Source organism: Bradyrhizobium sp. Kon56 (genome assembly GCF_055807635.1).
Map to the genome: position 1 here is coordinate 448,129 of NZ_JBVVOU010000002.1, position 82,438 is coordinate 530,566.

The 82,438-nt window shown below is 64.5% G+C and carries 66 protein-coding genes, 1 tRNA gene and 5 pseudogenes (1 of these 72 cut by a window edge); 28 read left to right on the top strand and 44 right to left on the bottom strand.

Annotated elements, in window-relative coordinates; genetic code table 11:
• Window positions 1–982: the 5' portion of a tryptophan--tRNA ligase gene (trpS, locus tag AC0L3B_RS05250; RefSeq protein WP_018455815.1), read on the bottom strand. 71 nt of this gene lie to the left of the window's left edge; the window shows 982 of its 1,053 coding nt (coding positions 1–982); its start codon is at window positions 980–982; the stop codon falls past the left edge of the window.
• 73 nt (window positions 983–1,055) lie between these two features.
• Window positions 1,056–2,606 carry a murein biosynthesis integral membrane protein MurJ gene (gene murJ, locus AC0L3B_RS05255; RefSeq protein WP_473380107.1) on the bottom strand — a complete coding sequence of 517 codons (1,551 nt, stop codon included), beginning with the start codon at window positions 2,604–2,606 and terminating at the stop codon, window positions 1,056–1,058.
• 125 nt (window positions 2,607–2,731) lie between these two features.
• On the opposite strand from murJ, the gene AC0L3B_RS05260 reads away from it, so the two are divergent.
• Complete coding sequence (locus AC0L3B_RS05260) at window positions 2,732–3,733, top strand: adenosine kinase (RefSeq protein ID WP_368508935.1); 1,002 nt, start codon at window positions 2,732–2,734, stop codon at window positions 3,731–3,733.
• Between the two features lie 133 nt (window positions 3,734–3,866).
• Here the strand turns inward: AC0L3B_RS05260 and AC0L3B_RS05265 are convergent.
• Both AC0L3B_RS05265 and AC0L3B_RS05270 read right to left on the bottom strand, forming a co-directional pair.
• Window positions 3,867–5,559, bottom strand: a pseudogene (locus AC0L3B_RS05265) (AMP-binding protein).
• Between the two features lie 79 nt (window positions 5,560–5,638).
• Window positions 5,639–6,832: a serine hydrolase domain-containing protein gene (locus AC0L3B_RS05270; protein WP_473380108.1), complete on the bottom strand. Its 1,194-nt coding sequence runs from the start codon at window positions 6,830–6,832 to the stop codon at window positions 5,639–5,641.
• A 347-nt stretch (window positions 6,833–7,179) separates the two neighbouring features.
• Between AC0L3B_RS05270 and AC0L3B_RS05275 the strand changes: the two genes are divergently transcribed.
• The 3 genes from AC0L3B_RS05275 to AC0L3B_RS05285 all read left to right on the top strand — a co-directional run bounded on the left by AC0L3B_RS05275 (window position 7,180) and on the right by AC0L3B_RS05285 (window position 9,951).
• Complete coding sequence (locus tag AC0L3B_RS05275; RefSeq protein WP_007603877.1) at window positions 7,180–7,500, top strand: hypothetical protein; 321 nt, start codon at window positions 7,180–7,182, stop codon at window positions 7,498–7,500.
• Between the two features lie 122 nt (window positions 7,501–7,622).
• A complete protein-coding gene (locus AC0L3B_RS05280) occupies window positions 7,623–9,116 on the top strand; it encodes an NAD-dependent succinate-semialdehyde dehydrogenase (protein WP_473380109.1) in 1,494 nt (497 codons plus the stop codon).
• Between the two features lie 115 nt (window positions 9,117–9,231).
• Window positions 9,232–9,951 carry a hypothetical protein gene (locus tag AC0L3B_RS05285; protein ID WP_473380110.1) on the top strand — a complete coding sequence of 240 codons (720 nt, stop codon included), beginning with the start codon at window positions 9,232–9,234 and terminating at the stop codon, window positions 9,949–9,951.
• A gap of 11 nt (window positions 9,952–9,962) precedes the next feature.
• Here the strand turns inward: AC0L3B_RS05285 and AC0L3B_RS05290 are convergent, their stop codons facing one another.
• Window positions 9,963–10,904 (bottom strand): GlxA family transcriptional regulator, encoded by a 942-nt coding sequence (locus tag AC0L3B_RS05290; RefSeq protein ID WP_473380111.1) that lies wholly within the window; start codon window positions 10,902–10,904, stop codon window positions 9,963–9,965.
• A gap of 221 nt (window positions 10,905–11,125) precedes the next feature.
• Here AC0L3B_RS05290 and AC0L3B_RS05295 point away from each other — a divergent pair, with 221 nt between their 5' ends.
• On the top strand, window positions 11,126–11,959 hold the full coding sequence (locus tag AC0L3B_RS05295; protein WP_473297140.1) for an alpha/beta fold hydrolase: 834 nt from the start codon (window positions 11,126–11,128) through the stop codon (window positions 11,957–11,959).
• On the opposite strand, the gene AC0L3B_RS05300 is transcribed toward AC0L3B_RS05295, so the two are convergent.
• The 3 genes from AC0L3B_RS05300 to AC0L3B_RS05310 all read right to left on the bottom strand — a co-directional run bounded on the left by AC0L3B_RS05300 (window position 11,949) and on the right by AC0L3B_RS05310 (window position 16,336).
• Window positions 11,949–14,165 (bottom strand): SLC26A/SulP transporter family protein, encoded by a 2,217-nt coding sequence (locus AC0L3B_RS05300; RefSeq protein ID WP_247295891.1) that lies wholly within the window; start codon window positions 14,163–14,165, stop codon window positions 11,949–11,951. The two genes, AC0L3B_RS05295 and AC0L3B_RS05300, sit on opposite strands and share 11 nt — an antisense overlap.
• Before the next feature lie 261 nt (window positions 14,166–14,426).
• Entirely contained in the window at window positions 14,427–15,341 is a 915-nt protein-coding gene (locus AC0L3B_RS05305) for a phosphoribosylaminoimidazolesuccinocarboxamide synthase (protein ID WP_018455824.1), read from the bottom strand.
• Window positions 15,342–15,418: 77 nt separating this feature from the next.
• The gene (locus AC0L3B_RS05310) at window positions 15,419–16,336 is read right to left on the bottom strand and encodes a pirin family protein (protein WP_085349718.1); all 918 of its coding nucleotides are present in this window, start codon (window positions 16,334–16,336) and stop codon (window positions 15,419–15,421) included.
• A 270-nt stretch (window positions 16,337–16,606) separates the two neighbouring features.
• Here AC0L3B_RS05310 and AC0L3B_RS05315 point away from each other — a divergent pair, with 270 nt between their 5' ends.
• The gene (locus AC0L3B_RS05315) at window positions 16,607–17,680 is read left to right on the top strand and encodes a helix-turn-helix domain-containing protein (RefSeq protein ID WP_473380112.1); all 1,074 of its coding nucleotides are present in this window, start codon (window positions 16,607–16,609) and stop codon (window positions 17,678–17,680) included.
• A 231-nt stretch (window positions 17,681–17,911) separates the two neighbouring features.
• A pseudogene (locus AC0L3B_RS05320) lies at window positions 17,912–18,544 on the top strand (serine hydrolase domain-containing protein); the annotation flags it as partial.
• A gap of 6 nt (window positions 18,545–18,550) precedes the next feature.
• Here the strand turns inward: AC0L3B_RS05320 and AC0L3B_RS05325 are convergent.
• Entirely contained in the window at window positions 18,551–19,918 is a 1,368-nt protein-coding gene (locus AC0L3B_RS05325; RefSeq protein ID WP_018455828.1) for an MmgE/PrpD family protein, read from the bottom strand.
• Between the two features lie 118 nt (window positions 19,919–20,036).
• On the opposite strand from AC0L3B_RS05325, the gene AC0L3B_RS05330 reads away from it, so the two are divergent.
• Window positions 20,037–21,152 (top strand): FUSC family protein, encoded by a 1,116-nt coding sequence (locus AC0L3B_RS05330; RefSeq protein WP_473380113.1) that lies wholly within the window; start codon window positions 20,037–20,039, stop codon window positions 21,150–21,152.
• 1 nt (window position 21,153) lies between these two features.
• On the opposite strand, the pseudogene AC0L3B_RS05335 reads toward AC0L3B_RS05330, so the two are convergent.
• From AC0L3B_RS05335 to rpsT, 12 genes and pseudogenes are all read right to left on the bottom strand, one after another.
• Window positions 21,154–21,805, bottom strand: a pseudogene (locus AC0L3B_RS05335) (2-hydroxychromene-2-carboxylate isomerase).
• Complete coding sequence (locus AC0L3B_RS05340) at window positions 21,802–22,290, bottom strand: DUF2867 domain-containing protein (protein ID WP_085361996.1); 489 nt, start codon at window positions 22,288–22,290, stop codon at window positions 21,802–21,804. The pseudogene AC0L3B_RS05335 and the gene AC0L3B_RS05340 overlap by 4 nt, the downstream one beginning before the upstream one ends.
• Window positions 22,287–23,681, bottom strand: a complete 1,395-nt coding sequence (locus AC0L3B_RS05345; RefSeq protein WP_085349723.1) for an MATE family efflux transporter — start codon at window positions 23,679–23,681, stop codon at window positions 22,287–22,289. The genes AC0L3B_RS05340 and AC0L3B_RS05345 overlap by 4 nt, the downstream gene beginning before the upstream one ends.
• Before the next feature lie 261 nt (window positions 23,682–23,942).
• Entirely contained in the window at window positions 23,943–25,238 is a 1,296-nt protein-coding gene (gene murA / locus AC0L3B_RS05350; RefSeq protein WP_018455833.1) for a UDP-N-acetylglucosamine 1-carboxyvinyltransferase, read from the bottom strand.
• A gap of 195 nt (window positions 25,239–25,433) precedes the next feature.
• The gene (gyrB, locus tag AC0L3B_RS05355) at window positions 25,434–27,869 is read right to left on the bottom strand and encodes a DNA topoisomerase (ATP-hydrolyzing) subunit B (protein WP_018455834.1); all 2,436 of its coding nucleotides are present in this window, start codon (window positions 27,867–27,869) and stop codon (window positions 25,434–25,436) included.
• A gap of 279 nt (window positions 27,870–28,148) precedes the next feature.
• Entirely contained in the window at window positions 28,149–30,317 is a 2,169-nt protein-coding gene (locus AC0L3B_RS05360; RefSeq protein WP_473380114.1) for a hypothetical protein, read from the bottom strand.
• A gap of 124 nt (window positions 30,318–30,441) precedes the next feature.
• Window positions 30,442–31,185, bottom strand: coding sequence for a hypothetical protein (locus AC0L3B_RS05365; protein ID WP_473380115.1), 744 nt, complete (start codon window positions 31,183–31,185; stop codon window positions 30,442–30,444).
• A 120-nt stretch (window positions 31,186–31,305) separates the two neighbouring features.
• Window positions 31,306–32,442 carry a DNA replication/repair protein RecF gene (gene recF / locus AC0L3B_RS05370; RefSeq protein WP_085361994.1) on the bottom strand — a complete coding sequence of 379 codons (1,137 nt, stop codon included), beginning with the start codon at window positions 32,440–32,442 and terminating at the stop codon, window positions 31,306–31,308.
• 89 nt (window positions 32,443–32,531) lie between these two features.
• Window positions 32,532–32,896: pseudogene (locus AC0L3B_RS05375) on the bottom strand (endonuclease domain-containing protein).
• A 210-nt stretch (window positions 32,897–33,106) separates the two neighbouring features.
• Entirely contained in the window at window positions 33,107–34,225 is a 1,119-nt protein-coding gene (gene dnaN / locus AC0L3B_RS05380; protein ID WP_007598262.1) for a DNA polymerase III subunit beta, read from the bottom strand.
• A gap of 380 nt (window positions 34,226–34,605) precedes the next feature.
• Window positions 34,606–36,018 (bottom strand): chromosomal replication initiator protein DnaA, encoded by a 1,413-nt coding sequence (dnaA, locus tag AC0L3B_RS05385; protein ID WP_026233035.1) that lies wholly within the window; start codon window positions 36,016–36,018, stop codon window positions 34,606–34,608.
• Between the two features lie 1,279 nt (window positions 36,019–37,297).
• The gene (rpsT, locus tag AC0L3B_RS05390) at window positions 37,298–37,564 is read right to left on the bottom strand and encodes a 30S ribosomal protein S20 (RefSeq protein WP_007598259.1); all 267 of its coding nucleotides are present in this window, start codon (window positions 37,562–37,564) and stop codon (window positions 37,298–37,300) included.
• A 404-nt stretch (window positions 37,565–37,968) separates the two neighbouring features.
• On the opposite strand from rpsT, the gene AC0L3B_RS05395 reads away from it, so the two are divergent.
• The 3 genes from AC0L3B_RS05395 to AC0L3B_RS05405 all read left to right on the top strand — a co-directional run bounded on the left by AC0L3B_RS05395 (window position 37,969) and on the right by AC0L3B_RS05405 (window position 40,013).
• Window positions 37,969–38,286, top strand: coding sequence for a hypothetical protein (locus AC0L3B_RS05395; protein WP_007616084.1), 318 nt, complete (start codon window positions 37,969–37,971; stop codon window positions 38,284–38,286).
• 129 nt (window positions 38,287–38,415) lie between these two features.
• Entirely contained in the window at window positions 38,416–39,072 is a 657-nt protein-coding gene (gene msrA / locus AC0L3B_RS05400) for a peptide-methionine (S)-S-oxide reductase MsrA (RefSeq protein ID WP_085349729.1), read from the top strand.
• A 197-nt stretch (window positions 39,073–39,269) separates the two neighbouring features.
• A complete protein-coding gene (locus tag AC0L3B_RS05405; protein ID WP_473380116.1) occupies window positions 39,270–40,013 on the top strand; it encodes a polysaccharide biosynthesis/export family protein in 744 nt (247 codons plus the stop codon).
• Window positions 40,014–40,113: 100 nt separating this feature from the next.
• On the opposite strand, the gene AC0L3B_RS05410 is transcribed toward AC0L3B_RS05405, so the two are convergent.
• The 5 genes from AC0L3B_RS05410 to AC0L3B_RS05430 all read right to left on the bottom strand — a co-directional run bounded on the left by AC0L3B_RS05410 (window position 40,114) and on the right by AC0L3B_RS05430 (window position 42,768).
• A complete protein-coding gene (locus tag AC0L3B_RS05410) occupies window positions 40,114–40,596 on the bottom strand; it encodes a hypothetical protein (protein ID WP_085349792.1) in 483 nt (160 codons plus the stop codon).
• Between the two features lie 136 nt (window positions 40,597–40,732).
• The gene (locus tag AC0L3B_RS05415) at window positions 40,733–41,407 is read right to left on the bottom strand and encodes a dienelactone hydrolase family protein (protein ID WP_085349730.1); all 675 of its coding nucleotides are present in this window, start codon (window positions 41,405–41,407) and stop codon (window positions 40,733–40,735) included.
• Between the two features lie 57 nt (window positions 41,408–41,464).
• Window positions 41,465–41,635, bottom strand: a complete 171-nt coding sequence (locus AC0L3B_RS05420; protein WP_158091539.1) for a hypothetical protein — start codon at window positions 41,633–41,635, stop codon at window positions 41,465–41,467.
• Between the two features lie 12 nt (window positions 41,636–41,647).
• Complete coding sequence (locus tag AC0L3B_RS05425; RefSeq protein WP_085349731.1) at window positions 41,648–41,983, bottom strand: hypothetical protein; 336 nt, start codon at window positions 41,981–41,983, stop codon at window positions 41,648–41,650.
• Between the two features lie 20 nt (window positions 41,984–42,003).
• A complete protein-coding gene (locus tag AC0L3B_RS05430; protein ID WP_473380117.1) occupies window positions 42,004–42,768 on the bottom strand; it encodes an alpha/beta fold hydrolase in 765 nt (254 codons plus the stop codon).
• Window positions 42,769–43,072: 304 nt separating this feature from the next.
• Between AC0L3B_RS05430 and AC0L3B_RS05435 the strand changes: the two genes are divergently transcribed.
• The 3 genes from AC0L3B_RS05435 (at window position 43,073) to AC0L3B_RS05445 (ending at window position 47,203) form a co-directional block, all read left to right on the top strand.
• Window positions 43,073–43,564, top strand: a complete 492-nt coding sequence (locus tag AC0L3B_RS05435; RefSeq protein ID WP_007616069.1) for a (2Fe-2S)-binding protein — start codon at window positions 43,073–43,075, stop codon at window positions 43,562–43,564.
• Window positions 43,561–45,843 carry a xanthine dehydrogenase family protein molybdopterin-binding subunit gene (locus AC0L3B_RS05440; RefSeq protein WP_473380118.1) on the top strand — a complete coding sequence of 761 codons (2,283 nt, stop codon included), beginning with the start codon at window positions 43,561–43,563 and terminating at the stop codon, window positions 45,841–45,843. The genes AC0L3B_RS05435 and AC0L3B_RS05440 overlap by 4 nt, the downstream gene beginning before the upstream one ends.
• Before the next feature lie 265 nt (window positions 45,844–46,108).
• Window positions 46,109–47,203: an HD-GYP domain-containing protein gene (locus AC0L3B_RS05445; protein ID WP_085349734.1), complete on the top strand. Its 1,095-nt coding sequence runs from the start codon at window positions 46,109–46,111 to the stop codon at window positions 47,201–47,203.
• A 53-nt stretch (window positions 47,204–47,256) separates the two neighbouring features.
• Here the strand turns inward: AC0L3B_RS05445 and AC0L3B_RS05450 are convergent, their stop codons facing one another.
• The gene (locus tag AC0L3B_RS05450) at window positions 47,257–48,837 is read right to left on the bottom strand and encodes an AMP-binding protein (RefSeq protein WP_473380119.1); all 1,581 of its coding nucleotides are present in this window, start codon (window positions 48,835–48,837) and stop codon (window positions 47,257–47,259) included.
• A 107-nt stretch (window positions 48,838–48,944) separates the two neighbouring features.
• Complete coding sequence (locus tag AC0L3B_RS05455) at window positions 48,945–49,364, bottom strand: VOC family protein (RefSeq protein ID WP_085349736.1); 420 nt, start codon at window positions 49,362–49,364, stop codon at window positions 48,945–48,947.
• Window positions 49,365–49,489: 125 nt separating this feature from the next.
• On the opposite strand from AC0L3B_RS05455, the gene AC0L3B_RS05460 reads away from it, so the two are divergent.
• Window positions 49,490–50,464, top strand: a complete 975-nt coding sequence (locus AC0L3B_RS05460; RefSeq protein WP_018455852.1) for a Bug family tripartite tricarboxylate transporter substrate binding protein — start codon at window positions 49,490–49,492, stop codon at window positions 50,462–50,464.
• 146 nt (window positions 50,465–50,610) lie between these two features.
• Window positions 50,611–50,889, top strand: a complete 279-nt coding sequence (locus AC0L3B_RS05465) for a DUF3551 domain-containing protein (RefSeq protein ID WP_083926408.1) — start codon at window positions 50,611–50,613, stop codon at window positions 50,887–50,889.
• Window positions 50,890–50,961: 72 nt separating this feature from the next.
• Here AC0L3B_RS05465 and AC0L3B_RS05470 read toward each other — a convergent pair.
• Window positions 50,962–52,207, bottom strand: a pseudogene (locus AC0L3B_RS05470) (S1C family serine protease).
• Between the two features lie 199 nt (window positions 52,208–52,406).
• Here AC0L3B_RS05470 and AC0L3B_RS05475 point away from each other — a divergent pair.
• The 6 genes from AC0L3B_RS05475 (at window position 52,407) to AC0L3B_RS05500 (ending at window position 56,138) form a co-directional block, all read left to right on the top strand.
• The gene (locus AC0L3B_RS05475) at window positions 52,407–53,024 is read left to right on the top strand and encodes a hypothetical protein (protein WP_473380120.1); all 618 of its coding nucleotides are present in this window, start codon (window positions 52,407–52,409) and stop codon (window positions 53,022–53,024) included.
• A complete protein-coding gene (locus AC0L3B_RS05480; protein WP_007616058.1) occupies window positions 53,011–53,385 on the top strand; it encodes a winged helix-turn-helix domain-containing protein in 375 nt (124 codons plus the stop codon). The genes AC0L3B_RS05475 and AC0L3B_RS05480 overlap by 14 nt, the downstream gene beginning before the upstream one ends.
• A 31-nt stretch (window positions 53,386–53,416) precedes the next feature.
• Complete coding sequence (locus tag AC0L3B_RS05485) at window positions 53,417–54,157, top strand: di-trans,poly-cis-decaprenylcistransferase (RefSeq protein ID WP_085361990.1); 741 nt, start codon at window positions 53,417–53,419, stop codon at window positions 54,155–54,157.
• 121 nt (window positions 54,158–54,278) lie between these two features.
• Entirely contained in the window at window positions 54,279–54,806 is a 528-nt protein-coding gene (locus tag AC0L3B_RS05490; protein ID WP_085385541.1) for a GNAT family N-acetyltransferase, read from the top strand.
• Between the two features lie 111 nt (window positions 54,807–54,917).
• Window positions 54,918–55,604: a DNA-3-methyladenine glycosylase I gene (locus AC0L3B_RS05495; protein ID WP_446480425.1), complete on the top strand. Its 687-nt coding sequence runs from the start codon at window positions 54,918–54,920 to the stop codon at window positions 55,602–55,604.
• Between the two features lie 240 nt (window positions 55,605–55,844).
• Window positions 55,845–56,138 (top strand): hypothetical protein, encoded by a 294-nt coding sequence (locus AC0L3B_RS05500; protein ID WP_007598221.1) that lies wholly within the window; start codon window positions 55,845–55,847, stop codon window positions 56,136–56,138.
• Between the two features lie 115 nt (window positions 56,139–56,253).
• Here the strand turns inward: AC0L3B_RS05500 and dinB are convergent, their stop codons facing one another.
• Window positions 56,254–57,357: a DNA polymerase IV gene (gene dinB / locus AC0L3B_RS05505; RefSeq protein ID WP_018455858.1), complete on the bottom strand. Its 1,104-nt coding sequence runs from the start codon at window positions 57,355–57,357 to the stop codon at window positions 56,254–56,256.
• A 167-nt stretch (window positions 57,358–57,524) separates the two neighbouring features.
• Between dinB and AC0L3B_RS05510 the strand changes: the two genes are divergently transcribed.
• Complete coding sequence (locus AC0L3B_RS05510) at window positions 57,525–57,734, top strand: hypothetical protein (protein ID WP_007598219.1); 210 nt, start codon at window positions 57,525–57,527, stop codon at window positions 57,732–57,734.
• A 91-nt stretch (window positions 57,735–57,825) separates the two neighbouring features.
• On the opposite strand, the gene AC0L3B_RS05515 is transcribed toward AC0L3B_RS05510, so the two are convergent.
• From AC0L3B_RS05515 to AC0L3B_RS05560, 10 genes are all read right to left on the bottom strand, one after another.
• Window positions 57,826–57,902 (bottom strand) — tRNA-Arg (locus AC0L3B_RS05515).
• A 74-nt stretch (window positions 57,903–57,976) separates the two neighbouring features.
• Complete coding sequence (locus AC0L3B_RS05520) at window positions 57,977–59,032, bottom strand: sensor domain-containing diguanylate cyclase (RefSeq protein WP_473380121.1); 1,056 nt, start codon at window positions 59,030–59,032, stop codon at window positions 57,977–57,979.
• Window position 59,033: 1 nt separating this feature from the next.
• Window positions 59,034–62,144: a bifunctional diguanylate cyclase/phosphodiesterase gene (locus AC0L3B_RS05525; RefSeq protein WP_473380122.1), complete on the bottom strand. Its 3,111-nt coding sequence runs from the start codon at window positions 62,142–62,144 to the stop codon at window positions 59,034–59,036.
• A 135-nt stretch (window positions 62,145–62,279) separates the two neighbouring features.
• Window positions 62,280–63,365 (bottom strand): branched-chain amino acid ABC transporter permease, encoded by a 1,086-nt coding sequence (locus AC0L3B_RS05530; protein ID WP_198959237.1) that lies wholly within the window; start codon window positions 63,363–63,365, stop codon window positions 62,280–62,282.
• On the bottom strand, window positions 63,362–64,372 hold the full coding sequence (locus tag AC0L3B_RS05535; RefSeq protein WP_473380123.1) for a branched-chain amino acid ABC transporter permease: 1,011 nt from the start codon (window positions 64,370–64,372) through the stop codon (window positions 63,362–63,364). The genes AC0L3B_RS05530 and AC0L3B_RS05535 overlap by 4 nt, the downstream gene beginning before the upstream one ends.
• The gene (locus AC0L3B_RS05540) at window positions 64,369–65,091 is read right to left on the bottom strand and encodes an ABC transporter ATP-binding protein (RefSeq protein WP_368508920.1); all 723 of its coding nucleotides are present in this window, start codon (window positions 65,089–65,091) and stop codon (window positions 64,369–64,371) included. Before AC0L3B_RS05540 ends, AC0L3B_RS05535 begins: the two co-directional genes overlap by 4 nt.
• A complete protein-coding gene (locus AC0L3B_RS05545; RefSeq protein WP_456652919.1) occupies window positions 65,088–65,879 on the bottom strand; it encodes an ABC transporter ATP-binding protein in 792 nt (263 codons plus the stop codon). Before AC0L3B_RS05545 ends, AC0L3B_RS05540 begins: the two co-directional genes overlap by 4 nt.
• 221 nt (window positions 65,880–66,100) lie before the next feature.
• Window positions 66,101–67,285, bottom strand: a complete 1,185-nt coding sequence (locus AC0L3B_RS05550) for a substrate-binding domain-containing protein (RefSeq protein WP_166517560.1) — start codon at window positions 67,283–67,285, stop codon at window positions 66,101–66,103.
• Between the two features lie 218 nt (window positions 67,286–67,503).
• A complete protein-coding gene (locus tag AC0L3B_RS05555) occupies window positions 67,504–69,240 on the bottom strand; it encodes a putative bifunctional diguanylate cyclase/phosphodiesterase (RefSeq protein ID WP_473380124.1) in 1,737 nt (578 codons plus the stop codon).
• A 208-nt stretch (window positions 69,241–69,448) separates the two neighbouring features.
• A complete protein-coding gene (locus tag AC0L3B_RS05560) occupies window positions 69,449–70,414 on the bottom strand; it encodes a sensor histidine kinase (protein ID WP_085349750.1) in 966 nt (321 codons plus the stop codon).
• 195 nt (window positions 70,415–70,609) lie between these two features.
• Between AC0L3B_RS05560 and AC0L3B_RS05565 the strand changes: the two genes are divergently transcribed.
• Entirely contained in the window at window positions 70,610–71,452 is an 843-nt protein-coding gene (locus tag AC0L3B_RS05565) for an SDR family NAD(P)-dependent oxidoreductase (protein WP_473380125.1), read from the top strand.
• Between the two features lie 89 nt (window positions 71,453–71,541).
• Here the strand turns inward: AC0L3B_RS05565 and AC0L3B_RS05570 are convergent, their stop codons facing one another.
• Both AC0L3B_RS05570 and AC0L3B_RS05575 read right to left on the bottom strand, forming a co-directional pair.
• Entirely contained in the window at window positions 71,542–72,918 is a 1,377-nt protein-coding gene (locus AC0L3B_RS05570) for a cytochrome P450 (protein WP_473380126.1), read from the bottom strand.
• Between the two features lie 64 nt (window positions 72,919–72,982).
• Window positions 72,983–74,218, bottom strand: coding sequence for an LLM class flavin-dependent oxidoreductase (locus tag AC0L3B_RS05575; RefSeq protein ID WP_473380127.1), 1,236 nt, complete (start codon window positions 74,216–74,218; stop codon window positions 72,983–72,985).
• Between the two features lie 230 nt (window positions 74,219–74,448).
• Here AC0L3B_RS05575 and AC0L3B_RS05580 point away from each other — a divergent pair, with 230 nt between their 5' ends.
• Together AC0L3B_RS05580 and AC0L3B_RS05585 are read left to right on the top strand one after the other, a co-directional pair.
• The gene (locus AC0L3B_RS05580) at window positions 74,449–75,861 is read left to right on the top strand and encodes an MFS transporter (protein WP_473380128.1); all 1,413 of its coding nucleotides are present in this window, start codon (window positions 74,449–74,451) and stop codon (window positions 75,859–75,861) included.
• Between the two features lie 141 nt (window positions 75,862–76,002).
• Window positions 76,003–77,169: an extracellular catalytic domain type 1 short-chain-length polyhydroxyalkanoate depolymerase gene (locus AC0L3B_RS05585; RefSeq protein ID WP_085385574.1), complete on the top strand. Its 1,167-nt coding sequence runs from the start codon at window positions 76,003–76,005 to the stop codon at window positions 77,167–77,169.
• 118 nt (window positions 77,170–77,287) lie between these two features.
• Here the strand turns inward: AC0L3B_RS05585 and AC0L3B_RS05590 are convergent, their stop codons facing one another.
• On the bottom strand, window positions 77,288–77,968 hold the full coding sequence (locus tag AC0L3B_RS05590; protein WP_085361953.1) for an MBL fold metallo-hydrolase: 681 nt from the start codon (window positions 77,966–77,968) through the stop codon (window positions 77,288–77,290).
• A 171-nt stretch (window positions 77,969–78,139) separates the two neighbouring features.
• Between AC0L3B_RS05590 and AC0L3B_RS05595 the strand changes: the two genes are divergently transcribed.
• Window positions 78,140–79,738: an alpha-amylase family glycosyl hydrolase gene (locus AC0L3B_RS05595; protein WP_473380129.1), complete on the top strand. Its 1,599-nt coding sequence runs from the start codon at window positions 78,140–78,142 to the stop codon at window positions 79,736–79,738.
• A 157-nt stretch (window positions 79,739–79,895) separates the two neighbouring features.
• On the opposite strand, the gene AC0L3B_RS05600 is transcribed toward AC0L3B_RS05595, so the two are convergent.
• Complete coding sequence (locus tag AC0L3B_RS05600; RefSeq protein WP_204513088.1) at window positions 79,896–81,593, bottom strand: alpha-amylase family protein; 1,698 nt, start codon at window positions 81,591–81,593, stop codon at window positions 79,896–79,898.
• Between the two features lie 258 nt (window positions 81,594–81,851).
• Here AC0L3B_RS05600 and AC0L3B_RS05605 point away from each other — a divergent pair, with 258 nt between their 5' ends.
• The gene (locus tag AC0L3B_RS05605; RefSeq protein ID WP_085361950.1) at window positions 81,852–82,340 is read left to right on the top strand and encodes an MmcB family DNA repair protein; all 489 of its coding nucleotides are present in this window, start codon (window positions 81,852–81,854) and stop codon (window positions 82,338–82,340) included.
• Window positions 82,341–82,438 lie beyond the last annotated feature (98 nt).

An 82,438-nucleotide genomic window follows, 5' to 3' on the forward strand; every position in this document is an offset into this window, starting at 1 on the left:
GGTCGGCGCCATCGTTCAGGATCGCATCGATATGGCCGGGGTCGGCGACGAGGCGCTTCATCTCGCCGGCAATCGGCGCGAGCTTCGTGACGCACAAATCCACCAGCGCGTTCTTGAAGCTGGAGAACTGGCCGCCGCCGAAATCCCTGAGCACGTCGGCCTTGGAGCGGCCGGAGAGCGCGGCGAAGATACCGACGAGATTGTCGGCCTCGGGACGCGCTTCCAGACCCTTCTCCTCGGTCGGCAGCGGCTCCGGGTCGGTCTTGGCCTTGCGGACCTTCTGCGCGATGGTGTCGGCGTCGTCGGTCAGATTGATGCGCGAATTATCCGACGCATCCGACTTCGACATCTTCTTGGTGCCGTCGCGCAAGCTCATCACGCGCGTCGCCGGGCCCGTGATCAAGGGTTCCGGCAGCGGGAAGAACAGGCCGTCATTGGCGCCGAGGTTGCGGATCGACTCAGCGAAGTCGTTGTTGAACTTCTGCGCGATGTCGCGCGACAGCTCGAGATGCTGCTTCTGGTCCTCGCCGACCGGCACGTGGGTGGCGCGGTAGAGCAGAATGTCAGCCGCCATCAGCACGGGATAGTCGAACAGACCGACGGAGGCGTTCTCGCGGTCCTTGCCGGCCTTCTCCTTGAACTGGGTCATACGGCCGAGCCAGCCCATGCGCGCGACGCAGTTGAAGATCCAGGCGAGCTCGGCGTGGCCCGAGACCTGGCTCTGGTTGAACACGATGTGCTTGCTCGGATCGATGCCGCTGGCGATGAACGCCGCGGTCACCTCGCGGGTGTTGCGCGCGAGCTCGACTGGTCCGCCCCAGACGTCCACGCCCTGCGTGATCGCGTGCATGTCGACGACGCAATAGATGCAGTTGTGGGTTTCCTGCATCTTCACGAAGTTGACGATTGCGCCGAGATAATTGCCGAGGTGCAGATTGCCCGTCGGCTGGACGCCCGAAAAAACCCGTTCAACGAATGGCATGGCAGCTTCCCTGCAAGATACGGGGCGTCGTTTCCAACAGCGGCGCTGCCCCGTCAAGGGAATTTCGCTGACTTCAGGCGCCGGGATCGGGCTGGGCGGGGCGCTTCAAGGCACCGGCCGCCTCGCGCCAGGACGCGACGCGGAGGATTTGCAGGAGCAAGCCATAGACGACGATTCCGGCGGCGATCTGTGATCCCAGCGCAATGAAGCGGATGAGCCCATGGGCCTGTGAAGGCAAGAGGCCCGCGGTCAGCCACAGCAGGCCGCCCATGGCGAGCGCGGCGAGCACGATTCGCGGCAGCCGCTTGCGGGCGGCGGCGTCGACCGAGAAGCCGAATTCACGCGTGCCTTTCCGGAGCAGCGAGATCGCACTGCTCCAGGCGCCGGCGGCAATGCTGGCGGCGATCCCGCTCGCGCCGAAGAAGTGACCGAGCAGGATCGCGAGCGCGACCGCGACCACGAACCCTTTCGCGGTCACCAGCAGCGGCGTCATCGTGTCGCTGCGGGCAAAATAGGCCGGGGACAGCGCTTTGATCAGCACATGCGCCGGCAGTCCCAGCGCCAGCCACATCAGGGCATGCGCCGTGGACGCGCTGTCCTCCGCGCCAAAGGCGCCGTGTTCGAACAGCAGCCGCACGGTCGGCTCGGCCAGCACGATCAGGCCGAGCGTCGCCGGCAATGCCAGCCCGGTCGCGAGTTCCAGCGCGCGCGATTCCACATGCGCAACCGCGTCACGGTCACCGCTCCTCGCCGCGCGCGTCAGCTCCGGCACCAGCACCGTACCCATGGCGACGCCGACAATACCGAGCGGCAGCTCGATCAAGCGGTTGGCGAAATAGAGCCAGGAGACCGCGGCCGGCGTGGCGGAGGCGATGATCGCGCCGGCAACCATCAGCCATTGCGGGCCGGAGCTCGCGATCATGCCCGGGATCGCCTTGGCGAAGAAGCCGCGCATGTCCTTGTCGAAGCTCACGCGCAACGGTGTCGCCAGACGCGCACTTCGCTGCGACAGCAGCATCAGGAGCTGCAACAGGCCGGCGATGCCGACGGAGGCCGCCAATATCCACGCGGCGACGGTCGCGTCGACGTGCCACAGCAGGAGTGTTGTGATCGCAGCGATCAGGGCGATGTTGAACAGCAGCGGCGAGAAGGCGGTGAGTGCAAAGCGCCCCTGCGCGTTGAGCAGGCCCATCAGCACCGTGACGGGTCCCGCGAAGGCGAGATAAGGCAGCATCAGCCTCGCATTCTGGACGGCGAGATCGAGCGATGCGCTGCCGACGAAGCCCGGCGCGATGATCATGATGATCAGCGGCATCAGCAGTGCAATCACGATTGAGATTGCGATCAGGCCCGCGCTCGCGGTGCCGAGCACGCGTCCCGCGAACGCCGCGGCAGCCGCCTCGCCGTCGCGGTCACGAACGCGCAGCCAGGCCGGGATCAGCGCCGCATTCAGGGCCCCCTCGCTGAGCAGGCGCCGCACCACATTGACGAGCTGAAATGCCGCCAGAAACGCGTCCGCCACGGCGCCGGTGCCGAGCAGCGCCGCGATCAGGGAATCGCGTGCAAAGCCCAGCAGCCGTGAAGCCAGTGTCCCCGTCGAGACGGTCAGGAAGGAGCGGATCATCGGAACTGCATAATACCGTTGCTTGCCCGCGAAGGGCCGGCCGTGATAGGCCGCGAGCCAGATTTCAGACCGACAGGAAGCGGATTTCCGCGGGTATCGCAATCCGCCAAACAGGATCAAGGTGAATGGCTGACGTGAAATATGACGTTCTCGGCATCGGCAACGCGCTGTTCGACGTGCTGGTCAAGACCGACGAAGCCTTTCTGGGCAAGCACGGCATGACCAAGGGCAGCATGTCCCTGATCGACGAGGCGCGGGCCGCCGCCATCTACAAGGACATGGGCCCGGCGACGGAAGTTTCCGGCGGTTCGGCCGCCAACACCATCGTCGGCATCGGCAGCCTCGGGGCGCGCGCCGCCTATGTCGGCAAGGTCAAGGACGACCAGATCGGGAAGCTCTACGTCCACGACATCCGCGCGGCCGGCGTCGCCTTCAACACGCCCGCGGCGAAGGACGGTCCTGCGACCGGCTGCTCCTACATCCTGGTGACTGACGACGGCGAGCGCACCATGAACACCTATCTCGGCGCCGCGCAGGACCTGTCGCCCGCCGACATCGACCCGGCCGAGATCGCCGCGGCCGGCATCGTCTACCTCGAGGGCTATCTCTGGGACCCCAAGAACGCCAAGGACGCCTTCGTCAAGGCGGCCAAGATCGCTCATGATGCCAAGCGCAAGGTGGCGCTGACGTTGTCGGATTCCTTCTGCGTCGATCGTTATCGCGACGAGTTCCTGGGGCTGATGCGCAACGGCACCGTCGATATCGTGTTCGCGAACGAGTCCGAGCTGCATTCGCTCTACCAGACCTCGGACTTCGACACCGCGCTCAAGCAGCTGCGCAACGACGTCAATCTCGGCGTGGTCACCCGCAGCGAGAAAGGCTGCGTGGTGGTGACGCCAACTGACGCAGTCGCAGCCCCGGCGTCTCCGATCGCGAAACTCGTGGACACCACCGGGGCCGGCGATCTCTTCGCCGCCGGCTTCCTGTTCGGTCTGGCGCGCAACCTGCCCCACAAGCAGTGCGGCGAACTCGGCGCGCTCGCGGCCGCCGAAGTGATCCAGCACATCGGCGCGCGTCCACAGGTGTCGCTGAAGGAGCTCGCCGGGCAGCGCGGGCTGACGGCTTAAGGTGGAATAGCCTCATCCTCGCTGTCATCGCCCGGCTTGGCCGGGCGATCCAGTACTCCGAGACGGTCGTGGTTCTATCGAGAGGCTCCGGCGTATTGGATTCCCCGCCTTCGCGGGGAATGACAGCTGCGGCTCACGCCGTCTTCGCGGCTTTCAGTCCAAGCCGTTGCTCCACGTCGTCGCGCATCAGGAATTTCTGGACCTTTCCGGTCACGGTCATCGGAAACTCGTCGACGAATTCCACGTACCGCGGAATCTTGTTGTGGGCGATCTGGCCGTCGCAGAAGGTGCGCACCTCTTCCTTCGTCAGCGTCTCGCCGGGCCTGACGCGGATCCAGGCGCAGAGCTCCTCGCCGTAGCGGGTATCCGCAACGCCAAAGATCTGCACGTCCTGAATCTTGGGATGGCGGTAGAGAAATTCCTCGATCTCGCGGGGATAGAGGTTCTCGCCGCCGCGGATCACCATGTCCTTGATGCGGCCGACGATGTTGCAATGCCTGGTCGTCGATGATGGCGATGTCGCCGGTATGCATCCAGCCTTTGGCGTCGAGCACATCCGCGGTCTTCTCCGGCTCCTCCCAGTAGCCCAGCATCACGCTGTAGCCGCGGGTGCAGAGCTCGCCCCGTTCGCCGCGCTTGACGATCTTGCCCTCGAGATCGACGACCTTGACCTCGACATGCGGATGGATTCGCCCGACCGTCGAGACGCGGCGATCGAGCGGGTCGTCGACGGCGCTTTGGAAGCTGACCGGGCTTGTCTCGGTCATGCCATAGGCGATCGTGACCTCGCCCATGTTCATCTCGCTGTTGACGCGCTTCATCACCTCGATCGGGCAGGGTGCACCGGCCATGATGCCGGTGCGCAGCGATGTCAGATCGAAGTTTGAGAATTCGCCGTGGTCGAGTTCGGCGATGAACATGGTCGGCACACCGTACAGCGCGGTGCATTTTTCCTGCTCGATCGTCCGCAGCGTTGCCAGCGGATCAAACCCCTCGCCGGGATAGACCATCGTTGCGCCGAGCGTGACGGAGGCGAGGTTGCCCATCACCATGCCGAAGCAATGATAGAGCGGCACCGGAATGCAGATGCGGTCCTGTTCGGTCAGGCGCATGGCGCGGCCGACGAAATAGCCGTTGTTGAGAATGTTGTGATGGGTCAGCGTCACGCCCTTGGGCGATCCCGTCGTTCCGCTGGTGAACTGGATGTTGACGGCGTCGTCGAATTGCAGCGAGGCACTGAGCGCGGCGAGCTGTTCGCGATGCAGGGTACCGCCCATGCCGGCGACCTCGTCGAACGGGATCGTGCCCGGGCAGGCGGGGCCGCCGATCTGGATCACGATGCGCAAGGCCGGCAGCCGCGCCGCGCGCAATTGCCCGGGCTTGGCGCTCGCGAGCTCCGGCAACAGCGTGTTGAGCATGTCCATGTAGTTGCTGGTCTTGAATGCCGTCGCGGTGACGATGGCGCTGCATCCGACCTTGTGAAGCGCGAATTCCAGCTCGCTCAGCCGGTAGGCCGGATTGATCGTCACCAGGATGAGGCCGGCCTTGGCGGCGGCAAACTGGGTCAGTGTCCATTCCGGCCGGTTCAGCGACCAGATGCCGATCCGCCCGCCGCGTTCGAGGCCGAGCGCGACAAAGCCGGCGGCGAGCGCGTCGACCCGCGCGGCAAACTCTCCCCATGTCCATCTCACGCCGTGGCCGGGCGAGACCAGCGCCTCACGATCGCTCCAGCGCCGCGCGGCCTGATCGAGGCTGCGCCCGATGGTGTCGCCGAGCAGCGGCGTGTCGGAGGTGCCGCAAACGTAACTGTCGGCTTTGTCTGCCAAGATCGTGTCCTCCAGTCGGCTGCGTGCACGGCCGGGACAACAAGCCCGGCCGTGACGCGTCGTGAGAGTCAGGCGCGCCTCACGCCGCCTTCTGCCCGCTTCCCGCATCGAGCCCGGCATAGACGCCGCGCTCGAAGCCGGCAAAAGCCTCCAGACACTTTGCGTCGGCGAATGGCAGCAGCTGCATCAGGATCACGCCGGTGACGTCGCGCGCCGGGTCGATCCAGTAATAGGTGTTGGCGAGGCCCGCCCAGGCGAGGCTGCCCGCGCTGCGGCCCTCGGCGGTCTTGGCGGTGTTGATCATGAAGCTGAGGCCCCACTTCTTCACCTGCTCCGGATAGAGATCGACGTCATTGGTGTACATCGGCGCCGCCGTGGTCATCTTGCCCATGGCGAGGTCGCCGATGTGGTTCTGCCCCATCGTCGCGATGGTCTCGGCCTTCAGCACCTGATTGCCGTTGCCGCGGCCCTTGTTCAGGATCATCTGGGTAAACTTGATGTAGTCGGCCGCGGTCGAATAAAGGCCGCCGCCGCCCATGTGGAATTCCGGCTCCTGCTCGAGCTCGAACGGGATCGCGGCGAGCTGGCCATCCTCGCCGCGCGCATGCATGCCGACCAGACGCTTGCGCATGTCGTCGGTGATCTTGAAAGCGGTATCGCTCATGCCGAGCGGTGCGAACAGATTGTCGCGCAGATAGGCATCGAGGCGCTTGCCGCTGACGGCTTCCACCGCCTTGCCGACGAAATCGATATTGGTGCCGTATTCCCAGCGCGTGCCGGGGTCGGTCATAACCGGCGTCTTCAACGCCGCGTTCTGGCAGGTGGTGATGGCGGGGATGCGGGATTTCTCGAGATGGATCGCGAGATCGCCGTTCCACATGTTGTAGGCAAAGCCGGCGGTGTGGGTCATGAGCTGGCGCAGCGTGATCGGCCCCTTGGCCGGCCGCAGCTTGGCTTCGCCCTTGGCATCGAAACCTTCGAGCACCTGCGGCTTGGCGAGATCGGGCAACACCTCGCCGATCGGCGCATCCAGCGACAGCTTGCCTTGCTCGACGAGCTGCATCGCGCCCGCTGATGTCACCGCCTTCGTCATCGATGCGATCCAGAACACGCTGTCGGCGGTCATCGCATCCGGCTTGGACAGGTCGCGTTTGCCGAACGCGCCCTGATACAGCACCTCGGTACCGCTGGCGGCGATGGCGACGACGCCGGGAATCTCCCTGGCCTCGCTCTTCTGGCGCAGAATCTGGTCGATCTCAGCTTTGCCTTGCATCCGCGTTTCCTCCGGTTTGATTATTGTTGGAAGCGATCGATTGTCCTCCCGCGTGCGCCGCGCGGCAAGCACATCCGCGTACCTGCCGCGGTCGCGATGTCGTGACTTGACGGTCGGCTCCCCTCGCACGACGACAAGGCGGCTGACCTGCAACACTCCGTCACAATCTGTGGTGGATGGCCGCAACCAGCCGTGACCGTGGATGGGTGCTGGCGAGATGTTTCGACTGTTTGAAGCACTTGAAACATTTTGTGAGCTGCGGCGTTCAGCTCTCGGCCGATCGACGGTCGACGTTAAGACTTGATGCAAATTGGCGGCCGCCCACCGGCCGCGAGGGGGGACCTCAGATGATTTCGACCTGGAGCGAATGGAAGCGCTATCCCCGTCCCGGACGGGGCGAGAATCTCGAAGCGCCGATCGCGCCCGGCATCTACGAGGTCCGCATCGCCGGCACCGGCGCACTTTATTCCTTCGGCGCTGTCGACAATCTGGCACAGGCGCTGGCGCTGCTGCCGGTCGGTTCAAAGTCCTGGTTCGGCCGCCGCAACGCGTCCGACGTTCCTGATCTCGAATACCGGACCTGCGCAACCTCCTCGAAGGCCGACGCCAAGGCCGCCGCCGAGCGCATGATCGGGCGGCGCGAGACCTATCTGAGCGGCGCGGCGTAACTCCGCCGCTCCGAGCCTGGCTCCCAGCAGATGTGCGTTGCGGGACGGTGCATTGCGCGCCGCGTCTCCCTATATTCCGGCCGAACCGGAACAGCCCGCAAAAGCCCCGCAGGAGCAACGCCATGACCCCGACCGCCGCCGCACGTGCCCAGCACGCCACGTCCAATCTGCGCGACCGGTTGAAGGACCCGTCGCTGCTGAAGGAGGCCTGTTACATCGACGGCACCTGGGTCGGCTCGCCGGTCTTCGCCGTCAACAATCCCGCAACCGGCATCGAGCTTGCAAAGGTTCCGCAGCTTTCGGCCGATGACGCCACCAGGGCGGTCGAGGCCGCCGAGCGCGCGTTCCCGGGCTGGGCCAAGCACACCGCCAAGCAGCGCTCCAATATTTTGCGCAAATGGTTCGAGCTGATCATCGCCAATCGCGAGGACCTCGCGCTGATCCTCACCTCCGAGCAGGGCAAGCCGCTCGCCGAAGCGCTCGGCGAGGTCGACATCGGCGGCGCCTATGTCGAATTTTTCGCCGAGGAGGCCCGCCGCGTCTATGGCGAGACGATTCCGACGCAGCGGCCGGATGCGCGCTTGCTCGCGATCAAGCAGCCGATCGGCGTCTGCGGCGCGATCACGCCGTGGAATTTCCCGAACTCGATGATCACACGAAAGGTTTCGCCGGCGCTTGCGGCCGGGTGCACCGTGGTGCTGAAGCCCGCCAATGAAACGCCGCTGTCGGCGCTGGCGCTTGCCGCGCTCGCGGAGAGAGCCGGCGTGCCCAAGGGTGTGTTCAACATCGTCACGGGCGATGCAGCGCCGATCGGCAAGGTGTTGTGCGAGCATCCGGCCGTGCGTTTCGTCGGCTTCACCGGCTCGACCGCGGTCGGCAAGATTCTCTACCGGCAGGCCTCCGTCGGCGTGAAGCGGCTCGGCCTCGAGCTCGGCGGCAACGCGCCGTTCGTGGTGTTCGACGACGCCGACATCGATGCGGCGGTCGACGGCGCGATCGTCTCGAAATACCGCAACATGGGCCAGACCTGCGTCTGCGCCAACCGCATCTACGCCCAGGACAAGATCTACGACGAGTTCGTGCAGAAGCTGTCGAAGAAAGTCGCGGCGATGAAGATCGGTGACGGTACCGAGAACGGCGTCACGCAGGGCCCACTGATCAATTTGAAAGCGGTCGACAAGGTCGAGCGCCATATCGCGGAGGCCGTCAAGCGCGGCGCCAGGATCGTCACCGGCGGCAAGCGCAGCGAGCTCGGGCGTTCGTTCTTCGAGCCGACGGTGCTTGCCGACGTCGAGCCGGACTCGCTGGTGGCGCAGGAGGAAACCTTCGGCCCGCTCGCACCGGTGATCCGCTTCAAGGACGAGGCCGACGTCATCGCGATGTGCAACGCCTCGCCGTTCGGGCTCGCCTCCTACTTCTACTCCCGCGATCTCGGCCGCGTCTGGCGTGTCGCCGAGGCGCTGGAATCCGGCATGGTCGGCGTCAACACCGGCCTGATCACCACCGAAGTGGCGCCCTTCGGCGGCGTCAAGGAAAGCGGCCTCGGCCGCGAAGGCTCGCATCACGGCATGGAAGAATATGTCGAGATCAAATATGTGATGATGGCGGGGGTTTAGCTGCTGGTCGCCGTGGCCTGAAACGCGGCATCTACGGCGTTCGCCGTCCTCCCGTGAGGGCCTAACGTTCTCTGCAGCAGGGCTCAATGCAACGGCCCCTACGCAGGAGAACGTGATGACCAAACTAAGTGAGCTGGCGATCGAAGCCCATGGTGGGCTTCAGCGCTGGAACCAGTTCGAGCAGGTCGCGGCCGACCTTCAGCAGGGGGGCGTGTTGTGGTCCTTGAAAGGGCAGCCTGAGACGCTTCAGCAGACCACCGTGACGGTTGGTCTGCGCCAGGAATGGGCGTCCCACTCGCCCTTCGGCGCCGAGCGCCGCCGTTCGCGGTTCGAGCCGGGGCGGGTCGCCCTCGAAGCGGCCGACGGCACGGTGCTCGACGAGCTTCGTGACCCGCGCAGCAGCTTTGCAGGTCATACTCTGCAAACGCCGTGGACCGATCTCCAGCTCGCCTATTTCGCCGGCTGCGCCATGTGGACTTACCTCAACACCCCGTTCGTGCTCGCCTGGCCGGGAGTCGAGGCAGAAGAGCTGGAGCCGGTGCGTACGAATGACGGGCTGTGGCGCCGTCTTGCGGTCCGTTTTCCAAATGGCATCGCAACGCACAGCGCGGTGCAGACGCTCTATTTCGATGCGGACGGACTCTTGAAGCGGCACGATTACGACGTGGAGATCGCCGGCAATACGCCCGGCGCGCATCTGATCGATGGCTATGTCGAGGTCTCGGGCATCCGGTTTCCGACCAAGCGTCGCATTTATGCACGGCAACCCGACGGCAGCTTCAGCACCGAGCCGCTGGTCGTCTCGATCGATCTGTCCAATATCCGGCTGAGCTGATTTGAGGCACGTCAGAGCATGGCGAGTGGCCCAGCCTCCTTGCGGAAGGTCCGCGGCGCCTCGCCATGCACGCGGACAAAAGCCTGTCGCATGCGCTCACGGGTCGCAAAGCCGGTCTCGCGCGCCACGACCTCGATCGGCAAACGAGTCTGCTCCAGCATCAGCTTCGCGGATTCGAGGCGCAAGGCTTCGACGGCCTTGGCCGGCGTCGTGCCGGTCGCCGAGCGGAAGAGTCGCGTGAATTGCCGCGGGCTGAGACAGGCGGCGCGGGCCAAATCCTCGATCGTGAGGCTCTCGCGCAGGTTTTGCCGGGCGTAGTTCAGGGCCTTCTGGATCCTGTCTTCGCTCGTTCCCACCTCCAGCAAAACCGAATGCTGCGATTGTCCGCCGGGGCGGCTGTGGTACATGACCATGCCTTTGGCCACGGAGCGAGCCCTCTCGGCACCGAGATCTCGTTCGATCATGCCGACGACCATGTCGGTGCCGGCGCTCATGCCGGCAGACGTCCAGATCTGGCCGTCGGCAATGAAGATCTTGTCGGCGTCCACATTGCAACCCGGGAATCTGGCCTGCATCTCCTGTGCGTAGCGCCAATGCGTGGTCGCTCGCCGCCCGTTCAACAGCCCGGCGTCACCGAGCACGAACGAGCCGAGACAGATCGACGAAACCCGCCGCGCATTCCGGGCCGCTGCGCGAAGCAGCCAGACGAGGCCGGGTGATGAGGTTGGAATGTCGAGGCCCGCCGCGACGATGAGGGTGTCGAAAGCGGCCTGATCGAAAGGCTCCGTCATGACTTGCATCCCAGCAGACGAGGTGACCAGCCCGCCGTCTTCCGAGAACGCACGAACATCGTAGATTTTTTCTCCAGCCTGCTTGTTCGCCACGTCGAAAGCGGCGACGGCGCCGAAACAGACGGCCTGGAAGCTCGGAGACAGAACCAAGCCGATTCTCATGATGACTCCTGGATGCGACGGACCACCTGTTTGTGCGCCTGCTCCCCTCGCCAATTGGATGGCCGAAATGATGGCATCTACGTCCTGTCGATGCCGTAAGCCGGCTGATACGTCTCCACCCTCGAGCGCGGGAAGACGACATACATATGGCGAGCGTCATATATGGAGTGCTCGCCGTCGTGCCAGCAGCCATCCGTGCACTTCAAGAAAAAGGAAAAGGCATGTCCCTTGAAACGGCGCGAACGGAATTCATCGAGGCCGGCGGTATGCGCTTTGCCTTCAGGCGCCTCGACCCGGCAAAGGGTATGCCACTGGTCCTGCTTCAGCATTTCACAGGCAACATGGATTCCTGGGATCCGGCCGTGGTGAACCGGCTCGCGGAAACCAGGCCGGTCATCGTTTTTAACAATGCGGGCGTCGGCACGAGCTCCGGCGCGACGCCGGACAACGTCGAGCGGATGGCGGCGGATGCCGAAACTTTCATCAGGGCGCTCGATCTCGGTGAGGTCGATCTTCTCGGCTTCTCGCTCGGTGGCATGATCGCTCAGGTGCTCGCTGCCCGGGGGACGGGGCTCGTCCGCAAGATGATCGTGGCGGGAGCGGCGCCGCGCGGCGGCGAGGAGCATCTGATGGCCGTCGTCAACGACGCCTTTGCCCGTGGGGCTGCCGATGTCAGGCTGCCGCTGTTCTTTACGCCCTCCGAGGCCAGCCAGCGCGCCGGTAGGGGCTTTATCGCGCGAGCGACTGCGCGCGCACAGGACCGGGATCCCGAAAGCGGAGACAGTGTGAGCGAACCTCAGGCGAAGGCGATCATCACCTGGTGTGCCCGCAAGGACGAGGCGTCCATCCTCCGCGCAATCGCGCAGCCCACCTTGATTGTTCACGGCAGCGACGATTCAATGTTCCCGAGCATCAACGCCTACAACATGTTCAAGGCGATGAGTGATGCGCAGCTCATCCTGTATCCCGACTCCGGACACGGCGCACCTTTCCAATACCCGGATTTGTTCGTAGCACATTGCAGAACGTTTCTGGACGCGAGGGCTACCGCCTGAGCACCGCGATCGTGCGGTTCGCAAAGGTCAGCCGCTCCGCCATGACCGACACGAAATAGGTCAGCAGCTTGTGGCTGAGCGCTGGATCCTCGGTCTTGATGGCGTCGAACTGGTGCGTATTCAGCACGTAGAGCACGCTGTCGACCTCGGCCTGGATGGTCGCGCTGCGCGGTGTCTGTGACACCAGCCCCATCTCGCCGATCGTGGTGTAACGGCCGAGGCTGCGCACGCGTGTGGTGCGGTCGTGATCGGCCGGGATCATGATGCCGACGCGGCCGTCGAGGATGAAATGCATGGAATCGGCGGGGGCGCCGGCCTGCACGATGACCTCGCCGGCTTCGACCTCGATGCGCTGGCAGCGGCGGATCAGCTCGTCGGCGCCGTCTTCGCTGCCGAGCATTCGCGTGAACCAGTCACGCAGGCTGGCTTCTTCCTGCGCCAGCTCCTGATGCTGCGAGATGAGCTCGTTCTCGCACCATTCCAGCGCGCGATCGAGCTCGGGGATGATGGTGACGCCCTCGCCGACGAAGTCGCTGGAGCGCAGCACCTTCTCGGCCGCAGCCGACAGATGCACCAGGATCAGCTCGACTCCGAGATCGCCGGCGCTGCGCTTGATCTGGGCGAAACTATAGGCAGCCGATGAATCCACGCCGGTGACGAGCTTGAAGTCAAACAGCAGATAGCGGCACTCGGGGCGTTCCTGCAGCAGCTGCTTGACGTGCTGGTAGAGCCGGTTGGCGGAGCCGAAGAAGAGATAGCTCTGGAGATTGAGGCCCTGGATCTTGCCCCCGTGGGCAAGCAGCACGTCCTGGTCGTCGCGCGAGCGGTCGAGCGAGGAGCGGTACTCCGAGCCGTCGAAACTGTATTTGATCGACTCGACCCGCGCGGCGCTGAACGCAAACGTCGCGCAGCCGATGATGACGCCGATCAGGATGCCCGGAACGAAACCCCAGGCCACGATGATCGCGATGATGGCGATCAGCGAGAGATATTCGAGCTTCGACAGCCGCTTGCGCGACTCGATGATCCATTTGTGCAACTGGTCGGCGCCGAGATAGAGCAACAGCCCGCCGAGCACGCATTTGGGGATGAAGCCGAGCAGCTCGGGTGCGACGGCAAGCACCAGCAGCGACAGCGCTGCGGCGGTGAGGCCGGACAGTCGCCCGCGGCCGCCGCTGCTGAAATTGAGCATCGAGCGGCTGGTCGAGCTGCAACCGGGGTAGCCGCCCAGCATGCCGGTCAGGATGTTGGCGGCGCCGGTGACGTTCAGCTCACACTCCAGATTGGCTTCGCGATGCGTGGCCACCTCGATGCCGGTGGTGTTGAACAGCGTGCTGGAGGCCGTGACGAAGATGACGGCGACGACATTGCCAAGCAGGTCCGGTATGGCAAACCAGGGATAGCGGGCGAGATCGTCGGTATGCCAGGGCAGCATGAAGACCGCTTGCGGCGGTGGCTGAAAGGTCCAGCCCAATGTGCGCGCCTCATCGAAGGAAACGCCGGTGATCCAGAACGCCAGATGCGCGGTGAGCACGCCGCCGACCAGGATGATCGGCAGTCCGAACGGGCTGCGCGAGCGGTGCCAGGTGAGATACAGCACCAGCGCCATCGCGCAGGCGGCACCGAGCTCCAGCAGGATGGTGCGGTCGGCGAAGTGCGACAGCGTCGTGAACTGCAGCGGATGGTCGGTGATCACCCGGACCGCACCCATGACGATGAGAAGTCCGGTGGCGCCGAGGAAGCCGCCGACCACCGGATAAGGCACGTAACGGATGGCGCGGCCAAGCCGCGTCAGGCCCAGTCCACACAGCACCAATCCTGTCAGCATCGTCGACAGGCCGAGCGTGATCAGGATCGGGGACAGCAACGGCGTCGACAGGTTCGCCGTCTCGATGCGTTCGACCACCGAGGCCGCCAGGATACCCGTCACCGCGGCGGTCGAGCTGTCGGGGGCTGCAATCGCGAAGGGCAGCGAGCTGCCGAGCCCGACGACGGCCGCAAGCACCGCGGAGCTGACGAAAGTTGCCGTGATGCCGTAGGACAGATAGGGCGACAACGGCCCCGCGAAGATCAGCAGCGCGTAGGACAGTCCGAACGTGACGGTCAGGACGCTGGCGGCGCTCCCGCCCAATATATCGTTCAGCGCGCGCTTGAGGGCCGGATTGAGCCCGGTCGACGGAGTGAAGCCAATCGCTGGATCTGTCACGCCGTGCCACTCGCTGAGTATTCCCCTCCGAGAGGTAGACGACTGGAGACTTAGCGCAACAAGATTCTTGCAAGCCGGATGGAAGAAACCGAAGCGCCCGCCATTCGGTGTCGTCCTGGCGAAAGCCAGGACCCATTATCCCAGGGAGGAGTCGTGCCGCGAGGTGACGGCCACAGTCTTCGCCAAACCGCGCCCGGTGGTAATGGGTCCTGGATCGGCGCTCACTTCGTTCGCTGGTCCAGGACGACGCTAAGGCCTGCACTAGATCTTGAGTTCGCTTCCCGTCACGCGGCGATATGCTTCCAGATACCGCTTGCTGGTCGCGTCCACCACGCTTGCGGGCAAAGGCGGCGGCGGGGCGTCGCCGTTCCAGCGGCCGGCGCGGCGCTCGACATCGAGATAGTCGCGCAAGGGCTGCTTGTCGAAGCTCGCCTGCGGTTGGCCGGGTTTGTAGGCATCGACGGCCCAGAAGCGCGAACTATCCGGCGTCATGACTTCGTCGATCAGGATGATGCGGCCGTCCTTGTCGCGGCCGAATTCGAACTTGGTGTCGGCGATGATAATGCCCTGTTCGCGGGCGAGCTCCTCGCCGAGCGTGTAGATCGCGCGCGTCATGCTCTCGAGCGTGTAGGCCGTCTCGTCGCCGACAACCTCGCGCATTTTTGCGATGGTAATGTTCTCGTCATGGCCGGTCTCGGCCTTCGTCGCCGGGCTGAAGATCGAGGGCTCCAGCTTCTCGCTCTCGACCAGGCCCGCCTTCAGCTTCTCGCCGGCCAGAGTGCCGCTTGCTGCATATTCCTTCCAGGCCGAGCCCGACAGATAACCGCGGATCACGCATTCGATCGGAAACACCGTGGTCCGGCGGCACAGCATGGCGCGGCCGAGAATCTCGGCGCGATGCGGCTTCAAGGCCGGAACGGCGGCGATGATCTCGTCGGTGTCGGCGCTGATCATGTGATGCGGCACCACGCCTTCGAGCTCGTTGAACCAGAAGGCGCTGATTTGCGTCAGTACCGCGCCCTTCATCGGGATGGTCTCGCCCATCACGACATCGAAGGCGCTGATGCGGTCCGTGGTGACGAGCAGCAGGCGGTCGTCGTCGACGGCGTAGATATCGCGCACCTTGCCGCGCCCGATCTTGGGCAGGGGCAGGTCGCTGGAGAGCATGGTGGTCATCGGCAGAACTTTCGGGGCAAGGTCTTGCGACGGGACATCCGGCCGCGCCTGATCGCGCGACCGGAAGCCGGATTAGCCTATTCCGGCAGCGGAATGAACTCATGTTCCTGCGGAACTGCGGCGAAGCGGCCGGTTTTCCAGTCCCGCTTGGCCTGCTCGATCCGCTCCTTGCTGGAGGAGACGAAATTCCACCAGATGTGGCGCGGGCCCTCCAGGGCGTCGCCGCCCAGAAACATCATCCGCGTGGCTTTGAGCGCCTTCACCGTGATGCGGTCGCCCGGGCGGAAGATTAGCAGTCGCGGCCCTTCGTAGCGCTCGTTCGCGATCTCGACCTCGCCGTCGACCACGTAGATGGCGCGCTCCTCATGATCAGGGTCGAGCGGCACGACCGCGCCCGCGGCCGCCGTGACCTCGGTATAGAACCAGGGCGACACCATCGAAACAGGCGAGGTGACGCCGAAGGCCGAGCCCGCGATCACCTTCGCGGTGAAGTCGCGCTCGGTGACCATCGGCAGGTCAGCCGCGCCGTAGTGCTGGAATGACGGGGCGATCTCTTCCGATCCGGCCGGCAGCGCGATCCAGCTTTGCAGGCCCAGCATTTTCTGCCCCGAGGCGCGTTGTACATCCGGCGTGCGCTCGGAATGCGCGATGCCGCGGCCGGCCGTCATCAAATTCATCGCGCCAGGCTGGATCTCCTGGATGTTGCCCTCGCTGTCACGATGCATGATCGCGCCGTCGAACAGATAGGTGACCGTGGCAAGCCCGATATGCGGATGCGGCCGCACGTCCATGCCCTTGCCGGAGACGAACTGCACCGGCCCGAAATGGTCGAAGAAGATGAAGGGTCCGACCATCTGTCGCTTGCCGTGCGGTAACGCGCGCCGCACCGCGAAGCCGTCGCCGAGGTCGCGCGTGCGCGGCACGATGACGAGGTCGAGCGCATCGCAGGACATGGGATCACCGAGCACGGGATCGTTCGAGGGTTGCCAGCTCATGGCGGACTCCTTTTGGCTTTTTCGAGTTAAATCGTAGCAGGATTTCGCGTCGCCGTCGCGGCTAAGCCCGGACCCCATACTCGGCCGTCATCGCCCGCGAAAGCGGGCGATCCAGTACGCCGCGGCCTATCGGTTCGATTACAACCTTCTCGGAATACTGGGGTCAAGCCGGGCGATGACAGAGTGCGCGCGGCGAGCGATGGTGCTTGAAAAAACAGGCGCTACGAAGGATGTTCGGCCGATGTCAACCGCGACCCATCGCAGCACCCGATGACCCCAGCCGCAGCCGAGCTCGCCTTTCGCGCCGCCGCCGTGGCGCTGCTGCTGGTGCTGGCAGCGTCATTGCTCTCGGATTTCCCCAATGTGCTGGCGGCCCGGCTCGGCGCGGTCTTTGCGCTCGGCTCGGCCGCGCATGCGGCGAGCTATTCCGTCGGAATATCGTCGCTGGTCCCGGCATGGCATGCGCCGCTGATCGCGGTGTCGACCGGCAATATCGTGGTGTTCTGGCTGTTCACGCGGGCGCTGTTCGACGACGAGTTTCGCCTGCGCCGGTGGCACGGATTGACCTGGGGGCTGGTGACAGCCTTCAGCTTCGTCAGCTGTCTCTGGATCGCACCGAGCGGACATCTCCGGTTCTCGGTCACCGCGGTGAACCTGATCGTGCTCGGCTTCATTGCGCTCGCGATCATGCAGACGATCGGCTCATGGTCGGCCGATCTGGTCGAGCGCCGCCGCCGCGTCCGTGTCTTCATTGTCTGTGCTACCGCGCTCTATGGCGGATTGAACGCGCTGCTCCAGATCCTCGCCGGCAGCGACGTCGGCGACGTCGCCAATACCGTCAATACCGGCGTGCTTGCCAGCATCGTCGCGGCCATCGCCTATGCGATGATGCGCGTCGATGGCGCCGACCTGTTTCCAGCTGCTGCGGAGGCTGCGCCCGCGATCGCGGCGAGCCAGCCTGTCGGCGAGGATGCCGCCGACCAAAAGCTCATCGACGCCCTGATGCGGCTAATGGCGGACGAGCGGATCTATCGGCAGGAGAACATCAGCATCGGCGTGCTGGCGGGCCGGCTGAAAATTCCCGAATACCGGCTGCGCCGGCTGATCAACCAGGGGCTCGGCTACCGCAATTTCAATGTGTTCCTGAACAGCCACCGGATCGAGGAGGCCAAGGCCGCGCTGGCCGATCCCGCCCAGGCCGAGGTCCCGGTCATCACCATCGCGATGGACTCCGGCTTCCAGTCGCTCGGTCCCTTCAACCGCGCCTTCAAGGCCGTGACCGGCGTGACGCCGACGGAATATCGTCGGCTCAAGATGAATGCTATTCAATCTATAGCGCACTGAAATATCTAGCTTATTTTAGAATCGGCGAGCGTCTCGCTGCTTTCGGCTCTGCCGTTTTCCAAATCCGGCGAGCGGGCATCGCGTGAATGCCGCTTCGTCTCCGGCACGCGCCTCAAGCCGGAGCAAGCCCGTGACCCGCCGCCGCAAGATCGTCCTTCTCATCACCACCGTCGCCTTTGCCGGCCTCGCGCTCGGCGCGGTTCGCGCCCATGACCTGCCCAAGGTCGCCAATTCGTGGAGGCCGACATGGCCGCCTATGCAGCGAGCATGCCGCTTGCGACCGCGCCGGGCACCGTGTGGAATTATCACGATGGCAACACCATCATGCTCGCGCATCTGATCCGCAATGCCGCCGGCGGCAATCCCGAAGGAGCGCTTGCCTTCGCGCGCCGCGAATTGTTCGCGCCGCTTGGCATGCGACACGTCACGCTCCAGCTCGACGGCGCCGGCACGATCGAGGGGTCGAGCGAGATGCTCGCATCCGCGCGCGACTGGGCACGCTTCGGCCAACTCTATCTCAACGATGGCGTCGCCGGCGGCCGACGCATCCTGCCCGAGGGCTGGGTGAATTACTCGGCGTCGGCGACGCCCAATGCCTGGGTCGGTATCGGCGCCGGATTCTGGACCAACCAGGGCGACAGCTTTGGCGCGACCTTTCGCGTCGATCACGGCTGGCCGCGCGATGCCTTCTTCGCCAAGGGCACGATCGGGCAGTATACAATCGTGATTCCGTCGGAACGACTCGTGATCGTGCGGCTCGGCCGTTCGCCGAACTCACCGCCGGAAGCGGACGGTGTGTTTGATCTGGTGCGGGATGTGATTGCGGCAACGCGCGCTAAAGGGAAGGTGGCGGGGATGGATTGAGGTGCTTTACCTTCCCAGCTCCGTCGCCTTTGCCACGCGATCGAACCGCTCCAGCGTCATGATCGCGTCTGCGAATTTCTCCGCGCGCGCATTCAGCACCGGGCGTGCCAGCGTCAAGAATTTTTGCTGCATCGCCTGTGCATCCGGGAACGAGGTCGGCTCCCCCGAGGGATCGGCGTAGAGCCGCTCATGCACGCCGTCGTCCGTCGTGATACTCACGCGCGCGCCAAAGGGGTGGGTGCGGCCGATTTCGAGGCGATCGTCCTGCACTACGTCGAACTTGTCGGCGAGTGCGTCGATGGCGGCGTCGCCAAGACGATTGTAGTCGTCCCAGCCAAATGAGCCCTGGTCGAGCGCGAGCGCGCCGGTGAAGAACATCGAGAACTGGCCGCCGACGATCGAGGTCGGGTGGCGCTTGGTCGCGGCGTCGCCGGTGAGCGTGATGCCGTTGCGATGCAGGCCGATTTCGACCCGCTTGACCTGATCGGGCGTCAGATTGTGCTCGCGCCGCATTGCGATCAGCGCGTCGATCGCGGCGTGGGTATAGCGGCAGCTCGGATACGGTTTGACGCCGATCTTCATGGTCTCGTAGGTCTTGCCGAGCTCGGCGACCGCCTTGTCGGGATGCGCATCGTCGGTGTAGCCGGCGAGCAGGCCATGTTTGCCCTCCACGGATTCCGTCGCCCCGACGAAGTCGTTGCGCGCCAGCGTCGCGGCGATCACGCCATTCATCGCGGCGGCTCCGACCTGGTAGCGCTTGTTCCAGGCGCCATTGACCAGGAATTGCAGCGAGCCCGCGGCCTGGCTGCCGGCGACGCCGAAGGCGGCGATGAGCTGTTGCTCGGACAGGCCGAACAGTTTTCCGGCGGCCGCTGCTGCGCCATAGGTGCCAGCGGTGGCGGTCGGATGGAAGCCGCGCGCATAATGCGAGGTCGGGTCGAGCGCGTTGCCGAGCCGGCAGCAGACCTCATAGCCCGCAACGATCGCGGTCAGCACGTCGCGGCCCGACGCGCCGACCATCTCGCCGATGGCGAAGGCGGCCGGAACGACCGGCGCGCTCGGGTGCAGCGAGGAGTCCGCATGGGTGTCGTCGAAGTCGAGGGAATGGCCGAGCGCGCCGTTGAGCAGCGCCGCGACCGCCGGCGTCCAGGTCTTGCTGTCGCCGAACACGGTGGATTCGCCCCTGGTGTCGAGCGCGAGCGCCTCCAGCATCTTCAGGATCGAGGGGGTCGATTCCGCTTCGCTGCGGGCGCGGATGGCGCTGCCGAGGAAGTCCAGCGTCAGCACCTTTGCGCGATCCAGCACTTCCGCCGGAATATCCCCGTATTTCAGATTGAAGACATAGGCAGCGAGCGTTGCGGTTTCGTGGGCCATCGTGTTTCCTCGTTTTGGCGCGCAAGTTAGGCGGGCTGATTTGGCCTTTCAAGCGGCCATGGGCTGCGGGCATCAGCTATGCTTTTGGCAGGCTCCAAGAGGATCGGGATATTCCACGATGGGACTTCCAAAAGATGTGTTCGACCGGGTCTGGGCGCGGCGAACGCAACTGGGCCTGGCGATCCGGGTCACGGTCGCGGCCACCGCGGCCTACGCGATCGCCACCGCGCTGCATCTGCTGCTGCCGCTCTGGGCGGTGCTGACCTCGCTGATCGTGACCCAGTTGAGCGTCGGGCGCTCGCTGAAGGCGACGCGCGATTACGTGCTCGGCACCATCGGCGGCGCCATCTATGGGGGCGCCATCGCGATCCTGATCCCTTATTCGACCGAGGCCGGCCTGTTGGGCCTGCTGGTGCTGGCGGTCGCGCCACTCGCCTTCGTCGCCGCGATCAACCCGAGCCTCAATGCAGCGACGGTCACCGCCATCATCGTGCTGCTGGTTCCGACGATGCATCATTCCGATCCCATGACATCGGCAATCGATCGGGTCAGCGAGGTCGGGGTCGGCGCAATCACGGGATTGCTGGTCTCGTTCCTGGTGCTGCCCTCGCGCGCGGTGCGCCAGATCCGCGCCAGCGCGGCAAGGCTGCTCGAGCTGATCGCGGACGCCTTCACCGAGCTGCTCGCGGGTCTCACGCGCGGCCGCGACAACGATGCGCTGCACCGGATCCAGGACGGCATCGGCACCGCGATGGTGGGCATGAATGCGATCGGTGCCGAAGCCGAGCGCGAGCGGGCCGCGCGCCTGTCAAGCGGGCCCGACACCGGTCCCTTGCTGCGAACGATCCTACGGCTGCGCCACGACGTCGTGATGATCGGCCGCTCGACCGTGGTGCCGTTGCCGGCCGAGGTGCAGCTGCGGCTCGCCGCGCCGCTGGCGGAGGTCAGTGCGGCGATCGTGCGCTTTCTGCGCTCGGCGGCCGAAGCGTTGCGGGCTGGTGCCGGCGCGCCGCCGATTCATCCCGTGCACGTCGCGCTCCAGCATTACGCCGAGGCGGTTGCCGCCGTTCGCCAGGACGGCCTGATCCGCGGCCAGCCGAGCGACACCGCCGAGCGCTTCTTCGCGATCGGCTTCTCGCTGGAGCAGATGCACCAGAATCTCTGCGATCTCGATCGCGTCGTCGGCGAGTGGTCGGAAGCCTCGTCGGACAAGTCAGCGCGCTTGGCCGAGTGAGCTAGCGCCGCATCAGGCCCTTGCCTTGCATGCGCCAGACCAGCAAATCGATGCGGTCCTGGCCGAAGAACGGCTCGTTGTCGAACACGAAGGTCGGCACGCCCCAATGGCCGGAGGCGGCGTGGTCCTTCTCGTTCTCCGTGATCACCTGCTCGTAGCGATCAGGGTCCGCGGTGATTGCGGCATCCATCGCGGCGAGATCGAAGCCGGCCTTTTCGGCGCCGCGCCAGAGATGATCGCCTTCGTTCCAGCCCGACACCGAGCCGTCCCACAGCACGCGGGCGATTGCATCGGTGAATGCGAGCGAGCGTCCCTCGAGGCTGCGCCATGGCACCAAGCCGGGTCAGGCGGTGGATGTAGGGCTGCTCGGCCGCGACGTCGAACGTCACCTTGTCCTGCACGATCGGATCGGGCCTGGGAAAGCGGAACGGAATGCCTTCGTGCTGCGCCACGCGCGTGCTGTCGAGCACCACATAGCGAATGAAGTTCGGGCTGGCCTTCTTGAAAAACCCGGGCACACGGACTGCGAGCGGATAGACCGGCCGCAAATTCACCGCCAGATCGTAGGTTTCGACGAGCTTGAGCGTTTTTGGCAGCGCCAGATAGCTGAACGGGCTGCGAAAGGAGTAGTAGAGGTCGACGGAGAGCGTCATCGGGCCGGCTCCGCGAGCCGCCCCATCATGCTGCGGGCGACGAGCTTGTGGAAGGGCGTGATGAACGCGAGATAGGCGCGGCCCAGCCGATTGTTGGTCCGCACCAGCGTGGTCAGGGTGACGTGGCGCAGCACCGCTTCGCCGGCGACATCGACCACGATGCGGAAGTCGAGATGATAATCATTGAAGCCGGCGACCAGCTGCTCCGGCGTTTCGCTCAGCACCGGAAACAAGCCGATCAGGCCGCCCGGCGCTGGTGCGCCTTCACCCGATGTCTTCAATCCAAAGGGCCTCACGAGGATGTTGCGCAGGCGTGTCAGTGCACCGATCCAGCGCGGTCCGTGCAACACCATCCTGGTGCAGGCCTCGCGGGCATTCACCGGTGCTGTGCCGATCTCCACGCGAAAGGCGTCGATGAATTGCGCACCGGCCAGCAGCGTGCCGGCGTCGACATCGGGGATGACTTCGCGGACGGTCCCGTTCATCCCGCCAGTTTGCGCGTCAGCATCCGGAAGCGCAAGATCAGAAGTCCGGCATAGACGAACGATCCGATCGACAGTCCGATCCAGACACCGACCGCGCCGAAATCAGCGTGAAAAGCGAGCAACCAGGCGATGGGAAAGCCCACGCACCAGTAGCCGATCGCGGCGAATACCAACGTCATTCTGGTGTCATTGATGCCGCGCAGTGCGCCGCCCATGATGGTCTGGATGGCATCGGCGATGAAGAAGGTCGCGCCGACCAGCAGCAGCGTTGCAGTCAGCTCGACGGTCGCCATGCTCGCCTCGCCGCTGCCGAAGAACAGCCGTCCGAGCTCATAGCGGCCGAGAATGATTGCGACGGTGAGGGCCGAGACGAACGCGATCCCGATCACGGCTGCCACGAGACCTGCGCGCCTCACCGCAGCCGGGTCGCCCCGGCCGAAGGCGTGGCCGACCCGCACCGTGGCTGCCATGCCGATGCCGAGCGGGACCATGAACAGCACGGCGGTGACCTGGAGCGCGATCTGATGCGCCGCGAGCGCCGTGGTCGAGATCAACCCCATCAGCAGCGCCGCCGAAGAGAACAGGCCATATTCCAGCAGCAGCGAGAACGAGATCGGGGCGCCGATCGCGATGAGCTTGTGCATCAGGGGCCAGTCGATCCGCCAGAGATGGGCAAGCGGACGATATTCCGCGAACGGCTTGCGCAGCCCCGCAATGGCGAGCGTGGCGACGAACGTGCCGAGATTGACGATGGTGGTCGCAAGCCCTGCGCCGAACAGACCGAGCTCCGGCAGGCCGAACAGGCCGTGGATCAGGGCGTAGACCAGCGCGGCATTGACGGGGATCGCCGCGAGCGTGATCCATAGCGGGGCCTGCGGCCGGTTCACCGCGCTCATCATGCTGCGCAGCGCGATGAAGCCGAGTGCCGGCGCGATGCCCCAGGCCAGCCCATTCAGATAGCGCTGGGCGAGCGCGGCCGAGTGCGGCGCCTGACCGAGTGCGACCAGGATGTGCTCGCCATAGAGCGGGGAGGCCATCATCGGCAGCGAGATCAGCAAGGCGACCCACAAGCCGACGCGCAGAGAGCGGCGGATGCGCCTGACATCGCCGGCGCCGAAGGCTTGCGCGACCAGCGGCGACACCGCCGCCATCAATCCGAGCCCGAAGGTGAAGCTGACGAAATAGACCGTGTGCGCCAGCGCTGCTGCTGCGACCGCGCTCTCGCCGAGCCGCCCGATCAGCGCGAGATCGGTCGTGATCATCGCGATCTGCCCGAGCTGCGTCAGCATCATCGGCACGGCCAGCCGCAGCGTCGCGACGAATTCGTCGGCGAGAGGATTTGGCGGCACGCCGGCTTGCGGCTGCGAACGAGGCTGGACGGTGTCGAGCATGGCCGGGTCAATAGCACAGCCGGGCGACGAAAACATGGCTTGGTCTTCTCCCTCTCCCCTTGCGGGAGAGGGTGGCTCGCCGCAGCAGCGGCGAGACGGGTGAGGGGGATCTCTCCGCGTACGGCCCTCAAGCAGCAGGACTCGCTGAAGCAACCCCTCATCCGGCGCTATAGCCGATGCGAAGCTTCGGCGTTCTCAAAAACGGCGGCCAAAGGCCGCCTACGCCACCTTCTCCCACAAGGGGAGAAGGGAAGAAGCGCCTCAGCCCTTCCGTTCAGGCACGCGCCTGATCTTCGCGCCGAGCGCGTTGAGGCGCTCGTCGATGCGCTCGTAGCCGCGCTCGATCTGGTCGGCGTTGTTGATCGTGGAGGTGCCCTCGGCGCAGACGGCCGCGAGCAGCATGGCCATGCCGGCGCGAATGTCGGGCGAGATCATCGATGCACCGCGCAGGCGGCTGGGGCCGGCGATGATGGCGCGATGGGGGTCACAGAGCACGATACGCGCGCCCATCGCGATCAGCTTGTCGACGAAGAACATCCGCGATTCGAACATCTTCTCAAACATCAGGATCACGCCCTCGCATTGCGTGGCGGTGACGATCGCGATCGACATCAGATCGGCCGGGAAGGCCGGCCAGGGCTGGTCTTCCAGCTTCGGCACGTGGCCGCCAAAATCGTCCTGGATCTTCAGCGTCTGGTTTGATGGCACGATGAGATCGTCGCCCTCGATGCGGCAGACGATGCCGAGCCGTTCGAATCCCATGCGGATCGAGCGCAGATGCTCGACGCCCGCGCGCACGATGCGAAGCGGCGACCGCGTCACGGCCGCGAGTCCGATCAGCGAGCCGACCTCGATATGGTCGGGCTGGATCCGGTAGGTCGCGCCGCCCAGCGTCGCCGGACCGTGCACGATCATGGTGTTGGTGCCGATGCCCTCGATCCCTGCGCCGAGCGCGACCAGGAAGTTGGCGAGGTCCTGCACATGCGGCTCGGACGCGGCGTTGCGCAAATACGTGGTGCCTTGGGCGGCGACGGCTGCGACCAGCGCGTTCTCGGTCGCGGTCACGCTGGGCTCGTCCAGGAACACGTCGGCGCCGGTCAGTTTCGAAGCGCGGAATTCGAGCCGGTCGGTCGCGGTGACCTTGGCTCCCAACTGCTCGAGTGCGAGCACATGCGTGTCGAGCCTTCGGCGGCCGATGACGTCGCCGCCGGGCGGCGGTAGCATCACTTCGCCGCAGCGGGCGAGCAGGGGGCCGGCGAGCAGGATGGAGGCGCGGATGCGCACGCACAGATCAGGATCGAGATCGGCGGCGCGGATGCTCTTGGCGTGAATATGAAGCGTGTTGCGGGCGGTCCATTCCGCCGCCGCGCCGACCGAGCGGATCAGCTCGACCAGCGTCTCGGTGTCGCGGATCCGCGGCACGTTTTCCAAGGTCACCGGATGCTCGGTGAGCAGGGCTGCCGCGATGATCGGCAGGGCCGCATTCTTGTTGCCGGACGGCTCGATCGAGCCCGAGAGCCGGTGACCGCCCTCGACAATGTACTGGATGGGCGCCACGGGGTCTCTCGCTGTCGTGTTGGGTGGGGCGGGTTTTCGAGGCGGAAACTACCGAGAATTGAGCGCGGGAGCAATTCTGCACTTGTCGCGAGGGCGGGGGAGGTTCAGCCGAGGTGTCTCTACGTCATGGCCGGGCTTGTCCCGGCCATCCACGCCTTTGCCAGATGCACGGAGAACCTAGCAAAGCCAACGGCCTCAGATATCGATCGTCGCGCTCAGCGAATGTTCCTGGATGAAGTCGCGGCGCGGCTCGACCACGTCGCCCATCAGCTTGGTGAAGATGTCGTCGGCCTCGTCGACCTCCTTGACCTTCACCTGGAGCAGTGATCGCGCATTGACGTCCAGCGTGGTCTGCCAGAGCTGCTCCGGATTCATCTCGCCCAGCCCTTTGTAGCGCTGCAGCGAGACGCCCTTGCGGCCGGCGTCGGTGACGGCTTCGAACAGATCGACCGGGCCGTAGACCATGTGCTCGGTGTCCTTGCGCCGCAGCTTGCCGGGGCGGGCGTAAACGTCCTGAAGCTTGACCGTGTACTCGTCGAGCTTGCGGGCTTCGACCGAGCCCAGGAACGCGTCATCGATGAGGGCGACGTCCTTGACGCCGCGCACAGTGCGCTCGAACTGGAAACCATGGCCTTCGACGTATTGACCGATCCAGCCGCGCTCGACCTCGTCGGCGAGCGTGTCGAGGCGGGCGGCGATGTATTGCGCGGCCGCGGCGGCTTTCTCCGGATCGCCGTAGATCGCCTTGTTGAGCACGCCGGTGATGGCGGCCTGCTCGATCACCTTGCGATTGTAGCGGGTGTGCAGGCTGCGCAGGACGCCGCGGACGGCGCGGGCGTCATCGACCAGCGAGCGCAGGTCGCGGCCGGTGCGATCGCCGCCGGTGCCGGGAATATAGACGCAATCGTCCAGCCCGGTATCGATCAAATAATCTTCCAGCGCCCGCTCGTCCTTCAGATATTGCTCGGACTTGCCACGGTTGACCTTATAGAGCGGCGGCTGGGCGATATAGAGATAGCCGCCGTCGATGATCTCGCGCATCTGCCGGTAGAAGAAAGTGAGCAGCAGCGTGCGGATGTGGGCGCCGTCGACGTCGGCGTCCGTCATCACGATGATCTTGTGATAGCGCAGCTTCTCGATCGAGAATTCGTCGCTGATGCCGGTGCCGAGCGCGGTGATCAGCGTGCCGATCTGCTCGCTGTGCAGCATCTTGTCGGGACGCACGCGTTCGACATTGAGGATCTTGCCGCGCAGCGGCAGTACAGCCTGGAATTCGCGGTTGCGGCCCTGCTTGGCGCTGCCGCCTGCCGAGTCACCCTCGACGATGAAGAGCTCGGATTTCGCCGGGTCCTTCTCCTGACAGTCGGCGAGCTTGCCGGGCAGCGAAGAGACCGAGAGCGGGCTCTTGCGCGTCAGCTCGCGCGCCTTTCGCGCGGCTTCGCGGGCAGCCGCCGCCTGGATCACCTTGCCGACGATCATCTTGGCTTCGGAGGGATGCTCCTCGAACCAGGCCTGCAGCGCCTCGTTGAGCACGTTCTCGACCACGGGGCGCACTTCCGAGGACACCAGCTTGTCCTTGGTCTGCGACGAGAATTTGGGGTCCGGCACCTTCACCGACAGCACCGCAGTGAGGCCTTCGCGGCAGTCGTCGCCGGTGAGCGCGATCTTTTCCTTTTTCGCGTTGGCCTCGGCATAGCCGTTGACCTGGCGCGTCAGCGCGCCGCGGAAGCCGGCGAGATGGGTACCGCCGTCGCGCTGCGGGATGTTGTTGGTGAAGCACAGCACGTTCTCGTGGTAGCTGTCGTTCCACCACAACGCGGCCTCGACACCGATGCCGTTGGATTCCGCGCGCACCATGATCGGCGCCGGCACGATCGCCTTCTTGTTGCGGTCGAGATATTTGACGAATTCCTCGACGCCGCCGGAATAGTGCATCTCCTCGCGCTTCTCGACGGCGTGACGCATGTCGGAGAGGGCGATGTTGACGCCGGAATTGAGGAAGGCGAGCTCGCGCAGCCGGTGCTCCAGCGTGGCGAAATCATACTCGATGTTCTTGAAGGTTTCCGTCGAAGCCTGGAACGTCACCTCAGTGCCGCGCCTGCCAGGCGCGTCGCCGACCACCTTGAGCGGCGCGACCGCATCGCCATGGGCGAATTCGATGTAGTGTTCCTTGTTGTCGCGCCAGATGCGCAAGCCGAGCTTGCTCGACAGCGCGTTGACGACGGAGACGCCGACGCCGTGCAGACCGCCGGACACCTTGTAGGAATTCTGGTCGAACTTACCGCCGGCATGGAGCTGGGTCATGATGACCTCGGCTGCCGAGATGCCTTCGCCCTTGTGGATGTCGACGGGAATGCCGCGGCCGTCGTCGCGCACGGTGACGGAATTGTCGGCGTTGAGGATCACGTCCACGCGCGTGGCGTGGCCCGCGAGCGCCTCGTCGATCGCGTTATCCACGACCTCGTACACCATGTGATGCAGGCCCGAGCCGTCATCGGTGTCGCCGATATACATGCCGGGACGCTTGCGGACGGCGTCGAGACCCTTGAGCACGCGGATCGATTCCGCCCCGTAATCGCTCGGATTTGAGGGTTCGTTTTCGGCAGGCGTCTGCCGAGCAGGTTCTGTCATGAGAGGCCTTCGAGATGTCGCCCGAATCAGCGGCGCAAAAGGCGCTGATATGCGGGCTATTTGTGCCACGAAAGACGGATTGCGCCTAGCGCAAAGTATCCCCCGGCAAGTCTTTGATTAAATAGAATTTTTTGGCCGATTTTCAAGGCCTTCGAAGCCCGATTCGGCGGCTTGGAAAAAGCGCGATTCGGGAAGCCGTTTCGGGCCGTGGAAGGCGTGGATTTTGCGGGGACGAGGGCGTTCCGAGGCGCCTGGAACGCCCCGGAACGGCCTTGCAGCTCAATACATCTGAAGCGGCAGCACATCTCCGTTTGGCCCCACCAGGAGGCCCCAGGCATCGCCGGCGGCCACTGTGAGAATCTCGGTGCGAGTGGGGCGTCCCGGCAGACGCAGCGCGTACTGGTACTTGCCTGGCGGCAGATCGAGCATCGGGCCTTTCGGCGATTGCGGACCGCCGGCGCCGGCCGCGATCTTTACGGTCTGATTGTTGATCGTCAGCGATGCTTCTTTCGGCCCCATATTGCCGAGCATCAGCCTGGCCTGTCCGGCCTTCGGCATGATGTCGGCCTTGGCCGCGGCCTGCGGATTTCGCTGCATCAGGCTGACCGTGGTCTCGTCTCGGGCGCGGCCAAGCTTCAGCACGGCCGGCCCCTGCGGCGAGGTGAACGCGAGCTCCGCCCGCTCGGCCGTCACGATCGCGCCGTCGGCCTTCTCTTGCCAGCCCCGATTGGTCAGCTCCGCGCGATAGAAGGCGAGGACCTCGCCAAGCTCGGCGGGGATGCTGGCTTCGAGCTCGGTCCGGAACGACTGGTCGCTGCCGGGAAATTTCGTGGAGCTGATGCCGGTCGAGCTGTGCTGCGTCGGCACCGGCAGGGCCGAATCGGGATCGGGCGTGAGCGGCTCCTTCGATTTGGTCTGGACCGCCTTGGCTTGGGTCGATTTGGCCTCGACGGGCTTCGCCGCGGCGACGACCAGACCGGAGCCGTTGGCGCTAACGTTCACCTTCGGTCCCATCTGCATCACGGTCATCGAGATCGACTTGCCGCTCTTTGCGAACTCCATCACCGCCATGTTGGGCTGATTGATGACGGAGGGCTGCTCTTTCCAGCCCGCTGGCTTGAGCGATGCGCGATAGAACGCAGTGAGCGCCTTCACGCTCGAGGTCGAGGAGAACTCGAGCCTGCCCTCGTCGCTCTCGAACTTCACACCCTCGGCGTTTTCAGGCAGCGGCACCGGAATCTTGCTGTCGGCCTGCGCGTTGAGCGGCGCGTCGGACAATGCGGCCGCCTGCACCTTGCGCCTGGCTTCGTCGGCGGTGATGAGCTGCTTGGCCGCACCTAACGCATCCCCAAGGAACTTGTCGTCCGCCTCTTTCTTCGCCTTGGCACGGGCGGCAAGCGCGGAGTCCTTCACCTGCGCGGTCAGGCTGACCATGGTGAAATCATATTTGCGGCCAAGCCGCAGCACGCCGGTTTCCTCCGCCGAAGAGATCTTGATCGCGACCTCGTCACCGGGTGCGAGCGGCGCGCTGCCGTCCTCCTGCCAGCCGCGCGCGGCGAACTCGCGGTGATAGAAGGCGAGCACGGCCGGCAGCTCGGCCATCGCGGCGGCCGACATTTCGCGCTTGTTGTTGCTCGCGCCGCCGAGCCCCCTGGCCGTCTTGGTCGGGCTCGGCCGCGGCAGGCCGGCCAGATCGCTATCGGCTTTGAGCTCGCTCGGCAGCGCGAAGGGGGCGACCCGGATATCGACATTGGTGCGGCCATCGTCGCGGCGCGTCAGCGTCAGCATCACGGGCTTCTGCTGATAGAAGCCGGTCTCCTTGCTATCGGCATGCGCGTAGAACGCGCGCAGGCCGTTGGGAACGGTTTCATTCAGGCTGGTGGTCCAGCGTGCGGCGGTTTCCGGCGTGAGCTTCTGCCAGCCGATCGCAGCCATCTGGCTGCTGTAGAAATCCGACGTTGCATCGAGCGGCGTCGGCGCGATGCAGCCGAGATAGGGCCGGGTCCCCTCGAACACGATGTCACTTGCGCCTTCCGGAAATGGCACGTTCCCGTAGATCCGGTCGGTGGTGTAGTAAACCACGGACTGGTCGGGCCGGCCGAGCGCCTGCGTGAAATGAACGGAAAGGCCTTGTCGTCCCTTCCTGAACTTCAGCAGGCTGCTTTTCTCCTCAAGCGGCATCACATAGGGCACCCATCCGTTGTCGCGCAGGAGCTTTTGGACCGCGGGCAGCGTCACGGCCTGCCGCATCGGTACGCGATATTCGACGCTATAGGGATCGGGGCGCGAAATGTCTTCCACCGCACCTTCGAGCTGGGGCAGCGCGTGGACGTCGACGATGCCCTCGTCGGCGCCGGCCGCGATCGAGCAGCTCGCCATCAGGAAGAGACCGCATGCAAGCAGCCGCCATCGTGCCGGGACTTGCATCCCGCGCGGGATCATCGCCATCGTTACGTCTCCAGGATGCCGCGCGGCGCTTGGGCGCGCGCGATTGCAACGGCTGCGACACCGTCGGCGGGTCTCAAACGAGAAGTCGCGGCAGGAACCGGGCAGGTTCAAGGATCCGGACGGCTCAATACAGCTGGAGCGGCGACCATGCCTCGCCGTCGCGCCCGATGGTGAGCTCCCAGGCGTCGCCGGCTGCGACGGTGAGGATATTGCTGTGGGCCGGACGGCCGGGTACGTTCAGTTCGTAGGAATATCTGCCGGGCGCCAGATCCAGCGAGACGGCGTTAGCGCCGGCGGAGCGCTTGATGATCTGCGCGTTGATCCCGAGCACGGCTTCCGTCTCGCCGATGTTGCTGAACACCAGCTTCGCCTGGCCCGGCTCGGGCATGACGTTCGCCCGGGTTGCAGTATCCGAGTTCTTCTGCACGAGATGAACCAAGGTGCTGCTGCCCTTGCGGCCGAGCTCCAGCATCGCCGGACCGAGCGGAGATGCGAACGCGAGCTGGACGTGATCGGCGGAGACGACGGCGCCATCGTGCTGCTCCTGCCACCCGAGCTTTCCGAGCTCCCTGCGGTAGAAGGCTAGGACGTCGCCGAGTTCGGCGGGCACGGTGGCTTCGAGCTTGACCCGAAGCGGCGCTTCGACGCCCCGCATCAGGGTGGTGTGGATTCCTCGAAAGCTGTAGCGGGTCGGTGCGAGCAGCCTGGCATCGGGATCCGGCGTGAGATCGGCGGAAAACAGCGCCGCGAGATGCGGCATCCCGGCGCCGCCGCTTGCCGCCAGCATGCATGTCGCGAGCAAGACGAGGCCGCACGCAAACGCCCGCCATCGTGCCGGAGCTTGCGCCCCGGACCTTGCCGTCCGCATCTCACTCTCCAGGGGTCTCGCGCGGCATGTCATTGCGCGATTGCAAAACGGCTGCGACGCCGTCGGCGCGGCCTCCGGCAACTAGTCGCGGCAGAAATGGGGCCGGTTCAACGGCGGCGACTAGCGCCGGGCCGATACCTGGCCGCTTTCGACGTCAAAGATCTCGCCCCCGGCGCCGATCTCGGCGAAGGCGGCAGGGTCTGCGCCGGTCAACCACACCTGCGCGCCGAGCTTGCGCAGCTCGTCGAACAGCGCCGCGCGCCTGCCGGGATCGAGATGCGCGACGACCTCGTCGAGTAGCAGCAGCGGCACGATGCCGGTCATCTCGGCGACCAGGCTCGCATGCGCCAGCACCAGCCCGATCAGCAACGCCTTCTGCTCGCCGGTCGAGGCATCGCGCGCCGGCATGCTTTTCGGCGCGTAGATCACCTGCAGATCGGTGAGATGCGGACCATCCGTGGTACGGCCGGCGATGGCGTCACGCGGACGGTTGTCGCGCAGGATCTGGCGGTAGCGGTCCTCGACCGACGTCGCGGTCTCCGTCAGCAGCGCGTTCTCCATCCAGCCGTCGAGCGCGATCTGCGCCGAAGGGAAGGCGGAGGCCTGCGCGCGAGCGTTCAGCATGCCGGTCAGACGCGCCGCGGTCTGGCCGCGCGTTGCGGCGACCGCGACCGCAAGCTCCGCGGTCTCACGCTCGATCGCGTCACACCAATGGTCGTCGTAATTGCGCGTCTCGAGCAGTCGGTTGCGCGAACGCAGCGAACGTTCGAGCGCGGAGATGCGGCTGGAATGGTCGCTGTCGATGGCGAGCACCAGGCGGTCGAAGAAGCGCCGCCGCTCGGACGCCGCTCCCATGAACAGCCCGTCCATCGCCGGCGTCAGCCATACCATGCGGATGTGGTCGCCGAACGCCGCCGCCGAATTGACCGGTTCGCGGTCGATGCGGCAGCGCCGGCTCACCGGGCTATCTGCGCGCGGCGGATCGATGCCGGTGCCGAGCGTGGCAAGGCCCAGCGCGCCCTCGACCTGTGCCGACACCGCCCAGGAGCCGTCGCCCTGGTTGTCGGCGACGTCGTCCAGCGTCGCGCGCCGCAGGCCGCGTCCCGGCGACAGGAACGAGATCGCCTCGATGCAATTGGTCTTGCCCGCTCCGTTCGGCCCGACCAGGACCACCATGTCGGCCGCCGTCTCGAGCCCCGCCGCCCGGTAATTACGAAAATGCGTCAGCGTCAGGCGATGAATGCGGGAGGGGGTCATCAGATCTTTGTCGTGGCCGCGATTCTTCCCCTCTCCCCTTGTGGGAGAGGGTGGCGCCTCACAAAGTGAGGCGACGGGTGAGGGGTATCTTACCGCTCGGCGAGCTTTGCAAGGATGTCCTCCAATACAGAAGTGGGTCGCTGGAGCACGTCGTTGTTCCAGTAGCGCGCGATGACAAAGCCTTCGGCGAGAGAGCTGCGTCACGCGCTGCATCGCGTCTTGATTCTCCGTGCTGACCGCCGTCGATCTCGATCACCAGGCGCTTCTCAAAGCAGACGAAGTCGAGAATGTAGGTGTTGAACGGGACCTGCCGGCGAAACTTGAAAGCGGAGAGTTGCCGGTGCCTGAGCAGGCGCCACATTGCCGCTTCCGCATCCGTCGGTTCGTGCCGCATATTCTTCGCGAATTGGCGAAGACGTTTGGAGACTGGCCGATGGGATGGTTCCTGCGGCACGAACCCCTCACCCGACTGAGTATGTATCCGCCCGTGGAGATGCCCTCTCCCACAAGGGGAGAGGGCGCAGCAACGTGCATTGCGCTTGTTTCGGCAGGCGAAGCTGTAGCTTCACCCTCTCCCCTTGTGGGAGAGGGGCGCTTCGCGCAGCGAGGCCGGGTGAGGGGTTGTCTCCGCATAAAAGGTGTCGCGAGAGGAGGACCACGTCCCTCACACCCGCATCGGCATCAGCACGTAGAGCGCGCTCTTGTCGTCGCGGTCTTGCACCAGGGTCGGAGAGCCGGGGTCGGCGAGCCGGAGCGTTGCGACGTCGCCTTCGATCTGGGCGGCGATGTCGAGCAGATAGCGGGAGTTGAAGCCGATATCGAGGGCGTCGGAGGCGTATTCGACTTCGAGCTCTTCGGTCGCGCTGCCGGAATCCGGATTGGTCACCGACAGCACCAGCTTGCCCGGCGACAGCGAGAGTTTCACGGCTCGCCCGCGCTCGCTGGAAATCGTCGAGACGCGGTCGACCGCGTTCTCGAAATCCTTCTTGTCGACGACGAGCTCCTTGTCGTTGCCCTGCGGGATCACGCGGCCGTAATCGGGGAAGGTGCCGTCGATCAGCTTCGAGGTCAGCACTACATTGCCGATGGTGAAGCGGATCTTGGCCTGCGACAGCTCGATCGTGACCTCGGCCTCGTTGTCCTCGATCAGGCGCTGCACCTCGCCCACCGTCTTGCGCGGCACGATCACGCCGGGCATGCCCTCGGCGCCCTTGGGCTGCACCAGGTCGAGCTGGGCGAGGCGGTGGCCGTCGGTGGCGACGCCGCGCAGGGTGGCGGCTTTGGCGGAGCCCGCGGCATGCAGATAGATGCCGTTGAGATAATAGCGGGTCTCCTCCGTGGAGATCGCGAACTGGGTGCGATCGATCAGCCGCTTGACGTCCTTGGCGGCGAGGCTGAACGAATGCGACATGTCGCCGGCGGCGAGATCCGGGAAATCGTTTTCCGGCAGGGTCTGCAGCGTGAAGCGGGAGCGCCCGGCACGGATCGCCAGCACGGCGCGGTCGCCGTCGGCTTCGAGCACGATCTGCGAACCGTCCGGCAGCTTGCGCACGATGTCGTAGAACATGTGCGCCGGCACGGTGGTCGAGCCAGCGGTCGCGGTTTCCGCCGCGAGCGTTTCGGTGACCTCGAGGTCGAGGTCGGTCGCCTTCAGCGACAATTTCGCGTTCTCGGCCCTAACAAGCACGTTGCCGAGGATCGGAATCGTGTTGCGGCGTTCGACCACGCGGTGGACGTGGCCCAGCGACTTCAGGAGTTGCGCGCGTTCGACCGTAACCTTCATTGCACTACTCGCCCGATCCCCAAGGAAACACAAATCTGGAAAAGCCGGGCGGCGGGACGCGCGCCACGGCACCGAAGACCCCGGAAAGCCGGATCATCCAGCCGATATGACCAAAGCCGTCAGGGTCGCGCAAGGTGGCGCGGATGGCCCCCGGATTCAAGGGATTGCGGGCAGTTCCCCACGATTTACCTATGTTTCCGCAACGCGCTGAACGCCTCGCCGGCCAGGGACGTCTCTGCGCCCGTCATGGCCGGGCTTGTCCCGGCCATCCACGTCTGGGTTCGCGGTCCTAAGAACGTGGATGCCTGGGACAGGCCCGGGCATGACGACCTCCGATGCAGCTTGGATGTGGTCGCACCCGCGCAGAAGCAAATAGGCGTTTATTCCTGAAGCTGGCGCTTGAGCGATTCGACCTCGTCCGACAGCGCCGTGTCCTTGGAAACCAGGGCCTCGATCTTGCGCACGGCGTGCAGCACCGTGGTGTGGTCGCGCCCACCGAAGCGGCGGCCGATCTCGGGGAGCGATCGCAAGGTTAGCGTCTTGGCGAGATACATCGCCACCTGGCGCGGACGGACCACGTTGGCGGTCCGGCGCGAGGACAGGAGATCGGAGCGGCTGACATTATACTGCCGTGCCACCACGCGCTGGATGTCCTCGATCTTGATCCGCTTCGGTTCCTGCGGCCGGATCAGGTCGCGCACCTCGTGCTCCGCCATCTCCAGCGTCACCGGCCGATTGTTGAGCTTCGAATGCGCGAGCAGGCGGTTGATCGCGCCTTCGAGATCGCGGCCGTTATGGGTGATGGCGCGGGCCAGATAGGTCAGCACCTCCTCCGGCACCTCGAAGGTCGCATGATGGGCGCGGGCGGCTGCGACGCGCGACTTGAGAATACCGTGCCGCAGCTCCTCGCCGAGCGAGGCCATCTCGACCACGAGGCCGCCGGCCAGCCGCGAGCGCACGCGGTCGTCGAGGCTTTCGAGGTCGGACGGCGGACGGTCGGCCGCGATCACGACCTGGCGGCCGGCATCGATCAGCGCGTTCAGCGTGTGGCAGAACTCGGCCTGGGTCGACTTGCCCTGCAGGAACTGGAGATCGTCGATCACGAGCACGTCGATGCCGCGCAACGCTTCCTTGAAGGCGAGCGCCGTCTGCGTCTTCAGCGCGGCGACGAAGCCGTACATGAATTTCTCGGCGGTGAGATAAAGCACCTTGCGCTCGTTGCCGGAATTGCCGGCCCAGGTCACCGCCTGCAAGAGATGCGTCTTGCCGAGGCCGACGCCCGCATGGATGTAGAGCGGATTGAACATGACGGGATCGCCGCGACGACCCTCGGCGACCTGACGCGCAGCTGCATGCGCCAGCGTGTTGGAACGGCCGACGACGAAGCTCGCAAACGTCAGGCGCGGATCGAGCGGCGAGCCGCCGAGTGCATCATGATTGGCCGAGACCGGCGCGGTCGCGGTGGAGCGCAGCTCCGGCGCAGGCGAGCGGCGCGTTTCGACCGGCGCGGGCGCTTCCTTCTGCTGCACCACGGGGCGCACGGCCGAGCGCACGGTGAGATCGATGCGATGCACTTCCGGCATCTCGGCCTGCCAGCACGACAGCACGCGCTCGGCATAATGGGCCTGGATCCAGCTCTTCAGGAAGCGGGTTGGCACCGACAGACGCACGCTCTCGTCCTGGACGCCTTCCAGATCCATGCGCGCGAACCAGCTCGTATAGACGTCCTCGCCTACGTTCGAGCGCAGCCGACTCTTCACGCGTGACCAGCGATCCTGTTCCGGGGTTGTCATCATTTGAGAACTTTTCTTGAGAGATAAGGTTGCGTGGTGAGCGCCATGCTGAGTTCCTGCCAGGGATACCTGCTCAGGGATATTTGCGATGGCGGGACCTCAAGCGATTTCACCTGCAGGCATGGCTCGACCGTTCGGCGGAACGCCGCGTCCGATCAGCAATGTCTAGAGATGGAGGGGTCGCGAGGTCAGCGCGTACTCGGCGCTCCGTTACACGCGGGAGGCTTGATGTCCGACGGATCTAAAACGGGATCGCTGGAAGTCGAAATGCTGGAAGTCGAAATGTGTTTCAATACCGCGTTGAGTTCGTAAGACATGATACCTCCCCGTCCTGCCGTGATTGCTCACGACAAGGTCCTGCGTGTCCAAACGACACCCGCTTCGTAGTCGGATGCCTGCCCGTGTACTCGTCGTCCGCTCGGCTTCGCCATCATGCCTGTCGGGGCAGCTTTCAAGATGTCTCTTAAGCGCGAGAGAAAGATCCCGCTTGGAGACATTCAGACAAAGAGCTACCGTTCCCACATTGCTGTGGGTTTTGATCCGACAATCGCTTGTTGAAGCGTCGCCTACGTGCACACCGCCGCCGATTTGCACGCTCGCCCCGTTTCCGATACCGCGCTGGTCTCAAGATCGTGGGCGCCGCTGACGTCTTAAGGAATACACTATGCGGAAAGACTCGCAACGGAATTGATTCACACTTGAGGCATCAAAAATCTTGATCTGCGTTAACGCCACGCGGCACTTGTGCACAGGCTTCAGAGCAAGTTTTTGGATTCGTGCACAGAATCGAAGATGCCGCGTCCGATGTGACAATTCTCCGCCACCGCCAAAAATTTTTTACAAAAGCGTCACGCGCGCGACGCGCGGGTGAATTTTCCAAATGCTTGGCCTCACTATGTCGATAAGTTGTTAGTGAGCCATCGTTTTTTGAGTCTCGTTTCACAGGGTAACTCCATCGCGTGACGCGATCCGGGGAAACTACGGTGTGCAGAACTCGCAAGCCCGCGAATTCAACTTGCGCCCGCCTCGCAGGGGCTTTTTGCACCGCGGTGCAAGTTTCCGCTGTTGCAAAACCATTCGCAGGTAAAACTACGGACGCGTCATGGTGCAAGCGCCGCAATCCTCCGATCGAAGGTCGTTCGACGCGTGACTGCTTGCGTGAATATGACGGGCAACAAAAAAGCCCGGCGTGAGGCCGGGCTATTTGACGCGTGTGATGTGCGATGTGATCGCCCGATCGAACGACTCGATCGGACGGCGTGCCAGAACGCTCGCGAGTTTACTTGGCGAGCTTGGCGATCTGCGCGGTGAGCCGCGAGACTTTGCGGCTGGCATTGTTCTTGTGAATGATGTTTCGCTGCGCGGCGCGCATCAAGGCGGGCTCGGCATTCGCCAGCGCCGTCACGGCAGCGGCGCGGTCGCCGGTCTTGATCGCTTCTTCGACGTTACGCACGGCACCGCGCATCTGGGTGCGGCGCGACTTGTTGACGGCGGTGCGGCGGGCGATCTTGCGCGTCGCTTTCTTGGCGGAAGTGGTATTGGCCATGGTCTCAATGTCCTTTGCGGGTACCGGTCGCGTCTTGGTCGGGTAGCGCCGGCTTTGCTTGACCGCGTAATCGACGCTCGGAATTAGGGTGTTCGGTTGCTAGGCTGTTCCCGGAACATGAGCGACGGCCTTGCGGCTGCCTCTGAGGCCCAAGGAGCCTCTAAGCCCAAAGAGCCTGCATCTGCTCAAAGAACAGCGGCGGCAGGATTGCGCCCGCCGCCAGTTGGCGCCCTTATAGAGAGGGTCTTCGGCACCGTCAACGCTTTCCCGGGCTGCAAAAGCAGCCCCTCAGAGCCGGGATGAGTGCCGTAACGCCCTGAAGAGGTTGAATTTCTGCCGTCGCCCTTGTAATGGCTGGCGGCGTTCCGAGGGTCGTCCGATCGGACGACTATATAGGGTGAGGCATGATCCGCGGCTTTTTCCGACTGATTGGGCTGTTGCTGCTCGCCGGCGGGTTCATCTTCATGGTCTATGATGGCGCCCGCTGGGTGGCCGACCAGACCCTGCGGTTCACCCGCTTCGGCCAGTTCTGGAACGACATCAATCAGGCCAGCCAGACGGCATTCCGGACCTGGGTTGAGGCCAAGGCGCCCTGGCTGTGGACCTCGGTGATCCGCCTGGTGCTGGATCAGCCGGTTTTCGCCGTCCTCGGCATTCTCGGCATCCTCCTGATGATCCTGTTCCGCCCGCGCAAGCCGTTGATCGGCTATTCCCGGGATTGAGCTTTCGAGCATGCGGCGCTGTAACAGGGCTGCCGCTCCGTGCGTAAAGACCTATATTCCCACCTGATCGCGAGCACGCCGCCTGAGTAATTAGCCCAGGCGATGCACGGCTCGTTCGGAGATCCGTCCATGCTGTTCATGCGCAAGACCACCGCATTGCCCAGTGCCGCGGAAGCGCTGCCGGGCCGTGCGCAAGCCATTCCGACCGCGACCACCCATTTCGTCAACGGCGCGAAGTTGCAGCCGCCTTATCCCGCCGGTCTCGAGCAGGCGGTGTTCGGGCTCGGCTGCTTCTGGGGCGCCGAGCGCAAGTTTTGGGAGCTCGGCGACGGCGTTTACACGACTGCTGTCGGCTATGCCGGCGGCCACACGCCGAACCCGACCTATGAAGAGACCTGCTCGGGCCGCACCGGTCACACCGAAGTGGTGCTGGTCGTGTTCGATCCGAACAAGATGTCGTACGAGAAGCTATTGAAGACGTTCTGGGAGAGCCACAACCCGACGCAGGGCATGCGTCAGGGCAACGACGTCGGCACGCAGTACCGGAGCGCGATCTACACCTATTCAGACGCGCAGAAGAAAGCGGCCGATCAATCGAAGGCGCTCTATCAGAAGGCGCTTGCTGCAAAAGGCCTCGGCACCATCACCACCGAGATCGCACCCGCCGGCGAATTCTACTTTGCCGAGGACTATCATCAGCAATATCTGGCCAAGAATCCCGGCGGCTATTGCGGCCTGGGCGGCACCGGCGTGTCCTGCCCGATCGGCGTCGGTGTGAGCGCGTAAGCTGGTCCCTCGTCATGGCCGGGCTTGTCCCGGCCATCCACGATATTTCGTGCGGCACCAAGAACGTGGATGCCCGGGAAGAGCCCGGGCATGACGGAGTGTTTGGTACCATTGCCGAGCCACCCGCCCCCCCTCAACGCTTTATTAACCATAACCGGTGCATCACTGGATCTGTCTCGTTTCGAGGGATAAGTCCGGTGCCGGTTGCACGCGCGTTTCGATGGTCGATCTCGGCAGCATCCCTGGCAGCGTCCGCCGCGCTGACCCTTGGCGGCTGCATGCAAACCGCTGGTCCCGTCGCCTATGTGCAGCCGCGCGCCGATCTCGATTCGATGGCCTATGGCCAGCCGTACAACGCGCCGCAGCCCGTCGTCGTCGGCAGTGGCGGCGGTGCCATCGCAGCACTCAGCAATTCCTTTGCCTCGCCTGCGCCCATGCCGGTCGGTTATGCCGCGCCGATGGCGGCGCCGGTCCGCTACGATTCCTCCTACCATCTCGACGCCGGCGACAGGCTGCGCGTGGTTGTCTACGGCCAGGAAGGTCTCACCAACAGCTACGCAATCGACGCCGGCGGCTCCATCACCATGCCGCTGATCGGCGGCGTGCCGGCACGCGACCGCACCCCCGCGGGTCTTGCCGGCGAGATCGCCGCAAGGCTGCGCAACGGCTACATCCGCGAGCCCTCGGTCGCCGTCGAGATCGAGGCCTATCGTCCGTTCTTCATTCTCGGCGAAGTCTCTGCGCCCGGCCAGTATCCTTACGTGCCGAACATGACGGTCGAAAGCGCCGTCGCGATCGCCGGCGGCTTCTCGCCCCGCGCCAAGCGCGACGTGGTCACCGTCACGCACACCGAAGCCGGCGGCGCCATGCGCGCCGTGGTGCCGCTCGGCACCCCCTTGAGCCCCGGCGACACCGTGTTCGTCGGCGAGCGCTGGTTCTAGAGCGTTTTTGAGCGAAGTGGATGCCGGTTCACGTAAAGAAAGCGCGTCAGAAAAGAATCTAGAGCCTCGGTTCTGATGCAATCAGAACCGAAGCTCTAGCTCACCGCCTGAAATCCAGACGCCCGTTCGGAAAACATCCGTCGATCCTGGTGGCGTCGACCACCAGTCCAACCCATGGCCGTGTGATCGCCGGGTTGGTCAGGTTGATATATTTCCCGATTAGGCGACCCGCGCGATCACGCGCCGTATCGATCAGCCCGTGCCGGCGGCCGTGGTCCCAGTCGAAGCGCAGGAAGATGCGCTCGCCTGTGACCCGCACCTCCGCGCGTCCTTCTTTCCAGGCTTGTGGCGTATCGCCGGCAATGGTCGGATCTGCGCCGCCATTCCAGCGGCTGGCCCAGATGCCGTCGAGCGGGTCTGACTGTGCCGCGATAATTGCCCATGCCGCCGCGTTGACGTCAGCCGCATCGCCGGCAAGCGCGGCGGTTGCGGCATAGTCCATGACGTCGCGATCATCAGGCGCGGGCACGTCCATGGTGCCGAACGGATTGCGGATGACGATGTTCGTATTGGCCTGCTGCATCATGATCTCCCGGCGCGAATTGGCTTGATCAGCCAGCTCTATCGCCGGGCAGCAGGATGCAGCCACCCGATTCCTGCTCGTCATCCGGGGCGCGCGAAGCGCGAGCCCGGAATGACAGCGAAGACAGCCGCGCGCGCTACGATTTCAAATGCTTCGCGAAAAATTCCATGCTGCGCGGCCAGGCGATGTCGGCGCTGGCCTTGTCGTAGCTCGTCCGCTCGTCGCAATGGAAGCCGTGCTGCGCGCCCGGATAGACGAAGACCTCCACGTCCGGCCGCTTCGTCTTGATGGTCTCGACGTCGGTCAGGGGAATGCCGGCATCCTTCTCGCCAAAGTGCAGCTGTGTCGGAACTTTTGGTGTCTCGTCGGCATAGCGCACGACGGCGCCGCCGTAATAGCCGATCGCGGCCTTCAGGCCCGACAGCCGCGTCGCCGCGGCGAAGGCGATGCTGCCGCCCAGGCAAAAGCCGATGATGCCGACCGGGCCGACGCTCTTCACCGCATCGATCGCCGCCTGCGTGTCGCGCAGCATCGCGTCCCAGTCCGGACTGGCGACGAACTTGCGCGCTTCCGCGATCTCGTCGGGCGAGTAGCCGGACTGGAAGCCCGGCGAGGTCCGGTCGAAGATCGACGGCGCGATCGCGACATAGCCTTCCCCGGCGAGGCGATCGCAGACCGAGCGGATGTGATGGTTGACCCCAAAAATCTCCTGGATCACCACCACCGCGCCCTTCGCCGTGCCGGCGGGGTCAGCGCGATAGGCACTGAGCTGGAAATTGTCGGAGGCCGTCAGCTTGATGTCCTGTCCCACGCGGGTTGTCCTTTTGGTTAGTCTTCGATTGCGGGTTCCGCTCGTTCCACAAACTCGTCATGCCCGGGCGTAGCCGTCCGAAGGACGGCGTCGCTTCCGCTCGCCTATGTCCCGGGCATCCACGTTCTTGGTGCGGTAGGAAAGATCGTGGATGGCCGGGACAAGCCCGGCCATGACGATGTGGCAGCTCCAACGCATGATGGCGCAGAGACGATTGCTCTGCGTCATGAAAAGCCACTCTCACTCCCACATCCAGTTCTCGCCATAATCCTCCTTCCAGCCCGCCAGCCGTCCGTGGCGGAATTGCAGGAACAGGCGGTGACGGGTGGGGATCAGTCTGCTGCCGCCGATGTTGCGAAGGGCGAGATAGATCTCGTTGCCGGGGCGTCCCCGCACATATTGCAGCGGTTGCCCCAGCGCCCGCGCAGTCTGGTCGGCATCCATGCCGAAAGCGAGCGGCGTGTTGTTCGACAAGGTCGCGACGAAGGGCAGGCGGGGCAATGTCCCGCCGAATTGCTCGGCTTGCGCGGATGCTGACAGCAACACCGCGCCCGCAGCCAATATAGCTCGCTTCATCGCCACTGTTCCTGTCCGACCTATTCCGGCAAGTTCTTCAGGAAAGGCAGCACCGCGTCAACAAAAGCCTGTGGCTGGTCGATGTTGACGGCGTGTCCGGCGGCGGGGATCACGGCCTTTTGTGCGCCGGGAATTTTCGCAGCCATGTAGTCCGAGGCAGCTAGGAACGGCGTGTCGTCGGCGCCGACTACGATCAGGCTGGGCACCTTGATCTCCGGCAGCAGCTCGATCACCTTGGCATCGCGCTGGGTCAGCATGCCGCGTGCGGCGAGCGCCAATCCCCTGGCATCGCGATGGCTCGCGGTGGCGCGCTCGCGCGTCGCCGCCTTCAGTACGTCGAGCCCTTCGCGGTCGAACTTGTCGGCAGTGGCGAGCGCGCGCGCATTCCAGGCCTCGCGTGCATCGTCCTTCTTGAAGCCGGGGCCGGTGTCGATGATCAGCAGCGCGCGGACGCGCTTTGGATGCGCGCGAGCGAACGCAAGCGACATGTAGCCGCCGAGCGAGAGCCCGCCAATGATGGCGCGCTCCGTGCCGATCACATCGAGGATCGCGGCGATGTCGCCGACGGTGAGTGCTTCGCTGTAAGCGGCGGGATCGTCGGGATAGTCGGACTGGCCGTGACCGCGCATGTCCCACAAGATCAGCTTGTGATCCCGGGCAAGTGCCTCGACCTGCCCATGCCACATTGCCGAAGTCGATGAGTAGCCGTGGGTGAGCAGCAGCGGCGGGCCCTCGCCATGAACCTCGTAATGGATTCCGACGCCGTCCCGATCGATCTTAGGCATTGCATCCACCTTATTATCTTGTCTTCCCCCATCCTAACGCGCCGGGTTACTCGGAGGAAACTGCCTGAATGCGATGGCCTGCCTGCTTGGCGTGCACTCTGTTGCGTTCAGCCGCTGCATCACCGCTGTTCTCGCAACGCACAAGATGCGCGCGCCTCGTTTGTTTCGATCGATTCCAAATTGCATTTGCCTCCGCGCCTGAACGCGATCATTCTTGCGATCAAGGCTGGCGCCGGCCCGGTGGGCGTCCGCTACTCAAGTTGCCGCCGTAAGCGGCTTCATGCACCGGCAGGGGAAGACGCCTATGCCAACTCTCACCATCAACGGGCGGAGTCTGTCCGTGGATGCGGCGAACGACACGCCGCTCCTCTGGGCGATCCGCGAGCAATTGCAGATGACCGGCACCAAATTCGGCTGCGGTGCCGGCCTGTGCGGGGCCTGCACCGTGCACGTCAACGGTGAAGCCGTGCGTTCGTGCCAGACCATGGTCGGCGATGTCGCCGGCAAGAAGATCACCACCATCGAAGGCCTCGCCGCCAAGGGCGACCATCCCTTGCAGAAGGCATGGATCGCCGAACAGGTGCCGCAATGCGGCTACTGTCAGTCCGGTCAGATCATGCAGGCGGCCTCGCTGCTGGCGAAGAATCCCAACCCGACCAAGGAAGAGGTCGTGGCGCATATGGACGGCAATCTTTGCCGTTGCATGACCTATTCGCGGATCCAGAAGGCAATCATGCGCGCCGCAACCGAGATGCGCACCGCATCCGCCTCCGGCAACGAGCGGAGGCCCACATGAACAAGCACGTGAACAACGTTGCGCCCGAGGCGACCGATCTCAGCCGCCGCTCCTTCCTGGTCGGCACAGCGGCCACCGGCCTCGTGCTCGGCTATGCCGGCGTGCCCGGCATCGGTGAGGCGCTTGCGGCGCCTTCGAACTTCGAGCCGAGCGTTTGGTACGCGATCGCGCCCGATGGTCTCGTCACCGTCACCTGCGGCAAGGCCGACATGGGCCAGCACATCGCCTCCACCATGGCGCAGATCGTGGCCGAAGAGCTGGGCGCGAAGTGGAGCGACATGCGCGTACAGCTTGCCTCCAACGATCCGAAGTTCAACGATCCCGTGTTGGGCGCTCAGATCACCGGCGGCAGCTGGTCGACCATGATGAACTTCGAGGCCATGAGCCGCGCCGGCGCTGCCGGGCGGATGGCGTTGACAGAAGGCGCGGCCGCCGCGATGGGCGTGCCGGCGTCGGAGCTCGTGGTGCGCGATTCCATGATCTCGCACCCGAAGTCGAAGAAGGCGATGTCCTTCGCCGATGTCGTCAAGAGCGGCAAGGCGACAAAAACCTTCACGCCGGACGAGCTGAAGGCGATCAAGCTGAAGACGCCGGATCAATACACCATGATCGGCGTGTCGGTGCCGCAGCTCGACATTCCCTCCAAGACCAACGGCACGGCCAAATACGGCATCGACGTGATGCTGCCAGGCATGGCCTATGGCGCGGTCGTGACGCCGCCCGTGCGCTTCGGCGCCACGGTGAAATCGGTCGACGACAGTGCCGCCAAGAAAGTGCCGGGCTTCATCAAGGCCGTCACCCTCGACGACAAGACCGGAACGACCTCGGGCTGGGTCGTCGCGGTCGCCGGCACCTATGCCAACGCCAAGAAGGCGGCGCAGGCGCTCAAGATCGCCTATGACGGCGGTCCAAACGCGAAGGTGTCGACCCAGTCGCTGCTCGACGAGGCCATGCGGCTTCAGAAGCAGGAGGATTCCGGCCAGTTCTTCGTCAAGGACGGCGATCCCGCGGCGGCGTTCGGCACGGCGGCCAAGGTGCTGGAGGCGGAGTACACCACCAGCATTAATATCCATGCGCCGATGGAGCCGATGAACGCCACTGCGGAGTTCAAGGGCGAGATCCTGCACATCTATTCCGGCAACCAGTTCGCAACGCGCTCCGGCGCGATCGCGGCGGGTGCGGCCGGGATCGATCCGAAGTTCGTGGTCATGCATCAGATGTGGCTCGGCGGCGGCTTTGGCCGCAGGCTCGATGCCGACATGATGATTCCGGCGGTGCAGGCGGCGAAGGCCATCGGCAAGCCGGTAAAGGTGATCTACACGCGCGAGAACGACATGACGATGGATTTCTCGCGTCCGCTCACCTATCAAAAAGTAAAGGCGGGCGTGGACGGCGACGGTAAGCTCGTCGCGCTCAGCCACGACGTGGTTTCGGCGTGGCCAACGGCGCGCTGGGGAATCCCTGATTTCCTGACGCCGTCGGTGGACAAGAAGGGTCCGCTCGACTCCTTCACGGTGAACGGGGCCGACTTCTTCTACACCGTGCCCAACCATCATGTGCGCGCGATCAAGAACGAGATGGCGCACAACGCCACGCCGTCCGGCCAGCTCCGCTCGGTCGCGCCGGGTTGGACCTTCTGGGCGGTCGAGAGCATGATCGACGAGATCGCGGCGGCGGCGGGCAAGGACCCCGCGCAGTTCCGCATCTCGCTGCTCGACGGCGCCGGAAAGAACGACGGCGGCGCGCAGCGGCTGCGCAACACGCTGCTCGCCGCGATGGGCCTTGCCGGCTACGGCAGCAGGAAGCTGCCGAAAGGTGAGGGCATGGGCGTGGCCTGCGTCTCCTCGCAGGAACGCGCGACCGCGAGCTGGACGGCCTGCGTCGCCCATGTCGCCGTTGCGCCCTCGGGCGAGGTGACCGTGAAGAAGCTCACGGTGGCCACCGACGTCGGCACGCAGGTGCATCCCGACAACATCCGCGCCCAGGTCGAGGGTGCGGCGCTGTGGGGCCTGTCGCTGGCGATGTACGAAAAGGCGACGCTGAAGGACGGTGGCATCGAACAGACCAACTTCGACAGCTACACGCCCTTGCGCATGAGCCAGGTGCCGGAGGTCGCGATCGCCGTGATCGCCAATGGCGAAAAGGCCACTGGTGTCGGCGAACCCGCGGTGACGGTGATCGCACCCGCGATCGGCAATGCCATCTTCAACGCCTCGGGCGCCCGCGTCCGGGCCCTGCCGATCACGGCCGAAGCCGTGAAGGGCGCGATGAAGGCGTAAGGCTGGTTGCGATTGTTGACCTGACCTGATCCGCCGGGGGGCAGCCCCCGGCGGATTCGTCGTTAAAAAAGCCCTGTGTTTGCAAGCACATCTCTACTGTGCATGGGGTTGTTTTCGAGGTTTTTGATTGGAACCGCCCGGGACGCGAATTCCGTAAAATTGTCCCAGATTCCGCAGGGTTCCATTGAGCACGCCTCTTAAGGGCCGGAGAACCTGATCCGGCTTAGGCTTTTGCCCGAAACACGCCCGTGCTCTTGGGGAAACCATGAACGCCTCAGCCAAACCCGCCGCGAAACGCCGGCTTCTGCTCGCCTCCGACCGGAGCGACGAGAGCACCGAGCTCGCCAGCATCCTCAAGGCGGTCGGCGACGTTGCAACGGTGACGACGCAGGAGCTCCCCGAGCAGCCCTCGCGCGATCTCTCCGGCCTCGTGGTCGACATCAATCTGCGGTCGCCCGACAGCGTGCAGCGGGTGCGCAACAAGCTGCGCGGCGACGCCTATCGCGCCATGCCTCGTCTGTTCGTGCTTGCGGACGCCCTGCATCACGGCACCATGCAGGCCTGGGCGCTGGGCGCCACCGACACCATCTCGCGGCCGCTTCAGCCCGAGGACATCCTGCAGCGCATCCGTGCGGCCTTCCCCGACACCGCCGTCTATGACGCCACCGATCGCGGCAAGACGCTCAATCGCGGCGTCGAGGCCGCGCATGCGGTGCTGAAGAAGATGTTCGAGAAGCTGCCGCTCGGCGTGCCCTTGACCTTCGACGACGTCATCGCCGCCGAGAGCAAGATCCTGAAGGCGATCAAGCACTCCTCGCTGCGCGAGTGGCTCACCACGGTTGGCTGCCACCATGTCGGCAGCTACCGGCATTGCCTGTTCGTGACCGGATTTGCGGTCTCCTTCGCCCAGCACCTCGGCATGCGCGAGGACGACCAGCGCCGGCTGACCCGTGCCGCGCTGCTGCATGATGTCGGCAAGGCCTTCGTTCCCTCCGCGCTGCTCGACAAGCCCGGCAAGCTCACCGACGAGGAGATGGCTGAAGTCCGCCAGCATCCGCGCCGCGGCTATGACGCGCTCGCGGCTCAAGGCGGCTTCCCGCCGGAGATGCTGGACGTCGTGCTGCATCACCACGAATTCCTCGACGGCTCCGGCTATCCCAACAATCTCTCGTCGAACCAGATCAGCGATATCGTGCGGGTCACGACCATCGTCGACATCTACGCGGCACTCGTGGAGAAGCGCGCCTATCGCATGCCTTTCACCCACTCGCGCGCGTTTGCGATGATGGAAGGCATGGGCGGCAAGCTGGACCAGCAGCTGTTGCAAGCGTTCCGCCCGGTGGCGCTGGGATCGTTCTGAACTCCGGTGTCGTCCTGGCGAAAGCCAGGACGACATTGTGGTAATCGCTCGTGCTACCCCACCATCTTCCTCAGCTCCGCCTTCGCCACCTTCTCCAGCGTCGAGCGCGGCATGTCGTCGACGAAGCGGATCTCGCGCGGCATCTTGAAGTCGGCAAGGCCGGCGCGGCAGGCGGCCATCACGGCGTCGTGCAGATCAGGCCGGGCACCGGCGACGCCACCCTGCGGGATGATGAAGACGACCGGCACCTCGTCCAGCATTGGATGCGTCTTCGCCACCACGGCGGCCTCGCGCACGCCGGGGACCAGTGCGACCACCTGCTCGATCTCCGACGCCGCGACGTTCTCGCCGCCGACCTTCAGCATGTCCTTGCTGCGGTCTGCGAAGCGAATGTAGCCGTTCTCCAGCCGCCCCACGCGGTCGCCGGTGAGAAAGAAGCCGTGCTCGTCGAAGCTCTCGCGCGTCGCCTTTTCGTTGTGCAGATATTCGGCGAACAGCGACAGGCCGACAATGCCCTTGATCGAGAGATTTCCGGTGCCGTCGATTTCGGTCGGCCGCCCGTCGTCGTCGGTGATGCGGATTTCATATTCCGGCGCGGCGCGGCCGATCGACATCGGGATGTTGGGCTGGTCGATCTCGCCGACGATGCCGTGGGTGATGGTCTCGGTCATGCCCCACCAGCCGATGATCTTGACTCCGAAAGCGGCGAAGGCCGGCGGCTCGTTGATCGCGGTGCCCCACAGACGGAATTTGTGATCGCGCGGGATGTCCTGTTCGAGCAGCGCCTTCATGCAGAACGGGATCGTCGAGGTCCAGGTCGAGCCGTGCTCGCGCGCAGCGCCCCAGAACCGGCTGGCGGAAAAGCGCGGCTGGATCACGCAGGTGGCGCCGACCCATAGCGTCGCCAGCATCGAATAGGCCAGCGCGTTGGTGTGGAACAGCGGCAGATAGGCCTGATGCACGTCGCTTGCGTGCAGGTCTTCGTGCGCGGCGTTGATCTTGGCGCCCCACAGCGCGTTGGCGTGGGTCCACAGCACCGCCTTGGGGCGCGATGTCGTGCCCGAGGTGTATTGCACGCTGCACGGCGCGAGCGGATCGATCGCGCGCCTGGGACGGTCGGCGCTATCGGCGAACAGCTCCTCAAAGCTGTCGCCGCGTGAGACCGGGTTCCCGGGCGGCGCGCCCGCATCGTGCGAAGTCACCGCCATCCAGCGGATGTTGCGGCAATTCTGCGCGACGATCTCGGCATAGGCCGGCTGTGTGATCGCGGCGACCGCGCCGCAATGATCGGCAAAATAGTCGAGTTCGGCCGGCGCCGAGCGCGTGTTGGTGGTCACCGCGATGGCGCCGAGTTCGACACAGGCGAACCAGGCCAGCAGCGCCTCGATGCAATTGTCGAGGTGAATGAGCACATATTCGCCCGGCTTCACGCCGCGCCTCCCCAGTCCCGCCGCGAGCGCGCCGACCCGCTCGTGAAACTCGCCATAGCTCCAGCGCCGGGCAGGCGCGTCGAACGGCGCCCAGATCAGGAACGGATGTGAGCTGCGCACGTCAGCCCGCATCTTCAGCAGCCAAGGCACATCGAGCCCGTCGAATGGGCCGACGATTCCGGCGGCGGCTTGCGAAGTCGGCATATGTCCTCCCGTGCAGCCTGCATCTTGCCGGCGGCCGCGTTTTGATGATTGCGTCTTCCTGCTCGCTCAGCCCTCATGCGACGGTGCGTGGGGCAGGCGGCTTGGCCTTACCGGCCGCCGTCCTCGTATGACGAAATCTCGATCAGGCTGCCATCCGGATCCCTGCAATAGACCGAGCGCAGCGTGCCGCGGGCGCCCTGCTTGGGAACCGGGCCCTCTTCGATCGCAACGCCATGTGCCTTCAAATGCGCCACCACCTCGTCGGGGCTGGCGGAGGTGAGGAAGCACAGATCCTCGCTGCCGGGGGTCTGGTGGTCCGCGGTGAACCACTCCACCTTGTCGGCATCGCGCGGCCGGACGTTGATCTTCTGGTTACCGAATTGTAGCGACGTCCGCGGCGCTTTGCCGCCGCCGGGGTCGAACACCTTGACTTCCATGCCGAGAATCTTGCCGTACCACTCGGCGGTCACTGCGACGTCCGCGACGTTGATCACGAGATGATCGAGGGCTTCGACCTTGACCGCCATGCCTTATCCTTTCGTCGTGATGCGCCCCGTGTACTTTCCGCCTGCGGCAAGCTTTGTTACAACCGCGCCGACGCCATTTTCAAGCTATCTGGCTTCAAGAACAACACGTTGGGAGAACCCTTGAGATGATCACACGCCGTACCGCGCTGAGCCTGCTCGCCGCCAGTCCGCTTGCAGCCAGCCCGCTGTCGAAGGCCCTTGCCGCCGATTACCCGACCCATCCGGTGAAATGGGTGGTCGGCTATCCGCCGGGCGGAGCCACCGACATCCTGGCGCGCCTGATCGGCCAGCGGTTGTCGGAGAAGTTCGGCCAGCAATTCGTGATCGAAAACAAGCCGGGTGCCGGCAACAATATCGCCACCGAATCGGTCGTCAACGCCGAACCCGACGGCTACACGCTGCAACTGGTCAATCCGGCCAACTTCATCAACGCCTCGCTCTACACCAACCTGAAATTCAACTTCGTGCGCGATATCGCGCCGGTCGCCTCGTTCCAGCGCGTGCCGAACGTGATGACCGTCAACAAGGACGTGCCGGCCAAGACCGTCGCCGAGTTCATCGAATACGTGAAGGCCAACCCCGGCAAGGTCAACATGGCCTCCTCGGGCAACGGCACCTCGGTGCATCTGTCCGGCGAGATGTTCATGGCGCTGACGGGCTGCAAGATGCAGCACGTGCCCTATCGCGGCGCCGCACCCGCGATCACCGACATGCTCGGCGGCCAGGTGCAGGTGATCTTCGACAACATGCCCTCGATCATCCAGCACATCCGCTCCGGCTCGCTCCGCGCCATCGGCGTCACCACGGCGGAGCGCTCGCCGCAGCTGCCCGACGTGCCGGCGATCGGCGAGACCGTGAAGGGCTACGAGGCGAGCGCGCTGTTCGGCATGGGGGCGCCGAAGAACACGCCCAAGGAGATCATCGCCAAGCTCAACAGCGAGATCAACACGCTGATAAAGGAGCCGGACATGGCCAAGCGCCTGGTCGAGCTCGGCGGCGAGCCGCGGGCGCAGACGCCCGAGGCGTTCGGCGACGAGATCAAGGCCGAGACCGAGAAATGGAAGAAGGTGGTCGAGTTCGCCGGCCTGAAGGTCGAGTAGCGATCTTGTGATGTCCGGGAATGGAGCCCTGCCGTTCGGCAGGGCTTTTTTCTTGGATGCCGTGCCATTGAGCTGGAATAAAGCGGCTTCGTGAAACCTGATGGGTATATGGCGCGTATGATGCGCTGTGAAGAGAGGAGTAGATCATGCGTAAGACGCAATTGGTGCTGGTGGCACTCGGCGTGACAGCCCTTGCCGGCTTCGCGACGGTTACGCCGGCAGCGGCGCGCGACTATCCTTGGTGTGCCCAGGGCGGTGAGTATGATTATCCGGGGGAATGCTCCTACAGCAGCTATGAACAATGCCAAGCCAGCGTGTCCGGCCGGCTGCTGTACTGCGATCGCAATCCCCGCTTTGCCTACAGCCAGGTTTCTCCGGCGCAACCGCGATCGCACCGGCGGCCGCGCCCCGTCGCGCCGTACTAGCGAGCTGGCTGACTTCAGCCCGGTTGGAGCGCCTCGTATAGGCTCGACGCCTCCAGCCGGCCCGCGTTGCCGCTACCGCTTCGCGTCGGCCTGCTCGATTCCGTTGCATGAGATCAGCATCGTGTAGGGCCGCGCATTGCCCGCGATGTCTGTGGTCTTGATCTCGCCTTTCGGTTCGGCAGTCTGGTAAGGCACCACGGAGTTGTCGAGGAAGTCGCGCAACGCGCCGGTCTTGATCGCGAAGTTGATGTTTTCGGGGATGTTGCCGGTCGCAGCGGCCATCCGTAATCCGTCCAGCTTTCCCGTAACGACGCCAACGATCTGCCCGGTGGTGTCGAACAGCGGGCCGCCGCTATTGCCGGGCTGCACCGGCGCACTGATTTGCAGGAAACGCGAATCGTTGCGCATGCCGCTGAGCGAGCTGACGATGCCGGTCGTGACGGTGAAGTCCGAAGTCAGCAGCCCATGGAACGGAAAGCCGATCGCGACGACGGAATCGCCGGAGCGGATCGAGCGGTCGCGGATCCGGGCGAACTCCTTGAACATGGTCGTCGACGGCGCCTGCAGCAACGCGAGGTCGTTGTTGGCGTCGCTCGACACCACGCGCAAAACCATTCCGGCTTCGCCCGTGAGATTGCCCTTGATGTCGCCGATGCAGCCATTGATCACATGGTTATTGGTGACGACGTGTCCGCTGGCACTCACGACGAACCCGGTGCCGCTCTTGGCTCTGGCAGGTTTGCTGCCGTTGGCTGGCGGTCCCTGCTTGTCCGGCGCTGGCTGCGGCTTGGCGGCGATCTTGGTGAAGTCGCCGGCCTTGTCGAGCCCGTCGGCTTTCACCTTGTGACGCAATTGGCCAGTGCCGCAATCACGGGCCCGGCCGAGGTCAGGTCGAAATTCAGCACGGTGCGGCCGCTCGTCGCGACCATCAGGCTTGCCTTCTGAAACGTTCGTACCACGTTGGCAGGCATGACGGAGCTGAGCATGTTCGTCTGGTTGGCCGTGGCGAACAGTCTGGCCTGCTCCTGTCCGTCAAAGATGACGTCGATCGCGGCGTTCTCGCCCTGCTTGAAGCGGTAGCTGGGACTGGCAAAGCTCAAGATCCACGAGCCCCCAGCATTCTGGCCGACGACGAGAATGACGCCGTTGGCATAAGGCGCCGTCGCGGCACAATGCGAAAAGGCTCCCGTTTCGTCATTGCTGAACGCGCCGCCGACCCAGTTGCCGATTTTGACGCTGCCGAATGGGCCGGCTGCCTGTGCTGCGGTGACGACGCTCACCTGCAATAATGACGCAACGATGAATGACTAAGCCACATACTCTCCCCCCAGCGCGTTCGCGCGCATCTTATCTGCGGGAGGACGTCTCGCGCAACCGGCAGTTGTCTGTTGAGGACGGATCCTCTCGGGCGACCTTCGGGACTTGCCTTTACTTTGCAATCCGATATACTTTGCGGTACAAAGTAACGGACGGATAGACCCGGCAGAGATAGGCGGAGCGAGGTTTTGGCGTTGCCAATGCGCGATCTCGACAAGGCACTGGCCGACATCGTGGCGATCCGCAGCCAGATTGCGGCAGGCACGGCATTTCGCGGTTACGGCCCGGCGACGATGGCCGCGACCGGCGCGGTCGCGCTTCTCACCGCGATCCTGGAATTCTGGCTGCTTGGTGATGCCACCAGCGAACCGCTCGGCTTCTTCTTCGGCTGGTTCATTGCCGCCGCGCTCTCCGGCCTGATCATCGGCATCGAGATGCGCGCGCGTTCGCGCCGCCATCATTCGGGCCTCGCTGATGCCATGATCCACCAGGCTGTCGAGCAATTCCTGCCCGCTGGCGTTGCCGGTGTGCTGCTTGCGGTGGTGATGTGGAAGTTCTCGGGCGAAACGCTGTGGCTGCTGCCGGGCCTGTGGCAGATCCTGGTGTCGCTCGGCATTTTTGCCTCCGTCCGTTCGCTGCCGCGCACCGTGGCGCTCGCCGGCGCCTGGTATTTCATATCCGGCTTTGCGGTGGTGGTGCTCGCGAGCCAGACCCATACGCTGTCGCCATGGACCATGGGCCTGCCCTTCGTGATCGGGCAATCGGTGATGGCGGGCATTCTGTATTTCGCATCGGGAGACCATGATGTCGAAGATTGACAGCGCACCCTTCTCTTATGAAGGACTGGACCGCGTGATCCACGAGAAGGCGAGGCTCGGACTTCTGACCTCGCTGATGGCGCATCCGAAAGGTCTGGCGTTCGCCGATCTCAAGCAGCTCTGCGGCCTCACCGACGGCAATCTCAGCCGGCATCTCGCCGTGCTCCAGGAAGCCGGCCTCGTCGAGGTGACCAAGGGCTATGAGGGCAATCGCCCGCACACGACCTGCCGCCTGACCAAGGCCGGCCGCCGCCGCTTCCTCGACTATCTCGCCGTGCTCGAACGCCTGGTGCGCGACGCAGCCAAGGCTGCCGGCCGCGAGGCGGCGCCGCTCGGCCGTCTCGGTATCGTCTCGACCTGATCCTCCCCCTTTTTTGACCGGAGACTTTGCAATGCAAAGTGACCTTGTGTCCCGCAACGAGAAGCTTCACGTCGGCATCATCATGGATGGCAACGGCAGATGGGCGACGCGGCGCGGCCTGTCGCGCGTGCGCGGCCATGAGGCCGGCGTCGAGGCGATCCGCCGCATCGTCGAGGCCGCGCCCAAGCAGGGCATCGGCACGCTGACGCTCTACGCCTTCTCGACCGACAATTGGCGAAGGCCGAAGGCCGAGGTCGCCGCGCTGATGACGCTTCTGAGATTCTACCTCGGCAACGAGGTGCAGAGCCTGGTCAAGAACGGCGTGCGCCTCACCGTGATCGGCCGGCGAGACCGCCTGCCCGACGGTATCGCCAATGCGATCGCGCGCGCGGAAGATGCCACCGCACACGGCGGCACGCTTCATCTGCGCATCGCCGTCGACTATTCCGCCCGCGACGCCATCCTCAACGCGGCGGCGAAGGCGGCGGCGCTGACGAGTCTCACCCGCGAGGCGTTCTCGCAGCTCGTCACCGGCGAGGCCGGTTTGCGCGACGTCGACCTCATCATCCGCACCTCGGGTGAGAAACGGCTGTCGGACTTCCTGCTCTGGGAAGGTGCCTATGCCGAGCTGCACTTCACCGAGCGGATGTGGCCCGAATTCGACGCGGGCGATCTCGCTGCGGCCCTGGCCTCCTTCCACGGCCGCGAGCGTCGCTTCGGCGGCCTCCAGGCGATCGTGCCGGAGGAGGTGCCTTCACTCTCTCGCGTGTGACGCCCGGCACCGAGCAACGAACTGTTCGTTTTCGGCCGCAAGATTGGCAGCACCGTCCAAGCGGTAAGCGCGCCGTCTCGGCTAGGTCTGCATTCGATGCAACCTGCCGAGAGCCGCGCGCATGTCACAGCCGTTGCTGGATGCCATTGTCGAGTCAGCCGAAGGCAACGCCACGCTTCGTATCAGGCCGGCCAGCGCGTCCGATGTCGAGATCCTCTCGATCTATTTCACGAGCCTCTCCACGACATCGCGCAACAAGCGCTTCATGGGCGCGCGGGCGGACTTTGCAATGATCGCGGCCGAATGCGTCGCCAAGACCAGCAATCCCGGTCATTTCACCCTGCTCGCCGAGATCAGGCACGAAGGGCAGGGCACGATCATCGGCGAAACCAGATACGCCTACGATGCGGCTGCACGGCATGGTGATTTCGCCATCTCTGTTGCCGATGGCTTTCAGCGCCAGGGCGTCGGCCTCCAGATGATGACGGCGATGGAGAGGCACGCGAGCGATCTCGGTCACGAGATGATTGCAGCCGAGACCGCGCGCGTGAACGCCGAGATGCGCGGTCTTGCGAAGAAAGCGGGGTTCGAGGACACCGGTCTCGGAGACTGGCAGTCGGTCCATCTCGCGAAGCGTCTGTCGCGATAGCCGGGCTTGCCGCGAACCGAGCAAGCGCGACCGAAGTCGGCGGACGTGGCGGAGCTGGACCCGAGCGTCGAATTCTGGTGTCGTGGCACACCCTCAATCGCGTGTCTCCCAATGACCTCCTTCAAGACCATTCGTGCGCGCGCCGAAAAACGCAAGGGCGGGCCCAAGGCGCTCGAAAAGCTGATGCCGGAAAAGCCCGACCTGAAGGGCCTCGCCAAACGCGGCGACGACCGCATCCTCGCAGAGATGACGAAGCGTGTGTTTTGCGCGGGCTTTGCCTGGAGCGTGATCGAGACGAAATGGGACGGGTTTGAAGACGCCTTCCTGCGTTTCCAACCGGCCAAGCTCACCTTCCAACCGGAGGATTATTGGGAGGACCTGCTGCGCGACGCGCGCATCGTGCGCAACGGTGCCAAGATCATGTCGGTGCGCGACAACGCGGCCTTCGTCCAGGAGATCGCAAGAGAGCACGGCAGCTTCGGCAGGTTTCTGACGAAGTGGCCGCCGTCCGACCAGATCGGCCTGCTCGAGCTTCTAAGCAAGCGCGGCAGCCGTTTGGGTGGCAATACCGGCCAGATGCTGCTGCGGTTCGTCGGCTGGGACGGCTTTGTGACGTCCAGGGACGTCGTGGCCTGCCTGCGCGATGCCGGTCTCGACATTGCCGAAGAGGTGAAGTCGAAGGGCGATCTCGCCAAGGTGCAGGCGCAGTTCAACGCCTGGGCCGAGGAGACCGGGTTGTCCTACACATATCTGTCACGCATCTGCGCGCACTCTGTTGGCGAGAACAGAAGCGAGTAACGAATTCGGCTCTTGAAATCAGCTCTTGGAATTTGGCTCTTGGGATGTTGAATCATGTGCATCCTGTGGCGATCTGGTGCCGCAAGCGCGGCAGACGCGACGCGCGATCACGAAATGCATTTCTCCGGAACATTTGTGCGTAGCACCTGTTCGGGAGATTGGGCCAGGCGAACATCAGCGCAGGGAACGCCCGCTCTGGCTCAGCTCAGTGAAACCGACGTGACAGAAACGGAGCAGCTCATGAAGCTCACATCCGAACAGGTGAAGCAGACCGTCAACCAGCTCGGCGCTCAAGTGCTGCCCGACGAGCATCCCGCGATGCCGCAGCTCAACAGCATGTTCGGCGAGCACACTTTCTTCGTCGATGAGACGGGGCTGAAGGTCGTCGAGCCCACGGCGCCGCCCGGCACCGAGCGTCAGAGCGGCGAAGTCGTCAGCCTCGCCGATTGGGGCGATTCCGAGCTGACCCGCCTGATGGCACACGAGCCCGAACCGACGGGCGTGATCGTCGTGTTCGAGCACGTGAGGCATTGATCGGGCCCAGCGGATCGTCCTTCGGCGGCGAGTCTGAAAACCCGCCACCGTAGATTCGCGTTGCGAGCGCGCTCGACGTGGCTCTCTGCGTCCGCCGAAAGCCCGTCGGTTTGGTTCAGATGCCGAGAGTCAGCTGCGGCGGCTCCGCATCGTCCCCGGCCTGGAGGGAAGACAGCGAGACCCCCAGCAGCCTGACGCTCTTGGGCAGCGGAATCTCGACTTCGAGCAGGCCGCAAGCCAGCCGCTCAAGATCGTCCCGGCCTGCAACCGGCGAAAGAGCGGACCTGCTGCGCGTGATGATCTCGAAGTCGGCAAACTTGATCTTCAAGGTGACGGTGCGGCCACGGCTGCCCGTCGCCTCGCAATGGCGCCACACCTTGTCGACGAGCGGCTTGAGCTCGGCGACCAGCGCGTCGAATTCGGTGAGATCGCTTGAGAACGTGGTCTCCGCGCCGATGGACTTGCGGACCCGGTTGGCCCGGACCGGCCGTTCGTCGACACCGCGCGAAATCCAGTAGTAATAGGCGCCCGACTTGCCGAAATTGGCATTCATGAACTCCAGCGTCTGACGACGAATATCGAGACCGGTGAACATGCCGAGCGCGTTCATCTTCGCACCCGTGGCCGGGCCTATCCCATGGAATTTTCCGACCGGCAGGGTCTCGACGAAGGCGGGTCCCATCTCCGGTGAAATCACGAACTGACCGTTGGGCTTGCGATGATCGGAGGCGAGCTTGGCCAGGAACTTGTTGTAGGAGATGCCGGCCGAAGCGTTGAGGCCCGTCTCGGCCTTGATCCTCTCGCGGATCCTGAGCGCAACATCACGCGCCAGCGGGATGCCTTGCAGGTTTTCCGTCACGTCGAGGTAGGCCTCGTCGAGCGACAACGGCTCGATGATCGGGGTATGCTCCGCGAAGATATCGCGGATCTGCCTAGAGATCGCCTTGTAGACCTCGAAGCGCGGCTTGACGAAGATCAGATCGGGACATTGTCGCTTCGCCGTCACGGATGGCATGGCAGAGCGAACGCCGAACTCGCGGGCCTCATAACTGGCGGCCGCGACGACGCCACGTTCCGCGGAGCCTCCGACGGCGACCGGCTTTCCGCGCAGCTCCGGATGATCGCGTTGTTCCACGGACGCGTAGAAGGCATCCATGTCGATATGGATGATCTTGCGGACGGGCGAAGCTTCGCCGGTCGCCGTGTCGGATTCGCTCATGGCAAGATGATACAATCGAGCGATGAGAAGCGCGAGGTGGGTGTGGTTCAGCGCTCGAGACAGGCTGGCCGCCGCTCCGGGATGTCCCACTTCATCAAAAACAATCTCAGGCTTGTGAGTGGCCAGCATGGCCACGCGCTCTAATATGAGGCTGCGGAGGACAGCCCATGCAATACAGCTCCGAACTCATTCGAACGATGCGTCAGGCGCTGGAGGCCGTGATGGCCAGCGTGCCGCCCGATCAGTCGGTGTTCGGCCTGAAGGCGGCGGTCGCCGAATGCATCCTGAAGGCGGCCGCACACGGTCAGACGTCCTACGACGGACTGGTCACGTCGGCTTCCGACCAGGTTCAGGCGATCATCTCGATGCTGAATTGAGGTGGGCTTGCGCCGAGCAGGCGATGACCTGAGCGGGCGGGGTAACAACGCAAATCGGGTGAGGGTGCCTCCAGCGTGCACTGGAGGAGACTGGCGCACCCGACACGATTCGAACGTGTGACCTTTGCCTTCGGAGGGCAACGCTCTATCCAGCTGAGCTACGGGTGCTAGTCGAGGTTCATTTAGCCGATTGGCGGAGGGTGGGCAACCGCTTCCGCCGGCTTCGTCCAGGCTGATTTGGGCTAGGCTGATTTACGAGTCGCGCGGTCAGGAACCGGCACGCCGTCCCGCCCGAGCTTGGCGAACTCGGCGAGCAGCCGTTCGGAGCACATGACGCGGTTGCGGCCGAGCCGTTTGGCCGCATAGAGCGCCTGGTCGGCCGCGCCCAGCAGCCGTTGGGGGCTGTCGTCGGTTTCGTCCGGAATGTGGCTGGCGACGCCGACACTCAGGGTGACGTGCTCGCCGGCCCCGATGGCGCCGTGGGTGACCCGCAAGGCCATCACCGCGCAGCGGATTTCGTCGGCGATGGCGCAGGCGGCATCGCAACCCATGTCCGGCAGGATCAGCGCGAATTCCTCGCCGCCATAACGGCTGGCGAGATCGAGCGGGCGCACGGCATACCGGCTGACGACGGACGCGACCGCGCGCAGGCATTCGTCGCCGCTCTGGTGGCCGTGGCGGTCGTTGAACAGCTTGAAATGATCGACATCGACGAACAGCAGCGCCATGGGCTTCTGCGTCCGCTGGGCGCGGGCCCATTCACTCATCAGCATCTGGTCGAACGCGCGGCGGTTCGACAGGCCGGTCAGCCCGTCCTTGGTGGCAAGCTCCTTCAGGGCCATCTCGGCGCGCTTCTGGTCGGTAAGGTCGCGCAAAGTCTCCACCACCGCGATCAGATGGCCGGCCTCGTCGTGAATGGGGCCGGCGTCGATGGCGAGATAGAGCTGGCTGCCGAGCTTCGGCATCACGCACCAGTTTTCGGCGCTGAAGCCGAGCCCGTTATGACCGCGCGCGGCATATTCCGAATAGAACGCCGGCAGCTGTTCCGGGCGGTCGAGCGCGACGAGGTCGGCGAGGCAAGGGCGCCTGGTCTCGTAGAAGGCCTGCCAGTGCTTATTGGTGCCGATCACTTCGGAGGCGGCGACACCGGTCAGCCGCTCGCAGGCTCTGTTCCAGATCACGACGCGGCGCTTGGGGTCGATCACGAAGGTCGGCACCACCAGATGCTGCATCAGCCGCACGGCATAGGAATCCGCAACGTCGACCGTCTTGGCTGGCGTTTTCCCCGGCTTCGCCATCTCAGGCCACCGCCGCCACCGGCAAGGCATGGCTCGGACCGAACAGCTTTCGCACTTCGCTGGCCGGCTTCGGTCTGCTGAAGAGATAACCCTGCATCTCCGTGCAGCCGAGCGCACGCAGCATCTCGCGCTGCGCCTCGGTCTCGACGCCCTCCGCGACCGTGGTCATGTTGCTGGCGGCGGCGATGTTCACCACCGCCTGCACGATCACGGGCGCGCCGCTCGTCTCGGCGATATCAGCGACGAAACAGCGGTCGATCTTGATCTTGTCGAACGGGAAGCGCTTCAGATAGCTGAGCGAGGAATAGCCGGTGCCGAAATCGTCGAGCGCGATGCGCACGCCGATGGCGCGGAGCTGGTGCAGGATCGAGAGCGCCGCCTCGTCGTCGCGGATCAGCACGGCCTCGGTGATCTCGAGCTCGAGCCGGGAGGGGGCAAGTCGGGAAGCGGCGAGCGCGCCGGCGATCCGCAGTGCCAGCGTGTCGCATTTGAGCTGCACCGGCGAGACGTTGACCGCGACACGCACATGCGCCGGCCAGGTCGCGGCCTCGTTGCAGGCCATGCGCAGCACCCAGTCGCCGAGCTCGTTGATCAGGCCGGTGTCCTCGGCAATCGGAATGAACTCCGCCGGCGACACCATGCCGCGCTCGGGATGCCGCCAGCGCAGCAGCGCCTCGCAGCCTGTGACCTCATTGGTGCGCAAGTCGACCAGCGGCTGATAGTGGATCTCGAAACCGCCGTTCACCAGGGCCTGCCGCAGATCCTGCTCCAGGCTCAGGCGCGCCTTGGCGCTCGCATCCATCTCCGGCTCGAAGAAGCGGTGAGTGCGGCGTCCTCCGGCCTTGGCGCCGTACATCGCGAGATCGGCATTCTTGATGAGCTGGTCGAGATCGGTGCCGTCCTGCGGCGCCATCGCGATGCCGATGCTGGCGTCGGTGGAGAGCTGATGGCCGAAGCAGTGATAGGGCCGGCGGATCGCCTCGAAGATCCGCGTCACGAATGACACCACGTCGGCGGACGACTTGATGCCGGTCTGGATCACCGCGAATTCGTCGCCGCCGAGCCGCGCGATCAGGTCGTCCTGTCCGAGGCAGCCGCGGATGCGGGCGGCGATTCCCTTCAACAGCTCGTCGCCGACGTGATGGCCGAGCGAATCGTTGATGCCCTTGAACTCGTCGACGTCGATATAGAGCAGCGCGAACTGACTGCCGCCGCCGACCTTCTCAAGTTCGCGCTCGATCTGCTCGCGGAATAGCGTCCGGTTGGGTAGGTCGGTGAGCGCATCGTAATGCGCCATATGCGCGATCTTTTCGTCGGCGCGCCGTCGTTCGGTGACGTCCTCGACCACGTTGATGAGGTAACGCGGCTCGCCGGAATTGTCGCGGATCCCGATCCGGGTCGAGGTGATGTAGCGCATCCCCTTGGCCTGGCTCTGCCAGGCATGTTCGTCTTTGAACAATCCCTCGGTCATCTGCAGCGCCTTGCTGTCGTCGTCGGTGACGACTCTGGCGGAGGCATCCGGGTAAATGTCGAAGGGAGTCTTGCCAACGATGTTTTCACTCGATTGGCCGAAGTGCTCTTCGGCGGTCCGGTTGACGAGCAGATATTGCCGCGTTTGAGCATCCTTCACCGTGATCTGCGATGGGATGTGGTCGATGATCTCGCGTAGGAACATGTAGTTGCGGTCGCGTTCCTGCTCCAGATTGCGGCGTTCGGTGATGTCTTCGATCGTGGCCACCCACCCGCCCTGCGCGAGTGGGGTGTTGATGACCTGGAAAGCGCGGCCGCTCGGCAAGTGATGGCTTCTGGTGGAGACCGTGCCCTCCGCGACGATCCTCATGACGTCGGCGCAAAATGCCTCGACATCGCCTTCGAACGCGCTGCGCTCCTTGCGATGATACATCGCCTCGCGGATGTGACAGCCGGGCTTGATGACGTCGTGGGAGAGGCCGAACATGTCGGCGTAGCGGCGGTTGCAGGTGACGATGTATCCGGCTGCATCGTACAGGATCAACCCTTGCGACATGTTGTTCAAGGCGGTGTCGAGCCGCCCTCGCTCCGCTTCCAGCCGCTGCTGCGCCTCCCGATTCTGCCGGCTGATCTGGCGAACGATCAGGAACAGGATCAGCGCAATCACAGTCGCCGAAAGCGCGGCGGTGGTGACCATGAAACCGGTCTGCTGCCGCCAGTCGGCCAGCGCCGCGCTCGTGGTGTTGGTCGCGACGATGACCAGCGGGAAATGCGAAAGCGAGGCGCCGGAGCCGAGGCGCTCGTCGCCGTCGATCGGGCCCCTGACGCGCAGGGTGTGCCGGCCACCTTCGGCCAGCATCTTGCGCATCAGCGGCGCGTCCTTGAAGTCCCTGCCGATCAGCTCTTCGACATGCGGGTAGCGCGACAGCATCTTGCCATTGCGGTCGAACAGCGAGATCGCCGTGCCCTCCGCAAGCGCAACGGATGCGAAATAGTTCTGGTAGCTGTCCGGATCGATCCGGCGGACCATCGTGCCGAGGAAGCTGCCGTCCACGCCGTTCAGCCGACGCGCGACAATCGTGGTCCATTTGCCGATGATGAAACTGCGGACCGACTCCAGAATTACCGGTTCGGCCATCGGATCGGATTTGAAGGTCTGGAAGTAGGCGCGCGAGGAGATGTTGATCTTGGGCAGCGGCTGGGCTCGCGACCAGTTGATCAGTTCGCCATCGGCATCGTAGATCGCGATGTCGCCGAGATAAGACACCGAGCTGATCTTGCTCCGCAGCATCTGGTTCGTCGCAGGTCCGGACATGCGCTCGCGGAACATCGCGGCGGAACTGATCTCCGGCAGGTTCATCTGCCCGATCACATCGGCGGCGACGACGTCCGCATCTTCGAATTGCTGATCGAAGTGCCGCGCGATCAGCTGCACGGTATTTTCCAGCTCGCGCTCGCGGTTGGCCAGGGTACGTTCGCGAAATTCGCCGACGGCCATGGCGGTCACGGCGAAGATCCCGGCGACCAGCAACACGCCGCACAAAGTGAGCCACAGCACCGGTCCGCGCCGAATGGCTGCCTCCCAGCCGTGCTTCGCGGCTAGGAGCATTCGTGACGCAATCTCTGCAAAGACCTGGCGCATTCCCTCCCCCTGGAAGGACAGGAATACACCGCACAAATGGCGTAAAGCTTAGGAAAGCCAGTTACCTGGGCGTTAATCTCGTTGCGCGAATCGGTTGCGCCGAGCGAGCCGCCGCGCTGCATCATGAATCGCGCGTTAATGCGCGCTGCCCGCACTCTTGTGGTCGCCGGCACTGCGCAGCCGTCCCACCACGCCGGTCGGAAAGAAGTAGACGCTGGCGATGAAGAGCAGCCCGAGCCACAGCAGCCAGCGATCGGGATGCAGCAGCCCTGGCAGCAGCGGCAGGCCGGCTTCCGACGCCGCCTTGGAGGCGACGCCCATCAGCGCCTGCAGATAGTTCTGGGCGAGGATGAAGATGGTGGCGCCGATGATCGCGCCGTAGATCGTGCCCATGCCGCCGATCACGACCATCAGCAGGATGTCCAGCATGATCGAGAAGCTGAGCGAGGTATCGGGGCCGGCATAGCGCAGCCACAGTGCATTGAGAATGCCGGCGCCGGCGGCGACCAGTGCGGCGATGCAGTTGGCGTAGCTCAGGTGGAAAACGGTGCGGAAGCCGAGCGCCTCGGCGCGGAAGCGGTTTTCGCGGATCGCCTGCAGCACGCGCCCGAACGGCGAGTTCACCACCCGCAGCAAAGCGAGGATCATCAGGGCGGAGACGGCGAACACCAGATAGTAGGTCAGGATGCGGCCGTTGACCTCAAATCCCAGCACGTTCTTCGAGATCAGCACCGTGCCGGGCCTGAGCAGCTCGGGCAGCTGAAAGCTGCGCCCGTCCTCGCCGCCGGTCAGCCAGGACAGCTGCGAGGCCAGCACCTGGAAGGCGGATGCGACCGCGAGCGTGATCATGGCAAAGAAGATCGCGGCGACCCGCAGCGAGAACAGTCCGATTGCAAGCGCAAGCAGCGCGGCAAGCGGCAGGCCGACCACGATGCCGGTTGCGACCGCGCCCCAATTCGGGCCCATCCCGTACAGCGCGATCGCGATCGCGTAGCTGCCGATCCCGTAGAACATGGTGTGTGCGAATGACACCGAGCCGGTATAGCCGAGCAGGAGGTCGTAGGAGGCGACCAGCGCGGCGAAGACGCAGATCTTGGCCGCGACGTTCAGCGCCTTCGCCCCGGGAAACAGGAACGGCGTCGCCACCAGCGCCAGGATGATGAGGACGAGAACGAGCGTGAGCACGCGGCTGCGCGGCGGATCGCCTGACAGGATCATCATCGGCTGGTCACCGCATAGAGGCCGCGCGGCCGCCACATCAGAATGGCGACCATCAGCAGGATGTTGGAGACGAGGGCGAGCTTCGGCACCAGGAAGCCGCCGTAATTGGCAATCATTGCCACCAGGATCGCTCCGATGAAGCAGCCGCCGATCGAGCCGAGGCCCCCGATGATGACGACGATGAAGATCAGGACGGTGAGGTCGTCGCTCATGGAGGCGTGGACCTGCTCGCGATACAGCGCCCACATCACACCGCCGAGGCCGGCGAGCGCCGATCCCGTCATGAACACGCCGAGGAACAGACGGCGGATGCGATAGCCGAGCGCCTCGACCATCTCGCGATTCTCGACGCCGGCGCGGATCAGAAGCCCGAGCTTGGTCCGGTTGAGCACGAGCTGGATCGCGATGAAGACGGTGAGGCCGATCAGCGTCGCCAGCACGCGGTATTTCGCGATCGCGACGTCGCCGAGGATGAAGGAGCCGCGCAGCGACGTCGGCAGCGGCGCCGGGATGATCTGTGGCCCCCACACTGCATAGAGCGTCTGCTCGGCGACGATCAGGCCGCCCGTCGTCATCAGGATCTGCTTCAGATGCTGGCCGTAGACGGGCAGGATCAGCACCCGCTCGACGATCAGGCCGAGCGCGCCGGACACCGCCATCGACAGCAATGCCGCCGGCGCCAGCACCGCGAGGTTGATCCACAGCGAATCGACCTGGAGCGAGGCCGCGAACGGCGCCAGCACCAGGGTCGCGACATAGGCCCCGACCGCGATGAAGGCGCCATGGCCGAAATTGAGCACGTCCATCAGGCCGAACACGAGCGTCAGTCCGGAGGCCATGATGAAGATCATCATGCCCATCGCGAGGCTCGCGGCCGTCAGCGTCAGCCAGGTGCTGGGCGAGCCGATCAGCGGGATCATCACGAGGGCGACCGCGATCGGCAGCAGGATCGGCGCGATGTCGCGCTTCGGCTTCGGCAGCGGATCGGTTGCGGCGAGCTCGGTCATTGATGCGTCTCCAGGCTCAGGCCCAGCAGCCGCTCCTGCAGTGGCACGTCGGCGGCCAAGGCGGCCATCTCGCCGCGATGAACGATGGTGCCGTTGTCCATCACCAGCACGTCGTCGCCGAGCTCGCGGGCGGCAAAGAAATTCTGCTCGACCATCAGGATCGTGGCGCCCTTGCGCTTGATCTCCTTCAGACACTCGATCAGCGCCATCACGATTGCTGGGGCCAGCCCCTTGGTCGGCTCGTCGATCAGCAGGAGCTTGCGCGGTTCGATGATGGCGCGGGCAATCGACAGCATCTGCTTCTGTCCGCCCGAGAGACTTCCCGCGCGCGACAGCCAGAACCGGCGCAGCGCGGGGAAGAAGCCAAAAATCCAGTCCAGCTGGGCGTCGTCGAGTGGTCCGTCGCGCGCCGCCAGCACCAGATTTTCCTTCACCGTGAGGTCCGAAAACACCGCCATGCTCTCCGGCACGTAGCCGACGCCGAGCCGCGCGACGTCGGGCGTCGCACGGCTCTCGATGCGCTCGCCGGCGAGGCTGATCTCGCCGGAGGAGGCCTGCCAGAGGCCCATGATGGTGCGCAACGTCGTGGTCTTGCCGGCGCCGTTGCGGCCGAGCAGCATCGTGGTCTGCCCCTGCGCGACAGCGAGATCGATGCCCTGGAGGATGTGATAGCGGCCGATATGAGTGTGAACACCGGAGAGCCTCAACAGATCGGTCATGCTGCGCTCCCTCCAGCCGTCTTCCCTTCAACGTTCTTTGGCGCGACGCCGAGATAGGCTTCCTGCACGATCGGTGACGCAATCACCTCGGCAGGCCTGCCGTCCGCAACAAGCTGCCCGTTATGCAACACGATGATGCGGTCGGCGAGCGATCGCACCACGTCCATCTTGTGTTCGACCAGGAGAATGATCCTGCTTTTGTCCTGCTTGAGCTGCGCGATCAGGTTCAGCACGACCGGCACCTCGTCGATGCTCATGCCCGCGGTCGGCTCGTCGAACATGAACACCTTTGGCTCGAGCGCCATCATCAGCGCGACCTCGAGCTTGCGCTGATCGCCATGCGACAGTGCGGTCGCGGCGACGCCACGGCGGCCGCCGAGCGCGACCTGATCCAGGATAGCATCGGCGCGGGCGATCAGATCGCGGCGGACCATCCAGGGCCGCAGCATATCGTAGTGAGTGCCGTCGGCGGCCTGCACCGCGAGGCGGACGTTTTCCTCCACGGAAAGGTTCGGAAAGAGGTTGGTGAGCTGGAAGGCGCGCCCCAGGCCCGCGCGCGTCCGCATCGGTGCGGAGTGCTGGGTGATGTCGGTGCCGTCGAACAGGATGCTGCCGCTCGATGCGCGGAGCTGGCCGGAAATCAGGTTGAAATAAGTGGTCTTGCCGGCGCCGTTCGGGCCGACGATCGCGGTGAGTTCGCCCGGGCGGAAGCTGCAAGTGACGCTGTTGACCGCGACATGGCCGCCGAAGCGGATGGTGAGGTCGCGGGTTTCGAGGGTCAGCGTCATGAGAGATTTCGATCGGGTTTGGTTGGGAGTGCATCCGCGACCACACTGGGCTCGCTCCCCCGCTTGCGGGGGAGGCACAGGCGGCCTACGGCCGCCGTTCTTGAAAGAACGCCGATGCGTAGCATCGGCTACGGGAGAGGGTGTCTCCTCAGGCAAGAACCCCCAAAGAGGACAGAGCCTTCTCCCGGCCTCTCCCGCACGCGGGAGAGGTGAAGAAGCAGCTACCGCTTGTTCTTGACCGGAACGTCCATGTCCTCGATCTTCAGCTCGCGCACCGGCTCGAGCACGGCCCAGGCGACATTCGGATCGACCTTGACCTTGAAGTGATACATGCTCTGCAGCGCCTGATGGTCTTCCTTGCGGAACATCATCTTGCCCTTCGGCGTGTCGAACTCCAGGCCTTCCATGGCCGTGATCAGCTTCTCGGTGTCGGTCGACTTCGCCTTGGTGACGGCGGCGACGACGGACATCGCCGCAGCGAATCCGCCCGCGGTGAAGAAGTCCGGCGGCGCGTTGAAGCGCTTCTGGTGCTCGGCGACGAGCCAGTCATTTACCGGGTTCTTCGGGATCGCGTAGAAATAATAGGTCGCGCCTTCCATGCCGGGCAGGCCCTTATAGGCAGCGAGCGCCGGCAGGATGTTGCCGCCGGTGGACAGTTCGATGCCGTAGCGCTTCGGATCCATGTCCTGGAGTTTCGCCAGCGGATTGCCGGCGCCGGCCCAGATCACCCAGATCACCTTGCGGCCCGGCTTGTCCTTCAGCGCGTCGAACAGGCGCTGGCCGACCGCGGTGAAGTCGGTGGTCGAGGTCGGGGCATATTCTTCGGCGGCGAGCGTCGCGCCGGTCTTGCCGAGCGCCTCCTTGAAGGCGGCGACGCCGTCGCGGCCGAAGGCGTAGTCCTGCGCCAGCGTCGCGACGGTGACGCCCTGCTTGCCGATCGCGACCGCGTTCGAGATCGCGTCCTGCGACGAGTTGCGCGCGGTGCGGAAGATGTAGCGATTCCACTTCTCGCCGGTAATCTGATCCGCGACCGCGGGCTCGACGATCAGGATCTTCTTGTTTTCCTCGGCGACGGGCAGGATCGCGAGTGCCGCGGCCGACGAGGTCGTGCCGATCGCGATGTCAACCTTGTCGTCCTGATAGGCTTCCGCGAGCGCGGCCTTGGAGAGATCCGGCTTGCCCTGGTCGTCCTTGGTGATGACGACGATCTTGCGCCCGTCGAGCGTCATGGTGCCCTTGGTGGCGTATTCAAACCCCATCTGCAGGCCGGTCTCGGTCTGCTTGGCATAGGCCTCGAGCGGGCCGGTCTTGCCATAGATCAGCGCGATCTTGAGATCGTCGGCCTGTGCGGAGGTGCCCGCGGCGAGGGCGAGGATGGTTGTTGTTAAGATGAGCGATCGGCGCACGATGGTCCCTCCTGATGAATTCTTTGGCCATAGCGATTTGCACAACCGTGCGGACATTGCAATTCCACCTTCCGGCGGACCACGCGACGGGCATGTGTGACATTGTCCGGCCCGGCCGCGCCGGATCGCTTCTGCCGAGGAAATCGGCAGATGCAATTGTTGACCTCACCCGTGGAACGGGTCGCTCAGGCTTTGCAAAGTAACGATCAGGCCGGGGGTTACCGCCGGTATCCGTTCGCGCGGGAATAGCCCTGCCGGTTCTGCTGCGTCGAGCGGTTTGTGACGCTGGCGCGTGCTTCGCTGGAGACGGGCGTTGCGAGCTTCAGCTCCTCCAGGAAGATCGGCCGGGAGAAATAATAGCCCTGCGCGTAACGGATCTTGGTCGCAGCCTGGAGGTAGGCGAGCTCCTCGTAGGATTCGATGCCTTCGGCAATCACGGTCATGCCGAGCGCTTCGCTCAGGGATTCGATCGCGCGCAGGATGCCCTGGTTGCGCGGACGCTTATGGATATCGGTGATGAAGGATCGGTCGATCTTGATCTCGTCCGCGGTGATGTCGGCCAGCGCCGAGAGCGAGGAATAGCCGGTGCCGAAATCGTCGATCGAGATGGCGACGCCGAGCTTGCGGAACATCGGCAGGATCTCGGCCTGGAAATGATTCTTGGCGACGAAGGCGTCTTCCGTCACCTCGATCATGAAGCGCTGCGGAAAGCCGGTGTCGTCGAGCGCCTGGGCAAAGCTGCGCATGAATTCCGGGTTGCCGGCCTGCTTGGCCGCGACGTTGATGCTGATGGTCGCTTCCGCACCGAACGTCTCGTTGATCAGGTCGATCGACTTGACGATCTCGGCGAGCACGAGATGGGTCAGCTCGTCGATCAGCCCGAGTTCGGTGGCAAGATTGATGAACGAGCCGGGCGCCTGGATCACGCCCTCGTCGTCGCGCAGCCGCACCAGGGCCTCGATGCCCTTCACGTCCTGCGTGCGGATGTCGACCTTGGACTGGAAGGCGCAGCAGAAGCGCTTCTCCAGGATGGCCTGCCGCAGCGACTGCTCGATCTTCATCCGCGCCAGCGCCTCGCGTTCCATGCTGGAATCGAAGAAGGCCGCCGATCCCTTGCCGTCATTCTTGATGCGGTACATCGCGATGTCGGCGTTCTGGCGCAGTGTCTCGAAGCTGCTTCCGTGATCGGGGTAGAGGCTGATGCCGACGGAGGTTGAGGCGAACACTTCCGAATTGTCGATGAAGAACGGCGCGGTCAGCCGCTCCAGCGTCGACTGCATGAATTCGGCGACTTCCTCCTGGTTCTGGATCGGCGATAGCAGCAGCAGGAATTCGTCGCCGGAGATGCGCGACAGCATGTCCGAGTCGCGCAAGCCGCGTCCAAGCCGCTTCGACAGCTCGACCAGCAGGGCGTCGCCCACGGCGTGCCCGTAATAGTCGTTGATGTGCTTGAAATTGTCGACGTCGAGAAAGGCGAGCGCAAAGCGATCGCCCGTGCGACCCTGCGCGAGCAGGCTGGTGGCGCGATGCTCGATCACGCGCCGCGAGGGCAGGCCGGTCAGATCGTCGAAATAGGCCGAGCGGAACAGCTGGTCTTCGAAATTCTTCTGCTCGGTGATGTCAGAGGAGGCCGAGATCAGCAGCTCGCGTCCGTCGAGGCGGACCGGACGATGGGTGGTCAGCAGCACCTGGCGTGCGGCTCCGTCGTGGAGCGCTTCCTCGGCGACGACCGCCTGGCCGGAGCTCAGGGCCTGCCGGCAGGCTTCGAGGCGCGACGCTAGATCGCGCGAGGGGCGGCTGCCGTCCATGCCGAGCTGGGCAGCCGCGACATCGTTGACCAGGAGAAGTTCGCCTTGCGCGTCCTGCACGGTCAGGCCGGCAGGCAGCATTCTAACGATTTCCTTGAGAAATCCGAGTTCGGCTTCGCTCGCGCCGGAATATTTGTTGTCGTTCATAGAAGTCATGAATCTTGTTGTTTCAGCGCGCCTTTGCAATGGCCGCGATCTTGCGCGGTTCCCTCTTAAGTTTGGTTAAGGGGCCCGGAGAATTACGGTGGTGTTTTGCGGCGATGCGACGCGCGCAGCCTATCGTCATTAACAGGGCGTCAACGCGTCCGGTGAAACCGCGAACGACGCGCGCGAACGGGTTTCGTTGGCGCCGCGTCTAACCGTCCTTGGGGATACGGCATTGCATGGTGCAATGAAGTCCGGTCCTGAGATAGGAGACCTCCGTCTTGCCGTCGAAGGCCGACAGCGCCGACTTCAACAGCTTGGTGCCGAAACCCGGCTCGGAGATCTTGTCGACGCTCGGACCCTCGGTTTCATCCCAGGTCACGGTCAGGCGATCGTCGCTGACGGTCCATGACACCTGCAACAGCCCGCGCGGCGCGGAGAACGCGCCATATTTGCCTGCGTTGGTGGCGAGTTCGTGAAACATCAGGGACAGCGTGACCGCAAGTTTCGGCGGCAGGAACAGCCGGTCGCCGTTGAGCGTGAAGCGGACATGGCCGTAAGGGCCGAGCTCGGAGATCAGGAGGTCGCGAATGTCGCAGCCGGCCTTGTCGATCCGTGAGATCAAATCGTCGGTCGCGGCAAGCGACCGCAGCCGCGGATCGATCCGGGCCCAAATCTGCGGCTGATCGTGCAGCACCTGATGCAGCACGGCATGCACCGTCGACAGCTTGTTCTTCAGCCGGTGCTGGAGCTCGTCGACCAGCAGCTTGCGGTAGTCTTCTTCCTCGATCAGGCGTCTGGAAATCCGCCGCTGCTCGACGAGGAGCGAGCGATAGTGCTCGACGCCCCAGATGGTGAGCGCGCAGACTGCCCAATAGAGCGCCAGCAGGGCGAATCGCGCGTTATCGGCAAAGGCATCGCCGAAATTCACGACGACGCCGAGCACGCCGCCCACCAGCGCCGTGATGATGCCGATGCGGAAGCCGCCGAACGCGGCTGCAAAGAACACGGCCGGGAAATACGGCGTGAAATAGACGTCGGGCCGCACATGGGCGAGGGCCCAGCGCGCCAGCGTCGCAACCAGCAGGCAGGCGACCGCAAACGCAAGGCTCAGGCCGAGCGACGGCGGTGCCACGCCCTGCCAGCCCTTGCGGAATTCGTCGATCAGCTTCCCCATGCGCAGTCCGGTCGCGATATGCGTTCGACAATCGAGCGATCGCCAGGAATGTTACGCATGTCGCCGGCCCCAAGCAAAGCTTGCCTTGTCGGAAGCCGGCAGGAATAGTGCCTGCCGCGGCGCCGACCGTCGCGGCGCCGTCGTCGATCGGTGTCCGCCATTTGGCGTCAAGGGGTTCGAAAACAGGGACATTCCATGGGCAGGCTGGATGGCAAGGTCGCGGTGATCACGGGCGCGACCAGCGGGATCGGGTTGCGGACTGCAGAAGTCTTCGTTGCCGAAGGTGCCAAAATTGTGATCGCGCGCCGGCGCACACCGGAAGGCGAGGCGCTGGCGAAGCAGCTCGGGGCGAATTGCGTCTTCCGCCAGACGGATGTGACGGTCGAAGCGCAGATGCAGGCGCTGATCGCGCTCGCGGTGGACAAATTCGGCCGCATCGACTGCCTGTTCAACAATGCCGGCGGCCCGGCGCAGACCGGCGGCATCGAAGGCCTCGAGGTCGAGCGCTTCGATGTGGCGATGGCGACCCTGCTGCGCAGCGTCATGCTCGGCATGAAGCACGCCGCGCCGCACATGAAGAAGCAGGGATCTGGCAGCATCATCAACAACGGCAGCATCGCCGGCCGTCTCGCCGGCTTCTCATCATCGATGGTCTATGGTGCGGCCAAGGCGGCGGTGATCCATCTCACCAAATGCGTGGCGATGGAGCTCGGCGAATCCAACGTCCGCGTCAACTCGATCTCGCCCGGCGCCATCGCGACCGGCATTTTCGGCAAGGCGCTCGGGCTTTCGACCGACGCGGCGGAGAAGACGCCGGCGGTGATGCGCGAGGTCTACAAGACCGCGCAGCCGATCCCGCGCGCCGGCCTTCCCGATGACATCGCCCATGCAGCGGTGTTCCTGGCCAGCGACGAATCCAGCTTCATCAACGGCCACGACCTCGTCATCGACGGCGCGATGACCGGCGGCCGCAACTGGAGCCAGCAGCAGCAGGGCTACGTGGCCCTGCGCAAGGCGTTCGATCAGGGGGCCGGGTAGTTTTCGTCATTGCGAGGAGCGAAGCGACGAAGCATTCCGCGGACGCAGTCTGGATTGCTTCGCTTCGCTCGCAATGACGACTGCGATGCTCAAACCGCCTTCACCCGCACCCGCAATCCGTCGCGCGGCTTCGGGATCGGCCACATCTGCCAGTCGGGCTTGTAGCCGGGCTCCAGCGACACCTCGATGTTCTGCAGGAAGTGCCGCGCGAAGCATTTGGCCTGCATGTAGGCGAAGTGCAGGCCGAGGCACATATGCGCGCCGCCGCCGAACGGCACCCAGGCGAAGCGGTGGCGGTTGCGCTGGGCCTCTTCGGTGAAGCGCAGCGGATCGAAGCGATCCGGCTCCGGCCAGATGTCCTTCATGTGGTGGGTGTAGAGCGGATTGACGCCGATCGCAGTGCCGGCCGGAATCGAAAAACCCTTGAAGCTGAAATCGCGCACGGCGCGGCGCGGCATCGAGGGCACCGGCGGCTTGATCCGCAGCGCTTCCTTGAACGCCATCTCCGACAGCGGCATCTTTTCGAGATCGTCGAAGCTGCTTGGCGCGTCAGGGGCGAGCCCCAGCGCCATGACTTCCGCGCGAAGCTTGTCCTGCCAGCCGGGATTTGCCGCGAGTTCGCCAATGAACGACGTCAGCGACGAGGTCAGCGTGTCGTGCGCCGCCATCATCAGGAAGCTCATGTGGTCGATGATGTCCTGTTCCGAGAGCAGCGCGCCGTCCTCGTGGGTTGCGCGGCAGAGCTGCGAGAACAGATCATCACCGCCGAGATTGCCGCGTCGCAGCGGAATCTGCTCGCGGAAATAAGCCACGATGCGCTTGCGTCCCCTGACGCCGGCCGCCATCTGCGTGCCGGGCAGCGGTCGGCGGATCGGGGCGACGGCAGCGGCGACCATGTCGATGAAGGCCCGGTTGATCTCGTCGACCTCCGGCCCGATATCGGCGCCGATAAAGGACGCGGCGGCGAGATCGAGCGTGAGCTGCTTCATCGCCGGATAAAGCTGCATCTCGCCGGGCTTGGCCTTCCACTGCGCGAGGCGGGCGGCGATGCCGCGGTCGAGATCGCCCAGATACGACTTCATCGGGCCGGACTTGAATGCGACCGACAGCGCCTTGCGGTGCAGCCGGTGCTCCTCGAAATCCAGCAGCATCAATCCCCGCGGAAACAACAGGCCGAGCACCTTGTTCCAGCCATGGGTCGAGGAGAACAGCTTTTGCTGGTCGAACAGCACGAGCTCGTTGGCCTCGGGGCCGAGCAGCACGATATTGGTCTCGCCGAAGAAATGCGTGCGATAGACGAGGCCGTATTTGGCGCCGTTCGCCTCGATATGCCCTTTGGGGTCCGCAAGCACCTGGAAGGTCTTGCCGATGATCGGCCAGCCTTCGTCGCCGGGGATGTGGGTCAGCTCGTTGCGCTTGGGCGGAGTGAAGCCGTGCGCAGGGGCGGCCACATTCTGCATCGACATGACGATTGCTCCGGTTGGCTAGACCCGGCCAACATAACACAATCCAGCTGCGATGACTCCGCGCCTACCGCTTCGCCGCTTCCTTCTGCAAATCCGGCGCATTGACGGCCGGAATCGCAACGCGGCCGGCGCCGGTCACCTTCAGCGCCTCGGCGGCCTTTTCGTTTTCCATGATCTTGGCCATCACGGCCTGTCCCGCGCGCTCGAAGATCGCGCGGTTCTCGATCACGAATTTTTGCGACTTGCGCAAGCCGTCGATGTAGCCGTTGATCTCGGGCACCACGTAGCGCGCGACCATGTCCCAGCTCCGGCGCGTGTTCTCCGGATTGGCCCAGTCGTGCACGAAGCCGATGACGGCGCCGATTCCGCCGGAGACCTGCATCACGTTCTTGATCATCTTGACGAGGTCGTCGGGCGTGCCGATGACCGAGGCCGCGCCGTCGACGAAAGCGGTCTTGTCCACGGCCTCGTCGGGTGAGGCGAACGCGGTGAGCCCGGGCCGTTGCAGCGTGCCGACATTATATTCATTGTGCCAGCGCATTAGGCCGGGGCCGGCCTCGCGGCGCGCCTGCTCGCGGGTCTCGGCGATGTGCCAGGTCAGCAGCACGCGCCAGTTCGCGCGATCGACTTTGGTGCCGTGCTTTTTCGCCGCGTCCTCGGCGAACTGCCATTGCTGCTGCAGCGACATCAGCCCCTGCGTCGTCATCGAACCCAGCGAGATGATGCCGATGCCGTATTTGCCCGCGAGCGTCATGCCGGAGGGCGAGATCTGCGAGGCCACGACGAACGGCATCTCCTCCTGCAGCGGCAGGAGCTGCAGCGCAGCGTCGTTCATGGTGAACCAGTCGCTCTTCGCCGTGACGCGCTCGCCGTCGAAGAGGCGGCGGATCACGCCGATCGCCTCGTCCTGGCGGTCGCGCTGCGTCATCGGATCGATGCCGAGCGTATGCGCGTCGGAGGCGAGCGCCCCGGGACCCGAGCCGAAGATGGCGCGGCCGCCGGTCATGTGGTCGAGCTGCACCATGCGCTGCGCGACGTTGTAGGGATGATGGTAGGGCAGCGACACCACGCCGGTGCCGAGCCTGATCCGCTTGGTGCGCTCGCCGGCCGCCGCCAGGAACATCTCCGGCGAGGCGATCATCTCCCAGCCGGAGGAATGATGCTCGCCGCACCAAAACTCGTCATAACCGAGGCTATCTAACTGCTCGACCAGGTCGAGATCGCGCCGGAACTGGAGCATCGGATGCTCCCCGATCGGATGATGCGGGGCAAGGAAGGCTCCGAACTTCAGGCGCGCCATGGCGTTCTCTCCGGCTTACATTTTTTTGTTTGTGGCGCGAAGCTACGTGCTGGAGACAGCGAACGCAATCGCGCGATGTCCCGCGCGGCGGAATGCAGCCATGCGTATGTCGTCTTCCTCTCCCGGCACGCTGAGAGAGGCGGAACGCGCGAGGATCCTACCTTCGAGGTAATCGCGGCGCCGCATGCGGTCTGAGATGATCGGCAAGGACATCCGAGGATCACGCGCCGATGCATCAAACCGTCACAAAGCAGGTCGACACGTCGCGTCGCTGGTGGGTGCTGGCGATCGTCGTGGCCGCCCAGTTCATGTTCGGCGTCGATGCCTTCGTGGTCAACGTCGCCATTCCGACCATCGCGGTCGAGTTGAAGGCGTCGCCGGCTCAGATCGAATCCGTCATCGCGATCTACCTGATCGCCTATGCCACGCTGGTCGTCACCGGCGGCCGGCTTGGCGACATTCACGGCACCAGGAACGTGTTCCTGGCTGGCCTGCTCGGTTTCACCCTGACGTCGCTGTGGTGCGGACTGGCGCGATCCGGTTCGGAGTTGATCGTCGCGCGGTTGACGCAGGGTGCCTCCGCCGCGCTGATGGTGCCGCAGGTGCTGGCGACGCTGCATCTCCTGTTCACCGACGAACAGCGCAACCGCGCCTTCGCCATCTACGGCATTGTGCTGGGGCTCGCGGGTGCCGCGGGCTTTCTGCTCGGCGGTCTCCTGGTCACGATCGATCTCGCCGGCACCGGCTGGCGCTCGGTGTTCTTCGTCAATGTGCCGTGCGGTCTCGTGATCGCGGTGGCGGCCTGGCGCATCATGCCCTCGGCACCGCATCGCGCCGGCACGCGGCTTGACATCACGGGCAGCATCGTCCTGTTCGCCGGATTGCTGTGCATGATCGGTCCGCTGCTGCTGGGTCACGATGTCGGCTGGGCACCGTGGCTGTGGCTGGTGATGGCGGTCGGCGCCGCGATCCTCCTGGCGTTCCCGAAGCTGGAGCATGCGGTGGCACGCGCCGGCGGCATGCCGCTGATTGATCTCTCGCTGCTGGCGGACGCCGCTTTCCTGCGCGGCCTTGGCGCGGCGTTCTTTTTCTTCTCCGCCAATCTCTCGTTCTATCTGGTCATGACGCTGTTCATGCAGCGAGGGCTGAAAATCCCGCCGCTCGCGGCCGGCATGGCCTTCATTCCGCTCGCGCTCGCTTTCGTCGTGGCCTCGCGCCATAGTGGCGCACGGGCGCGCCATCGCGGCACCAGGGTCTTGATCGAAGGCTGCGCGCTTCAGATCGCGGGCCTCGCGGCGCTTGCGCTGGTCGCGTTCTCTGTCGACGCGCCGTCCGCGCTCCTGCTCGCGCTCACCATGATCGTGTTCGGCTACGGTCAGGGGCTGGTGATGGCGCCGCTCTCCGGCGCGGTGCTCTCGACGGTGAAGCCTGTGGCCGCCGGTTCTGCCTCCGGCATGTACGGCACCACGGCGCAAGTCGGAAATGCGGCCGGAGTGGCCGCAATCGGCGCCATGTTTTTCGCCGTCGAAGCGGTGCAATCAGCGCGCGCAGGATTTCTCGTCTCGCTCGCACTGTTCGCAACATTAATCATGATCTGCGCCGCATTCCTGGCGTGGATGCGCCGGGTATCTGCACGAAGTTGAGGCATTGCGGTCAATACGTGCTGATTTCTTCAGGCTTTCCTGAGATTTAGCACCTCATCGACAGCACACGGTCTTTTTATTTTGCGCTGCAGCAACTATTTGGTTTGGGTGGACGTTGAACGTCGCCTGCTAGGAGCTGCCGTGTCGTTAACCAGAAATGTCGATCTCTTGAGACGTCTGCCAAAGCTGGACGGATTGCGCTTCGCCGAGTTTGGCCGGAGCGCCGATGCGTCCAGTCCGTTGCAAGAGGTCACGGGCTTCGGCGACAATCCCGGCAATCTGCGCCTGTTCGCGTTCGTGCCGCCGCAACTGCAGAAGCCGCGCGCGCTCGTCGTCGTGCTGCACGGCTGCGGCCAGACGGCGGCAAGCTACGACCTCGGTGCCGGATGGTCGACGCTCGCCGAGCACTACGGCTTCGCGCTGTTGATGCCCGAGCAGCAGCGCATCAACAACAGCAACACCTGCTTTAACTGGTTCAATCCGGAAGACACGGCGCGGGACAGTGGCGAGGCCTGTTCGATTCGCGAGATGATCGCGCATATGACGGAAACGCATCGCGTCGATCCCAAGCGCATCTTCATCACGGGCCTGTCGGCCGGCGGCGGCATGACGTCGGTGATGCTCGCGACCTACCCTGAAGTCTTCGCGGCCGGTGCGGTGATCGCGGGACTTCCCTACGGCATCGCGACCAATCTGCGCGAGGCGCTCGACGGCATGTTTCATTCCCCGGAGCGGCCGGCGCGTGAACTTGGCGATCTGGTGCGGCGGGCCTCGAATCATCGCGGGCCCTGGCCGAGGATCTCGGTGTGGCACGGCAGCGCCGATCGCACCGTCAATCCCGGCAATGCCAACGAGATCGTCAAGCAATGGCTCGACCTGCACGATCTGCCCGAGGCGCCGATGGCGGAAACTGACATCGACGGCTATCCGCGCCAGGCCTGGTGGAACAAGGACGGCGAGACGCTCGTCGAGTCCTACGCCATCACCGACATGGCCCACGGCACGCCGCTCGGCCTTGCCGACAACGACCAGCGCTATGGCGTGGAAGGCGCGTTCCTGATCGAGGCCGGCATCTCCTCGTCTTATCACATCGCCAAATTCTTCGGCCTCACCGGCTGGATTCCCGACGCTGCGAAGAAGGCGGAGGCAAAGCCGACGCCGGCCCGCTCGCCCGCGCCGCATCTGGCGCGCTCGATCCGCGCCGCGATCGCCGAAGAGCCGGCCGAGCCGAAGCGCGAGGAGGCCCGCGGCTTCGATCTCGGCCAGATCATTACGCGCGCGCTCACGGCCGCGGGATTGATGAAGTAACTCAGGCCGTCGCGCCGATAAGGCAGGAGTTTTGTGCCCGTCGTCGCTGCGATCCGCGAATGGGGTGACCGCAACCTGAGCCAGCCCGCGGCGTTCGCAGACGCCGCGGAATAGGCGCTCACATCTCGCCGGTGATGAACGGATTTGTCATCCGCTCCTGGCCGATGCTCGAGCCGGCGCCATGGCCGCAGATGAAGCCGACATCGTCGCCGAGCGGCAGCAGCTTGGTCTTGATCGAGTCGATCAGCGTCGCGTGACTGCCGCCGGGCAGATCGGTGCGACCGACCGAGCCCGCGAACAGGACGTCGCCGACATGGGCGAAGCGCAAGTCCTTGTTGAAGAACACCACGCTGCCGGGCGAGTGGCCGGGGCAATGATAGATCTCGAACTGGAGATCGCCGATGGCCACGCTGTCGCCTTCGTCGAGCCAGCGGTCCGGCTCGAAATTGCGCACCCCCGTCATGCCGAAGCGCGCGCCGCTCTCGACCACGTTGTCGAGCAGGAATTTGTCCGCGACGTGCGGGCCCTCGATCGGCACCTTCAGCGCGTCGCGCAGTTCGGCCGCGCCGCCGACATGGTCGATATGGCCGTGGGTGAGCCAGATCTTCTCCACGGTGACGCCGGTCTGCTTGATGGCGTCCAGGATCTTCGGCACGTCGCCGCCGGGATCGATCACCACGGCCTTCTTGGAAGGCTCGTCCCAGATGATGGTGCAATTCTGCTCGAACAGCGTCACGGGGACGATGATCGCGCCTGCCTTCGCGCTGGCCTCAGCTTGTGTCTCGTTTTGCTCGGTCATGGCGCCACAATGCCGATTTTTGCCATGCCGCCAAGCAAAAGATTTCTCCCCGGGGCCTGGGAACAACCGCAGACATCGTCACACGGCCGTCCCAATTCGCCTGCTGGTTTGAACCGGAGCGCTCCTTCCGCGTTCTCCCGCGCAACAAGCAGTTTTGGATGGATTTCCCGCATGGCTCAGGGCGGCAGCGATTGGTGGCGCGACGGCATCTTCTATCAGGTCTATCCGCGCTCCTTTCAGGATTCAAACGGCGACGGTGTCGGCGATCTCGCCGGCATTTTGCAGCGGCTACCTTATGTGAAATCGCTCGGCGTCGACGCGATCTGGCTGTCGCCGATCTTCCCCTCGCCGATGGCCGATTTCGGCTACGACATCTCCGACTACACGGGCATCGAGCCGCTGTTCGGCACGATGGCGGATTTCGATGCGCTTCTCGCCGCCGCGCACGACAACTGCCTTAAGCTGATCCTCGACCTCGTGCCGAACCACACCTCGGACCAGCATCCCTGGTTCGTCGAGAGCCGTTCCTCGCGCGACAATCCCAAACGCGACTGGTACATCTGGCGCGACCCGGACGAGGGTGGCGGCGTGCCGAATAATTGGCTGTCCGAGTTCGGCGGCAGCGCGTGGCAGTTCGACGAGACCACCGGCCAATACTACTATCACGCCTTCCTCGCCCAGCAGCCGGATCTCAACTGGCGCAATCCCGATGTCCGCGCGGCAATCTACGACGTGATGCGGTTCTGGCTGGAGAAAGGCGTCGACGGCTTTCGCGTCGACGTGATCTGGCATCTGATCAAGGACGCCGAGTTCCGCGACAACCCGCCCAATCCGCATTATGCCGAGGGCCGGCCGCCGAACGAAAAGATAATGACGCAATATTCCACCGACCAGCCGGAGGTGCACGACGTCATCGCCGAGATGCGCCGCGTCACGGATGCCTATGATGCCCGCGTCCTGATCGGCGAGATCTATCTGCCGCTGCATCGCCTCATGGCCTATTACGGCAACGATCTCACCGGCGCGCAGATGCCGTTCAACTTCGCGCTGCTCTCGACCTTCTGGAGCGCGCGCTCGATCGAGAAAATCGTCGAGGATTACGAGAAGGCGCTGCCGAAGGGCGCCTGGCCGAACTGGGTGCTCGGCAATCATGACCGTCCACGCGTCGCAAGCCGCGTCGGGCCGGAGCAGGCCCGCGTCGCCGCCATGCTGCTGCTGACGCTGCGCGGCACGCCGACGCTCTACTATGGCGACGAGATCGGCATGCATCAGCTCGCGATCGCGCCCGAGGACGTGCGCGACCCCTTCGAGAAGAACGTGCCCGGCATCGGTGTCGGCCGCGACGGCTGCCGCACACCGATGCAGTGGGATTCTTCCAACTTCGCCGGCTTCTCGGACGTCAGGCCATGGCTGCCGCTGCCGGAGGATCACATCCGCAACAACGTCGTCGATCTCGAGGCCGATTCACGTTCGATCCTGACGCTCTATAAGCGTCTGATCGCGTTGCGGCAGGGCTGTCCGCCGCTGGTCGCGGGCGACTATCATCCGCTTGCCGCGCAAGGCGATCTCCTGATCTATCGCCGCGAGGCCGAGGGCAGGGCGGTGACCGTGGTGCTCAATCTCGGCCCTGAGCCGATCGCGGTCACCACCAGCGCGATCAGGTTCGGCAGCGAGATTCTGCTGTCGACATTCCTGGATCGCGAGCGAGAGCGGATCGAAGGCGTGCTGGATCTGCGCGGCAACGAGGGCGTGATCATCACGCCACCCTGACCGTCGTCCTGGACAAGCGAAGCGCAGATCCAGGACCCATTGCCCCAGGGAGTGGTTTGACGAAGATTCGTGGTGATAGCTTCGTACAACAATCACCTATTGGGGTAATGGGTCCTGGCTTTCGCCAGGACGACAACGGAGTGCGTGGTCGCACTGACTACCCCGGATGCTTGTTCCCTCGCACCGTCCCGTCGATATCGCTCCGCTTCAACAGATAGTCCAATCCGCCGACGCGGTACCAGCGATAGCCATAGGGCTCCAGCACGACGCGGTGCTGGCCGCGCTTGTCGGCGTGGCTGTGGTCCTCCGCGAGCAGATTGATCAGGTGCGCGCCGGCCTCGCCTGGCAGCCCCGCCGAGAACGCGATCTCGCGCGGCTTCTCGTCGAGATTGTGCACGAACAGCACGGAATTGTTGCGCCAGTCATAGCGCATGATGAACACGGCGGGATCGCGCGTCGCGATGATCGAAAAATCGCCCCAGCCGATCTCCGGCACCTCCTTGCGCATGCGGACGATGCGCTCGGTCCAGTTCAGCATCGAGTTCGGATCGCGCCGCTGCTTGGCGACGTTGACGTGCGGATAGCCGTACGGTCCTTCGTCGATGACGGGCAAGGCCGGCTTGTCGCTGGTGGTGAAGCCGCCATGCGGCTCCGTCGACCATTGCATCGGCGTGCGCGCGCAATTGCGCTCGGGGAGCGAAAGATCATCGCCCATCGCGATCTCGTCGCCGTAGCGGATCACGGGCGTTCCCGGCAGCGTGCACATCAGGCTGTAGGCGAGCTCAAGCCGCCGGCGGTCGCCACCCAGCATCGGTGCCAGGCGGCGGCGAATGCCGCGGTCGTAGAGCTGCATGTCCTTGTCGGGACCTAAGCGCTTGAAAACAAGGTCGCGCTGCGCCTTGGTCAATCGCCCGAGATCGAGCTCGTCGTGATTGCGCAGGAACAGGCCCCATTGCGCCGAGGCGGGTCGCGGCTTGGTCGCCTTCAGCGCTTTCCCCAGCGGGCGGGAATCGGACGAGGCCAGCGCATAGAACAGATGCTGGTTGACCTGGAAATTGAACATCATATGCATGCGGTCGGCATCACGGCCGAAATATTCCATGTCCGTCTTCGGCAGCACGTTGGCCTCGGCGAGGATGATGGCATCGCCCTGCCGCCATTGCAGGAATTCACGGAACGTCCGCAGCATGTCGTATTGTTCGGCCGGCTTTTTCACTTTGGCGCCTTTGGTCGCGATGACGAAAGGCACGGCATCCATCCGAAAGCCTGAGACGCCGAGTTGGATCCAGAAGCCCATGATCTTCAAAATCTCGGCCTGCACGCGCGGGTTCGAGGTGTTGAGGTCGGGCTGGAAATCGTAGAAGCGGTGGAAGTACCAGGCGCCGGCTTCCTTGTCGCGCGTCCATGTCGATTTCTGAACGCCGGGAAAGACCATGCCCTGATTGGCGTTGGCCGGCTTCTTGTCGGACCAGACATACCAATCGCGGTAGGGCGAATTCCTGTCGCTCCGCGCCGCCTTGAACCAGGGATGCTGGTCGGAGGTGTGGTTGACGACGAGATCGATGATGACGCGAATGCCGCGTTGCTTGCAGCCATGAGTGAACTCGACGAAATCGCCGAGCGTGCCGTAGCGGGCATCGACGCTGTAATAATCCGCGACATCGTAGCCGTCGTCGCGGCCGGGCGAGGTCTGGAACGGCATCAGCCAGATCGTGGTGATGCCGAGGCCGTGCAGATAATCGAGCCGGCGCAACAGGCCCTTGAAATCGCCGATGCCATCGCCGTTGGCGTCCATATAGGTGCCGACGGACAGGCAATAGATGATGGCGTTCTTGTACCAGAGATCGTCGATCATGCGCGCGCAGCCTCGGTGGTTCCGCCGAGGTGCGGCGGCTGCGTGATAAGTGTTAAGAGCGAGAGCGGTTCCGTACCCCGCCGTCGTCCTGGACAAGCGAAGCGCAGATCCAGGACCAATACCACAGGCCGAAATTTGACGAGGACTGGTGGTGATCCCCTCGTGCACCAACGATCCCTTGGAGTCATGGTCCTGGCTCCCGTGCGCAATTGCGCACTAGGCCAGGACGACGACGGAGGAATCGGCTATCCTCCCCCGATGGACAACACCGCCCGCATTGCCCTCGTGCCGCCGCCGGACCGCCGTCAATCCGAGACGGCGCTGGCGATCGCGCGCGGCACGGCGCGATTGTTGCGCTCGCTCGGCTTCACCTGCATCAGCGAATTACCGCTGCCCTCGGGGCGACGCGCCGATCTCGTCGCGCTGAACGAGCGGGGCGAGATCTGGATCGTCGAGATCAAATCGTCGGTGGAGGATTTGCGCGCCGATCAGAAATGGCACGAATACCGGGCGCATTGCGACCGGCTGTTCTTCGCCTTCACGCAGGACCTGCCTTGCGAGATCTTTCCGCAAGATACCGGCTTGATCATCGCGGATGCCTATGGTGCGCACCTGCAATGCGAGGCGCCCGAGCACAAGCTCGCTGCGGCCACGCGCAAGCAGATGACGGTGCGGTTCGCCATGGCGGCGGCGTTGCGGATCAACCGGCTGGTCGATCCGCAGGGGCATGCGGAGTTTTGGGAATAGCGGCGCCGCGAGCGCGATGCCGTAGCAACCATTAAAGGCTAGGCGGCTTTTTCGATCCAGGGCGTGCCCCGTTGCACGACAGTATTGGCGTAGATCAG

What these genes read in the sequence shown, in the direction of transcription:
- AC0L3B_RS05360 (WP_473380114.1), bottom strand. Translation starts at nt 30,317, where the DNA reads ATGGCGATGATCCCGCGCGGGATGCAAGTCCCGGCACGATGGCGGCTG.
- AC0L3B_RS05410 (WP_085349792.1), bottom strand. Translation starts at nt 40,596, where the DNA reads ATGCAGCAGGCCAATACGAACATCGTCATCCGCAATCCGTTCGGCACC.
- AC0L3B_RS05525 (WP_473380122.1), bottom strand. Translation starts at nt 62,144, where the DNA reads ATGCGCCAGGTCTTTGCAGAGATTGCGTCACGAATGCTCCTAGCCGCG.
- gyrB (WP_018455834.1), bottom strand. Translation starts at nt 27,869, where the DNA reads ATGACAGAACCTGCTCGGCAGACGCCTGCCGAAAACGAACCCTCAAAT.
- AC0L3B_RS05565 (WP_473380125.1), top strand. Translation starts at nt 70,610, where the DNA reads ATGGGCAGGCTGGATGGCAAGGTCGCGGTGATCACGGGCGCGACCAGC.
- AC0L3B_RS05270 (WP_473380108.1), bottom strand. Translation starts at nt 6,832, where the DNA reads ATGCAAGGCAAAGCTGAGATCGACCAGATTCTGCGCCAGAAGAGCGAG.
- AC0L3B_RS05345 (WP_085349723.1), bottom strand. Translation starts at nt 23,681, where the DNA reads ATGCTCGACACCGTCCAGCCTCGTTCGCAGCCGCAAGCCGGCGTGCCG.
- AC0L3B_RS05325 (WP_018455828.1), bottom strand. Translation starts at nt 19,918, where the DNA reads ATGGCCCACGAAACCGCAACGCTCGCTGCCTATGTCTTCAATCTGAAA.
- AC0L3B_RS05290 (WP_473380111.1), bottom strand. Translation starts at nt 10,904, where the DNA reads ATGAGAATCGGCTTGGTTCTGTCTCCGAGCTTCCAGGCCGTCTGTTTC.
- rpsT (WP_007598259.1), bottom strand. Translation starts at nt 37,564, where the DNA reads ATGGCCAATACCACTTCCGCCAAGAAAGCGACGCGCAAGATCGCCCGC.
- dnaA (WP_026233035.1), bottom strand. Translation starts at nt 36,018, where the DNA reads ATGACAACCCCGGAACAGGATCGCTGGTCACGCGTGAAGAGTCGGCTG.
- AC0L3B_RS05260 (WP_368508935.1), top strand. Translation starts at nt 2,732, where the DNA reads ATGGCTGACGTGAAATATGACGTTCTCGGCATCGGCAACGCGCTGTTC.
- AC0L3B_RS05440 (WP_473380118.1), top strand. Translation starts at nt 43,561, where the DNA reads ATGAACAAGCACGTGAACAACGTTGCGCCCGAGGCGACCGATCTCAGC.
- AC0L3B_RS05595 (WP_473380129.1), top strand. Translation starts at nt 78,140, where the DNA reads ATGGCTCAGGGCGGCAGCGATTGGTGGCGCGACGGCATCTTCTATCAG.
- AC0L3B_RS05315 (WP_473380112.1), top strand. Translation starts at nt 16,607, where the DNA reads ATGACCCCAGCCGCAGCCGAGCTCGCCTTTCGCGCCGCCGCCGTGGCG.
- AC0L3B_RS05275 (WP_007603877.1), top strand. Translation starts at nt 7,180, where the DNA reads ATGATTTCGACCTGGAGCGAATGGAAGCGCTATCCCCGTCCCGGACGG.
- AC0L3B_RS05310 (WP_085349718.1), bottom strand. Translation starts at nt 16,336, where the DNA reads ATGAGCTGGCAACCCTCGAACGATCCCGTGCTCGGTGATCCCATGTCC.
- AC0L3B_RS05535 (WP_473380123.1), bottom strand. Translation starts at nt 64,372, where the DNA reads ATGACCGAGCTCGCCGCAACCGATCCGCTGCCGAAGCCGAAGCGCGAC.
- AC0L3B_RS05280 (WP_473380109.1), top strand. Translation starts at nt 7,623, where the DNA reads ATGACCCCGACCGCCGCCGCACGTGCCCAGCACGCCACGTCCAATCTG.
- recF (WP_085361994.1), bottom strand. Translation starts at nt 32,442, where the DNA reads ATGACCCCCTCCCGCATTCATCGCCTGACGCTGACGCATTTTCGTAAT.
- AC0L3B_RS05485 (WP_085361990.1), top strand. Translation starts at nt 53,417, where the DNA reads ATGCAAAGTGACCTTGTGTCCCGCAACGAGAAGCTTCACGTCGGCATC.
- AC0L3B_RS05560 (WP_085349750.1), bottom strand. Translation starts at nt 70,414, where the DNA reads ATGGGGAAGCTGATCGACGAATTCCGCAAGGGCTGGCAGGGCGTGGCA.
- AC0L3B_RS05445 (WP_085349734.1), top strand. Translation starts at nt 46,109, where the DNA reads ATGAACGCCTCAGCCAAACCCGCCGCGAAACGCCGGCTTCTGCTCGCC.
- AC0L3B_RS05520 (WP_473380121.1), bottom strand. Translation starts at nt 59,032, where the DNA reads ATGGCGAAGCCGGGGAAAACGCCAGCCAAGACGGTCGACGTTGCGGAT.
- AC0L3B_RS05545 (WP_456652919.1), bottom strand. Translation starts at nt 65,879, where the DNA reads ATGACGCTGACCCTCGAAACCCGCGACCTCACCATCCGCTTCGGCGGC.
- AC0L3B_RS05510 (WP_007598219.1), top strand. Translation starts at nt 57,525, where the DNA reads ATGCAATACAGCTCCGAACTCATTCGAACGATGCGTCAGGCGCTGGAG.
- AC0L3B_RS05305 (WP_018455824.1), bottom strand. Translation starts at nt 15,341, where the DNA reads ATGACCACCATGCTCTCCAGCGACCTGCCCCTGCCCAAGATCGGGCGC.
- msrA (WP_085349729.1), top strand. Translation starts at nt 38,416, where the DNA reads ATGCTGTTCATGCGCAAGACCACCGCATTGCCCAGTGCCGCGGAAGCG.
- AC0L3B_RS05465 (WP_083926408.1), top strand. Translation starts at nt 50,611, where the DNA reads ATGCGTAAGACGCAATTGGTGCTGGTGGCACTCGGCGTGACAGCCCTT.
- AC0L3B_RS05575 (WP_473380127.1), bottom strand. Translation starts at nt 74,218, where the DNA reads ATGGCGCGCCTGAAGTTCGGAGCCTTCCTTGCCCCGCATCATCCGATC.
- AC0L3B_RS05330 (WP_473380113.1), top strand. Translation starts at nt 20,037, where the DNA reads ATGGGACTTCCAAAAGATGTGTTCGACCGGGTCTGGGCGCGGCGAACG.
- AC0L3B_RS05570 (WP_473380126.1), bottom strand. Translation starts at nt 72,918, where the DNA reads ATGTCGATGCAGAATGTGGCCGCCCCTGCGCACGGCTTCACTCCGCCC.
- AC0L3B_RS05540 (WP_368508920.1), bottom strand. Translation starts at nt 65,091, where the DNA reads ATGACCGATCTGTTGAGGCTCTCCGGTGTTCACACTCATATCGGCCGC.
- dinB (WP_018455858.1), bottom strand. Translation starts at nt 57,357, where the DNA reads ATGAGCGAATCCGACACGGCGACCGGCGAAGCTTCGCCCGTCCGCAAG.
- AC0L3B_RS05590 (WP_085361953.1), bottom strand. Translation starts at nt 77,968, where the DNA reads ATGACCGAGCAAAACGAGACACAAGCTGAGGCCAGCGCGAAGGCAGGC.
- AC0L3B_RS05490 (WP_085385541.1), top strand. Translation starts at nt 54,279, where the DNA reads ATGTCACAGCCGTTGCTGGATGCCATTGTCGAGTCAGCCGAAGGCAAC.
- AC0L3B_RS05500 (WP_007598221.1), top strand. Translation starts at nt 55,845, where the DNA reads ATGAAGCTCACATCCGAACAGGTGAAGCAGACCGTCAACCAGCTCGGC.
- AC0L3B_RS05365 (WP_473380115.1), bottom strand. Translation starts at nt 31,185, where the DNA reads ATGCGGACGGCAAGGTCCGGGGCGCAAGCTCCGGCACGATGGCGGGCG.
- AC0L3B_RS05480 (WP_007616058.1), top strand. Translation starts at nt 53,011, where the DNA reads ATGTCGAAGATTGACAGCGCACCCTTCTCTTATGAAGGACTGGACCGC.
- dnaN (WP_007598262.1), bottom strand. Translation starts at nt 34,225, where the DNA reads ATGAAGGTTACGGTCGAACGCGCGCAACTCCTGAAGTCGCTGGGCCAC.
- murJ (WP_473380107.1), bottom strand. Translation starts at nt 2,606, where the DNA reads ATGATCCGCTCCTTCCTGACCGTCTCGACGGGGACACTGGCTTCACGG.
- AC0L3B_RS05340 (WP_085361996.1), bottom strand. Translation starts at nt 22,290, where the DNA reads ATGAACGGGACCGTCCGCGAAGTCATCCCCGATGTCGACGCCGGCACG.
- AC0L3B_RS05475 (WP_473380120.1), top strand. Translation starts at nt 52,407, where the DNA reads ATGCGCGATCTCGACAAGGCACTGGCCGACATCGTGGCGATCCGCAGC.
- AC0L3B_RS05425 (WP_085349731.1), bottom strand. Translation starts at nt 41,983, where the DNA reads ATGAAGCGAGCTATATTGGCTGCGGGCGCGGTGTTGCTGTCAGCATCC.
- AC0L3B_RS05495 (WP_446480425.1), top strand. Translation starts at nt 54,918, where the DNA reads ATGACCTCCTTCAAGACCATTCGTGCGCGCGCCGAAAAACGCAAGGGC.
- AC0L3B_RS05285 (WP_473380110.1), top strand. Translation starts at nt 9,232, where the DNA reads ATGACCAAACTAAGTGAGCTGGCGATCGAAGCCCATGGTGGGCTTCAG.
- AC0L3B_RS05450 (WP_473380119.1), bottom strand. Translation starts at nt 48,837, where the DNA reads ATGCCGACTTCGCAAGCCGCCGCCGGAATCGTCGGCCCATTCGACGGG.
- AC0L3B_RS05600 (WP_204513088.1), bottom strand. Translation starts at nt 81,593, where the DNA reads ATGATCGACGATCTCTGGTACAAGAACGCCATCATCTATTGCCTGTCC.
- AC0L3B_RS05455 (WP_085349736.1), bottom strand. Translation starts at nt 49,364, where the DNA reads ATGGCGGTCAAGGTCGAAGCCCTCGATCATCTCGTGATCAACGTCGCG.
- AC0L3B_RS05295 (WP_473297140.1), top strand. Translation starts at nt 11,126, where the DNA reads ATGTCCCTTGAAACGGCGCGAACGGAATTCATCGAGGCCGGCGGTATG.
- AC0L3B_RS05555 (WP_473380124.1), bottom strand. Translation starts at nt 69,240, where the DNA reads ATGAACGACAACAAATATTCCGGCGCGAGCGAAGCCGAACTCGGATTT.
- AC0L3B_RS05530 (WP_198959237.1), bottom strand. Translation starts at nt 63,365, where the DNA reads ATGATGATCCTGTCAGGCGATCCGCCGCGCAGCCGCGTGCTCACGCTC.
- AC0L3B_RS05395 (WP_007616084.1), top strand. Translation starts at nt 37,969, where the DNA reads ATGATCCGCGGCTTTTTCCGACTGATTGGGCTGTTGCTGCTCGCCGGC.
- AC0L3B_RS05460 (WP_018455852.1), top strand. Translation starts at nt 49,490, where the DNA reads ATGATCACACGCCGTACCGCGCTGAGCCTGCTCGCCGCCAGTCCGCTT.
- AC0L3B_RS05580 (WP_473380128.1), top strand. Translation starts at nt 74,449, where the DNA reads ATGCATCAAACCGTCACAAAGCAGGTCGACACGTCGCGTCGCTGGTGG.
- AC0L3B_RS05435 (WP_007616069.1), top strand. Translation starts at nt 43,073, where the DNA reads ATGCCAACTCTCACCATCAACGGGCGGAGTCTGTCCGTGGATGCGGCG.
- AC0L3B_RS05420 (WP_158091539.1), bottom strand. Translation starts at nt 41,635, where the DNA reads ATGACGCAGAGCAATCGTCTCTGCGCCATCATGCGTTGGAGCTGCCAC.
- AC0L3B_RS05430 (WP_473380117.1), bottom strand. Translation starts at nt 42,768, where the DNA reads ATGCCTAAGATCGATCGGGACGGCGTCGGAATCCATTACGAGGTTCAT.
- AC0L3B_RS05605 (WP_085361950.1), top strand. Translation starts at nt 81,852, where the DNA reads ATGGACAACACCGCCCGCATTGCCCTCGTGCCGCCGCCGGACCGCCGT.